The 115,343-nt window shown below is 29.2% G+C and carries 102 protein-coding genes, 2 tRNA genes and 2 pseudogenes (2 of these 106 cut by a window edge); 31 read left to right on the top strand and 75 right to left on the bottom strand.

Features of this window, described 5'->3' with window-relative positions:
* Positions 1 to 417 carry the final stretch of a transcription termination factor Rho gene (gene rho, locus CHB63_RS14745; RefSeq protein WP_089379243.1) on the top strand. The gene continues 1,308 nt to the left of window position 1, outside the view, so only the last 417 of its 1,725 coding nucleotides appear in the window; its start codon lies off the left edge, out of view; it ends in the stop codon at positions 415 to 417.
* A 78-nt stretch (positions 418 to 495) separates the two neighbouring features.
* Here the strand turns inward: rho and CHB63_RS14740 are convergent, their stop codons facing one another.
* From CHB63_RS14740 to CHB63_RS14710, 7 genes are all read right to left on the bottom strand, one after another.
* Positions 496 to 2,658, bottom strand: coding sequence for a peptidylprolyl isomerase (locus CHB63_RS14740; RefSeq protein WP_089379242.1), 2,163 nt, complete (start codon positions 2,656 to 2,658; stop codon positions 496 to 498).
* Positions 2,659 to 2,770: 112 nt separating this feature from the next.
* Complete coding sequence (locus CHB63_RS14735; RefSeq protein ID WP_089379241.1) at positions 2,771 to 4,036, bottom strand: hemolysin family protein; 1,266 nt, start codon at positions 4,034 to 4,036, stop codon at positions 2,771 to 2,773.
* The gene (locus CHB63_RS14730; protein WP_089379240.1) at positions 4,037 to 4,231 is read right to left on the bottom strand and encodes a hypothetical protein; all 195 of its coding nucleotides are present in this window, start codon (positions 4,229 to 4,231) and stop codon (positions 4,037 to 4,039) included.
* 3 nt (positions 4,232 to 4,234) lie between these two features.
* Positions 4,235 to 4,795, bottom strand: a complete 561-nt coding sequence (lptC, locus tag CHB63_RS14725) for an LPS export ABC transporter periplasmic protein LptC (RefSeq protein ID WP_089379239.1) — start codon at positions 4,793 to 4,795, stop codon at positions 4,235 to 4,237.
* A gap of 37 nt (positions 4,796 to 4,832) precedes the next feature.
* A complete protein-coding gene (locus tag CHB63_RS14720; protein WP_089379238.1) occupies positions 4,833 to 6,182 on the bottom strand; it encodes a tetratricopeptide repeat protein in 1,350 nt (449 codons plus the stop codon).
* 15 nt (positions 6,183 to 6,197) lie between these two features.
* Complete coding sequence (locus CHB63_RS14715) at positions 6,198 to 7,481, bottom strand: hypothetical protein (protein WP_089379237.1); 1,284 nt, start codon at positions 7,479 to 7,481, stop codon at positions 6,198 to 6,200.
* A 3-nt stretch (positions 7,482 to 7,484) separates the two neighbouring features.
* Positions 7,485 to 8,207 carry a type III pantothenate kinase gene (locus tag CHB63_RS14710; RefSeq protein WP_089379236.1) on the bottom strand — a complete coding sequence of 241 codons (723 nt, stop codon included), beginning with the start codon at positions 8,205 to 8,207 and terminating at the stop codon, positions 7,485 to 7,487.
* 97 nt (positions 8,208 to 8,304) lie between these two features.
* Between CHB63_RS14710 and CHB63_RS14705 the strand changes: the two genes are divergently transcribed.
* A tRNA-Phe gene (locus CHB63_RS14705) sits at positions 8,305 to 8,377 on the top strand.
* 197 nt (positions 8,378 to 8,574) lie between these two features.
* Here the strand turns inward: CHB63_RS14705 and CHB63_RS14700 are convergent.
* Positions 8,575 to 10,227 carry a sodium/sugar symporter gene (locus CHB63_RS14700; protein ID WP_089379235.1) on the bottom strand — a complete coding sequence of 551 codons (1,653 nt, stop codon included), beginning with the start codon at positions 10,225 to 10,227 and terminating at the stop codon, positions 8,575 to 8,577.
* Positions 10,228 to 10,251: 24 nt separating this feature from the next.
* Entirely contained in the window at positions 10,252 to 11,388 is a 1,137-nt protein-coding gene (galK, locus tag CHB63_RS14695) for a galactokinase (protein WP_089379234.1), read from the bottom strand.
* Between the two features lie 168 nt (positions 11,389 to 11,556).
* Between galK and CHB63_RS14690 the strand changes: the two genes are divergently transcribed.
* Complete coding sequence (locus tag CHB63_RS14690; protein ID WP_089379233.1) at positions 11,557 to 12,261, top strand: NUDIX hydrolase; 705 nt, start codon at positions 11,557 to 11,559, stop codon at positions 12,259 to 12,261.
* Positions 12,262 to 12,343: 82 nt separating this feature from the next.
* On the top strand, positions 12,344 to 13,357 hold the full coding sequence (locus CHB63_RS14685; protein ID WP_089379232.1) for a UDP-glucose--hexose-1-phosphate uridylyltransferase: 1,014 nt from the start codon (positions 12,344 to 12,346) through the stop codon (positions 13,355 to 13,357).
* 84 nt (positions 13,358 to 13,441) lie between these two features.
* Here CHB63_RS14685 and CHB63_RS14680 read toward each other — a convergent pair whose 3' ends face one another.
* The 7 genes from CHB63_RS14680 to CHB63_RS14650 all read right to left on the bottom strand — a co-directional run bounded on the left by CHB63_RS14680 (position 13,442) and on the right by CHB63_RS14650 (position 19,777).
* Positions 13,442 to 13,738 (bottom strand): hypothetical protein, encoded by a 297-nt coding sequence (locus tag CHB63_RS14680; RefSeq protein ID WP_089379231.1) that lies wholly within the window; start codon positions 13,736 to 13,738, stop codon positions 13,442 to 13,444.
* 183 nt (positions 13,739 to 13,921) lie between these two features.
* Positions 13,922 to 14,887 (bottom strand): pseudouridine synthase, encoded by a 966-nt coding sequence (locus CHB63_RS14675; RefSeq protein WP_089379230.1) that lies wholly within the window; start codon positions 14,885 to 14,887, stop codon positions 13,922 to 13,924.
* Positions 14,888 to 14,948: 61 nt separating this feature from the next.
* Positions 14,949 to 15,878 (bottom strand): geranylgeranylglycerol-phosphate geranylgeranyltransferase, encoded by a 930-nt coding sequence (locus CHB63_RS14670; protein WP_089379229.1) that lies wholly within the window; start codon positions 15,876 to 15,878, stop codon positions 14,949 to 14,951.
* 54 nt (positions 15,879 to 15,932) lie between these two features.
* Entirely contained in the window at positions 15,933 to 16,862 is a 930-nt protein-coding gene (locus tag CHB63_RS14665; RefSeq protein ID WP_089379314.1) for a mevalonate kinase family protein, read from the bottom strand.
* A gap of 4 nt (positions 16,863 to 16,866) precedes the next feature.
* Complete coding sequence (locus tag CHB63_RS14660; RefSeq protein ID WP_089379313.1) at positions 16,867 to 17,964, bottom strand: diphosphomevalonate/mevalonate 3,5-bisphosphate decarboxylase family protein; 1,098 nt, start codon at positions 17,962 to 17,964, stop codon at positions 16,867 to 16,869.
* A gap of 33 nt (positions 17,965 to 17,997) precedes the next feature.
* The gene (locus CHB63_RS14655; RefSeq protein ID WP_089379228.1) at positions 17,998 to 18,714 is read right to left on the bottom strand and encodes a LytR/AlgR family response regulator transcription factor; all 717 of its coding nucleotides are present in this window, start codon (positions 18,712 to 18,714) and stop codon (positions 17,998 to 18,000) included.
* Entirely contained in the window at positions 18,707 to 19,777 is a 1,071-nt protein-coding gene (locus tag CHB63_RS14650; RefSeq protein WP_089379227.1) for a sensor histidine kinase, read from the bottom strand. Before CHB63_RS14650 ends, CHB63_RS14655 begins: the two co-directional genes overlap by 8 nt.
* Before the next feature lie 211 nt (positions 19,778 to 19,988).
* Here CHB63_RS14650 and CHB63_RS14645 point away from each other — a divergent pair, with 211 nt between their 5' ends.
* The 6 genes from CHB63_RS14645 (at position 19,989) to CHB63_RS14620 (ending at position 25,135) form a co-directional block, all read left to right on the top strand.
* Complete coding sequence (locus CHB63_RS14645) at positions 19,989 to 20,378, top strand: MotA/TolQ/ExbB proton channel family protein (RefSeq protein ID WP_089379226.1); 390 nt, start codon at positions 19,989 to 19,991, stop codon at positions 20,376 to 20,378.
* Between the two features lie 36 nt (positions 20,379 to 20,414).
* Complete coding sequence (locus CHB63_RS14640) at positions 20,415 to 21,092, top strand: thiamine diphosphokinase (protein WP_245857015.1); 678 nt, start codon at positions 20,415 to 20,417, stop codon at positions 21,090 to 21,092.
* Positions 21,093 to 21,102: 10 nt separating this feature from the next.
* On the top strand, positions 21,103 to 21,336 hold the full coding sequence (locus CHB63_RS14635; RefSeq protein ID WP_089379224.1) for a hypothetical protein: 234 nt from the start codon (positions 21,103 to 21,105) through the stop codon (positions 21,334 to 21,336).
* Between the two features lie 111 nt (positions 21,337 to 21,447).
* Positions 21,448 to 22,581: an endo-1,4-beta-xylanase gene (locus CHB63_RS14630; RefSeq protein WP_089379223.1), complete on the top strand. Its 1,134-nt coding sequence runs from the start codon at positions 21,448 to 21,450 to the stop codon at positions 22,579 to 22,581.
* A gap of 54 nt (positions 22,582 to 22,635) precedes the next feature.
* A complete protein-coding gene (locus tag CHB63_RS14625) occupies positions 22,636 to 24,075 on the top strand; it encodes an MFS transporter (RefSeq protein ID WP_089379222.1) in 1,440 nt (479 codons plus the stop codon).
* Positions 24,076 to 24,097: 22 nt separating this feature from the next.
* Positions 24,098 to 25,135: a glycoside hydrolase family 43 protein gene (locus tag CHB63_RS14620; RefSeq protein ID WP_089379221.1), complete on the top strand. Its 1,038-nt coding sequence runs from the start codon at positions 24,098 to 24,100 to the stop codon at positions 25,133 to 25,135.
* Positions 25,136 to 25,194: 59 nt separating this feature from the next.
* On the opposite strand, the gene CHB63_RS14615 is transcribed toward CHB63_RS14620, so the two are convergent.
* The 3 genes from CHB63_RS14615 to CHB63_RS14605 form a co-directional block, all read right to left on the bottom strand.
* Entirely contained in the window at positions 25,195 to 26,403 is a 1,209-nt protein-coding gene (locus CHB63_RS14615; protein WP_089379220.1) for a BaiN/RdsA family NAD(P)/FAD-dependent oxidoreductase, read from the bottom strand.
* Between the two features lie 191 nt (positions 26,404 to 26,594).
* Positions 26,595 to 27,524, bottom strand: coding sequence for a GYDIA family GHMP kinase (locus CHB63_RS14610; protein ID WP_089379219.1), 930 nt, complete (start codon positions 27,522 to 27,524; stop codon positions 26,595 to 26,597).
* Between the two features lie 101 nt (positions 27,525 to 27,625).
* On the bottom strand, positions 27,626 to 28,930 hold the full coding sequence (locus CHB63_RS14605) for a hydroxymethylglutaryl-CoA reductase, degradative (RefSeq protein ID WP_262494209.1): 1,305 nt from the start codon (positions 28,928 to 28,930) through the stop codon (positions 27,626 to 27,628).
* Positions 28,931 to 29,051: 121 nt separating this feature from the next.
* Between CHB63_RS14605 and CHB63_RS14600 the strand changes: the two genes are divergently transcribed.
* The 5 genes from CHB63_RS14600 to CHB63_RS14580 all read left to right on the top strand — a co-directional run bounded on the left by CHB63_RS14600 (position 29,052) and on the right by CHB63_RS14580 (position 37,083).
* Positions 29,052 to 31,241: a S9 family peptidase gene (locus CHB63_RS14600; protein WP_089379217.1), complete on the top strand. Its 2,190-nt coding sequence runs from the start codon at positions 29,052 to 29,054 to the stop codon at positions 31,239 to 31,241.
* A gap of 56 nt (positions 31,242 to 31,297) precedes the next feature.
* On the top strand, positions 31,298 to 32,788 hold the full coding sequence (locus tag CHB63_RS14595) for a peptide MFS transporter (RefSeq protein WP_176420401.1): 1,491 nt from the start codon (positions 31,298 to 31,300) through the stop codon (positions 32,786 to 32,788).
* A gap of 98 nt (positions 32,789 to 32,886) precedes the next feature.
* Positions 32,887 to 34,362 carry an MFS transporter gene (locus CHB63_RS14590; RefSeq protein ID WP_089379216.1) on the top strand — a complete coding sequence of 492 codons (1,476 nt, stop codon included), beginning with the start codon at positions 32,887 to 32,889 and terminating at the stop codon, positions 34,360 to 34,362.
* Positions 34,363 to 34,432: 70 nt separating this feature from the next.
* Positions 34,433 to 36,463, top strand: coding sequence for a peptide MFS transporter (locus CHB63_RS14585; RefSeq protein ID WP_089379215.1), 2,031 nt, complete (start codon positions 34,433 to 34,435; stop codon positions 36,461 to 36,463).
* A gap of 80 nt (positions 36,464 to 36,543) precedes the next feature.
* Positions 36,544 to 37,083, top strand: a complete 540-nt coding sequence (locus CHB63_RS14580) for a thioredoxin family protein (protein ID WP_089379214.1) — start codon at positions 36,544 to 36,546, stop codon at positions 37,081 to 37,083.
* A gap of 5 nt (positions 37,084 to 37,088) precedes the next feature.
* Here the strand turns inward: CHB63_RS14580 and CHB63_RS14575 are convergent, their stop codons facing one another.
* Positions 37,089 to 39,131 (bottom strand): ComEC/Rec2 family competence protein, encoded by a 2,043-nt coding sequence (locus CHB63_RS14575; protein WP_089379213.1) that lies wholly within the window; start codon positions 39,129 to 39,131, stop codon positions 37,089 to 37,091.
* A 152-nt stretch (positions 39,132 to 39,283) separates the two neighbouring features.
* On the opposite strand from CHB63_RS14575, the gene CHB63_RS14570 reads away from it, so the two are divergent.
* Entirely contained in the window at positions 39,284 to 40,171 is an 888-nt protein-coding gene (locus CHB63_RS14570) for a hypothetical protein (RefSeq protein WP_089379212.1), read from the top strand.
* Between the two features lie 46 nt (positions 40,172 to 40,217).
* Here CHB63_RS14570 and lpxB read toward each other — a convergent pair whose 3' ends face one another.
* From lpxB to surE, 3 genes are read right to left on the bottom strand one after another with little or no spacing between them, the layout of a single operon-like run.
* Positions 40,218 to 41,336 carry a lipid-A-disaccharide synthase gene (lpxB, locus tag CHB63_RS14565; protein WP_089379211.1) on the bottom strand — a complete coding sequence of 373 codons (1,119 nt, stop codon included), beginning with the start codon at positions 41,334 to 41,336 and terminating at the stop codon, positions 40,218 to 40,220.
* A gap of 9 nt (positions 41,337 to 41,345) precedes the next feature.
* Positions 41,346 to 41,630, bottom strand: coding sequence for a hypothetical protein (locus CHB63_RS14560; protein ID WP_245857012.1), 285 nt, complete (start codon positions 41,628 to 41,630; stop codon positions 41,346 to 41,348).
* Between the two features lie 20 nt (positions 41,631 to 41,650).
* Positions 41,651 to 42,415: a 5'/3'-nucleotidase SurE gene (surE, locus tag CHB63_RS14555; RefSeq protein WP_089379210.1), complete on the bottom strand. Its 765-nt coding sequence runs from the start codon at positions 42,413 to 42,415 to the stop codon at positions 41,651 to 41,653.
* A gap of 126 nt (positions 42,416 to 42,541) precedes the next feature.
* Here surE and CHB63_RS14550 point away from each other — a divergent pair, with 126 nt between their 5' ends.
* The 5 genes from CHB63_RS14550 (at position 42,542) to CHB63_RS14530 (ending at position 52,311) form a co-directional block, all read left to right on the top strand.
* Complete coding sequence (locus tag CHB63_RS14550) at positions 42,542 to 43,063, top strand: hypothetical protein (protein WP_089379209.1); 522 nt, start codon at positions 42,542 to 42,544, stop codon at positions 43,061 to 43,063.
* A 72-nt stretch (positions 43,064 to 43,135) separates the two neighbouring features.
* Positions 43,136 to 45,256, top strand: a complete 2,121-nt coding sequence (locus tag CHB63_RS14545) for a carboxy terminal-processing peptidase (RefSeq protein ID WP_089379208.1) — start codon at positions 43,136 to 43,138, stop codon at positions 45,254 to 45,256.
* Between the two features lie 41 nt (positions 45,257 to 45,297).
* The gene (locus CHB63_RS14540; protein WP_089379207.1) at positions 45,298 to 46,392 is read left to right on the top strand and encodes an ABC transporter permease; all 1,095 of its coding nucleotides are present in this window, start codon (positions 45,298 to 45,300) and stop codon (positions 46,390 to 46,392) included.
* Positions 46,393 to 46,705: 313 nt separating this feature from the next.
* On the top strand, positions 46,706 to 48,826 hold the full coding sequence (locus CHB63_RS14535) for an EF-hand domain-containing protein (protein WP_089379206.1): 2,121 nt from the start codon (positions 46,706 to 46,708) through the stop codon (positions 48,824 to 48,826).
* Positions 48,827 to 48,837: 11 nt separating this feature from the next.
* Complete coding sequence (locus tag CHB63_RS14530; RefSeq protein ID WP_089379205.1) at positions 48,838 to 52,311, top strand: COG1361 family protein; 3,474 nt, start codon at positions 48,838 to 48,840, stop codon at positions 52,309 to 52,311.
* A 299-nt stretch (positions 52,312 to 52,610) separates the two neighbouring features.
* Here CHB63_RS14530 and CHB63_RS14525 read toward each other — a convergent pair whose 3' ends face one another.
* The 38 genes and pseudogenes from CHB63_RS14525 to rfbA form a co-directional block, all read right to left on the bottom strand.
* Positions 52,611 to 53,207 carry an acetyltransferase gene (locus CHB63_RS14525; protein WP_089379204.1) on the bottom strand — a complete coding sequence of 199 codons (597 nt, stop codon included), beginning with the start codon at positions 53,205 to 53,207 and terminating at the stop codon, positions 52,611 to 52,613.
* Between the two features lie 3 nt (positions 53,208 to 53,210).
* Positions 53,211 to 53,816 carry a sugar transferase gene (locus CHB63_RS14520; RefSeq protein ID WP_089379203.1) on the bottom strand — a complete coding sequence of 202 codons (606 nt, stop codon included), beginning with the start codon at positions 53,814 to 53,816 and terminating at the stop codon, positions 53,211 to 53,213.
* A 125-nt stretch (positions 53,817 to 53,941) separates the two neighbouring features.
* A pseudogene (locus tag CHB63_RS14515) lies at positions 53,942 to 54,351 on the bottom strand (endonuclease domain-containing protein).
* Positions 54,352 to 54,440: 89 nt separating this feature from the next.
* Positions 54,441 to 55,655, bottom strand: a complete 1,215-nt coding sequence (locus CHB63_RS14510; protein WP_089379202.1) for a glycosyltransferase family 4 protein — start codon at positions 55,653 to 55,655, stop codon at positions 54,441 to 54,443.
* Positions 55,636 to 57,006 carry a hypothetical protein gene (locus CHB63_RS14505; protein WP_089379201.1) on the bottom strand — a complete coding sequence of 457 codons (1,371 nt, stop codon included), beginning with the start codon at positions 57,004 to 57,006 and terminating at the stop codon, positions 55,636 to 55,638. The genes CHB63_RS14510 and CHB63_RS14505 overlap by 20 nt, the downstream gene beginning before the upstream one ends.
* A 17-nt stretch (positions 57,007 to 57,023) precedes the next feature.
* Positions 57,024 to 58,268, bottom strand: coding sequence for an oligosaccharide flippase family protein (locus CHB63_RS14500; protein ID WP_176420399.1), 1,245 nt, complete (start codon positions 58,266 to 58,268; stop codon positions 57,024 to 57,026).
* A gap of 27 nt (positions 58,269 to 58,295) precedes the next feature.
* Positions 58,296 to 60,230, bottom strand: coding sequence for an asparagine synthase (glutamine-hydrolyzing) (asnB, locus tag CHB63_RS14495; RefSeq protein ID WP_089379199.1), 1,935 nt, complete (start codon positions 60,228 to 60,230; stop codon positions 58,296 to 58,298).
* Between the two features lie 6 nt (positions 60,231 to 60,236).
* Positions 60,237 to 61,349 carry a glycosyltransferase gene (locus tag CHB63_RS14490; protein WP_176420397.1) on the bottom strand — a complete coding sequence of 371 codons (1,113 nt, stop codon included), beginning with the start codon at positions 61,347 to 61,349 and terminating at the stop codon, positions 60,237 to 60,239.
* Positions 61,339 to 62,241 (bottom strand): glycosyltransferase family 2 protein, encoded by a 903-nt coding sequence (locus CHB63_RS14485; protein ID WP_089379197.1) that lies wholly within the window; start codon positions 62,239 to 62,241, stop codon positions 61,339 to 61,341. Before CHB63_RS14485 ends, CHB63_RS14490 begins: the two co-directional genes overlap by 11 nt.
* Positions 62,242 to 62,248: 7 nt before the next feature.
* On the bottom strand, positions 62,249 to 63,337 hold the full coding sequence (locus CHB63_RS14480; protein WP_089379196.1) for an EpsG family protein: 1,089 nt from the start codon (positions 63,335 to 63,337) through the stop codon (positions 62,249 to 62,251).
* A 5-nt stretch (positions 63,338 to 63,342) separates the two neighbouring features.
* Entirely contained in the window at positions 63,343 to 64,449 is a 1,107-nt protein-coding gene (locus CHB63_RS14475; protein ID WP_089379195.1) for a glycosyltransferase, read from the bottom strand.
* Positions 64,433 to 65,557, bottom strand: coding sequence for a glycosyltransferase family 4 protein (locus CHB63_RS14470; protein ID WP_089379194.1), 1,125 nt, complete (start codon positions 65,555 to 65,557; stop codon positions 64,433 to 64,435). Before CHB63_RS14470 ends, CHB63_RS14475 begins: the two co-directional genes overlap by 17 nt.
* Before the next feature lie 89 nt (positions 65,558 to 65,646).
* Positions 65,647 to 66,780: a glycosyltransferase gene (locus CHB63_RS14465; RefSeq protein WP_089379193.1), complete on the bottom strand. Its 1,134-nt coding sequence runs from the start codon at positions 66,778 to 66,780 to the stop codon at positions 65,647 to 65,649.
* A gap of 6 nt (positions 66,781 to 66,786) precedes the next feature.
* Complete coding sequence (locus CHB63_RS14460; protein ID WP_089379192.1) at positions 66,787 to 67,875, bottom strand: polysaccharide pyruvyl transferase family protein; 1,089 nt, start codon at positions 67,873 to 67,875, stop codon at positions 66,787 to 66,789.
* Between the two features lie 4 nt (positions 67,876 to 67,879).
* Positions 67,880 to 68,650 (bottom strand): glycosyltransferase family 32 protein, encoded by a 771-nt coding sequence (locus CHB63_RS14455; RefSeq protein ID WP_089379191.1) that lies wholly within the window; start codon positions 68,648 to 68,650, stop codon positions 67,880 to 67,882.
* Between the two features lie 90 nt (positions 68,651 to 68,740).
* A complete protein-coding gene (locus CHB63_RS14450) occupies positions 68,741 to 69,739 on the bottom strand; it encodes a glycosyltransferase family 2 protein (protein ID WP_089379190.1) in 999 nt (332 codons plus the stop codon).
* 2 nt (positions 69,740 to 69,741) lie between these two features.
* Positions 69,742 to 70,755, bottom strand: coding sequence for a glycosyltransferase family 2 protein (locus CHB63_RS14445; protein WP_089379189.1), 1,014 nt, complete (start codon positions 70,753 to 70,755; stop codon positions 69,742 to 69,744).
* Positions 70,756 to 70,824: 69 nt separating this feature from the next.
* Positions 70,825 to 71,766: a glycosyltransferase family 2 protein gene (locus CHB63_RS14440; RefSeq protein WP_089379188.1), complete on the bottom strand. Its 942-nt coding sequence runs from the start codon at positions 71,764 to 71,766 to the stop codon at positions 70,825 to 70,827.
* A 66-nt stretch (positions 71,767 to 71,832) separates the two neighbouring features.
* Positions 71,833 to 72,645, bottom strand: a complete 813-nt coding sequence (locus tag CHB63_RS14435; protein WP_089379187.1) for a sulfotransferase domain-containing protein — start codon at positions 72,643 to 72,645, stop codon at positions 71,833 to 71,835.
* Positions 72,632 to 73,357 (bottom strand): class I SAM-dependent methyltransferase, encoded by a 726-nt coding sequence (locus tag CHB63_RS14430; RefSeq protein WP_089379186.1) that lies wholly within the window; start codon positions 73,355 to 73,357, stop codon positions 72,632 to 72,634. The genes CHB63_RS14435 and CHB63_RS14430 overlap by 14 nt, the downstream gene beginning before the upstream one ends.
* Positions 73,347 to 74,270, bottom strand: coding sequence for an aminotransferase class V-fold PLP-dependent enzyme (locus CHB63_RS14425; RefSeq protein ID WP_089379185.1), 924 nt, complete (start codon positions 74,268 to 74,270; stop codon positions 73,347 to 73,349). Before CHB63_RS14425 ends, CHB63_RS14430 begins: the two co-directional genes overlap by 11 nt.
* Complete coding sequence (locus tag CHB63_RS14420) at positions 74,271 to 74,981, bottom strand: WbqC family protein (protein ID WP_089379184.1); 711 nt, start codon at positions 74,979 to 74,981, stop codon at positions 74,271 to 74,273.
* A 1-nt stretch (position 74,982) separates the two neighbouring features.
* The gene (locus CHB63_RS14415) at positions 74,983 to 76,056 is read right to left on the bottom strand and encodes a DegT/DnrJ/EryC1/StrS family aminotransferase (protein WP_089379183.1); all 1,074 of its coding nucleotides are present in this window, start codon (positions 76,054 to 76,056) and stop codon (positions 74,983 to 74,985) included.
* Positions 76,053 to 77,495 (bottom strand): lipopolysaccharide biosynthesis protein, encoded by a 1,443-nt coding sequence (locus CHB63_RS14410; RefSeq protein WP_089379182.1) that lies wholly within the window; start codon positions 77,493 to 77,495, stop codon positions 76,053 to 76,055. Before CHB63_RS14410 ends, CHB63_RS14415 begins: the two co-directional genes overlap by 4 nt.
* A 234-nt stretch (positions 77,496 to 77,729) precedes the next feature.
* Entirely contained in the window at positions 77,730 to 78,986 is a 1,257-nt protein-coding gene (locus CHB63_RS14405) for a sulfate adenylyltransferase subunit 1 (protein ID WP_089379181.1), read from the bottom strand.
* A 69-nt stretch (positions 78,987 to 79,055) separates the two neighbouring features.
* Positions 79,056 to 79,961 carry a sulfate adenylyltransferase subunit CysD gene (gene cysD / locus CHB63_RS14400; protein WP_089379180.1) on the bottom strand — a complete coding sequence of 302 codons (906 nt, stop codon included), beginning with the start codon at positions 79,959 to 79,961 and terminating at the stop codon, positions 79,056 to 79,058.
* Complete coding sequence (gene cysC, locus CHB63_RS14395; RefSeq protein WP_089379179.1) at positions 79,954 to 80,556, bottom strand: adenylyl-sulfate kinase; 603 nt, start codon at positions 80,554 to 80,556, stop codon at positions 79,954 to 79,956. The genes cysD and cysC overlap by 8 nt, the downstream gene beginning before the upstream one ends.
* A complete protein-coding gene (locus tag CHB63_RS14390; protein WP_245857010.1) occupies positions 80,553 to 80,702 on the bottom strand; it encodes a DUF2061 domain-containing protein in 150 nt (49 codons plus the stop codon). Before CHB63_RS14390 ends, cysC begins: the two co-directional genes overlap by 4 nt.
* Before the next feature lie 45 nt (positions 80,703 to 80,747).
* Positions 80,748 to 81,551, bottom strand: a complete 804-nt coding sequence (gene cysQ / locus CHB63_RS14385; protein WP_089379177.1) for a 3'(2'),5'-bisphosphate nucleotidase CysQ — start codon at positions 81,549 to 81,551, stop codon at positions 80,748 to 80,750.
* 6 nt (positions 81,552 to 81,557) lie between these two features.
* Positions 81,558 to 82,526 (bottom strand): Gfo/Idh/MocA family protein, encoded by a 969-nt coding sequence (locus CHB63_RS14380; protein WP_089379176.1) that lies wholly within the window; start codon positions 82,524 to 82,526, stop codon positions 81,558 to 81,560.
* Between the two features lie 224 nt (positions 82,527 to 82,750).
* Positions 82,751 to 84,076, bottom strand: coding sequence for a UDP-glucose dehydrogenase family protein (locus tag CHB63_RS14375; protein WP_089379175.1), 1,326 nt, complete (start codon positions 84,074 to 84,076; stop codon positions 82,751 to 82,753).
* 194 nt (positions 84,077 to 84,270) lie between these two features.
* Positions 84,271 to 84,525 (bottom strand): annotated as a pseudogene (locus tag CHB63_RS14370) (four helix bundle protein).
* 149 nt (positions 84,526 to 84,674) lie between these two features.
* On the bottom strand, positions 84,675 to 85,958 hold the full coding sequence (locus CHB63_RS14365; RefSeq protein ID WP_089379174.1) for a nucleotide sugar dehydrogenase: 1,284 nt from the start codon (positions 85,956 to 85,958) through the stop codon (positions 84,675 to 84,677).
* Positions 85,959 to 85,968: 10 nt separating this feature from the next.
* Complete coding sequence (locus CHB63_RS14360; protein WP_089379173.1) at positions 85,969 to 86,955, bottom strand: SDR family oxidoreductase; 987 nt, start codon at positions 86,953 to 86,955, stop codon at positions 85,969 to 85,971.
* 44 nt (positions 86,956 to 86,999) lie between these two features.
* Positions 87,000 to 88,010: a dTDP-glucose 4,6-dehydratase gene (gene rfbB / locus CHB63_RS14355; protein ID WP_089379172.1), complete on the bottom strand. Its 1,011-nt coding sequence runs from the start codon at positions 88,008 to 88,010 to the stop codon at positions 87,000 to 87,002.
* Entirely contained in the window at positions 88,007 to 88,873 is an 867-nt protein-coding gene (gene rfbD, locus CHB63_RS14350; RefSeq protein ID WP_089379171.1) for a dTDP-4-dehydrorhamnose reductase, read from the bottom strand. Before rfbD ends, rfbB begins: the two co-directional genes overlap by 4 nt.
* The gene (rfbC, locus tag CHB63_RS14345; RefSeq protein WP_089379170.1) at positions 88,866 to 89,438 is read right to left on the bottom strand and encodes a dTDP-4-dehydrorhamnose 3,5-epimerase; all 573 of its coding nucleotides are present in this window, start codon (positions 89,436 to 89,438) and stop codon (positions 88,866 to 88,868) included. Before rfbC ends, rfbD begins: the two co-directional genes overlap by 8 nt.
* A 1-nt stretch (position 89,439) precedes the next feature.
* The gene (gene rfbA, locus CHB63_RS14340; protein ID WP_089379169.1) at positions 89,440 to 90,318 is read right to left on the bottom strand and encodes a glucose-1-phosphate thymidylyltransferase RfbA; all 879 of its coding nucleotides are present in this window, start codon (positions 90,316 to 90,318) and stop codon (positions 89,440 to 89,442) included.
* 357 nt (positions 90,319 to 90,675) lie between these two features.
* On the opposite strand from rfbA, the gene CHB63_RS17205 reads away from it, so the two are divergent.
* The 3 genes from CHB63_RS17205 to CHB63_RS14330 all read left to right on the top strand — a co-directional run bounded on the left by CHB63_RS17205 (position 90,676) and on the right by CHB63_RS14330 (position 92,232).
* Positions 90,676 to 90,825 (top strand): hypothetical protein, encoded by a 150-nt coding sequence (locus tag CHB63_RS17205; RefSeq protein ID WP_176420395.1) that lies wholly within the window; start codon positions 90,676 to 90,678, stop codon positions 90,823 to 90,825.
* A gap of 297 nt (positions 90,826 to 91,122) precedes the next feature.
* A complete protein-coding gene (locus CHB63_RS14335) occupies positions 91,123 to 91,983 on the top strand; it encodes a sigma-70 family RNA polymerase sigma factor (RefSeq protein WP_089379168.1) in 861 nt (286 codons plus the stop codon).
* Positions 91,984 to 92,016: 33 nt separating this feature from the next.
* Positions 92,017 to 92,232, top strand: coding sequence for a hypothetical protein (locus tag CHB63_RS14330; protein WP_089379167.1), 216 nt, complete (start codon positions 92,017 to 92,019; stop codon positions 92,230 to 92,232).
* 1,070 nt (positions 92,233 to 93,302) lie between these two features.
* On the opposite strand, the gene CHB63_RS14320 is transcribed toward CHB63_RS14330, so the two are convergent.
* Both CHB63_RS14320 and CHB63_RS14315 read right to left on the bottom strand, forming a co-directional pair.
* The gene (locus CHB63_RS14320; protein WP_089379165.1) at positions 93,303 to 94,358 is read right to left on the bottom strand and encodes an acyltransferase family protein; all 1,056 of its coding nucleotides are present in this window, start codon (positions 94,356 to 94,358) and stop codon (positions 93,303 to 93,305) included.
* Between the two features lie 12 nt (positions 94,359 to 94,370).
* Positions 94,371 to 94,970: an ankyrin repeat domain-containing protein gene (locus CHB63_RS14315; protein ID WP_089379164.1), complete on the bottom strand. Its 600-nt coding sequence runs from the start codon at positions 94,968 to 94,970 to the stop codon at positions 94,371 to 94,373.
* Between the two features lie 268 nt (positions 94,971 to 95,238).
* On the opposite strand from CHB63_RS14315, the gene CHB63_RS14310 reads away from it, so the two are divergent.
* Positions 95,239 to 97,302 (top strand): helix-turn-helix domain-containing protein, encoded by a 2,064-nt coding sequence (locus CHB63_RS14310; RefSeq protein ID WP_089379163.1) that lies wholly within the window; start codon positions 95,239 to 95,241, stop codon positions 97,300 to 97,302.
* A 201-nt stretch (positions 97,303 to 97,503) separates the two neighbouring features.
* Entirely contained in the window at positions 97,504 to 97,953 is a 450-nt protein-coding gene (locus CHB63_RS14305; protein ID WP_089379162.1) for a hypothetical protein, read from the top strand.
* A 410-nt stretch (positions 97,954 to 98,363) separates the two neighbouring features.
* Here the strand turns inward: CHB63_RS14305 and CHB63_RS14300 are convergent, their stop codons facing one another.
* The 6 genes from CHB63_RS14300 to CHB63_RS17200 all read right to left on the bottom strand — a co-directional run bounded on the left by CHB63_RS14300 (position 98,364) and on the right by CHB63_RS17200 (position 103,831).
* Complete coding sequence (locus CHB63_RS14300; RefSeq protein ID WP_089379161.1) at positions 98,364 to 99,254, bottom strand: hypothetical protein; 891 nt, start codon at positions 99,252 to 99,254, stop codon at positions 98,364 to 98,366.
* A gap of 55 nt (positions 99,255 to 99,309) precedes the next feature.
* Positions 99,310 to 99,741: a GIY-YIG nuclease family protein gene (locus CHB63_RS14295; protein WP_089379160.1), complete on the bottom strand. Its 432-nt coding sequence runs from the start codon at positions 99,739 to 99,741 to the stop codon at positions 99,310 to 99,312.
* 111 nt (positions 99,742 to 99,852) lie between these two features.
* Positions 99,853 to 100,638: a DUF4339 domain-containing protein gene (locus tag CHB63_RS14290; RefSeq protein ID WP_089379159.1), complete on the bottom strand. Its 786-nt coding sequence runs from the start codon at positions 100,636 to 100,638 to the stop codon at positions 99,853 to 99,855.
* Positions 100,639 to 100,704: 66 nt separating this feature from the next.
* Positions 100,705 to 102,654, bottom strand: coding sequence for a hypothetical protein (locus tag CHB63_RS14285; protein WP_141107319.1), 1,950 nt, complete (start codon positions 102,652 to 102,654; stop codon positions 100,705 to 100,707).
* A gap of 36 nt (positions 102,655 to 102,690) precedes the next feature.
* Positions 102,691 to 103,590 carry a PGN_0703 family putative restriction endonuclease gene (locus CHB63_RS14280; protein WP_141107318.1) on the bottom strand — a complete coding sequence of 300 codons (900 nt, stop codon included), beginning with the start codon at positions 103,588 to 103,590 and terminating at the stop codon, positions 102,691 to 102,693.
* A 100-nt stretch (positions 103,591 to 103,690) separates the two neighbouring features.
* Positions 103,691 to 103,831, bottom strand: a complete 141-nt coding sequence (locus CHB63_RS17200; RefSeq protein WP_176420393.1) for a hypothetical protein — start codon at positions 103,829 to 103,831, stop codon at positions 103,691 to 103,693.
* Positions 103,832 to 104,676: 845 nt separating this feature from the next.
* Between CHB63_RS17200 and CHB63_RS14275 the strand changes: the two genes are divergently transcribed.
* The 5 genes from CHB63_RS14275 to CHB63_RS14250 all read left to right on the top strand — a co-directional run bounded on the left by CHB63_RS14275 (position 104,677) and on the right by CHB63_RS14250 (position 108,487).
* Complete coding sequence (locus CHB63_RS14275) at positions 104,677 to 105,912, top strand: site-specific integrase (RefSeq protein WP_089379156.1); 1,236 nt, start codon at positions 104,677 to 104,679, stop codon at positions 105,910 to 105,912.
* Positions 105,913 to 105,938: 26 nt separating this feature from the next.
* Positions 105,939 to 106,604 (top strand): hypothetical protein, encoded by a 666-nt coding sequence (locus CHB63_RS14270; protein WP_089379155.1) that lies wholly within the window; start codon positions 105,939 to 105,941, stop codon positions 106,602 to 106,604.
* An 84-nt stretch (positions 106,605 to 106,688) separates the two neighbouring features.
* Positions 106,689 to 106,988: a helix-turn-helix domain-containing protein gene (locus CHB63_RS14265; protein WP_141107317.1), complete on the top strand. Its 300-nt coding sequence runs from the start codon at positions 106,689 to 106,691 to the stop codon at positions 106,986 to 106,988.
* A 284-nt stretch (positions 106,989 to 107,272) separates the two neighbouring features.
* Positions 107,273 to 108,118, top strand: a complete 846-nt coding sequence (locus CHB63_RS14255) for a rolling circle replication-associated protein (protein ID WP_089379153.1) — start codon at positions 107,273 to 107,275, stop codon at positions 108,116 to 108,118.
* Entirely contained in the window at positions 108,119 to 108,487 is a 369-nt protein-coding gene (locus CHB63_RS14250; RefSeq protein ID WP_089379152.1) for a hypothetical protein, read from the top strand.
* Between the two features lie 140 nt (positions 108,488 to 108,627).
* On the opposite strand, the gene CHB63_RS14245 is transcribed toward CHB63_RS14250, so the two are convergent.
* The 6 genes from CHB63_RS14245 to CHB63_RS14220 all read right to left on the bottom strand — a co-directional run.
* A complete protein-coding gene (locus CHB63_RS14245; RefSeq protein WP_089379151.1) occupies positions 108,628 to 110,634 on the bottom strand; it encodes an AAA family ATPase in 2,007 nt (668 codons plus the stop codon).
* A gap of 230 nt (positions 110,635 to 110,864) precedes the next feature.
* Positions 110,865 to 110,938 (bottom strand) — tRNA-Asp (locus tag CHB63_RS14240).
* 64 nt (positions 110,939 to 111,002) lie between these two features.
* Positions 111,003 to 111,926 (bottom strand): DUF58 domain-containing protein, encoded by a 924-nt coding sequence (locus CHB63_RS14235; protein ID WP_089379150.1) that lies wholly within the window; start codon positions 111,924 to 111,926, stop codon positions 111,003 to 111,005.
* Positions 111,927 to 112,047: 121 nt separating this feature from the next.
* Positions 112,048 to 112,365 carry a thioredoxin gene (gene trxA, locus CHB63_RS14230; RefSeq protein WP_089379149.1) on the bottom strand — a complete coding sequence of 106 codons (318 nt, stop codon included), beginning with the start codon at positions 112,363 to 112,365 and terminating at the stop codon, positions 112,048 to 112,050.
* A gap of 128 nt (positions 112,366 to 112,493) precedes the next feature.
* Positions 112,494 to 113,450 carry a methylenetetrahydrofolate reductase [NAD(P)H] gene (gene metF / locus CHB63_RS14225; protein ID WP_089379148.1) on the bottom strand — a complete coding sequence of 319 codons (957 nt, stop codon included), beginning with the start codon at positions 113,448 to 113,450 and terminating at the stop codon, positions 112,494 to 112,496.
* A gap of 300 nt (positions 113,451 to 113,750) precedes the next feature.
* A protein-coding gene (locus CHB63_RS14220) for a vitamin B12 dependent-methionine synthase activation domain-containing protein (RefSeq protein WP_089379147.1) crosses the window boundary here: on the bottom strand, positions 113,751 to 115,343 show its 3' portion. The gene runs 1,527 nt beyond the window's last position; only the last 1,593 of its 3,120 coding nucleotides appear in the window; its start codon lies off the right edge, out of view; the stop codon is at positions 113,751 to 113,753.

Below are 115,343 nucleotides of genomic sequence, written 5' to 3'. Positions count from 1 at the left end.
TCAGGAAAAATATTATCTGGAGGTATTGATGCCAACGCATTACACAAACCAAAAAGATTCTTTGGTGCTGCTAGAAATATAGAAAATGGAGGTTCTTTATCAATAATTGCAACTGCTTTAACAGAAACCGGTTCTAAAATGGATGAAGTAATTTTTGAAGAATTTAAAGGTACAGGTAATATGGAACTTCAGTTAGAAAGAAATATTGCAAACCGTAGAATTTATCCAGCCATTGATTTAGTTAAATCAAGCACACGTAGAGACGATTTATTATTAGATCCTAAAACAGTTAAACGTATGTGGGTATTAAGAAAATACCTTGCGGATATGAATCCTGTGGAGGCAATGGAATTTATTAAAGATAAAATTCAATTTACCACATCTAATGAGGAGTTTTTAATTTCAATGAATGGTTAGTAATAAATAAATATAAAGCATAAAAAAAGCGAGCTAATGCTCGCTTTTTTTATGCTTTATATTTTCGATTCTTTCTAATTAAAAGAATTTCCCTCTGTTATCAGTAACATCAGCAGTCTCCTCTAAAACTTGGAATATTTGATTACCACGTCCTTGTAATTGACCAACTAACTTTTTACGGAATGTGTCATAATTTTCTAAATCAACTGGAGCGTCACGTTTTGTAACTTTAACCACAAATACTCCCTTTTCACCATGTATTAATTCAGACACTTCATTTAATTTAATTGTAGACATTGCTCCAACAATTGCAGGCTCATTACCAACCCCTGAAATTAACGGGCTCGATAAACTAACCGAAGATGCATTTCTAATAGTGGTACCACTATTCTTAGCAATTTCTTCTAAACTAGAACCTGTCATTTTCTTTTTAATTAATTCAGCTTTTTTCTTGTCTATTAATTCCGGACGAATTTTAGATAACAAATCTGAACTTACCACAACTCCATCTTTTTCAGTTTTACCAGTAAGAGCAGTTACAACATAAGCTCTTTTACCTAATACCTCAACATCAAATCTCTTTGAATCTCCAATCTCTCTTTCATTACTAAAAGCCCATGTTACTAGTTGACGTTGCGAACCAATACCAGGAATATTCTCTGCTAATACTTTTAAATTAAGTGCAGACTGAACTTTATATCCTTTTTCAGTTGCTATATCATTTAAATTTTTTCCATCTGCAAGATCTGCATTTAACGTTTCTGCTTCTTCAAAAATTCTATTTTCAGTTTCTTCTGATGCTTCTACTAAACGAGCAAATGTTACTAATCTAACAGCTTTTTCAGGTGTAGTTTGTTCATCAATTCTTATAATATGAAATCCGAAAGCAGTTTCAACTACATCGATACTTCCAACTTTATTTTTATAAATAAAGTCCGCAAAATCTTTATCAAATGATGGAGAAAATGCTTGATCTTTACGAACCCAACCTATATCACCACCTTTTCCTTTTGTACCATCAGTATTCACTTCATCAGCAATTGCATTAAAACGTGTTTTATTATTTTTAACCAATGCAAAAATACTATCAGCTGTTTTTTTAGCTTGTTCTTTAGTTTTTAAAGAAGTTGATCTTGTTGAACCAGCGTAAGGAACAATAATATGGCTAGATTTAACTGAATCTGGAATTTGAAGAATTTCTACAACTTTAGAAATCTTATAGTAACCATTTTGTTTGTATGGACCTACAACATCTCCTAATGAAGCATTCATTACTTCATCTGTAATTTCTGCAAAAATTTGGTTTTTAAATTTGTAACCATTATCAATTGACAAATCAGATTTATTTTCATTTAAAAAGTCTTCGTAATTTGTAGTATTTTTTAAACCTGGAATTTTAATTGTTGATTTTGCAGCATTACTATACTCTTCTCTATCATTAATATAACCCGCTACTAAAGCTTTTGCTTCAGCATCATCTGCTTCAGAAGGAACAATGTCAAATTTTACATATTGTAACGTACGTGTAGCTTCTGGCTTAAATCTTTTAGAATTATCACTTAAATACTTTTGAATTTCATCTTTTGAAACAAAACCTAAACTATCTGGAATTGAAGAATATGGAACAAACACAAATTGTGCATCCATTTTTACATTATTAAATAAATAATCTCTCTTTCCTTCTTCAAGCGAAGCACCTAAACCAGCATTTATCAAAGAAGTATAAGCTTGACGTTGTAAGTTTTGCTTAATATTTTTTTCCGTTGATAACCAATTTAACCAAGCCTGATTATTCCCAGTCTCAGCTTCATCTTTCATATTGGCTATATATTCTTTTAATTTCTCTTCATCAAAAAGATTTGCTTCATTTTTAAATAATGGAGAGTTTTGAATATCTGGCAAAGATGTCATTGCATCCCAAATATCTTTTTCACCAATTACAATTCCAGCTTTCTCAAGCTGATCTTCAAATACTTTCTCACTAACCATTCCGCTCCAAACAGCATTTACAGCTTGCATTTGAGAAACTCTACCATTTGATTGAGCTCTATAAGCTTCAACTTGACGCGCAAATTCTTCTCTATCTATCTCTTCTCCATTTACTTGGCCAACCGAGTTAATTTTACTAGAACTAAAAAATTGTTGTATTGAGCTTGGATCAAGAACAAATGCAAAAAGCGCTAATCCCACAATAAGGATTAGGAACATTGAACGATCTCTAATTTTTGATAAAATTGCCATTATATTATTTGTTTTATTACAGTGTGCGAAAATACAATTAAGTATTTAATTATGAAAGTGAAATGTGTATAATTAATAGGAATAAGGAGTTAAAAAAAAAGATAGTTTAAATTTAATCTTCTTTATCCAAAACTTTTAGATAAACTTCCATAATTTTAGAAGCATCAACCTTTAACATTTTAAAATAAAGGTTGTTAAATTCAATAACATCTCCCTCCTTAGGAATATCTTCATTTTGATAAACTATAAAACCTCCAAGGGTTTCATATGCTTCATGTTCTTCAAGATTTAAATTATATGTTTCATTTAAATAATCTACTTCTAATCGTGCAGAAAATTCAAATTCCCTATCATTTATTTTATTCTCTAACAAGTCTAAAGTATCATGTTCGTCAATTATTTCTCCAAAAAGTTCTTCAACAATATCTTCAACAGTTATTACACCTGAAGTCCCCCCAAATTCATCTAAAACTACCGAAATACTTCTTTTCTTTTTTGTTAAAATGTTTAAAACATTATTAATCATCATACTTTCAGGAACAAACTCAACAGGCAGAATCATTGAGCGAATGTTTTTTGGTTTTTTAAACAATTCAAATGCATGAACATACCCTAAAATATCATCTAAAGACTCCTTATAAACTAAAATTTTAGAATAACCAGTTTGTATGAATAATTCCTTAAGATTATTAATTGTTTCATTTATATCTACAGCAACAACTTCAGTACGTGGAATCATTATTTCACGCGCTTTAACATTATCAAACGTTAATGCATTTTGAAAAATTTGAATTTCAGAATCCACTTCATCATAATCCCTAGCGTTCTCTAATTGCTTAGATATATAATTCCCAAGCTCAACTTTTGTAAATTCTGCAGGTTGAATGTCTTTTGCTGAGTTAAAAAAAATTCTCAAGAAAAAGTCAGAAATTACAGTTATAAAATCAGAAATGAAATGAAAAATAATATAAAAAAAGTAAGCCAATGGTGCAAAAAACCATAGCGTTTCATTTGCATATATTCTAAACAATGCTTTTGGTAAAAACTCTGCTGTAATTAATATTATAAGTGTAGAGATTATAGTTTGAATAAATAGAATTGCAAATTCATTTAAAGAATCTATTGGCAAAAAACCCACAATAAATTCACCCATAAAAAAACTATACACTACAAGGGCTATATTATTACCCACTAGCATAGTTGTAATAAATTTAGATGATTTTGATGTTAGTTTTCCTAATATTTTTGATGTAAATCCCTCTTTCTTTTTCTCTAGTTCAACCTGAAACTTGTTAGCTGAAACATATGCTATTTCCATACCCGAAAAAAAGGCAGAAAGCAATATTGAAATTAAAATTACAGCAATTTGAATTTCCATTTATTTTTTATTTCGTTTTTCAATCCTAGACCTAAATCTTTTTTTAAAAAAATACATAAAAATCGCAACAACTGAAAAAAGCAACAAAATATAGGCTCGTTGTCTATCAACATTCCAATTTAATATTGTTTCAACAATAAAAACAACCGCTATAATTAAATAACCATATTCAAATATTTTCCAAATTTTATTCATTTCTTAATCTTTAATTTCTATAACTCCACTTTGGTTTTTAACCCACCACACATCCAAATCCTCTGTTGCTTCAAACCCAGTTCCATAAATAGTATCTGATACTGTATAAAAAACAAAACTTTTTTCAGTAAAAAAATAATGTGTTTTTTGATCCCAAAATATTTCAGAGGTTTCTAGCTTATTTTTTTTTGCGTAATTATAAATTACAACATTATTTTTTATTTCAGCCACATTTGTTTTACTGTAGGTTTTAGCGTAATCGCCTTGAATTACAGTAGAGTCCCCATTTTTTTCAATAGTTGTAATTTTAATTCCTTTTGGGAATTCTGAATAGGGATGGTTTTCTCTATTTCCAAAATCAAGCATTAAAGGTGCTTTCATTTTTATATCAACTCTTCCAGAATCTGTATGTTTCAGATTTATATCTACAGCTTCACCAATAGGTAAATTTTTATCAGCTAAAAAATCTCTAACTTCTTTTGCATCATTGGTACATGAAAAAAACATTGCTATTGAAAATACAATAGCAATGTTTCTTATTTTATGTACAATTGATTTTGTCATTTAACAAATATATCAATTATAATATTTTAATTCTAATTTAAGGTACTCTAACTGTTTCATTAATCCAACATCCAATTTTATGAGCTGTACCAGATTTTACACCTGCAACAAATAAGTCTTTTGTAGTAGGAATATTATCAGCATATGAATTTATAAATCTATTTGCTATAGAACTAATACTTGGATCTACAGATTTCGCTTTTCTTGCCTTATTTAATGCTGCTACATAAACCATTCTTTTTGAAACGATATCAGTTCCACAAGAGTTTGCACTTGATGCGTACATACTAGCTATCAATAAATAAGCTCTACCCATAGTTGGTTGATTTTCTAAAGCTTGGTAACAATAACTTCTAGCTTCAGATTTTCTTCCTTTTTTTCTTAATATATCGGCAATTTTATACAAGTATCCAGCTTTTTTATAAGTATCTGCTTCTTGATCTACAGCGTTTTTAAAATACTCCATTGCTTTATTTGTTTCTCCATTTTTCATAAGAATACTAGCATAAAACACGGATGCATTTGGAGAAGGATCTGCTTTTACATAAGCTTCAACAAGCTGATCATATAAAGGATCCTCTGTACATTCTTTATTATACATTCTAGACACCGCTCTTTTTAACCAAATAGCGTTTTCTTTATTCGCATCAAAATTCTTTCTATTAAAAGGAATCAATCGTTCACAAGTTGAAATTGCAGCTAATTTTTGATCCAAACCACTTTCAACAATTGATAAGTTTGTTATAATTTGTTGAGAGTTCTTTCTTCTCTTAAGATCTTTCTTACTTAATTTAGTAGAATCTTTTGCATTAATTACATCAATTCTTTTTGTATAATCCTTTCTTTTTAACTCTAATGCTTCACCAACTTCATCATAAGTGTCAAAAACTTTTTGAGTATCAGTATCTTTATATTTATTTAAGATGATATCAAAATATTTATAAATGTTTTTAGGAGATAATGCCGTTGGGTCTTCTTTAAAAGTTTTATTTAACCAACCATACACTTCTTCTTCTGAAGCACCTTGCTCACCTTTAAAAGAAGCAATATTATCATAAATATCTGCTTTATCCTTTGGGAAATGTTCTAATCTTTGATTGTAAACTCTCATAACAAGATCAGCTGCTGCCTTTTTATCAGCTTCAGTAGCATTCTCTAATTTATTTTCAGCTATTTTAATACCGTACTTATAAATATTTACAGAAAGGGTTGGACAATTATCCATACACCACATCCAGTTCTCATAAGCCTTATCGTAATTTTTTGCGTTGTAATCTCCTTTAAAAAGATTGTATTTAATTGTACAATCTGAACTAGCTTGCGCAAAAACAATTGGTGCAGCCGCTAGTAAAAATAATAAAGTAAATAGTTGTCTCATTTTTTTCATTTCCTTAAATTTTAATTAAAATATTTCTCGTTTTTTAAACCATTTATCATTTAATGAAAAACTTAATCTAAAATTTAGATAATTTTCTTGAACTAAACCTTTATTAATTTTTCCTCTTTTTCCAAGTTCAAAACCTAAGTTTAGGTTTGATAATTGATTACTTACTGGTAACCCTACTCCAAAAGATATGCCAAAATCATCAATTGACGTAAAATCTGTACCATTTCCTATACCATCTACCAATAGACCTGTCTGTTCAATCTTTACACCTGCTCTATAAGTGACTCTATTCCAGTAACTTGTTATTGAATTGAATTTAGGAGTGTAAAAACCACCTATTGATATTTTATTATATTTATCATAGGATATCCTAGAATAATTATTTAATATGCTTCCTTGAAGCTCAAGAGCTTCCTGAAAGCTATAGTCCATACCAGCATACCATTTATTTTCTTTTCCAAAACCAACACCAAATGTAGTTTTTAAAGGTGATTTTAGCAAACCTGTACTTTTTTTATTCAATATTGTATCACGAGGAATTTCTCCACTCGAGATAGATGTGGAATAAACGTACTCCTCTCCTTCAGTATCTATATCATTTGCTAAATCAAAATTAGCTCCTAAATGCAAATCAACTTTTGAGTTTAATTTTGTTTTATACTGAAACCCTCCATTAAGAGAAAATCCTTTTAAATTTGATAATGTTTCATATTTAGTAGCCAAAGCAACATCCTTTTGTTGGTTTATAATACTATTTTCAATATTACCAAAAATATAGTTTCCTTGTAATCCAACACTAAAACCTTCAAAGATTTGTGCACCAAACCCTAAAAACACTTTATTAGAACCACCTTCACCCTTATACAAAGTAAGTTCATTAATGTCATTATTAGAATCATATTCCGTCGCCGTTAAAGAGTAACCAACAGAAGTGTTAGGCAATAAACCAAAAGACATTCCTGCGTTATTCCCAAGTGGAATTCCCATAACCAAATAAGAAAGATAAGTTGTGGCACCAGCTTGAGTATCATTACCATCTTTTGCCCAAATATTCTTGTTTTCAATTGCAAGTGAATATGCTGTGAATTTTAAACCAGACAGTGACGCTGGGTTTGATAAATTTAGCCGAAAGGCATCACTTAATGAAACTCCAAATCCTCCCATACTAAGTTGTTCAACCGTATTAGAACTATTTTTGTCTCCAATTCCAAAAAAAGAATATGCTGAAGCATTATTTTTTTGTGCAAAACTAATAACCGATACAAATAGAGTTACAACTACTATTATTTTTCTTATCATTTATTATAAATTATATGTCAAAATTGTGTTTAATCCTTCTAACAAAAAATTAGGATTGGCAAATATGCCATTTTTTAATTTATTTGACAAGAATTTAACGTCTCCTCCTGTTAAAACTACTGTTAAATCTTGATTTTTTTCTTTATATTCATTAATTACTCCGTCAATTTCATTGATTACACCATTTACAACACCTAAATGAATACATTTTTCTGTTGAATTACCCATTAAAGTGTTAATGCTTTCGGGCTCAAGTAACGGTAAATTTTGGGTAAACTCATGTAGTGCTTTATATCTCATTTTAATCCCTGGTGAAATTGCTCCACCTAAGTAACATTTTTCTTTATTTACAAAATCAAAAGTTATACATGTTCCGGCATCAATAATTAAAACATCTTTTCCTGGAAATTTTGAAACAGCAGATGAAACTAATGCAATTCTATCTACGCCAAGCGTTTTTGGAGTTAAATACTTATTTAAAAACGGAATATTTGTTGAAGAATTTAATTGTATTAGGTTAATTTTCGCTTCTAATTCTTCTATCTCACTCTTTTTTACAAATCCAACAGAAGAAATAATTGCTCCATTGCAACTAAATTTATCAATAAGATTAATGATTTTTTTAGTGAAGTTAATTCTCGTAATTACTTCATTATAAACCAATTCACCACTATTAAAAATAGCGATTTTACATCTTGAATTTCCAATATCAATTACTAAGTTCATTTAGATTATTTAACAAGTTTCAAAAATACAACAGATTTTTTAAAATTGTTTTGATTAGTATAAAAAATAAATTTATATTTGCATCCGCTAAGGCAATGGTACCTTAGCTCAGTTGGTAGAGCAAAGGACTGAAAATCCTTGTGTCCCTGGTTCGATTCCTGGAGGTACCACGAAACAAACTCGTAACAATCTTTTAATTAAGTAGTTACGAGTTTTTTCATTTTAAAAAATAAATTTTAATATTAAAAAAACCGTTACAAATTAATGCAACGGCTTTATTATTTCAATCATTATTTACTCTAAAATTCTTAAATTTAAATAGTTATATTTTTAATATAATTATAAATTATAACTTTTAAGCTTTAGTCTAGTTCCAAAACATTGCATACAATGCCACTAAAATAATCATAACTGCAAATGTACCAATGTTAAATGTTGGTGATGTTTTAAATAATTCTTTTGTTAATGGAATTCCTTTTTCATCATCTTTTCCTTTGTGTTGGAATAAACTAACTCCTACAATTACAAGTGCCGTTAATAATACTGTATAAGCCATTTGATCCATAAATGGAATATTCACAAAAAATGAACTTGTAGACCAGCCATTTGGTGCAATTTTAAAATACATTGCAATTGGAATGGAAGCTAAAGCTCCAACAATTGCAGCCTTATTTGTAGTTTTCTTCCAAAATAATCCTAACATAAATACTGCTAGTATACCTGGGCTCACAATTCCTGTATATTCTTGTATAAATTGGAAAGCCTGATCTATACCTCCTAATAATGGTGCCATAATACTACCAATAATTAAGGCAACTGCAGCTGAGATTCTACCAACATTTACAGTTGTTTTATCGCTTGCATTTTTATTAATGTATTGCTTGTAAATATCCATTGTAAAAATGGTTGATGTAGAATTTAACATCGATGCTAAAGAAGAAACTATCGCTGCTGCCAAAGCTGCAAATGCAACTCCCTTCATTCCTGTTGGTAAAAATTGTAACAACCAAGGGTATGCTTTATCGGCTTGTTCTAAGGTTGGTAAGTTATTTAATCCTGACTCCCCTAATCTAGCCATAATCTCTGGATCATTTACCATTACATAGGCAGCAATTCCCGGAATTACTACTATTAATGGTATAATTAACTTTAAAAATGCAGCTAGTAAAATCCCTTTTTGCGCTTCTTTTAATGATTTTGCTGCCAAAGTTCTTTGAATAATATATTGGTTGAATCCCCAATAATATAAGTTAGCAACCCACATTCCCCCTATCAAAACTCCAATTCCTGGTAATTTATCATAATAAGGATTTGTCTCGTCTAATATCATTGAAAAACGTTCTGGTGCAGCATCAAAAACAGTTTTAAGACCAGATACAACGCCTTCTCCTCCTGAAACTGTATTTAAAGCAATATATGTTGTAACCAAACCTCCTAATACTAAAAATACAACCTGAATAACATCAGTCCATGCTACGGCTGAAAGTCCACCATATAAAGAATATGCTGCAGCAAACAATGCCAAACCAATTACGCCATAAACCATAGGAATTCCCATAATGGTTTCCAAGGCCAAACTTCCTAAATACAATACTGAAGCTAAATTCACGAAAATATACAATCCAATCCAAAAGACGGCTAAAATCGTTTTTAAATTTGTTGAAAATCGCTTTTCAACAAACTCTGGAATAGTATACAATCCTTTTTCTATAAATATTGGTAAGAAGAATTTCCCTACTATAATTAGAGTAATTGCAGCCATCCATTCATAGGAGGCAATTGCCAATCCTAAGGCAAATCCGGATCCAGACATTCCAATAAATTGTTCTGCTGAAATATTTGCTGCAATTAATGAAGCTCCAATAGCCCACCATGGCAAGCTCTTACTGGCTAAAAAATAATCTTCAGCATTTTTTTCGTGCCCCTCTTTATCTCTTGAAACCCATAAACCTACACCTAAAATTAATATTGCATAGGCAATAAAAATTAGGTAATCCCAAAATCCGAAATTTGATGTCATATTTATATATATAGTTTAGTTATTTTATTTTCTTATTGATGTCCCTTCACTAGGATTGGCCTCAAAAGCGGTTAAATTGATATTGAATTTCTCAAAATAAGCTTTTTTAGCAGCTGCTGTAAATTCTTCAACTGCATCTTCATGAATAATGTTAATTGTGCAACCTCCAAATCCTCCACCCATCATACGCGCTCCAATTACTTCATTGTATTTTTTAGAAAAATCAACCAAAAAATCTAATTCCGGACAGCTAACTTCATATAATTTTGACAATCCTTCATGTGTTTCATACATATTACCTCCCATTACTTTAAGTTGATTATTTTTTAAAGCTTCAACAGTATTTAAAACACGTTCTTTTTCATCTACAACATATGAACATCTATTAAAAGTAATTTCGTCAAGCTCATCCTTAAATTCAGTCAACATTATTGGAGAAACATCTCTTAATGATTTTACCTCGGGATATTTCTTTTGAATAATGGTAACTCCTTGTTCACACATGGCTCTACGCTTATTATATTCACCGTCCGCTAAATTATGTGAAACATTTGTATTAAGCAATAATATTTTATAAGGTTTAATTTGTATTGGGACATACTCATAATCTAAAGATTGACAATCCAATAAAATTACATGACCTTCTTTACTCATAACCGAAGCAAACTGATCCATAATTCCGCATTTTGTCCCTACATAATTATGCTCAGCCATTTGTCCAATTTCAACCATTTTAATTTTAGACAAACCTAAATCAAACAATTCATTTAAGCCAAAAGCTAAGCCACATTCCAATGCTGCAGAAGAACTAATCCCTGAACCTACAGGAATATTACTATCTAAAACACAATCAAAACCTTCTAATTTATTACTAACCTCTTGTATACCGCTAATAACACCTAAAATGTAATTCTCCCATTGCTGTTCACTTGGTTTCACATCTTTTAAACTAAAAGAAAAACTGGTATTAAAATTTGCACTATAAACATTACAAATATCTTCGCTTCCATTTTTACGAAATTTAAATTCAATTTTTTTATCAATGGCAGTTGGAAGTACAAATCCATTATTATAATCGGTATGTTCTCCAATAATATTGATTCTACCAGGAGAATCAATAATAAGATCATATTTAATTGAATTTCCTTTTAACTCACTCATAGATACTAATTTTAAAATTTGAATAATAAACGTCAAATTTACTTTTATAATTTTATATATTAAAACAATTTTTATTATATAAATCTAATCTATTTAATTTACAGGTGTTTCGTACATTTGCTTTAAAAAATATTATATCGCTAATTAAAAAATGAATTTAAACTTCCCATGAAATTAATTGACAATGCAAATATTTACAATACACAACAAAACATTTTAATTGCGGTAGATTGCATTATTTTTGGATTTACATCCAACAAACTAAAACTTTTACTCTTTAAAAGAAAAGTTGAACCCGCTAAAGGCTCTTGGTCTTTAATTGGCGCATTTATTAAAAATAATCAATCCATTGATGATGGTGCAAAACAAATACTATTTGAAACAACCGGGTTGAAAGATATTTATTTAGAACAGCTTAAAACTTATGGCGAAGTTTTAAGAGATCCTGCCCAACGAGTTATTTCCGTAACTTATTACAGCTTAACAAGTGTACATGAATTTGAACTTGAAAGTGTCGAAAAATATGATGCGCATTGGTTTGATTTAGATGAAATACCAGATTTGATTTTTGACCACGGTAAAATGGTTAAAGATGCAATTGAACAATTAAGAAATAAGGCAAAACATCAACCAATTGGGTTTAATTTATTACCAGAATTTTTCACAATTCCGGAATTGCAATCTCTTTACGAATCTATATATCAACGAAAACTTGACTCAAGAAATTTTAGAAAGAAAATTTTATCCTTGGATATTTTAAATAAAACTGAAAAAAAGGATAAATCAGGGTCAAAAAAGGGCGCTTTTTTATACTGTTTTAATAAGGATAAATTTGAAACTCTAATTTCAAAAGGAGTGAATTTTGAAATTTAATAAACGTAATATTTACATTTATTTTTAAATTACATATCTTTGTCTTTTAATTTAGATAGATTAAAACTCAAAGAAGTATATAATGAATGAAATTTTTAATGCAACACCACACAGAAGATATAACATATTAACTGGTGAATGGGTCCTAGTATCTCCGCATAGAACAAAAAGACCTTGGCAAGGCAAACAAGAAAGTTCTGCACCAAAAAATAATATATCTTATGATCCAAATTGCTATTTGTGTGCCAATAATACTCGAATGAATGGTGAGGTGAATCCTAATTACAAAAATACCTATGTTTTTAAAAATGATTTTGGCGCTTTGATGTCGGATAGTCCAAATTTAAATTATAATGAAGGTTTATTAAAAGCTGAAACTGAAACAGGCATTTGTAAAGTAATTTGCTTTTCACCAAATCATTCTGAAACATTACCAGATATGGAAATTTCTGCTATTGAAAAAGTTATAGAGGTTTGGCAAAAAGAATATCTTGAATTGAGTAATGATGACTCTATTAATCACGTACAAATTTTTGAAAATAAAGGTGCTATAATGGGATGCAGCAATCCACATCCACACGGTCAAATTTGGGCTCAAAAATCTATTCCTAATGAGGTTTTAAAAAAAACTACTAAACAACAAGAATATTTTATTGAAAATGGTAAAAGTTTATTAGAAGATTATATAAAACAAGAACTTAAACTTGATGAAAGAATTGTTTTTGAAAATGATTCATTTGTAAGTTTGGTTCCTTTTTGGGCTGTTTGGCCATATGAAGTGTTAATTGCACCAAAAAGACAAACTCAGCACATTGGACATTTAACAGATCTTGAAAAACGTGATTACGCTGAACAAATAAAAATTGTAACTCAAAAATATGATAAGTTGTTCAATACTTCATTCCCATATTCTTCAGGAATTCATCAGTCTCCAACTGATAAATCGTACCCAGAATGGCATTTACATATGAGTTTTTATCCTCCATTACTTCGTTCTGCAACCGTGAAAAAATTTATGGTTGGTTATGAAATGTTTGGAATGCCTCAGCGCGATATAACAGCAGAAATAGCTGCAAATAGTTTAAAAGACTTATAAAAAAGTGTAAAGTAAAATTAAAAAGCCCAATATTTAAACTTTTAAATATTGGGCTTTTTAACTAATTATATTATTAATTAAATATTAGTCATCATCATTATCTCCTTCTAAATCAACCCCTTCCACATCGATATCCAAATCATCATTAATAGTAATATCCTCTTCTTCTTCATAATTTTCCATACTATCAACTAATTCATCACTAATTTTCACAAGATACATGGTGTCTTCCGTTGATACTTCTACAGCCTCAACATACTTCCCTTTCGGATTTGTAAATTTAATTACATCTCTAATTCCATATCCGTCAGGAAATTTCTCTACTAATAAGTTTAAAATTTCCGGGGTTAACTTGTTATAATCCACTATTATTCTTCTCAAAACAAATACGTTATTATTGGCGTTAAAAAATTTATTATTTAATATGTAAATACAATTTCACACTTTCAAATATAAAAAAATATTTTTATCAAAAAATTACTTTTCGAAATTTAACACACTTTTTTTATTAGCCAAAAAAAACCAAGATTTCTCTTGGTTTTTTTTCGATTATAATTTAGTTACTTAAAGCATTTTTAAATTATTCAATTCCATTTCTGTTAAATGTCGCCAATGGCCTCTTGGTAAATCTTTTTTAGAGAGACCTGCAAATATCACTCGATCTAATTTCACAACCTTATATCCAAAATGTTCAAATATCCTTCTAACAATTCTATTTCTTCCAGAGTGAATTTTAACTCCTACTTCACTTTTTGGCTGATTCATTATATATGAAATCTCATCAACAATAACTCTTTTTTCATCTAACACAAAACCTTCAGCAATTTTATTTAAATCACTATTCGATAATTTCTTATCCAATGAAGCATGGTAAATCTTTTGAATATTATGCTTTGGATGTGTTAATTTCTTAGCCAATTCGCCATCATTAGTAAATAACAATAAACCAGTTGTGTTTCTGTCCAATCTACCAACTGGATAAATACGTTCTTTAGACGAATTTGCAACCAATTCCATAACTGTTTTACGCCCTCTATCATCATCCATAGTGGTAATGAAATTTTTTGGCTTATTTAGTAAAACATATCTCTTTTTTTCTGGAGAAATTGAAGAACCATCAAATCTAACTTCGTCAGTTGGCATAACTTTATACCCCATTTCTGTAATTATCTTTCCATTTACAGTTGCATTTCCAGCAGCAATATAAACATCCGCTTCACGTCTAGAGCAAATTCCAGCATTTGAAATATATTTATTTAATCGTATTCCATCTATTTCAGGATTTGAAGTAGATTCTTTTACTTGTGATTTTTCTTTTGAAGTCTTTGAAAATTTTCTATCACTTTCAAATCTCTTTTTCTCAAATCTTTGAGGTTTTTTAGATTCTTCTTTATCTGAAGATCTTTTAAACGATTTTGATTTTGAACTATCTGAAAAATTTCTTTTGCCTTCGAAGTTACTAGTTGAAGATTTTTGAGGTTTCTTTTTACCTTGGTGTCGTCCTCCCGACGAGTTTTTATTTGAATTCATTATTTTAATTTTTTGCAAAAATAGTTTTATTCTTGTGATAAAAAAGAAATTCAGGCTTTTTTTAAACTAATCTATTGATTATTAAATTGTAATCTATTAACGCCAAGCTAAAAACACCTGCCAAAATTAACAGTTTTAATATGATATGCAAAATTGTATATTGACGTTTATTTTTACTAAACCACAAGAAAAGTACAAATGAGATCAATACTAATATACTAAAATAAAAATAGTATTTCATACCCCCAATCTCTGGATATTTTAATAAAAAATATATTGGATTTAACGTTAATACAGTTAAAAAAGTAATTAATATTTTGGTGAAATACTCGCCATATTTTACCGCAATAGTTTGATAATTTAAGACAAAATCCCCTTTTATCCTCTCTAAATCTTTAATCAGTTCTCTTATTAATAATATAAAAAACAAGAATGCTGCATGCGTGAAAATTATTTCAGAAAAGTTTTTAAAATAAACAAAAATGGCAAAAAACGGTAATATTGCTAAAATTGCAGCTGATAAAAGCCCCGCTAATGGGTATTTTTTTAATTTATGAGAATAAAACCAAATTAGAAAAATATATACTGAAAAAAACAACGCCGCCCTCCAGGAAACTAAAAAGCCAAAACAAAAACCTAAAAAATTTAGTAAGAAGTAAATTCTTAATTTTATTTTTTGACTAACAATTGCATCAATTTTAGATTTTATTGGTTTATTAATTTTATCCGAGTCGGAATCATAAAAGTTATTGATAATATAGCCTGATGCAATTACACACATAGTTGCCAGCACTATAAAATATAGGTGTAAATCTAATAACACAAGTCTTATGGATTTTTCAGGAGAAAAAATAAATAAGGATGCTAAATATTGGGCGATAACAATTAATAAAATATTATAACCACGCACTACAGAAAACAAACTCAATACTTTAACATAAAGAGGTACGTTTTTTTTAGAATTATTTTTTGAAATTTCTAGTAAATCCATTTGCAATCAATAAAATTTAATTCAATTAAACTTTATTTCAATTTTTGTAATTTATTAAAATCTATAAACCAATTCTAGCTTATAGTCTTTTAAAATTTCTTGAGTTTTTTTGAAGTTTTTAGTAAACCCTAATATATAACCTCCACCACCAGAACCACATAACTTCAAATAATAATCATTTGAGTCAATCCCATTCTGCCAAATTGCATGAAACGGTTTCGGAATCATTGGTTTAAAATTATCTAACGCAACTTTAGAAAGTTGTTTTACGTTTCCAAACAACGATTTTACATTTCCGTGTAAAAAATCATCAATACAGGCATCGGTATATTTAGCAAAATCTTCATTTAACATTTTTCTGAAACCTTCATTTTTCATTTTGTTCATAAAAATGTTAATCATAGGCTCGGTCTCTCCAACAATTTCAGAATCCAATAAAAATACCGCTCCTCTTCCTTTCTTTTGAGAAGGAATTCCTGTAGCTTCTAAATTATCTTTTGAATTTATTAAAATTGGTAAACTTAAATATGAATTTAACGGATCTAAACCTGAACTTTTCCCGTGGAAAAACGATTCCATTAAAGAAAATGTTTCTTTTAATTTCAACAATTTATCACGTGTTAAATTTTCTAACACTGTAATTTTATTGTTGGCATATTTATCGTAAATAGATGCAACTAATGCTCCTGAACTTCCAACTCCGTATCCTTGAGGAATACTTGAATCAAAATACATTCCGGCGTCAATATCTGTTTTAAAATCGGCAAATCTAAAATTAATTAATTCCTTATTTTCTAAGTTAATTAAGTAATTATAAAAGCGTTGCAGATTAGCATTTGATTTTTGAGAAGCTTCTGATAGTTCATCAGTTTTTTTTAGAGCGCCTTGGTATGTATTGTACGGAATCGCCAAACCTTTGGAATCCTTAATAATTCCATACTCTCCAAAAAGTAAAATTTTCGCGTAAAAAAGCGGTCCTTTCATATGTTTAAATATTGGATAATCGTTTTGCCCCATGTCCAATTCTATCGCAAATATAATGATTTTCTTGACAATATTGAATTAACTCGTTTATTATAAAATTGTTAACACGTTCCTTTTCCGATTCTGGAAATAAGACATGAACATTTGCACCAGCATCTAACGTAAAACAAATATTACTTTTAGTATTGATCCTAAACTCCCATATTTTATTAATTATTTTTAATGTATTTGGTTTCATTAAAATAAAATAAGGGTTGCTGGTCATCATCATTGCATGTAAACTCAAAGCTTCACTTTCAACAATTGCAATAAACTCCTTTAAATTTCCACTTTGCAGCACTTTGGAAATCATTGAAATATTATCGTTTGCCTGATTAAAACGTTGTTTTGCAAATGGATGATTGTGCATTAATTGGTGCCCAATTGTACTTGACACCTGTTTTACACCTTCATCAACCAATAATATAGTATCGTGGTAATTCCTAAAGTTTTCGTGAATTTTATATGGAAATTTAACACCATATAAATTAGAACTTCCGTCAATTTCTTTATGGTTTCCCCAAACAATTAATTCTCCTTCTATACTTCTACATGCACTTCCTGAACCCAAACGCGCTAAAAACGATGCTTTTTTATTGAAATAGTCATCACTCATTTCAACTTTACCCAATGATCTTTCCAAGCTCATAATACACAAAGCTAAAGCACTCATTCCACTTGCTGAAGATGCAATTCCACTACTATGCGGAAAAGAATTTCGCGATTTTATTACAAATTCAAAATCCTTTAAAAACGGAACATATTGTTGTATTCTTTCAAAAAATTTATTGATTTTTGGTTTAAAATCGTCCTTTTTTTTACCTTCAAAATAGATTCCAAAATTGAAATCATTTGAATTATTTTCTTTTTTAGAAAACTCTAAAGTTGTTAACGTAAAACAAGCATCTAGTGTAAAACTAATTGAGGTGTTTTCTGGAATTTGTGGCTCTTGCTTCCCCCAATATTTAACCAAAGCAATATTACTTGGCGTTTTCCATGTTACACTTCCTTTTGAAGTATTTGAAAGGTTATATTCGGATAAAATAAAATCGGATTCAGTCAAAACAAAAATTTTGAACAAATATAAATGATTTGTTTAAACATTTTCTAATCTCAACAACACATCTTTTTTATAACTTCTACTTATTGGAATTGCTTTTTTATCAACCTCAATAAATTCACTGGTAAATGAGTTTATTTTAGCCATTGACACTATAAATGACCTATGAACTCTAATAAATTCTTTTTGTGGTAGTTTAGCCTCAATATTTGTAATAGTTTCGCGCGTTACAATCATTTTATCCTCTAAATGAATTTTTACATAATCGCTAAAGCTTTCCAAGTAATTTATTTCTGAAAAATTAATTTTTATCATTTTACGATCTGAACGTACAAAAATAAAAATGTTCTTTTCTTGCACAATTTCTGAAACTGATTCTGCAAATACTGGTATATTTTCACCTAAATATTTGTTTACCGCCTGTAATAATCTTTCAAAAGAAATTGGCTTTAATAAATAATCAACTGCTTGTAAATTAAATCCGTCAACAGCATATTCTCTATATGCAGTAGTAAATATTATTTTAATGTTTTTATTAATTGATTTAGCAAAAGACAAACCTGATATTTCGGGCATATTAATATCTAAAAATAGTAAGTCTATTTGATGAATATTTATTTCATTGAACGCTTCTATAGCATTTTTGCAACTTGCAACAACATTTATAGTTTCAATTTTTTTTAAATGATTTTCTAAAATTTCACGCGCTATTGGCTCATCGTCCACAATAATGCATTGTATTATTTTATTCATTTTTCAATTGTTTCAAATTACTAATTTCAAGCTGTGCTTTAAACTCATTTTTAGTTTGTGCAATTTCTAATTTATAAGAATTAGGATATAACATTTCAAGCCGTTTTTCAATGTTTTCTAAACCTATTCCTTTAAGAGAGCCGTTTTCCTTTGTTGATGAATTTACTATTTCAAATAATAATTCGTTCTCCTTTGTTTCAATAATAATTTTAACTTTTAATTTTCCATCAAATATAGTTCCGTGTTTAAAACTATTTTCAACAAAAGGAATTAATAACATTGGTGCTATTTCCACATTTTCATTATAAACATTCATATCTATTGTTACTTCCAAAGTATCATGAAAACGCATCTTTTCCAGAGAAACATAATCCATTAGATGGTTTATTTCATCCTGTAATAACACCCGTGGTTTTTCTATTTGATATAAAATATAATCCAGTAAATTAGAAAGTTTCAAAATCATTTCTGGTGCCTCATCCCCTTTTTTAAGAGCAAAACCATATATAGTATTTAATGAATTAAATAAAAAATGCGGATGTATTTGCATTTTTAAGAATTTCAATTCTTGTTCTTTTAACTGAAGTTGGGTTTTTAAAATTTTACTGTGTAAATTTTCATTACTTATAATAGATTTATAATTGTGCATTATTAAACTTAACGAAACAACAATCATAACAACAAAAAAAACACCTAGAACAATAAACGGTAATGTTTTGGTTAAAGGAACTGTATTTTCTTCTTTTAATCCTTCCGAATAAATCAATCCGTAAAGGATGGACATTATTATTGCATATATAGATAGGATAAAGGTATAAATACTATATAAAATAAAGTATTTGTATTTTTTAGTTAATAAATAATTTGGTACTAAATAGTAGATTACAAAATAGCTTATAAAAATGGTAACTGGCATTAAAAACCCTGAAAATAAATTTACATATCCTATATTTGAACTACCATAACCTAAAAAATAAGCATAAAAAAAATAAATAATCACCCAAAATATTGAGTGACTTAAAACCGTAATTAAATATTGAATTACATTACCTTTTATAGTCATAACTTGCAATATGCATATTTTTATGATTAAAAATTTCAATTAGCGACGGAAATCAGAAAAAGATCTAAATATTACTGAATTTCACCCTTTTTTAACAAAAACCGCATTTAATCAGTTGAATGTAGGCTCTTTTCTGTTAATAATCGAATTAAAATAAATTACTGTAATTTAAAAAATAAATTTGAAGAATTAATCTTAAAAAAATCTTATTATGTTATTAGTTTTACAAAGTATTGTTCCTCTAGTTGGGAACCCATTTATTGCAAGATTAAATGAAGGTGGACCACTTTTTATGTACACAACTCTTTTTATTTTAATTGCTATTATATCATTACTGATTAGAGGATTTTTGAAACCGTCTACGAGAGATAAAACCATTACTTTAGTTAGTTCAATAAGTTTATTTGTTTTGGTTTGGGGCTTTTTAGGCCAAATGATTGGTTTAATTTCTGCTTTTGATGCTATTGAAGCTGCAGGTGATATTTCCCCTGCCGTTTTAGCTGGTGGATTAAAAATTGCGATACTCTCACCTTTATTTGGAATGTTTGCTTTCTTAATTGCCAGATTAGGAATTATTATCCTTACTTGGATAAAAAAATAAAATAAATCAATTGCCATTCTAAAAAATCAACAAGGAATGGCGATTTTTTTGAATTTAAAATATTCGTATCATTTTAATGCAAGTTTTTCATTATTTTTGCTTTCGATGAAAACGAAAAAGGCTTTTATTTTGCTCAATGGTTCAGAACCAGCAACTTTTCCAGACCTTAGTAAATATGAAATTGTCTGTGCAATAGATGGTGCGTACAATTACTTTGAAGCAAATAATATTATTCCAGATTTGGTTACTGGAGATTTTGACTCTATAAATACCATTCCAACCTCTGTTGAAGTTATAAAAACACCCGATCAAGAATTTACAGATTTTGAAAAGGCCTTGCAGATTCTTAAACAACGTGGATTTTCTGAAATTGATGTATATGGTGGAAGCGGAAAAGAACATGATCATTTTTTGGGAAACATAAGTACCGCTTTACAATGGAAACTTGGCTTATCTATTTTCTTTTTTGACGATTATGGAAAATATTTTTTTATTGAAGAAAGCATCTTGTTAACAAACGTAAAAGGGCGAAATATTTCATTAATTCCTTTTCCAAATGCGTTTGGAATTGTAACCAAAGGATTACTTTATCCGCTTAAAGACGAAACTTTAACCTTTGGAGAACGCATTGGAACAAGAAATAAAGCAACGGATGAGAATGTACTAATTTCTTATGAAAAAGGTAACTTACTAGTTTACCTAAGTAATTTTTAAAATAACTATTTTGGATAAAAAACTAAAACTAATATGGGATTTTAGAGGACCTGCTTCACAAAAAACAGCCGAGCATCACTGCATTCATTTAAAAGAATTCTCAGCTATTGAAAAACTCCATTATTACGAAATTAATTATGCAACACTATCCGAAATGCACACTATTGCTTTTGTAATTGTGGATGAAGTTGATATGAAAACCTTTAGAGATGCTTTAAAACCTCATAGAGGTCAACTTGCCTAAAACTTAAAGCATCAAAATAGCAGTACTAATTTGTTTAATAATTAAGATTTGTTTAGCTTTACGCAATCGATTGCTTATTAGCAATTAATTGTGAATTCAAATCTAATTTTCATGAAATTTATTAAACCATTATTTTATCTTTTAACAACAGTTCTTATATTAAGTAGTTGTTGTCAAAACGCCCAAGAGCCTAAAGAAGCATTATCTATTAAAAATGCTTTTAAAGAAAATTTTTATATTGGGGCTGCTTTAAGCGCAAGCCAAATTGAAGAAAGTGATACACTTGTTTCTTCCTTAATTAAAAAGGAATTTAATAGTATCACAGCCGAAAATATGATGAAGTCAATGCATATTCATCCTTCAAAAGATACTTTTAATTTTGAATTGCCAGATAAATTTGTTGCTTTGGGAGAAAAAAATAATATGTTTATTCATGGGCATACCTTAATATGGCACAGCCAACTTGCACCTTTTATGACTCAAATAATAGACAGCACAGAGATGGTTAGCTTCATGCAGAATCATATTAACACAATTGTTGGGAGATATAAAGGAAAAATTAATTCTTGGGATGTTGTAAATGAAGCTTTAAATGATGATGGAACCTTAAGAAATTCAGTATTTCTAGATGCTTTAGGCGAAGAGTTTTTAGCCCTCGCTTTTAAATTAGCTGCTGATGCTGACCCTGAAGCTGAGTTATTTTATAATGATTATAGTATGACAAACCCTGCTAAAAGAGAAGGAGCAATTAAACTGATAAAAAAATTGCAAGAAAGCGGTGTTAAAGTTGATGGTATTGGTATGCAAGGTCATTGGAATCTTGAAACTCCATCTATAGAAGAAATTGAAAAAAGTATATTAGACTATGCTTCACTTGGTGTAAAAGTTGCAATTACAGAACTTGATATTACAGTTATACCAAGTCCTTGGAATTTACAAGGAGCCGATGTAAATCAAAATTTTGAAGGCAGCGAGTTTATGAATCCTTACCCGGAAAGTCTTCCCGATTCCATACAAACTAAATTAGCCAAACGATATGCTGATATTTTTAAACTATTCTTAAAGCATCAAGATAAAATAAGTAGAGTTACTTTTTGGGGTGTTAATGATGGGCAATCTTGGAAAAATGATTGGCCAATAAAAGGACGAACAAATTATCCATTATTATTTGACAGAGAATTTAAACCAAAAAAAGCATATTACAATATCTTAGCACTTAAAGAAGAAAAAAACAAATCAGAATAGAATAGTTACTTCATTTAATACCATATAGTTATCCAAATTAATAAAATATAAAAAATGAGCTCTAATTCCCAAAAATTATCCATTAAAGAAAAAATTGGATATAGTTTAGGCGATCTTGCCGCTAACTTGGTATTTCAAACATTGATAACCTATCTTGCTTATTTCTATACAGATATATATGGGTTATCACCAAAGCATTCTTCTATAATAATGCTAGTTGTTGGATTAATAGCCGCATTTATATTTAACCCAATTATTGGCGTATTAGCCGACAGAACGAGTACAAAATGGGGGAAATTCCGTCCTTGGATATTATGGTCTGCAATTCCGTTGGGAGTAATGGCTTTATTAGCCTTTTCAACTCCTGACTTTTCTTACAAAGGAAAAGTGATATATGCCATTATAACTTATACCTTATTATTATTACTGTATGCAGCCAATAATTTACCATATTCAGCACTAAGCGGAGTAATTACAGGAGATATGGGTGAACGAAACAGCATGTCATCTTATCGATTTGTTGCTGTTATGTTTGCGCAATTTTTTGTACAGGTATTTATGTTGCCAATTATTGAATACGCAGGTGGTGGTGATAAAGCAGTTGGTATTGAAAAGGTAATGACTTATTTAGCAATTATTGGAACAGTTATGTTACTAATAACTTTTTTTTCTACCAGAGAACGTATCGTTCCTAAGCCTGAACAAAAATCAAGTATAAAAGAAGATCTAGGGGATTTGAAAAAGAATAAACCTTGGATAATAATGCTTTCGCTTACAACATTAATATTTGTTACACTCGCAATGAAAGGTGGTTCCTATGTTTATTATTTTAAAAACTATGTTGATAGTGATTACTTAAAGGAATTTATAAAGCCAATATTAGATTTTCTATCAGGTATTGGAATCAATTTCTTTGGAGATGATCCAATTTCGGCAGGTTTTGGACTTTTTAATGCAGGTGGAATTATTTTTATGATTGTCGGTATTACTTTATCTAAAAAACTAGCTGATAAATACGGTAAAAGAGATGTGTTTTCATTGTTTTTATTTATTTCAACATTATTTATAATGGCCTTTTATTTATACCCTCCTAAATCGGTGACATTAATGTTCCTTTCTCAGATACTTCACGGTTTCTTTTATGGAATAACAATTCCAATTTTATGGGCAATGATTGCAGATGTGGCAGATTTTTCTGAATGGAAAAACAATAGACGCGCAACTGCAATAATTTTTTCTGCTATGATGGTTGGTTTAAAAGCCGGTTTAAGTATTGGTGGGGCATTAACAACTTGGTTTTTAGGTGTATTTAATTATGTACCTAATTCATTGACACAGCCAGACAGTGCCATTAATGGTATTAAATTATTAGTAAGTATATTTCCTGCTATTCCATTTTTAATTGGTGTTGGGATATTATTTTTCTATGAAATTAACAAGAAAATGGAAGTTAAAATAGAATCAGATTTAAAAGAAAGAAGATTAACAGAATAAATAACAGCAACTTATTAAGATTATGCCCGAAGATAGTATTGACCATGTAGATTTTAACAAATTAAATGAGAAAGCGATTTCGCAACCTTTAGTAAATCATATATATACTGCAGATCCATCTGCCCATGTATTTAATGGGAAAATTTATATTTACCCTTCACATGATATTGATGCCGGAGAAGCATTTGATGATTTAGGAAGCCATTTTGCAATGGAAGATTACCATGTAATTTCTATGGACAGTATGAATAGCGAGGCTATTGATAATGGCGTTGCCCTTCATGTAGATGATGTTGCTTGGGCTGAAAAACAAATGTGGGCACCAGACGCCCATGAAAAAGATGGGAAATTTTATTTATTTTTTCCTGCAAAAGGATATGATGGTATTTTCCGTATTGGTGTTGCTATAAGTGATTCACCCATTGGTCCTTTTACTCCACAACCTAAAGCAATCAAAGGAAGTTTTTCAATTGACCCAGCTGTATTTAAAGATGATGATGGAGAATATTACATGTATTTCGGAGGATTATGGGGCGGACAATTACAACGATGGAGAACTGGTACTTTTAATGCAACACAAGAAACCAGTCCTACTGCTCATATACCTGAAGATCACGAGCAGGCATTAAGTCCTAAAATTGCGAAAATGACTGATGATTTATTGGAATTTTCAGAAGAACCAAAGGATGTTGTTATTCTGGATGAAAAAGGAAACCCTCTTTTGTCTGGCGATACTGACCGACGCTTTTTTGAAGCTGCGTGGGTTCATAAATACAACGATAACTACTATTTTTCTTACTCTACAGGTGACACTCATTTTATTTGCTATGCAATGAGTAAAAATCCATATGGGCCTTTTACTTACGGAGGAAGAATATTAAACCCAGTAGTTGGTTGGACATCGCATCATTCTATTTGTGAGGTTGAAGGAAAATGGTATTTGTTTTATCACGATTCCTCATTATCTAAAGGTATAACACATTTAAGATCTGTTAAGGTTACTGAAATCACCTATAATAAAGATGGTTCCATTGTTACTTTGGATCCATATACAGAATAAACTATAAAATGATATATTTAAAAAGATGCTTTCATACAACTTGAAAGCATCTTTTTTATTTAAACTAATGAGTTTGCCACAATCCAACCACCAGTCCAGGCATTTTGAAAATTGAATCCACCGGTAATAGCATCAATATTTAAAACTTCCCCAGCAAAAAATAAATTTGGATGCAATTTACTTTCAAATCGTTTAAAGTTAATTTCTTTTAAGTCAATGCCCCCTGCGGTAACAAATTCATCTTTAAAAGTGCTTTTTCCATTTACTTTAAAAACACATTGCGTTAATTGTTTTGCTAAATTTTCTAATTGCTTATTGTTTAATTGTGCCCATTGTGAATCTGTCGAAATTTGAGCTGCAATTATAAATTTTTCCCATAACCGCTTTGAGACTTCTTCAAAAACAGAGCGTAAAATGATTTGTTTTTTAGAATTTTTTTGCCGTTCTGATTTTAAGAACTCTAAAACAGTTTCAAACTTTTTAGACAACCAATTAACTTCGATTTCAAATTGATAACCTTTTTGATGTAATTCTAACGCTCCCCAAGCTGATAACTTCAAAATTCCCGGTCCGCTTAAACCCCAATGGGTTATTAATAATGGACCTTGTTCAGATAATTTTGAATTCAATACCTTAACGGAAGCATTTGGAACCGAAGTTCCAGGAATATCTTTTAATCTATCATCTATAATATTAAAGGTAAATAATGAAGGAACTGGTTTTATCACAGAATGCCCTAACCCTTCCATCATATTCCATACTTTTGAATTACTTCCAGAAGCAACCAATAAATAATCGGCTATAAATTCTTCCAAATTGGTTTTTACTATAAATTTATTTTCGCTTTTTTCAATTGTCTCAACTCTAGTACTTGTTTTTAAAATAACGCCAGCATTTTTAGCGCTTTCTAAAAAACAATCTATGATGGTTTGCGACGAATTAGATTCTGGAAAAATGCGATTGTCATCTTCAATTTTTAAAGAAACTCCTCTATTTTCAAACCATTCCATTGTATCACCAGTCATAAATTGATGAAACGGCCCTAACAATTCCCTTTTACCTCTTGGATAGAATTCTATCAACTCACTTGGAGTAAAACACGCATTTGTAACGTTGCAACGTCCACCTCCACTCACTTTTACTTTTTGCAATACTTTGTTACTACCTTCTAAAATAATTACTTCTAAATCAGCATTTAATTCAGCAGCATTTATTGCCGCAAAATACCCTGCAGCTCCGCCACCTATTATTATAAACTTTTTCTTCATATTTCTTCTACTTTTTCGTCAAACTGAATTTATTTCAGAATTACATTATTAGAGCCCGAAACTACACTTCGATAGGCTCAGTGTGACAACTTTCAATACTTTTTTAAATTTAAATCTAGTTTTTGATAATTGAGTGGAGTCGAAATTGCTTTAATTTCATATTATGGCTTCGACTCCGCTCAGCCATCAAATTAAATAATAAGTTCAGAATATGGAATTACCGTTTGAAAACCTTTTTGATTAAAATAATTTGGAGTATCCTGGTTTCCTGTAGCCAAAATAAAATCTCCACCCCAAGCGCCAAGGCTTTTTGTTTTTCCAAAATAATCAGAAAATAATTCCTTTTGAACTGGTTTTAATTGAATTGTTTTAGAAACGATTTTTTCGTGCTCAACAATCAATTTTTCAAAATCTATTAAATTGTCACAAGCTACAAATGCATCCGTTAAATTCGAAATCTGACTAATTTCCGAAGTTAGATTTCCTTTTAATGATTTAAAACGTTGAATGCCTTCTCTGCTGTTTTGTTTTTTATTTAAATACACAAAGTATAATTGTTCTTTAAATAATGGGTTGAACTCAACTTTTTCAATAATTGGATTACTATCATTTTTTGTATATAAAATAGGTGTGTTATTTTGTGCACAAGCAATATCATATCCGCTTCCTCCAAATGTATTTTCCAGTAATTGATAAGGATTAATTTCTGCCCAATTAGAAATGTTATTAATTAATGTTGATGAAGTACCCAATCCCCAATTTTTTGGAAAAGTTAAATTTGTTTTTACTAACACTCCTTTTTCTGAATTTAAAAAGGAAGAGTTTAATTTTTGAGCTTCCAATAATATATTATTCAAGTTTTCAGCCAAAAAATCATTTCCTCCATCCTCATTTGCTTCAAAAGTAGCTGAAACTAATCGTAATTTTGGTAAATCAAAAATTGCTTCTAGCCAGCACTCCCCTTCATTGGTAAAGCTATTCCAAATTAGCTGTGGTTCTTTTATTGGTTCAACCAATAAATCTTGTCCGCAAGTTGTTGGCACCGCTAATGACTTTGCTCCATCTAACACAAAATATTCACCTGTTAATAATAACTTTCCGTTGCTGTAATATTCTTTCAAATTCTATTTATATCTATTTTTTATACTCCATTAATGGATTCCTGCCTACGCAGGAATGACAGCCGCAATTGGCTTCGACTCCGCTCAGCCACCGACTAACATTAATTATCTCCAACCAACTTATTATATGCTTCAACCACTGCATTGTGTGTAATGGTTTTGTTCTCAAAATAATTTATCAAATATTCTTTTTCCTCTTCACTCGCTCCTAACTGTTTAATAATATTTGTTAAGTGCATTTTCATATGTCCTTTTTGAATACCTGTGGTTGTTAAAGCTCTTAAGGCTGCAAAATTTTGAGCCAAACCAGCAACCGCAATAATTTCCATTAATTCTTTTGCTGATGGATTCCCTAATAACTTTAATGATAATTTTGACAAAGGATGTAATTTTGTCAATCCACCAACTGTTCCTACAGCCAAAGGAATTTCAATCCAAAATTTAAAAATTCCGTTCTCGATATTAGCATTGGTTAAACTTCTATAACTTCCACTTTTTGCTGCAAATGCGTGAGCGCCAGCTTCAATAGCTCTAAAATCGTTTCCAGTAGCAATAACCACAGCATCTATACCGTTCATTATTCCCTTATTATGTGTAACCGCTCTATGTGGTTCTGCATTTGCAATTTGAACTGCCTGCACAAATTTTTGAGCAAATAATTCAGAGTTTTCAGCATACAAATCTTCAACTTTGCAACTAACTTCAGCATGTACCAAACATTCCGGAACATAATTAGATAAAATACTCATTACAATTTGAATATCTTCCTTCTCAAATTCATTTGCAATTGCTTCTAAACAAGAGTTTATAAAATTTGCTCCCATACTATCTACTGTTTCAAAAGTAACATATAATTGATAGTAATTTTCTAATTCAGAAGTTTTATCACGTAATTCTATATCTAATATACCTCCGCCTCGCTTTCGCATATTTTGAGTAATTGCATCGGTAACCTTAAATAATTGTTCTTTTTTATCAGCAAAATAATTTTGAAGTTCTGTTTTTTCACCTTCATACATAAAATGAACCTGTCCAATTTTTGTAGTAGAAATTACCTCCGCTTTAAATCCTCCACGTGTGCTCCAAAACTTCGCAACCAATGAAGCTGCAGCAACCACAGAGCTTTCTTCAATTGCCATTGGCAATGTGTAATCTTTACCATTTATTACAAAATTAGGTGCTACTCCGAACGGTAAATAGAAATTAGAAATAGTGTTTTCAATAAAATCGTCGTGTAAATCTTGAAGTACTGGATTAGAATTCCAATATTGCATTAATACTTGTTTTACGCTGTTTTCATTATTGAAATAAGTTGAAACTAACCAATCAATTTTTTCTAACTTATTAAGTTTAGAAAATCCACTAACGGTTTTAGACATTATAAGTGCTATTTTATATTTTGACAAAGATAATTTTTTAAATATTAAAAAAACAAAAACTGCCAAATGTGAATTTTTATGATTTAATTCAGGTCCATTTTGCGAAATTTTTCTTAAACTTGACAGTTATTTCACAAAATCATAATTAATGAGAAAGATACTTATTTTATTTATTTCTATAACTTCCTTAGTAACAGCGCAAAAAAATAATATTTCAGTTGAACAAATTTGGGATGGAACCTTTAGAACAGAGCGCATGAATTCGCTAAACTCTATGAATGGTGATTTTTACACACTTTTAAATTTCAATAGAGAAACGCAAAGTACAACCATTGATAAATTTAGTTATGCTACTTTGGAAAAAGTGGAAACAATTGTGGATAGTAAAAATTTATCAGATTTAAAATATTTTGAAAGCCACTCTTTTAATAACAATGAAACTAAATTGATTTTAGGAGTTGATTCTGAACCAATTTATAGACGCTCAAGTTTAGGTGTATTTTACGCCTATGATATTGCATCAAAATCCTTACAATTAATTGATGAAGAAAAAATTCAGGAACCAACTTTTTCACCAGACAGTAAAAAAGTAGCTTACGGAAAAAACAACAATATTTTTATCAAAAATTTAGAAACCAATGAAATTACTCAAGTAACTGTTGATGGATTAAAGAATAGTATCATAAACGGAATTTGCGATTGGGTTTATGAAGAGGAATTTAGTTTTGTAAAAGCCTTTGAATGGAGTAACGATAGTAAAAATATTGCTTTTTTACGTTTTGATGAAACCGAAGTTCCAACTTTTTCAATGGATATTACTGGTAAAGAATTGTATCCAACCCAACAAGTTTTTAAATACCCAAAAGCGGGTGAAAAGAATGCTATTGTAACCTTACATTTATTTAATGTTGACACCAATAAAACTGCAAACATAAATCTTGGAGCTTACGAATACATTCCAAGAATAAAATGGACGAATGATTCAAACATTTTATGTGCAACCACCTTAAATCGTCATCAAAATGATTTAAAACTACATTTCATAAATGCAACTGATAATTCTTCTAAAATTGTTTTAAATGAAACAGACAAGGCATATATTGATATAAATGATAATTTGACATTTTTAAAAGACAATAGCTTCATTTGGACCAGCGAACAAGATGGTTTTAATCATATTTACTATTATTCAAAAGAAGGCAAACTTATAAATCAGGTTACAAAAGGAAATTGGGAAGTAACCAATTTTTATGGTATTAATGAAGCTACAAAAACTGTTTTTTACCAATCGGTTGAAGATGGTTCTATAAATAGAACACTGTATTCCATTAAATTAAATGGGGAAAATAAAAAACGTTTGTCTAAAAGTTCAGGAACAAATAGAGCTTCTTTCAGTAAAAATTTAAATTACTTTATCAATACTTTTTCTGATGCTAACACACCTCCGGTTTATACCCTGCACAATGGTAATGGAGATCAATTAAAAGAAGTTTTAAATAATAATAAATTATCAAGCGAATTAGAAAGTTATAAGTTGTCTAAAAAAGAATTTTTCACATTAACTACTCAAAATGGTCAGTTTAATACCTGGATGATAAAACCTGCTAATTTTGATGCTACTAAAAAATATCCTTTATTTATGACTCAATATTCTGGTCCAGGATCTCAATCTGTTAGCAATAGTTGGAATAGCGCCAATGATTACTGGTATCAGCACCTTGCTCAACAAGGTTATATTGTGGTATGTGTTGACGGAAGAGGAACTGGTTTTAAAGGGGCTGACTTTAAAAAAGTTACCTATAAAGAATTAGGGAAATACGAAGTGATGGATCAAATAGACGCAGCTAAAGAACTAGGGAAATTAACATATATTGATGCAAATGAAATTGGAATTTGGGGATGGAGTTATGGTGGATTTATGTCTAGTAACTGTTTATTTAAAGGGGATGATGTTTTTAAAATGGCAATAGCAGTGGCACCTGTAAGTAGCTGGCGTTTTTATGATTCTGTTTATACAGAACGATATATGCAAACTCCACAAGAAAATCCTTCAGGTTACGATGATAATTCGCCTATTAATTATGCAGACAATTTAAAAGGTAACTTTTTATTAGTACATGGTTCTGGTGATGACAACGTACATGTTCAAAATACAATGCGTTTATCAAACGCCTTAATTGAAGCAAATAAACCTTTTGACCAAGCCATTTATCCTGACAGAACTCACGGAATTTACAGAGGAAAAAACACAAGATTACATTTATACAATAAAATGACTAAATTTATCCAGAAAAATTTAGGTGAAAAAGAAACAAAATTAGAATTATTAAAAAACTAACAAACAACTTTAGTAAAAGTAAAATCTTATTTAAACATAAATTTTAAAAAATAATTATGACTAAAAAAACTTCAATGCAAGGACATCCAAATGGGTTAATGACTCTATTTTTCTCTGAAATGTGGGAAAGAGTTTGTTACTATGGAATGAGAGTGTTATTAACACTTTATTTAGTAAAATCTCTTATGAAAGGTGATGCCGATGCCGCAATAATTTATGGGGCATATACAGGGCTGGTTTATGCTGCTCCTATAATAGGTGGTAAATTGGCAGATAAATTTCTTGGATATAGAAATGCAGTTATGTTAGGAGCAATCCTAATGGCTATTGGAGAATTTGTGATTTTGGGAGGATCTGAACAATTTTTAATGATTGGTATGGGAGCCTTAATTGTAGGAAATGGTTATTTTAAAGCAAACATCTCTACCATTGTGGGTAAGCTATATAAAGACGACGATCCTCGAAGGGACTCTGGTTTTACAATTTTTTATATAGGAATTAATATTGGTGCACTAATAGCAACCACCCTTATTGCATATGTTGGTGAAACGTATGGATTTAAATATGGATTTGGATTGGCTGGATTTGGTATGCTACTAGGTTTAATTATATTTTGGACGGGAAGAAAAAACTACGCTGCAGCTGAAGGCCTTGGGTTTACAGAAGAAGGTAATCAAAAAGTATTTGGTGGATTAAAAAAAGCACATTTAGTTGGTATTTTATCACTGTTACTTATTCCTGTTGCATATTTCTTAATTATGCAAAATAGTTGGTTAGATTATATATTAATTGGGTTATTTTTATTAATCACGTATGTTTTAATTAAGGCAGGTGTAGATGCAGATTCAAAAGAATCAGTAAAAGTTTGGAAAGACAGAATGATTGCTTTATTAATTTTTATGTTAATTAATATTACATTTTGGGCTTGTTTTGAGCAAGCAGGAACATCTTTAACTTTATTTGCAGATAGAAATGTTGACAGAAGTATTTTTGGTTGGGAAATGCCAGCTTCAATGACACAGTTCTTCAACCCTTTCTTTATTATTGTATTTGGATCTATTTTCTCAGTAATGTGGGTTAAGCTAGCTAATATTGGTAAAAACCCTAGTATTCCAATGAAATTTGCTTTTGGTATTTTACAATTAGCTTTAGGTTTTTTAGTTACAAATATTGGGCTACAGTTTGTAAACGAAGCGTATCAAGTACCATTATTAACTTTAGTTATTTTATACCTATTGCACACAACAGGAGAATTATTTTTATCTCCAATTGGACTGTCGATGGTAACTAAATTATCTCCAAAAAAGATCTCGGGAACAGCAATGGGAGCTTGGTTTTTAAGCTTTGCTATTGCAAATTATGTTGGTGGTAAAATAGCTACTTTTACTGGTGGTCATAGTGAAACTGGAGAAGTATTAACTGCTGCACAAGGTTTAGATAAATATATAACTGTGTTTTCAACATTAGGTTTTGTTTTAGTTGGTATATCAGTTTTAATTATGCTATTTAATAAACCATTGAAAAAATTAATGCACGGTGTAATTTAATCTGATTTAATAATTTAAATGACAAAATATTAATTATATAATTTAAAAAAGCTCAAGTATATTTTATACTTGAGCTTTTTTATTAAAATTTTAAATAAATGAGTACAGAAAACAAATCTTTTTATGGAGTAATGAAGTCTTATAATAAGAACTTCTGGGTTGCGAGTTCAATGGAATTATTTGAACGTTGGGCTTGGTATGGCTTATTTGCCGTTCTTGCATTATATCTAACTGGATCTACTGACGAAGGAGGTTTAGGTTTTACCCATACAGAAAAAGGGCTAATAATGGGTATTGTTACTGCAATACTTTATCTTTTACCTATGATTACTGGGGTTATAGCTGATAAAATTGGATATAAACTTTCCTTAATAATTGCATATGTTTTATTAATGACAGGCTATTATTTTATGGGAGAAGTTTCAAGTTTTACATCTGTTTTTTTAGTTTTTCTTTGGGTTGCAGTTGGAGCAGCTATGTTTAAACCTGTAGCTTCAGCAATAATTACAAAAAACACCGATAAATCTAACTCAACCTTAGGTTTTGGAATTTTTTATATGATGGTAAATATTGGAGGTTTTGTTGGTCCTGCATTTTCATCAACTTTAAGAACACAATATGGTTGGAAAATAGTATTTCTTCAAGCAGCTATTGTTATTGGAATAAACTTATTAATTCTTATTTTCTTTTATAAAGAAGAGGACAGAGTTAAAAAAGAAGAATCAATAAGTGAAGCTATATCTAGTTCTTTATTAAATATTTGGGAAGCGGTTAAAGACAGTCGACTTTCTGTATTGTTAGTAATAATGGTTGGTTTTTGGACAATGTTTAACCAATTATTTTACACACTTCCAACCTTTATTGAAGATTGGGTAAATACAAGTGCTTTACATGATTCAATCGCCAATGTTTCTCCTTGGCTAGCCAGTTTTATGAGTGGTGGTGGTGATTCAGTTAACCCAGAAATGCTTATAAACATAGATGCCGGAGCAATTATTGTTTTTCAATTAGTTGTTTCATATTTTGTTTTAAAAATGCGACATGTTAGTGCAATGATAACTGGTTTTATTATTGCTTCAATTGGTATTGGGATTACATTCTACACAGGTAATGGTTTATATACGATCTTAGGTATTGTAATTTTTGCCATTGGAGAAATGATGACAAATCCAACATTTTCTTCTTTCATTGCCTTAATTTCTCCAAAAGGAAAAGAAGCATTATATATGGGAACCTATTTTTTACCAATTTTCTTAGGTAATTTTTTAACAACATTTGTATCTGGAAATCTATATCAAGCCTGGTCAGACAAATTAAGTTTATTACAAACTGAAATGGCCAAAAGAGCCATTGAAATGCCAGAAATATCGCAAGATTTTACAAAAAATGATTATTTTGCTTCTGCATCAGAAAAATTAGGAATGACTCAAACAGAAATGACTCAAATGGTTTGGGACACATACAATCCAAATAAAATTTGGTATGTTATTGTTGCTATTGGTGTTGTTACAATTTTGGCATTAACTGTATATGACAGAATGGTAATTCGTCCAAAGGAAGCAAAAGCAGCTTAATCTTTAACAAATTTAAACGCTTCTTTTATTAGGAGCGCTTATTATAACTCAATTCTTTTAATAACAATTTATGAGCAAAACGAATAACGAATTTTTCGAAACACAAGTACTAGGACATCCTTCCGGACTTTTTGTATTGTTTTTTACTGAAATGTGGGAACGTTTTTCATTTTATGGAATGCGTGCCTTATTGGTTTTGTTTTTAGTAAGTGCCTTAGGAATTGGAGGTTGGGATTGGCCACGTGAAAATGCATTGGCACTCTACGGAACCTACTTAGCTTTATTATATTTAACCCCAATAATTGGTGGAACTTTAGCTGATAAATATCTTGGAAACAGGAAAGCAATTATTATTGGAGCCATAATTATGACACTTGGCCACGCAAGTATGGCTATAGAATCTAATCCGTTCTTTTTATATTTAGGACTTGGTTTATTGGTTATTGGAACCGGTTTTTTCAAACCTAATATGAGTTCTTTTATTTCAATTTTATACCAAGACTTTCCTGAGAAAAAAGATGGTGCTTATACTATATTTTATATGGGGGTAAATGCGGGTGCTTTTCTAGGAATTATGCTCTGCGGATATTTAGGTGAAACTCTTGGCTGGGGATGGGGATTTGGATTGGCTGGGATATTTATGCTCTTAGGTTTGCTTCAGTTTACATTGGCACAAGGAATTTTTGGCGAAGCGGGTAGTAAACCAAATAAGGTTGACAAAACTATTGAAACCGATGACCATTCTAAAATTGAAGATAAATTAAATCCCTTTACCTTAATAGATAAATTATTAATTGTTATTGTTGCAACTTTAGGACTAACCTGGATTATTAACGATCCATTATCCAAAATTGGAGGTGTTAATTTTTTAGAATTTGGAGGAACTGATTATTCTAGCCAAACAATTATAATTACCTTAATTTTATTTTTGTATTTGCTTATTTCAAGAATTGTAAGATATAGTGAAATTACACGTGATAAAATGATTGCTGTTGTAATATTTGCGTTCTTTATTATCTTTTTCTGGGCTTCGTTTGAACAAGCTGGTGGTTCTATGAGTATTTTTGCCAAAGATTATACCAGCAGGATATTATCTGGAAATTCAGCTTTAATATTTAATATTATTGATATTATTATCACCGTTGTTCCAATAGCAATTATTACTTGGGTATTATTCCTATTATTTAAACAAACTTTTAAAAAATATTTTTTATCTAACTTAATTTTAGGATTTAGTTTTGTACTAATTTGGGCTATAGTAATTTGGAAAATCTATAATAATTTCAATACTTATTCTTATGAAATTTCATATAATACGTATCAAGTAACTGAAAAAAATTCGGAAGGAATTGAATCAACAAAAACTTTTGCCATTACAGCAGAAACAAAAATTCCTGAAAACGCTACTATAGTTGAAAACAATACTGTTATTAGGTCTTCAAACGACTTTGTTAAAAGTGATGAGATATCAATTATAGATATCGATAAAAAAGGTGTGAAATTTAAATATTTAACCGAAGATAAAGCAAGTGAAATTAACACATCAATTAAGGCTTCCATCATAAGAAAAAAAGAAAATGAAATTGAAATTCCGGCAACCTGGTTTTTAATTTTAAATTCCCTATTTATAATTGCTTTTGCCCCATTATTTTCAAAATGGTGGGAAAGTAAATACAATCCTAAACCTGCTAATAAATATGCAATTGGCTTATTTTTCTTAGGAATCGGATTTGCATTTTTGGCTTTTGGATCTTCAGGAATACCACAAGGAGCAAAAACAGCCTCGGTAAGCATTATTTGGCTTATCCTAGCCTTTTTATTTCATACTTTGGGTGAATTATGTGTATCTCCTGTTGGACTATCTTATGTAAGTAAATTAGTACCTGCTCGTATGATTGCATTTATGTTTGGAGTTTGGTATTTGGCCTTAGCAATTGGAAACAAAGCTTCAGGACAAATGGGAGCTATGATAGATGATATCACAGCTAAATATGATATTTCAACTTTCTTTTTAATTTTTACTTTTGTACCTATGATAATTGGTGTAATTGCATTTTTATTAAATCCCGTTTTAAAGAAATTAATGCACGGAGTTAAATAAATTTTTTAATTCTTTGTAAATTTGGCAGCATTATTGCGTCAAAAGAGAAAGTACAAACTATAAAACAATAAATTTTGAACATGAAGAAACTACTAATTTTAACAATTGCTTTATTTAGCATATCATTATCGGCACAAAAAATTAATTGGATGACATTTGAAGAAGCAGTTGAAGCTCAACAAATTACACCAAAGAAAATTTTTATAGATGCATATACTGTTTGGTGTGGTCCTTGTAAAATGCTTGATAAAAATACGTTTCAGAATAAAGATGTTGCGGATTATGTAAATGAAAATTATTATGCCGTAAAGTTTAATGCCGAAGGAAATGAAACAATTAATTTTCAAGGAAAAACTTTTAAAAATCCAAATTTTGATGCAACTAAAAAGGGTAGAAACAGTTCTCACCAGTTATCGGCTTATTATGGTATAAGTGCATATCCAACTATTATATTTTTAGATGAAGAATCTAATTTAATTGCTCCTTTACCTGGTTATAAAACACCTCAGCAATTAGAATTATATTTAAAATTATTTAAAACTGATGATTTTAAAACATTAACAAAACAAGACGATTGGGCAAATTATCAAGCAAATTTTAAGTACGAATTTGTTCAGTAAATTATCTAATCTTTTAGAATAAAAGCTCCTTTTTGCATCGTATTGTAAAAAGGAGTTTTATTTTTATAACAAGTTCTTTCCCAATTTTCCAAATAACTTTTATAATTAGATGCGTCGGCAATTAAAATTCTTGGCTGATGTATTTTTAAAAGTCGTTCTAAGTTTATTTTTGGAGATTTTTGCAATAAAATTATAGTTGGTTTAACAGTACTAAAATTATAAATCCCCAAACTATCTACCACAAGTATTGTTTCATTTTTAAACATATAGAGATTATCAGAGTTCTTAGATTTTAAATTATTCTTTAAACCGGTTCCTATTAAATAAGACTCGATAGCATAGTTGTTAATTAAAGAGTCTTTTGAAGAATAGACTGTTAATTCACTACCCAATCTTTTTGCTAAAATTGAGGTTTTATAATCATTAAATACAATAATTTCATTTGTAGACTCCCTTTTATATTTTTCAAAAATTAATGTTGATTGAATAGCAAGAAAAGAAACTAAAAACAGGACCAAACGGTAATATTGTTTTTTTTCAGTCCATTTTATAAATAAAAATATAAATGAATAAATAGCTACCATCAAAAAAACAGATAACGAAATATCCTTAATAATAAAAACGTGTTGATTTGCAATCCAATCAACAAAATGATTCATTTGCTTAATAATAAACATAAATAAATCTGCCAAAACCTGTGGTAACTGACTTATTAATGACAGACTAATTACAATAATTCCAACCGTTAAAATAAACCCCAAAAATGGAATTATCACCAAATTAGAAACAAAAAACAATCCTGGAAATTGATGAAAATAATAAATACTCAACGGAAGCACTCCAATTTGGGCAGCTAATGAAACCGTTAATAATTGCCACATTTTATTAATTAACCAGAATTTTGGAGTTATTAAATTATTTAGTTTTGGTTGAATCCATACAATAGCAAAAACAGCCAAATAACTTAGTTGAAAACCAACTTCAAATAAATAGTAAGGATTAAACAGCAACAAAAAGAACATTGAAATAACCAATGTATAATAAATATTGGTAGGCCGGTTTGCATACATTCCGATAGTTATTGCAGTAAACATAGTTACAGCCCTAACAACGGATGCTGATAAACTGGCAACAATGGCATAAGACCATAACAAACAAATTATTAAAAACCCTGCAATAAATTTTCCGTTTTTAAAGTAAAGTAATGGCTTAAATAAAAAGTTAAGAATTAATAAAATAATTCCAATATGCAAACCTGAAACGGCTAAAATATGAATGGCTCCCGCACTTGAATAACTCTCTAATAAATCACTAGAAATACGCTGTCTTTGCCCTAATAGCAAAGCATTAACAACCGCTAATTCGTCATTATTAAATCCATATTTTTTCAACGAATAATTTATCTTATCTCTAAAGTTAGCTGCAATTCCAATTAAAGTTGACCTAGTGTTTGGCAACTTTAAAAATTGATTATTTCTAATATATATTTGATGATGAATTTGTTGTTTCTCTAAATAATTTTTATAATTAAAAGTATAAGGATTCAAAGGCTTGTTTAGCTCAAGAATTGAAGCGTTAACAACTATTTTTTCATCAACTTTTAATTTGGGAAAAATACTATCCTTATTAATATTTAAAAGAATTTTTCCAATAGATTTGGTTGTCTCTACCTGAATAATTTCAGCTTCATATTTATCGTAATAATTTGTAGCTTTTAAAACTTTAATAATTGAAAGCGTTGCTAACGTATTTTCGTTTGTTTTAAAATTTGAAAGATTGGCATAATGGTTTTTCTCATTTAAATTATTTTTAAATGTGATTGAACTTACACCAATAAACAACGAAATTAAGGCAACCAAAACAGCATAAAATAACGATTGATTAATTAACTTATTCGAATAAAAATGAATAATAGAAAATGTTATTGTTATAACAGAAGCCATTAAAACAAGGGGAAACGGTTTAATTGTAAAAAAACTTCCAATTAAAATACCAATAATTAAAAAGAAAGTAAGCTGTACGGGTACATACTTTAAAAATTTTATCATAGCTCGATAAAACTACAAAAAATATTTGTTTCCGTTTTCTATGAGTTTTTTTAAATCCAAAGAGCTATGTAACAATTGTTTCATAATGATTTATGTCATAATTGACCACTTTTAATTAAGGTAATTTTGGCTAATAATTAAAATATGAAAACATGAAAAATCTTTTATTAAGTAGTTTAGCTATCATTTTTATTGGAATTTCTTCCATAGCTCAAGACTTATCACCATATATAAAAGTGGTAGAATCTTCTGAAACAATGAATGCCATTTCAGAAAAAGTTGTGAATGCATTAAAAGATAATTCATTTACTGTTTTAGGTACTTATAACCCATCTGGCAAAAGCACTTTAAAAGTAATCGCTTTTACTAGAACCGATTTAAAAAATACAGTTGTAAAAGTTACTGACAGAGGTGCTTTAGCAGCAACATTTAAAATAGGTCTTATTCAAAAGAATGGGAAAGTAACGGTTTCTTATACAAATCCAGAGTATATTTTAAGAGCTTATTTAGGCACTAATTATAATACTTTTGTAAGTACATTTAATAAATTTAGTAACGATTTAAAAACAAGTCTTTCTGCGGTTGGTAATGAATTTACACCTTTTGGTGGAACAGTTGCTGCCAAAAAATTGGGTAAATATCACTATAAAATAATGATGCCTTATTTTTCTGACCCTGTTACTTTAAACGAGTTTTCATCTTTTGAAGAAGGTTTAAAAACAATTACAGATAATTTAAAGGCAAAAAAAGGAAAAACTACACAAGTATATCAACTTTTATATACGAATGAAAAAATAGCTGTATTTGGTGTAGGATTAAAAAATGTTGAAGATGGTGAAGCTCATTTCTTACCTATAATTGGTGAAGAACATGTAGCTGCTTTACCTTATGAAATTATTCTACAAGGTAAAAAAGCAACAATGCTTCATGGAAAATATCGATTGGCTTTACATTGGCCAGAATTAACAATGGGAACTTTTATGAAAATAATGAGTACTCCTGGCGATATTGAAGATACCCTTGAAGGTTTATGTAAATAAAATATTAGTATTCAATTATTTCTATATTTCTATAAACTCTGAAACATTAATTTGTTTCAGAGTTTTTTATTATTAATGCTGCCGTTTTTTTAGAAGCTCCTTTTCCTCCTAGTTTTTTCTCTAAATCAAAATAATCTAAAAATATTCGAGTTCTATTACTCTCATCTAATATTTTGTGAAGCTCACTTTCAAGGTTTTTTTCATTAAATTCATTTTGAATTAATTCCTTTACAACTTCCTTTTTCATAATTAAATTAACCAATGAAATAAACTCTAAATTAATCAATCGTTTCCCAATTTGATATGAAATCCAACTTGTTTTATAGCAAACTATTTCAGGAACTTTAAACAATGCCGTTTCTAAAGTTGCAGTACCAGAAGTTACAATAGCTGCATTTGAAACTGACAATAAATCATATGTTTTATTGCTTATAAATTTTACATTATCCTCAGCTATAAACTGTTGATAAAACTCATATTCCTGACTTGGAGCTCCGGCAATCACAAACTGATAATCGTGGAATTTATTAGCCATTTTCAACATTACAGACAACATTTTCTTAATTTCCTGCTTTCTACTACCAGGTAATAATGCAATAATTGGTTTGTCGGATAGTTTATGTGTTTCTCTAAATACTTTTAATCCAACTTGTTTTCTATTTGAAATTGAGTCTAATAATGGATGTCCTACAAAATGAACAGGAAAATTATGTTTTGACTCGTAAAAATCTTTTTCAAAAGGTAAAATCACATACATTTCATCAACATCCCGCTTAATTTTTTTTATGCGATTTTCTTTCCAAGCCCATATTTGAGGCGAAATATAATAATGTACTTTTATGCCTTCTTTTTTAGCAAATTCAGCAATGCGCATATTAAATCCAGGATAATCAATCAGTATTAAAACATCTGGTTTAAATTGTAAAATATCCTTTTTACAAAAACTTATATTTTTTAAAATTGTACGAATATTCATAAGAACCTCAGCAAAACCCATAAATGCCAAATCACGATAGTGCTTTGCCATTGTTCCGCCAACTTCTTGCATTAAATCTCCACCCCAAAATCTAATTTCAGCATTGGTATCGTTTTCAAATAATGCCTTCATTAAGTTAGATCCGTGCAAATCACCAGAAGCTTCTCCTGAAATAATGTAGTATTTCATTAATTATAATTATTTAGAAAATAACGTTAAAAATAAGGTTATTAAAGCAATAAAAAAAGTTTCCAATAAAACACCTCTAGCTCTATAAATTTGTTTCTTTTTTAAAAAAATAAAGAATACGAAAAAGTTAGCTATCGCCCCCAATGTTAGGACTTTACTCTCTAAATTACCTTCTTTAATTAACTCTAATCCCTTATTGAAATCGAGCTTTGAAAAAAATTCTATAAAAATAAAACAACCAACGGCGGTAGCAACCAATCCAACCAAAAAACCAATTAATATTTCTTTTTTCATTTAAATTATTTAATATGGAATTATAAATTCCAAGTATTTAATTTTTGGATAAAATGATGTGCTGTTAAATCAAATTGCACAGGTACAAGAGAAATGTAATTGTTTGCCAGTGCCCACTCATCAGTATCTTCACCCTTATCCATATTCGTAAACACACCTGTTAACCAATAGTAAACTTTGCCTTGTGGATTCACTCTTTTATCAAATTCCTCTACCCAATTTGCACGTGCTTGTCTGCATATTTTAATTCCTTTAAATGTCTCACTTTTAGGAAAATTAACATTTAGCACAACGCCATCTGGCAAACCATTTTCTAACACATTTTCAGCAACTTGCTTTATAAAAGGTTTAAGGGGTTCAAAATCTGCATTCCAAGAATAATCTAATAATGAAAAACCAATAGCTGGTATGCCTTCTACTCCCGCTTCAACAGCAGCACTCATTGTTCCTGAATAAATCACATTTATGGATGAATTAGATCCGTGGTTAATACCTGAAACACATAAATCTGGCTTTCTATCTAAAATCTCACTAACTGCCAATTTAACACAATCCGCAGGTGTACCAGACGATTTGAATTCTCGTTGAGGTCCTTCATCAACTTTTATTTCATTACAATACAATGTTTCATTTATAGTAACGGCGTGCCCCATTCCACTTTGTGGGCTATCTGGAGCCACTACTACAACATCTCCTATTTCGTTCATAACTGCAATTAGAGTTCTTATACCTGGTGCAGTTATTCCGTCATCATTTGTTACTAAAATTAGAGGTCTTTTATTCATTTTTTATAATTTAAGAAACAAAGCTACTATATTTTATTTGGTTTGGATATATTAAATTTTAACATTTTGTAAAGTAATTTAGACTAAATTATTAGCTATTATTGTAATCATAATTTCTTTGTAAAAATGAAAAAAATTAGTTTTATAATTCTTGCGTTAACTGTTTATAATAATAGTGGTATAACTGCTCAAACCAGCAATACAAATTGCGCCTGCTGTAGTGAAAATTATAACGAATTTGATTTTTGGATTGGTGAATGGGCTGTTTATGATATTAATGACAAACTACTTGGTAATAATTCTATTACCAAACAATATGATAATTGTGTAATTCAAGAAAAATGGGCTTCAACAGGAAAAAATAAAGGTACAAGTACTAATTTTTATGATAAAACTGATGGAAGCTGGAACCAAATTTGGGTTGATAACTCGGGCTATGTATTAAAATTAAAAGGTAATTTTATTAATGGTTCTTCTATGGTGTTAAAAAGTGATTTGATTAAAAGTGAAAATGGGTCTTTTTATAATCAAATAAGTTGGACTAAAAATAAAGATAATTCTGTACTACAATTATGGGAAACATTTGATTCCAACAATAAAAAAATATCCGAAGTTTTTCGTGGTATTTATAAAAAAAAGTTAAATTGACCAACAATATAAAATATTGGCACTATTTTAGTAGTTGTAATAGCATATAATTCTAAAAAGTATTGACAGATGATGATAAGAAAATTTAAAATTTTACTACCGTTACTTCTTGTAGTAAGTTTACTTGCAAGTTTTAAAACAATTGATAATACAGTTAAAAATACAGACCCAAAAGATAAAGTTTTAATTACTATCTTAAATTATGTATTAACTCAATGGCATTATGAACCAAAGGAAATAAACGATTCCTTTTCAGAAAATGTTTACAATACCTTTTTAGAAAGATTAGATCCTTCCAAACGATATTTCTTACAATCTGATATTGATGAGTTTTCAAAATACAAGCTTGATATTGACGATCAAATTAAAAAAGAAGATTTAACATTTTTCTATTTAGTTTTTGAACGTTTTAATCAACGTACTTTAGAATCTAAAAAATATTATAAAGAAATATTAACTACAAAATTTGATTTTAATACAGATGAATCCTTTAATGTAGATTACGATAAAACGCAATATGCTAAAAATCAAAATCAACTGATTCAAAATTGGCATAAAATATTAAAATTTAGCACAATTTCTCGTCTTTATGATAAAGTAAATGATGAAGAAGATAAGTTTAAGGAAGATAACAATTACAAGAAAAAAACATTTGAAACACTTGAAATTGAAGCAAGAGAAACTACCTTATCCAATATGGATGATTACTATGCCAGGTTAGATGAATTAAATTATTCCGACTGGTTTTCAACTTTTATCAATTGTATTTCAGAAGAATTTGACCCACATACTACTTATTTTGATCCATTAGCAAAAAAAGGTTTTGACCAAGATATTTCAGGTAAATTAGAAGGAATTGGAGCTAGACTTCAAAAGAAAAACGATTATACCAAAGTAAGTGAATTGGTTTCTGGCGGACCAGCCTGGAAACAAGGTGAATTAGAAGCAGAAGATATTATTTTAAAGGTTGCCCAAGGAGATGAGGAACCATTGGATATTGTTGGAATGCGTTTAGATAAAGCCATTCAATTTATAAAAGGAAAAAAAGGAACTGAAGTTAGATTAACCGTTAAAAAAATTGATGGTACTATAAAAGTAATTTCAATTATTAGAGATGTTGTAGAGTTAGAAGAAACCTTTGTAAAATCGACTGTTGTTAAAAAAGATGGTAAAACATTTGGAGTGATCGATTTACCTAAATTTTATATAGCTTTCGACGAAAAAAACTATCGGAATTCTACAACAGATATGGCGCAAGAAATTGAGCGATTAAAAAAAGAAAATGTTGAAGGATTGGTTATAGACCTTAGAAATAATGGTGGTGGTTCTTTACAAACAGCAATAGATATTTCGGGCTTATTTATTAATCAAGGTCCTGTTGTACAGGTAAAATACCGCGATAAGGCTGCAGATATAAAAGTTGACAAGGACTCAAAAATTCAATGGGATGGTCCATTAGTTGTTTTAGTAAATGAATTTTCCGCCTCAGCCTCTGAAATATTCGCAGCCGCAATGCAAGATTATAAAAGAGCTATAATTATTGGTGGAAAACAGACGTATGGTAAAGGTACAGTACAAAGTGTATTGGATTTAAACAGATACCATAACTTAAAAGAAGATGTTGGAGCTTTAAAAATTACCATTCAAAAATTTTATAGAATTAATGGAGGCTCAACTCAATTAGAAGGTGTACACTCAGATATAATGCTACCAAGCAGATATAGTTATATGGATATTGGCGAAAGAGATTTAGAGAATGCATTAAAATTTGATAAAGTGCCTGAAGCAACTTATTCACTTTGGAACAATTATGCTAATTTTAATGAAACTATTAACAATAGTAAAAAACGTGTAGCTTCAAATAAATACTTTAAATTAATTGATAACAATGCCAAATGGTTAAAGAGTACGCAAGACGATTCTTTAATTTATTTAAATTTTGATGCATATAAAAAAGATTTAGAACATCACAAAAATGAATCGACCAAATACAATGAGATTAAAAATTATACAACTAATTTGACATTTAACTCACCTCTTTATGAAATTTCAAAAATAAACGAAGATGAATCTTTTGCTGAAAAAAGAGAAGCTTGGCATAAAAATTTAAAAAAGGATATTTATGTAGCTGAAGCATTGGATGTATTAAGTGAACTTAAAATGAAACCTCAATACCATTTAGTTAAAAATTAATTTTTAAAAAGTTGTAACTTTACAAGCGTAAAGCTATACTATTGAAAACAAGAAATAATTCGTTAACATCACAAGCACTCCAGAAGTTTAAAAAAAACACTACTGGAGTGCTTAGTTTTTGGTTTATTGTTATCTGCGGTTTTATTGCAGTATTTGCCTATTTAATAGCGCCCGATAATAGCAGCAACGCAAATCAAATGCATTTAGAAATTCACTCTAAAAAACCAGGATTTGAAGTTTTAATGCTGACTATTCCTTCAAAAGTTGAAGCTTCTCAAAGTTTTATAAATAAAATAATAGCTGGTAAAATAAATCCACAAAACGAAATACCAATTTCTAAATTCAATATTTCAGAAAATACATTAATTATATTTCCATACACCGCAAATGGTATAGAGAGCATCTCTAAAACATATCCGCTATCAAGTTTTAAAGCCAAAGATATTTCTGAATATATAAAAACTAAAACCTTCTATTTAGGTACAGATAAATATGGCAGAGATTTACTAAGTAGAATGCTTATTGGAACACGAATTTCCTTTTTTATAGGTTTTATTGCCGTATTTATTTCATTAGTAATTGGCATTTCAATTGGAGCAATTGCAGGCTATTATGGGGGTAAAATTGACGCATTAATAATGTGGATAATTAATATTACCTGGTCAATTCCAACATTGCTTTTAGTAATTGCAATAACACTGGCTTTAGGAAAAGGTTTTTGGCAAGTTTTTATTGCTGTTGGCCTAACAATGTGGGTTGAAGTTGCTCGTGTGGTTCGTGGGCAAATTATGAGTACAAAACAAATGCAATATGTTGAGGCGGCTAAAGCCTTAGGCTTTTCGAACTTCAGAATTATTTTTAGACACATTCTACCAAATATAATGGCACCTGTTATTGTAATTTCTGCAGCCAATTTTGCCGGAGCCATATTAATTGAAAGCGGCTTGAGTTTTTTAGGAATTGGCGCACAACCTCCTACTCCTTCTTGGGGAGCAATGATTAAGGACCATTACAGCTATATTATTCTTGGAAAAGCCTATTTGGCAATTATTCCAGGATTGGCAATTATGAGTTTAGTTATGGCTTTTATGCTTATTGGAAATGCATTACGAGATGCGCTGGATGTAAAGGGTTAAAAACCTTTTATAACGTATTCTAATTCTTTTTAGGGTAATCCTTAAACTTAAAATAGCAAATCTTAATACACTTAATTTAAAGTAACAAATGTTACATATTAATTTATTTTTGTATTTTGTTGTTAAATTCAAAAAAATCAAACGCATTATTTACTCATTTTATAACATTTAAAATTAACAACAAAACACAGTTAAAATCTTTTTCAAAAAAGAATTTTCGATTCCTGGAGGTAACAATTCATTGATTTTTTTGATTAACTAATAATAACATTAATGTTTTAAATAATGTAACTATTACTAAAAATTAAAATTTATGAAAAAAGTAACCTATCTTATTTTTTTTGTGTTTATAACCATTGGTTATTCACAAAAAAAATCGAATGGTTTAGAAAAACAAAATTCTAACCAATTTGACATTAGTTTAGCAACAGGAATTTCATCTCCTTCGTCGACCTTTAGTGATAATTCATATGCTGCTGATGGCAGCTTTTTTGAATTATCATCAACTTATTATTTCTCTAAAATTGGAATGGGAATTTCACTTGGAAGTTTTTCAAACCCAACAGAAGGAAATTTATTAGAATTCACCAATAACACAGGTTATACTTTATCCAATAATTCTGAAAATTGGAAAACTTCTTATTATGGTATTGGCCCAAATTATAGGACAAATATTGGTAGTTTAGAAGCAATTATTTTTACACGTGCAGGATTAATGGCTGTAAAACCAAATTCTTTACAGAGTCGTTTTGTTGTTGAAAACGCAGACACACCTGCTTCAATACCAGTTTACAATCTAAATACATCTGAAACTTCACAAAGTGGATTTTACACTGCAGGTATTAAACTGGGATACAAATTAAATCGAAGTCTTAGCTTCTATATTTCGGCCAATTATTTATCTTCTTTTTCTGAAGATTTAGAAATTGAAGAAAGCAGAACAAATATTCAAAATTTTGATTTAAACAGAGATGGAACAATAGATCAGGATGAAATAGCCAAACTATTGGGTACTCAAATAGACTATCAAACATCAACAATTAATTCGAAAATTCAAGCACTTAATTACGGTTTTGGGCTAAGTTATAGTTTTGGAAAAAGAACCATAAAAATTGGTGGTACAGAAAAACCTTATGCCAGAGGAAATGATGGTTCCGATAATCAGGAAACAATATTTAACAAACCTATAAATTCAGGTACTGTTGTATTTACAAATCCTTCAAAAGATAAAAGAAAAAATCAACAAAAATTAGTTTCAATTCTTCCAAAAAACAAAAGTGTTTTTAAAGATGTCAACTCAATTAAAAATTTCACTTGGGAGATAATTGGTAGTAAAATTCCGAACCCACAGTTTATTATCGAGGTAACTAAAATAAGTGGAAATCAACAGGCACAACGCACATATATTGGCAAAACTTCAAGAATGTCAATAAGTACAAAAGAAATTTTTAAAGATAATAATTTAAGTGATGGTCAATACCGATGGAAAGTTACTGAAACCTCAACAGGTAATTCATCTGATGTAAAATTCTATACTTTTAGTAATTGTGAAATTGATTTTACAATTTCAAATGAAGAAATTGAATGTTTAGGTTATGAAGGTGAAGATAGAAAATATAAAATCTGTTTTGACTCCACTTATTCAAGTTCTTCAGGTGATTTAACCTTTGTAAATCCAGGTTCTGGTTTATCGGTTTTCGATCAAGCTTATGCACCTTTAACCTATACAATGATAAGCCCAAATCCAACGCTTTTAACTCAAGTTGGCACTACAACTTCAACTGTAAGTTATTGCTTTGAAGTAACCGTTTCAGCAAGTGTAACTTCTATTGGTTTTGGTTTGCAAGGCGACGATTTAGATCCTAGTCCGCTTTTGTGCCAACCAGGAGTAAGTTTTATGTTTGATGAATTACCTGATTGTATTTGTGATGAATGTGAAGATATTGAACTATCGTTTGATAATTTCAATATTTCATTAAATGGAGCAACCGGAAATCAATTTAATTTTGATGGAGACATTAATGTAAATGTTCCTATTTATGGAATAGAGTTCCAAGTTCAATCATATAGTTATTCTGCAAGTCCTTCAGCTTGTACAGAAGGTGTAAGTAGTGTTGAAGAATCTGGTATGATTTTAATGCCGGGTACTTCTATAAATGGATCAACAAGCCTACAATTATTTAATGAAACTGTTTCAGGTAGCCCAAGCTCAAATAACAATGCTACAAAAGATATAAAATACACTAGCAATTCACCACTCACTGGCGCAATTCCAGTAAATCTAACCATTGGTTTGCCTGGTCCAATTTCTGGCCTCGATCCAAGTTGTTGTGTAATTGACTATACAGTATGCATAAAAGTAAAAGTATTTTATGAAGAAAGTAATTGTAAATCGTGTGTATTTACACATTGCTTCACCTTTAATAACCAATAAAAATTACTATCATGAAAAATATAATATATACATTCAAAACATATATGTTGCTAGTATTTTTATTTGCAACAACCTTAGGATACTCTCAAATAGTATTAAATACTTCTCCAAATACAGATACTTGTAGTTTAAGTGGAGACAATGTTACCGTATCAGTGCCAAGTGAAGCCTTAACTGGTGATAACATTGCATTAAATATTACCCTGCCAGGAAGCTATGATGCTGGTTGTGTAAAAACGGTAAGCATTACTAAATCATCAAATTTGGTTTTTCAAAGTTCAGGTGCAATTCCTTTTACTGATATGGGTGGAGGAACTTATCAGAATACTGCTCCTCCTGTTTTAGCAGGAAATGATGGTCAAAATTTTAATGTGTTCTTCAAATTTCCAAATTACACCACTTGTAATGGAACCGTTGGAACTTTTGATGTTACAGTAACTTTAGATTGTGCAGGCGTTATAACAACCTGTACAACATCAGTAAACGTTACGGCAAGAGCTGATAATTACTGGTCTGTATCTAAAGAGTTTGTTACTGGAGATTTAACTTGCGGAATTTCAAAATGGAGAATTAAATTAAATCATAACAATCCAAATGGAGCAGGCCTTGGAAATTATAAGGTTGCTGGAACCATTAGTGAAAGCGCATCAGTTATAGTTCCTATTGTTGGAACTGCTTCTTACTCAGTATCAAATAATGGTGCAAGTAATGGAACTTGGCATTATAATGTTTATTTACAAAATTGCGCTCCTGACGGAAGTTTACTTACAAACATTGCGGATTATAATTTTACATTAGGAGATGGAACTTGCGGTACAATGGCTGGTTCAGTTACAGCAACTTCACCTCCATTGGCAAGTCCAAATGCTTCCATTTCTTTTTCGAAAAGTGTTTCTAATCCACTATATACTAATTTAACACCTGGATGTGATGCTCGTTATTATATTTCTGTATGTAATAATGGAAATGTACCCTGGACAGATTTACAAATTACAGATAATTTAAATATTCCAGGAATTACAATAAACTATATAAATCTTGGCGGGTGGACATCTTCACCGGCTGTAGCACCTTACCCTGCTACAACATACACTTTTACTCGCCCTGGTTTTATTTTAAACCCGGGAGAATGCACAACAATTTATATTGATTTTACAATTGATTCAGGCGCTACAATTGGCAGTACAATTAGTAATACTGCTTATTTAAGTTATGTTGCTTCAGGAACTGGCGGTGGCCCGGGTGGACCTCCAGTAGACCCTTGTCCAGCAATTAGTTGCCCAACTATTGATACGACCATTCAAAACACCGATGATGATGCTGCGTTTATTGTAGAAGCTCCTAAAGCTATTCCTTCGATAAAAAAATGTATTGTTGATCCACCAAATGCATTAGTTCCTCCAATTTATCAAATTGGCGATGTAATTACGTATAGCATTATGGTAGGTAATTCTGGTTCGGCGGATTTAAATACTGTAATTAGCGATGCTTTTGGCAGTCCTCAAAATTTAAATATTGTTCCTGGATCTAGTACTTATGACTATTATCCTAATCAAAATGCTGCTTATAAAAATAGTTGTAACCCTCCATTTGGAGCTCCGATTCCGCCTCCTTTTATACCAACTGAAGATTCTTCAGATCTACAAAATCCATTTTGGACAATTCCAAATATGCCAGGAATTTGTGATTGGAATAGAGCTAACTTTTTAATTATCACTTTTGATGCTATTATTCTGCCACAATTATCTGGCACAAAAACCAATACAGCAACTGTTCCATATAATGCAAGTACTTTAAGTAGTTCTGTAAATTATAGTATTGATGAAGTTGGTATTTTGGGAGTTTTTAAAGAAGCTGATGCAGAAATTGTTGAAAATGGTCAGTCTTTTAATTATACAATTACAGTATCAAATGATGGAAGTATTCCATTAGATAATATTGTAATTACAGATATGTTACCTGATTGTGTTTCAGTAAACGGACAATTATCTATTGAAGATGCTTATGCAACTCCAATTCCTTTTACAACTTCTGGTAGCTTAATAATTAATATTAATCCAGTCACACAAATATTCCCTGGAAATGATTTTACAATTACCATTCCGGTAGTTAAATCTGGTGGAGGAAATTGTTGTAATGAAAGTGTCTCCGTAACTGCGGAAATGATTACTTCTGGAATAGAATTAGATGCTAATTATGGAAGTGAAGAAGCACCAGCTGCCTGTGTTACTGGAACTGAATGTTGTGATATTGAAGATTTTGAAGCTTCCATTGAAGAACATAATGGTTCGTTTAATGCTAGTATTAACGGAGGAAGTGTTCCTATTCAAGAAGTAGAAATTTCTATGATTGATTATCACGTTGAATATTCGAATGAAGATTGTAAACCTGATGATATGGGTAATTTTGGAACTCTTTCAACTTCTAATACAACATTAGCAAATCTAATATTAAATGCAGGAGATAACAATACTAGCAGCTTATCATGGTTGCTTGGTTCACCTTCAATGTTAAACAATAGCGTTAATTTAAATATTATAGATCCGTTAACACTAAACTTAGATTGCTGTGATGTTACATTCTCATTCTGTTTAAAAGTAAGGGTTAAGGATGTAAATTGTAATGTTTGCGAGAAAATAGTTTGTTTTTCAAACGATCAAATAATTGAACCTGATCCTTGTATAATTGATATCAAACCATTTAGTCAAGGACAAAAATTCTGTATTGGTGATACCATTAATTTAAATTGGTCTGGTACTACTCCAACAGGACAAGTAAACGTTTCATTGTTTGATGTTACAAACGGAGCAGTTTATTCAGTTTTAGCAACAGGAATTCCAAACACAAATTCATTTACATATACAATTCCGGCTTCAATTCCGTGTGATTCTGCAAGAACCTGGACATTAATTGTTGAAGATGCTGAACGATTGTGTTTTGACAGAAGTGATCCTTTTATAATTGAGTGTTGTGATCAACATGGAGATTGTGATTGTGGAGAATGGTTAACAAACACTGTTAGTATTAAGAAAAATATAAAAGAAGTACCACATAACCCTAAATTCAAAATTAATTTCCAAGATTATCTTGAGAAGAAAATAGAATGTGGAAACGAGATAACTTTAAAACCTTCTAATTTTTATTCTTTTACTGCTCCAGATTATATATGTAATCCTGAAGATTGTGAAGTGGAATACAAATGGGAAGTTGTTGATCCAAATGCTATAATCCAATCTGGAAATGGTAAAACGTTTAATTTTAGTTTTAATATTCCTGGAGTATATCAGCTAATATTTACACCTATTTGTGGTGGAAAACGCTGTGAGCCTTGTAAAATATATGTTTACATTGAAAAGCAAGGACAAGGTCATGAAAATCCGAAAGACCATCTAGACAAAATTGATTTTAAAGAAGATTTTGGACAAGTTCAACAAACAGGTGACAATAAATTAAAAAGTTGGAAACGAGTTTCAAAAAAGATCTAATTAGATTTTTAAAATAAAACCAGATTACGAAAAAGGCCTCTTAAAATTAGAGGTCTTTTTTTCTTCAAATTTATGTAAATTAGAATTTACAAGTAACTAAATCACACTTTTCAAAATCCTACTGAGCTTAGTCTGTCTTGAGCTTCGTTGAAGGATAGAAATAGTTATTAATTAGAGATTCTTCACTATCGTTAAGAATGACAAAAAATACTGTTCCTTAAATAGCAGATTACTACGTCGCTGACGCTCCTCGCAATGACGAGAAATCGATATTTAGTAGAGCCTTTGTATTCACTTTTCTATTTCTTAATTTGACGCGCTGGATTCCCAACGTATAACGAACCATCAGGAATATCTCGAATAACAACAGTACCTGCACCAATAGTCACCCATTTACCAATTGTAATTCCTTGTATAATTTGTGCTCCAATACCAATATGAGTTCCTTCCCCAATTTTTACATTTCCAGCTAAAGAAGCATTTGGTGAAATATGCACAAAATCTCCTAACTCACAATCATGTTCTACAATTGCACCTGTATTGACAATACAATGCTTTCCAATTTTAGCGGAAGCATTTATAACAGCATTTGCCATAACGCAAGATCCCTCATCAATAAAAGCATATTTTGAAATAGTAGCTTTTGGATGAAATACTGAGATATAATTCTCACTAATTGATTCTGAAATCATTTTTCTTGTAGCATTATTTCCAACACTAATAAACATTTCATGAATTTTAGTTTTGTCAAAAGTTTCAAAATTATATATTGGAACATTTAATATTTTATCAATCTCAATATTATCATCGAATACCCCTTTAATAATTTTATCTGTTGAGGATTCAATACTATCTATTATCACTTTACAGTGACCACTTGCTCCATATAAATACATATCTTAATTATTTCCTTTAAACCGATTCATCATAGTATTTGTTTTTGCATAAACACCTTCTGATTGGACTACTTTTTTTATTGTTTTCAATATTATTTGAACATCTAATTTAAAACATAAATGTTCAACATACCAAACATCATATTCAAATTTTTGTTGCCAACTAATTGTATTTCGTCCATTTATTTGTGCCCATCCTGTAATTCCCGGGCGCACAAGATGTCGTTTTTTTTGAAACTCATTGTATAATGGTAAATACTGTGGTAATAATGGTCTAGGACCAATTAAACTCATATCTCCTTTTAATACATTTATTAATTGGGGTATTTCATCTAAGGAGGTTTTACGTACAAAATTCCCAATAGCTGTTAATCTTTTAGCATCCGATAATAACTGCCCATTTTCATCCGTCTTATCGTTCATTGTTTTGAACTTAATAATAGTGAACAATTTTTCATTTAAGCCAGGTCTTTTTTGAAAAAAGAAAGGTTTTCCATTGTTTGCAATTGCTAATAATACAGTAATAATTAAAAGTAATGGTGAAAGAAATATCAATCCTAATAAGGAAAGTAAAAAATCAATAGCTCTTTTAAATATTTTTTTGTACAATTTTTAGTGGTTTATTAATTCTACAGTGAAGACAAATATAAGATAAATTGAATGAGGGTTTGGCTATAAAATCATATTCCATCGCGCAATCCAGCACATTTGCTAAAATGTTTTCAAAAAACTTTTTAACGCTTTGTCCCCTCTTGAGAGGGGTTAGGGGTGTGTTTTTCAAACTCAATAATATAAAACTCAATAGTGCGTAAAACATTCTCCATATCTTTTAAAACTTGTTCATCTCTAAAACGTAAAACAGTAATCCCAAATTTATTTAGTTGTTTTTCTTTCTTTACATCTTTTTGATGCACCTCTAAAAACTCATGTGAATAACCATCTATCTCAATTCCCATTAATAATTCAGCACAAAAAAATCTAGAATATAGTTATCAATTGGTTTTTGTCTGTGAAAATCATATCCATAGCATTGTTTTCCTTTTAACTTTCCCCAAAGAATAATTTCTGATTTTGTTGAATTGTTCCGAAGCTCTCGTGCTAGTAATTTTAATTTTGGGTTGTATGGAAATATTTTTCTTTTCATAATATTTATTTACACACCCCTAGCCCCTCTCAAGAGGGGAATTTTTAACGCTTTGTCCCCTCTTGAGAGGGGCTAGGGGTGTGTTTCTTTTATTTCTCCTGTTCTTTTAAATTTTTATATTCCTCTAAAATAGCTTGCCAAACTATTTTTTGTTCAAATCTATCTAAAATTAATTGACGTGCATTTTCCTTAGCCTTGTTAAACTGAAAACTATCGGTTAAACAATTTTCCATTGCTTTTTCTAAGGCAATTGTATTTTTTACAGGAACAATCCAACCATTTTTACCTTCAATTATAATTTCATTACAACCATTTATATTGGTAACAATACTTGGTAAACCCATTGCACCTGCCTGCATAACCACATTTGGAAACCCTTCTCGGTAACTTGGGAAAACCAACATATTAGAAATTGCTAAATAAGGTCGAACGTCTTCTTGCCAACCTACAGAAATGATGTTTGGATTTTCTTGAATCTCTATCAATGTAGCTGGGTTCAAAGGATCTAAGGCTGTTTCAAATGAACCAACTAACAATAATTTAATGTTTGATGGTTTACCTTCCTCCAATACTTCGACAAGCTCAGTATGACTTCTGGCATGTTGACTTCTACTCCTTAGATTTTTAAATGATGCCACTAGCTCATTAATTCCTTTATCACCAACTAAGCGACCAACAAAAACATAAACAAAGTCGTCTTTTTTGATACCCAATTGTTTTTTTAAAGTTTCTCTTTCCGTATTCGAAAATAGCTGTGGATTAAAATATTCCGTATCAATTCCATTTGAACTTCCGTTAGCTAAGACCTTTAATTTTGCGCTAGTAGTAAATCTATTATTTATAATAATCTCTTTTAATCCATTAGAATTTGGAAACACTTTGGTAGCACATGTATAGGTTAATTTTTCAACAAAATTTAACACCTTCCTTTTAAAGCCGGTAACTTCCAATAAAGGTAAACCTGCAACTGTATGTATTCTATTAGGAATTTTTGCCAGTTTAGATGCCAACATACCTATTGTACCAGCTTTTGGAGTATGCGTATGCACTATAAAAGGTTGTTCTTTTTTTAAATACTTGTATAACTTTAATAATGCTCTTAAATCTTTAAAAGGTGTGATTTCTCTGGTCATTTCAATTGGAAACACGTTTACATCATTTTGTTTTCCAAACTCGATTAACCGATCCTTTTCAGCTGAAATAGCTGTAACTTCATAAAAGGAATTCATAAAGCTTAATTGACCTTCAAGCAATTTTTCCAAAGAAATAGGTACGGTGGTTATTCTAATTAGTTTCTTTTTCATTCTGAAATTTTGGCAAAATTAATACTGTTAATTTTTTCATTATTTTTATATAAAAATGAACTAAAATTAAAGCTATCAAAAAACTAGTTGCTTTTTTTACTGAACTACTTAAATCACCTCTTAACAAATAAAACTCAAAACCTAATAAAAACAGATAACCTATTTTTATAAATATTGATCGGTTTCTATTATGAAAGCTTGTATCTAAATAAGCATTTAAAATTACAATAAGCATTAAAAATAATGCAATTCCAAAATAACCAAAATTAGCATACCCTTCACCAAAAAAAGGCATCGCTACATTAATATGGTTAAAATTCAATTCTTTTGCTAATAATGTACCTGTACCTAACGGTTTAGTATACCAAACTGAATCCTGCACAAAAAATAATAATGCCCCTATTAACTGCCTTCCTCCTGTTATAATTTCTTCATTAATTATTAATAAAAAGTTTTGAAAAGCATCAAAATGTCCTGTTTTAAATGCTGCTACTCCTAAAGAAAGATGGTTGTTGGTATTTCTAAAAAAATTTAAGAGTGGAAAAATTAAAAACACTCCCAAGAAATAACAACTAGCATAGTAATATTTTGACTTTTTTATAGGATTTAAAAAAACAATAAAAGGAATATAATAGGCGGCTGCTATACCTCTTGATAATGAAAGTGGAAATGCCGTAAGTAAAGCTATTAACCCAAGAAAAACTATATGTTTCCAATTGCTACCACCAATTAATAAATATCTTAACAGTATAATTATAGGAATTGCCCTAACAATTAATAACAGCGAATAGCCAACCAAACCAAAGTTTGTATTGAGTTTAAGAAAATGAGCAGGTGGTCTTAAAATTAAAACTTCAAAATTAAATTTTACAATTAGTAGCGTTAAAACCAACGCGCCAATTGCTGCTACATAATACCACCATAGTTGTTCTTTTTTATGCTCAATTTCAAACGGTTTCCTCATTTTTTTAAGAAAAAAAGTATAACTATACTTATATAGTATGGTGTATAAAATTAAAATAATTAATAAAATAGCACCTCCCTTTAAGTAATCTGTTTCGTTAAATTTAGGAGCATTAAAAAATGAGTTTTCAAATTTAAATTGCACTGCTGGTGCTAAACCAAAAAAGAAAAAATAAAATAGGTTAAATGTTTTATTTAAACTAAATGAAGATTGATCTTTTGATAAAAAAATACCATACAATGCTAATATACAAATGGTATAAAACATCAGTAATACTTTAAAACTGTATTGCAACCCTGAATTATAAAAAACAATAAATGCCGAAATTAATGCAAGCACAGCTACTAAAATATCACCTTTATTTCTAATTAACAGCGTACGTTTCAAAATTACTTATTTGTATGTTATTTCTTTGATTTAAAAATCCTTTTCTTATTAAACATTATAAAAGAACCTATTGCATATAATCCCCTGGCAGCCAGTAAAAATAGTGCACCTCCAAGGAACGTATATTTGGGAATTAAAATCAATCCTAAAATTAAACTTAATAGTGTTGAAATTAAGGTAATATATCCAAATAATTTATCTTTTCCATATACCAACAATCCGTTAATACCATAGGCAGAAATTACGGCCATTAAAAAAGGTGTTGGACTTAAAACTTTAATAATATAAGTTATTTGTTGCTCTATTGTAGCGTTTTCAATTTTTAACCAAGGCCCAATAAATACCTCTGCACTAATAAACATAATTATGGATAATAATATGCCAATCCCTAAAATTACACTAAACGATTTACGAAGTATCTGAACTTTACGGTTTACCATTGCATAGAAAACTTTTGTAAGTACCGCATTTATAGTTGCAAAACCATTTGCTACTTTTACTCCTAACTGTATGATACTTACATTTGCCGGAATGCTAAATACACCGACCAAAAAAACTGCAGTATTAGAAAGCATAGATGGAATAAATAAATTAATAAAAGAACTCCAATTTACAACTAAATACATCCTTACTTTTTTAAAAGACAACAATTGTAACTTTACTTTGTACTCTAGCACTATGTATAAAAAACTTATCATATTTACAATAAGTAAGCCTATGCTTTCTAATAAAATTATGAACTCATAATCTTTAGGTTGCTGAATAAATACCAATACCAATAATACATAAATTAAACTACCACCCAAATTAATAACTGGTATGTATTTCATTTTCTCAATCCCCATAAAAAACCAACGCAGCGAAAATAAATCGCCTATCAGCATAAAGGAAGCAAATATATATACCAATGCATACAATCTAAAACTGGGCACTCCTAAAACTAAAACTGCTAAAATCAATATGGAAAAACCTGTTAAATATAATTTAACTGAAAAAACTTCATTAAATAGCGAGTTCATTTTATTAGAATCATTGCTATATTTAGCTAATTGTCTTACAGCTTTTAAATTAAAACCATAATTGGTAATATTAACTAAAAACAAAACCAAAGAAATTACAAAAGCATATTTCCCATAATTTACGATACCTACTTTCAATATCAAATAAGGAATCAATAAAATAGCCAGTGCTAAATCAATAACCTTCACTGAAAAAAGAGATACAGTATTTTCTAAAAAATGGTATAGTTTATTGGTTTTCAAAATAAATGTTCATTTAATTTTTAAAAATTATTGTTCATTTAACCAAGATTGAAAAATTAACACATCCCATAACTGATAATGCCAATTTCTTTTTCCTGAGATATGCTCTTCCCATTTTCTTCTAATAATAGTAGCATTAAAATAGCCTTGTTGTATCAGTTTTTTTTCGTTTAATAGATTTTCACCCCAATCTTTTAATGGACCTCTTAACCAACTAGCTAAAGGAACAGCAAAGCCCATTTTTGGTCTATCAATTAATTTTTTTGGAACATGTTTGTATAACACCTCTCTTAAAATCCATTTGTTAACGCCATCTCTTAATTTAAATTCTAATGGTAAATTTAAAGCAAATTCAACTATTCTATGATCCAATAATGGAACTCTAGTTTCCAATGACACCTCCATTGCTGCACGATCAACTTTTACCAGATTATCATTGGGCAAATAAGACATTAAATCAAGTTTCATCATTTCTGAAAAATATGAACTAGGAGCCGAATCGTTTAACTCAAAAATAGTTTTAGGTAATTTTGATTTTAACACCCAATTCTCAACATCATTATTGTGTGACATAAACCCTTTATGATAGAAATCCTTTCTGTTTTTTGAATTCAACAATAAAGATGCTTTTAAAAACTTATCCAGTTTATTAAAATGTGCTTGAGACTTTTTATTTTGTTTTTTAAATGGTTGAAATAATAATTCCCAAATATCATAGGGTATTGCGTTAATTCCAAAACCTAACATAGATCTCAAAGGCATTGGTATTTTAGAAATTTTATTCCAAGATTTGTTTGCTAAATTATAACGATTATAACCACAGAAAAGTTCATCACCTGCATCACCAGTTAAACAAACAGTAACTTTTTCCTTTGCTATTTTAGATACAAGATAGGTTGGGATTTGAGAAGAATCTGAAAAAGGTTCACAATACATGTTAGGAAGTAAAGGAATAACATCCAAAACTTCCTGTCCTGAAACATACAAATCATAATGATCTGTCCCTAAGTATTTTGAAACAGACCTTGCATGTTCTGCTTCATTATAATCCTTTTGTTCAAAACCTATTGAAAATGTATTAATTTTTCTTTTTGATTGCGCCTGCATTAAAGCCACTATAATAGTTGAGTCAACACCTCCTGACAAGAAAGCTCCTGTAGGTACATCTGCCTGCATTTGCAAGCCTACAGAATCCATTAAAAGCGATTCCAATTTTGAAACTGCTTCAACATCATTCAATGAAAATTCATTTAAACAACTTTGATTTGAAATTTTTTCAATAGAATAATAGTTTTTTATTCTTATTTTTCTTTGTTTGTAATCATATGTTAAATAGCAGCCCGATTCTAATTTATTAATATTCTCATAAATGGAATATGGTTCAGGTATTGAACTATATCTTAGATAAAGAGCCAGTGAGTTTCTATCAATTTCATTTTTAAAACCGGTAAATCTTTTAATTGATTTCAATTCTGAACCAAAAACAAAATTATTATTAACCCATCCATAATATAATGGTTTTTCACCCATTCTATCTCTAGCTAATAACAATGATTTATCAATTTTATCCCAAAGCGCAAAAGCAAACATCCCTACACACTTATTAAGTGTTTGTTCTATTCCCCAAATTTCAATTGCACTAAGTAAAGTTTCTGTATCAGAATGACCCTTCCAATTAACCTTCTCCAGGGTATCTATTTCTGACCGAATTGACAAATGGTTGTAAATTTCACCATTGAAAACTATAACATATCTTTCCGATTTTGAAATCATTGGTTGATGACCCGCTTGACTAAGATCTAAAATTGAAAGTCTTGTATGCCCTAACCCTACTTTTTCTTCTTCATCAATCCAAAAACCCTGATCATCTGGTCCTCTATGGATTAATTCATTAATCATATTCTTTAAAGTGTATTTAAAATCAATTTTTTCAGTTGAAATAAATCCCGTTATACCACACATATATTGCTATCCTTTAATTTCTTTAAAATACAATTTAAAAATATCATCGCTTGAATATTTTTTTAATAAAGTTGCTCTTTCATTTATAAAAGATTCATATTTTAAAGAATCAATAAATTTAAAAATCAACTCTACATCCATTTCAATAAAATTTTCATTAAATGAAAAAGACAAACTATTACTCCCTAAATATATTTCACTTACCGATTCTAAATTTGAAGTATAAACTACTGGTAAACCCGAGCTTGTAGCCTCTAAAACCACATTTCCAAAAGACTCATATAACGATGCGAAAATAAAAACATCACACTTTGTTAAAATTGAATTCACATTACTTACGTTGCCATAAAAAACGACATTCTTTTGAATATTCAAATCATATATTTTTTCTATTAGTTTTTCCTTATTATCACCTTCTCCAATAATATGGAGTTTTGATTCAGGAAAAAATTTAAGAAGTTTAAAAAATAAATCAATTACAAGATCAACTCTTTTTGAATTAATTAATCTACTAACAGTACAAAAATTTAAATTTTTACTTGTTGAATAAAATTTATTTTTTTCCTTCTTTAATTGAAATTCGTCTATATTAATAGGGTTATGTAGAATTGTTATTTTTGAAGCATTCAATTTAAAATTTGCAATCAATTCATTTTTAACAACCTGAGATATGGCAATAATTTTATTTGCTCTAAGAAATATAATTTTTAATAATCCCTTCATTAAATAATATTTATATCCTTGATAGGATTTACTAAAGATAGATCTCTCCGATATTACAACACTTCTATTTGAAAAGAATGAAGATAGCGCATTAACCAAATTAGCCCTGTGAAGAAAACTTATTGCCTTAAAATTACCACCAAAATATAGCCTAACATATATTGCTTGAATTAAAGTTATTATAGGAAATAAAAAAGTCCTAGAATATTTAGATAATGGCAATTTTATAATTTTAGATGCTACAGGAACTTTGTAGTTAACATATCCACCATCAGTTAATAAAAAAATTGGAACATATCCCAGTCTATCAAGATAAAAGCTAAATTCACTTGCTATTCTTTCAGCTCCTCCTTTTTTTAAGGAGTTAATAATTATTAAAACCTTTTTAGAGTACACTCTTATTTTTATTATTATTAGAATTATATTTAACGTACATATATAAAATAACACCCAATGGAATTGCTAAAATCGTTAAAATTGGATGTTTATTATTTTTAAATATATTCATTTCTTTTAATTGAATACTATGTGAAATATAATGTATTAAACTTGTAAATTTAACTTTCAAATAGTTAGAATATTTAACAGTATTTAATCTTGCAAAACGAAAACCCTTAGGATTGTTGACATATTGATTAAAAATGTTTCTGGTAGAACCATCCTCCATATATTCAACAACACAAATAACTTCATTCATACAAAGTAATTCAAAATCTTTATCTATTTGTAAATATAGAGTACCTAACGGAACAAATTTCTCGCCTTTAAAAACTGGGTATTTTGGATAGTTTTTGACAATACTTGTATTATAAATCAGCTTCTTATCTCCAGGTATTTTGTGTTTGTGATATAAATCCTCTAAAGTAGAGCTAGCTAAATTTTCAGGAAATTTCTCACCAAGTATATCACCATCTTTTGTGGTATCTAGCGCAACTATGCCTGCAAAATTTGGATTTCCTTTTTCTTTCCAAAATTTTAAAACTTTCTCAATTGCATCATCTGTCACAAAATCATCAGAATCTATACAAACATTTAATTCTGTTTCAATTAGCTCATAAGCTTTATTATAACCCGTGTGCATACCTTCATTTTCCTTATACACATATCTAATTTCAAATAGCCCTTTTTCAATCCATTTACTTACTAATAACTTTGTAGCATCTGTTGAACCATCATCAATAATAAGCCAGCAAAAATCTTGGTTAGTTTGCCTTAACAAACTTTCATACAATTGATGCAAGCAATAAGCACGATTGAAAGTTGGTGTAAATACTGTAATTTTTTTCATTCTTGTGTTATAAAACTATAAACATAAAATACGTAAATCCATAATAAATAAGTACCGTAAAAGCCAATACTTTTTGTTGTTTTACAAAAAAACGTTGTTTAAAAAATGGATAAAAAATAATAACAGCCATTAAAAACCATGACAAATATGCAAAACGATTAGAAAAACTAGAACGAATTACCAAAATCCAAAAGGCATTGGCAGTAACATAAATATTAAATAGCTGATGATATAATTTATCATTAAATTTTTTCTTAAAAATAAAATAATAACCAAAATATACTGCTACTGCACTATATATTAAAAAATCCCATCTAAAACCAGTTCTTGCAAATTGAGATTTGTCTATTGAATCTCCTAAATATTTTAATCGTTCTCCTCCAAAACCTAAAGATGAAAATAAATTTTCCCAAAAACCACCCAATGCTATTGATAAAGGTATGGCCAACAACCAACCAATTAAATAATGTTGGGTGTTTTTATAAAAGAATGTTAAAACATATGCTGCAATTGGTATTAATAAGCTTCCATGAATAAAATAAGCTACTAAAAATATGCCATATTTAATAAATTTATTTTTTGTATACGCAAGCCCATATATAAAAAATGAAGTAGCGATTCCATTTCTAATTCCGTTAGTTCCATAAGGCCAAAAAGAAAAAGAAGCAATGAGCATTAAAAAAATAAAATATCGATCTGCTCCAAACCACCTTTTTGCAGCACTGTATAAAGGAACTATATATAAAATAGCACATAGTAAAAAAAACAATTGAGCAGACATAATACTGCTGCATAATTTCATAAACAAACGCCACAAATAATCTTTATTATTGGTAATCTCAGCTCCATTTGCAAATTGCTCAAAGTATTTATAATAAATACCCATATCCCCAAAAACAAAACTAATTGGGCGTAAGCCCATATAAAGTACCACTACAATCAATAAAAATAATGAGGCAGATTCTTTTTTGGAATTACTATGAATCACATAACCGTTCGTTTGCAGTTTTATAAATGCCAATAAAATAACAATCAATAAAGCATTATAAAATAATGGCGTATAAAAAGGTAATGGTATGATAGAATTAAAAATCATTGAATTTATTCCTTAAAAAGATTTATCCATTTTTCCATTACATGCGTTTCATTAAATCGTTTTACATTGTTTATCGCATTCTCGGCCATTATTTTTCTTTTCTCTGAATTTTCAATTAAGTTAGCTATTTCAGCTGATACAGTCTCTATTTCATTATGATTTACCAAAATTCCATCTTCACCATTGGTTATAATATTTCTTGGCCCATGAGGACAGTTGTATGAAACAACAGGTAAACCACAAGATAAGGATTCTAATAATACCATTGGAAAACATTCTGTAGCAGAAGTTAAAGCGTAAATGGAAGATTCCACCATTTTCTCTTCTAATTTATCTGTAGCTCCCATTAATTGAATATTTGGTATTGCTAAATCATTTATTAAATTATTTAATTCATTTAAAATTATATCATCTCCTTCTCCATAAATTTGAACTTTCCAATCTAAAAATTCATTAGCTATTAAACCCCAGGCTTTTATTAAATGGTCAAATTGTTTTACCTTAGCCATTCTACCCGCAGCAATAACAATATTTTTTCTTTCAACACCACTTTTAAATTTTATTCCACAAATTGCATTAGGAATTACTTCTAAATTATTTGAACTATAATACTTTTTCTCATCATCATTCAACAATACAATATGTGAATATTTTTTCTCAATCTTATTATTTATTCTGAACATCAACTTATTCAAAATTGTGGCATTTGCTAATTCTTTTATATAATAATACCTAGAAGCGTGAAATTCCTTTATCGTTTTTATACCTGCACTAATAAATGGAATAAAGAAAAAATCAAATGCATAGTTGCAAACAATTAATACATCTGGTTTAATCTCTTTCAGCTTATTTTTTAATTTTTTTATATGTTTTGGAATTTTCTTAAAATTAACCGGACTAAAATAACTTTTAGTTCTATTGTAATTTACATCCAAATCATGATGGAATACTTTATCTGAAATTGGATAGCAAAAAGGGTTTCCTTTTTGTTCTGTGGTAATTAAATGCACTTCAAAATTAGGGACATTAACTAAGTAGTTTAGTTTTTGAGCCAACACCTTTTCAATACCTCCATGAAGATATACTTGATCCGTACTATAAACTATCTTCATCTTTTTTTATTAAACTTTTAAATAAGGAATCCCAAATTGGCATAATTTTATCAGGAGAATAACGAGCTACATTTATTTTTGCTGCTTGCCCCATTTTTCTTCTTAAATTAATATTTTCAATAAGATTAATTAAAGCTTCAGAAAATTGAAGATTATTTCCATCTTTTATTAAAAAACCATCTTCTTTATCTTTTATTATATCTGCAGGCCCATGAGGGCAATCAAATGCAACACATGGAACTCCAAAACTCATCGCTTCTATTAACACCATCCCAAATCCTTCTGACCTTGATGGCAAAACAAATATGGCTGATTCATTATATTTTTCAGCTATTTTTTTTGTGGGTTCATTTAATATAAAACTATCACTTAAACTTAGTTCATCTATTTTTCGTTGCAAATTAAGATTTTTATTTTGCTTCCCATAAACTTCTAGCTTCCAATCTGGATGTTTTTTTGCAATCATTTTCCAAATATCAATCAACCTACCAAAACCTTTATTATAACTCTGAGTTCCAACTGCTAAAACAATATTTTTTTTAGCATCTTTAAAATTCTTATCAACATTTACAAATGGAGATAGGTTAGGTATTACAGTGCAATTAACACCTTTCCAATCATTTTTATTTCCATTAGTAAGCACTACAAATAAATTAAATTTTTTTGCTCCCCAAACCATTATTTTTTTTTGGCTGTAATTTTTTACCTTTTGAATCTTAGAAGTGTTTTTTTCGGAAATAAAATTAAGGTCGATAGAAGCATGACGTTCATAAATAACAGGAATGGTTTTCCCAAACAATACAGGGAATAACAACCCTTTTAATCCATCATCACAAACCGAAATTATGTCTGGTACAATATTTTTTAATAGCTTTTTAATTCCTTTTTTATAAGCAACAACATAATTAACGGGATTTCCAAGCACTTTTATATCATGAAATTTTATAGCCGTACTAAAACTGTAAAACGGATGTTGATGCCCATCATTTAAGGTTAAAATATGCACATCATAGCCGATATTTTCAGCTAAATAACTTGCTTTTACAGCAAGTACGCGCTCTAAACCTCCGGAACCATTAATGCCATTTGTAATATAAAGTAGTTTCATCTAATAAAATTAACCTCCAATATCATTTGTAGTATTTTTAAAAAATTAAATACTTCTGCCATTTTAGATTCGAAAATTGTAATTTCTGTTTAACCTAGTAATAAATTAATTTGTTGTAAAGTTAACTCTTTATCTTTATTCTCTAATTTAGATAAATTATTTATTAACCTGTTTTTTAATTTCTCATTATTAATTAATAATTCAATTTTCGAAATAATACTATCTGAATTCATTTCAGCTATTAAACCTGTTTCTCCATTTATTATAATATCATGTGCTGTTGGAAAATTTGTACAAACTATCGGTTTATTAAAATATGAAGCTTCTATTACTGTTAAACCTAAACCTTCAAATAAAGAAGTTTGTACATAAATATCACAATCTTTAATAAATGGGTAAGGATTTTCTTTTAATCCTAACAATGTAAAATGGTTTGCAATTTCCATCCTTTTTATTTGTTCTTCTAAATAACCTCGCTCTGAACCTTCTCCAACAACATACCAATGAATAGCATATCCTTTATCTATTAGCTTTTTACAGCTTTCAATTGCTAAATAAATGCCTTTGTACGGCGCTAACCTTCCAACAGTAACAATATTTGTTTTTTCTTTTTTAAAGTCTATATTTTTTAAGCATTTACCGTTGTTTAAAATTACTTTTTTATCTGATATATCTTTAATTATATCAATCCTTAACTTCTTATTGATACGTTCTAATTCGGTTTGTAAACTATTTTTAGCTTCACTAGAAACAGCTATAATTCTTTCAAAATTCTTATAAATGGGATAATCAAATTCAATATTATAACCTGCTTTTTGATAATCTGTATTTAACCAAGCTATTTTTCTATCTGCAGCTATAAAACTATTTATATAATAGGTAGCAAATCCCTGATTATACGCAATTGCAATATCATATTTTTTTTTAGAAAGTGTGAATTTACTTTGAATGAAGTTCCAAAAAAGTTGTGCTAAATGAAACCTTTTTCTATTCAATTTTCTTTTAAGTTTATACCTACCTCTTTCTAAAAAAGAAAGCTTTGGCATTTCCAAATAACTAATTTGAACTTTAACCGGTACATTTTTCTCTAAAACTCCACCTTTGTTAAATAAAATTAAATCAACACAGTATTTATTAAAATCTATATTTTGCAATAATGTCACCAAACTTTTTTCGGCTCCGCCAAGATGCAATGACTCAATAACAAAAACAATATTTTTCATTTGCTGCTAACCTAAACTTTTAATAATAAAATTTTTAGAATAATTTATTTTTTCTTTTAAAATTGTTTCAACTTTCTTATAATCAATTGGTTTTATGGATGAAAATTCTATATATGAATCAACTAACTGATTTAAATTTAGTAATTGTAACAAGTCTCTCATACGTGTATTAATATTTTCTTGTCTATTAACAACTACAAATTGTTTTTTAAAAATTAAAGAAAATGCAACGGAATGAAAAGAGTTGGTAATATTAAATTGCGAGTGACACACCAATGATAAAAAGCGTTCGGGTCCTTCCAAATAAAAGTTCTTATCAGCGTATTTTATATTTTTATTAACTGTGTAAATTTTAAATCCTTTGTCTTTTTTTAGTTTAATGGCTATTTCTTTAATTAAAGGATTGGAATCAAAATCATAAACAAAAATGAATTTTTCATTCATTGGCTTCACAAAAGTATCAACCCAATGTTTTGCATCTAATAGGAAAACCGGATCCAACACTTGAACTGCATTTTTAATACCCAATTCATTTAAAATAGTTACTCCTGAAGTTTCTCGTACAGAAATATGGTTAATTCTATAAACTTTTTCTTTTACAAATGATTTTAGTTCTTCTTTAATTTCATCAATTGCAAAACTAGCTGCGTACGAAATTTTCAATTTTTCTTTTGGTACAAAATCTAAATAAAAAGCCAGGTCTTTACCGTTTTGAAAAAAAGAATTCCAAATTTGATCACTTCCACAAATATAAGCATCTGCTTCAGGAAGATTTACTTTTAATTCTTCGTTTTTTTTATATTTTAAATTTCCTGTTTTTATATATTTTTTAGAAAAATTATCAAAAGCCTTTTTACGTTTTAATGCCATTAACCTCCCAGGTAATTTTGCCAGTAAATAAATGTATTTAACAGGAAACGAATTGTATTTTAGTGAAATTGACTTTAAATTAAAATGATTACTTAAATAAAACGGCTTGTAGTGGATTGCCTCCGCAGTATGCCCTATATTTTCAAGGTATTTTAATAAAGCATATTCCTGTAAACTAGCTCCATAATTATAAACTTCATGACAAGTTATTGTTTTAATTTTCATTTTACTATACTTTAATCATTATATATGAAAATTTCCAAAGTGTTTTTGTTACTATTTTTTTTATACGCCACTTTATTTTGTATCGAAGAGTCACTTTTTCTTGTGAAATTTCGCTTTCTCGCCAAGAACCCAAGGCTAAATGCTTACAATAAGATTCTGAACTTAAATGTTGTGGGTCAAAAAAAGTAGATGGATAAAAACTAACCTCATGATAAATGGAATGATTGTTTTTATTATAAGCCCAATCCCAACCAATTGACTTAGCAATTTTTGCCTGTATAAAAGGAAGTAATGTCATATCTAAACGGAGTTCATTTGGAAGATTCACATTAGTACTCAATACAAAATGTCGCCCTTCATAATAATCTAAACATTTTTTAATAAAAAAATTATTTTTTTCAGCCCCAAAACAATGTGAAGATAAAAAAGAACAAACTTCTCTATTTACTAAATGGTAAGAATTTTCTCTACCAATAAAACATTTCTGACTTATTAAATTATTAAAGCTTTTATAAATTTCTACATCTGTATCCAGATAAATACCACCATAATTATAAACTGCATATAATCTAACATAATCAGAAGCAAAAGCCCATTTTTTCTCTGATAAAGATTCTTTTAAAAAGAAATTGTCAATTTTTTCTATTTTTTCTAAATCCCATAATACAAATTCATATTCTGGCAAATATCTTTGCCAAGACTCTATACATTCCTTTATTTTTTTTGGAAAGACTTCACTACTAAACCAAGTGTAATGGATTATTTTAGGTATCATTATTTATTTACTACATTAATATTTGATGATATTTATAATTTTTTTCTTAATAAGAATTTGCGCTAAGTTATTACAACGGTTTTTGTTTAATCATAAACTCTTAGTTATCTTTTTTATAAAAGCTTCAATATAATATCTTAACAATCTAAAATAATTTATATAAAAATAAAAAGAAATAATATTTACATTGTAAATATATTTTTCCATTAAAATAAAATTACTGTCATTTTTTAACTTAGCTTGTTGAGCCACTAATAACTTTACTTCTTTAATTATCCTATACTTCTGTTTTATTGGTAAATTAACTTTATTTAAATAACCAAAAAGCGAACATATATAATTAAAAATTTGATTTTCAATAAAACTATAATCTAATTCTGAATTTCTTAAACGTATTGAAATTTTCACTAATTCTATTGTAGAATTTATTTTTATTATTGAAATTTTAGATGAAGATACTGAATTATCTCTTCGTCTATAATAATATAGGGTTTTAGCTATTTTTTTTATTTTTTTAACTTTTGAAAAACATATTAAATTAAAATATTCGTCTTCATGTATTATATTTTCTTTAAAAACAAATTGATACTTTTTTATAAATGAAGATTGATAAATATAACTACAAACTGGGGCATAAAACATTTCATTTTTTTTAATAAAGTTATTGCCATTAGTTGTTTCGATATCTTTCAATAAAAAAGGTTCGGAAAATTGTTGACTAGATTCTTTAAAATCAATCATAGAAAAACCGAGCATTTCAACTTTTTCTTTTTTCAATTCCTCAACAACAGTATTAATTGCATTTTTAACAATCCAATCATCGCTATCTATAAACCATATATAGTCTCCTCTTGCTATTTTAAGCCCATTATTTCTAGCCTCGCTCAATCCTTTATTGCTTTGATGAATAACTTCTATGCGATTCTCATTTTTTGCATAATCATCACACAATTTCCCAGAGCCATCCGTTGAACCATCGTTTACTAAAATTATTTGAAAATCAGTATAATTTTGAGCCAACACACTATCAATACACTGTTGCAAATATTTTTCAACATTATAAACTGGAATAACTATTGACAGCAACATAATTATTTATTGTTTCTTTGCTTTAAAACCGAAAATAACTCTAAAATATATTTTAATAAATATTTAAAATAGTACTTATTTTTAAATGAATAACGTTTTTTTATTTTAGAGAATTCTTTCATTTTATTTAAAAAGGAAATTCTCATATCAAATAAAATTTTTAAATGGATAGGATATAAAAATTCATAAAAATATTTATTTTGCTCCGTTAAACCAATATCTTTATAAAACTTTTGAAGACTATCTAAATTGGCAAATAAAATAGTTCCTTGATGCTTACTTGACCACACCCCTTGTCCTGTAAATCTATAAACTGAAGTAATATCTTGTAATCCTTTAATTTTCCCCTCTAAAGATAATATATAAGATAATATTCTATCTCCAGCATCTTGTTTTATGTATTTTTCAAATTTTAGTAAATAGTTAGCTGAATTTCTATATACAATAGTTTGAGTAAAAGGTATCATTCCTTTTAAAATATTTTCTGAGGAAAAAGTTTGATTTTTTAAGATTTCAAAAGAATCTTCTTTTGAAACCTCTTTGAAAATTTTTCTGGAAGTAAAACATAGACTATAGTCCGTATTAGCCTCCAAAAACTCAAATTGTTTTTGCAATTTTAGAGGGTCAGTCCAATAATCGTCACCATCGCAAAGTGCGATGTATTTTCCTTTCGCATTATATAAATTATATATAAAATTAAAACGTCCTGAAAACGAACCGTTAATTTTAATATTATTTTCTCTATGATGTAAAAACAGCTTAATTTTATCTGAGTACTTTTTTGCATATTCTATACAAATTTCTCTAGTACCATCAGTTGAAGCATCTTCACCTAATAAAATTTCAAATGAAAATGTGGTTTTTTGCATTAAAATACCCTCTAAACAATCTTTGATGTAGCTGGCATGTTGGTATGTTACCACACATACAGAAACCAAAGGAGATTCTTTAACTGAATTTGAATATTCAATAACTGGTTGTTTTTGATATTTTAATTTAAAATCTTCTAGATTCATAGTTAATTTTTAATATATCTTACAACTTTTAAAATATATATTTAGGCAAATATATACAGTTCAGTTTTTTTAGTTTAATATATACTTAATTATTAATTTTCTATTGCTATATAATGCATTTATAAACTCTTTTCGCCACCTAATTGCTTGCTTTAAATAATTCCAAATAATTACCAAACCTTGTTTTTTTATAATCCATTTAAAGTATGGTTTATGCAATTTAATAAGTGCTTTTCTATCATTTAATCTGTGATATAAATAGCGTTCATGATTTAAGGAAGATGAAATTCCATTGCCATGAAAATTATAAACAGTAGTTACTTTAGGCAAAATTACACCATTTCCAAACTGCAACAAATAAGAAATTAGTGCGTGATCACCTGCATTAAAATCTTGAAACAGCTCCATTGGGATGGGCCCATTTTTAAAGACTATTGTACAAGTATAAAATGGATAATTCTTTAATACATCCTCCAAATGAACCAATTTAATAGTGGTTGATTTTTGTGTTTTTTCTTTAATATTACCATTTTTCTGAAATACGCTTACTTCCGTACCACATAAAATATTTGATGTATTTTGCTCTAAAAAATTTACTTGTTCCTGTAATTTAAAAGGATCTATCCAATAATCATCCCCATCACAAAGTGCAATGTATTTTCCTTTAGAATTAAAAAGATTGTAAATAAAATTAAAACGTCCAGAAAATGCACCATTAATTTTTATGTTATTTTCTCTATGATGTAAAAACAACTTAATTTTATCAGGGTACTTTTTTGCATATTCTATACAAATTTCTCTGGCACCATCAGTTGAAGCATCTTCACCTAATAAAATTTCAAATGAAAATGTGGTTTTTTGCATTAAAATCCCCTCTAAACAATCTTTGATGTAGCTGGCGTGTTGGTATGTTCCCACACATACAGAAACCAAAGGAGATTCTTTAACTGAATTTGCATATTCAATAACTGGTTGTTTTTGATATTTTAATTTAAAATCTTCTAGATTCATTACTTTACCTAAATAACATTATATCCGTTTAAAAATTTCATTTAATTCTTTGCTTTCAAATTAATTTTAATTGATATATAGTTCCAGACCTGATTTTATTAAATCCTTATCAATCTCATTTATTATTTGAATTGGCAAATGATTTTTCCATTTATCATCTTTTTGATTTTTTCTATATACGGAATAAGCCTCATGCGATAAATCTATATTTTGACCTTTCTTCAAAAAATTAATAGTCTGACTATCAATACTTATATTGCAAAACGAAAAAAGATTTCGTACTTCATTTTCAGTATCATTCAATAGAGTTTTATAATTAAGAATGTAAAATCTTTTTGGATATTTATTTTTTAATTCTAAAAAGTTCAAGGCAGTTTCTTTCCATTTATTATACCCATAAAATTCTTCAGGAGCCTTTAAATTTTTTAAATTAGCATCTTTCCATTCTGTAAATATATCCCATTCCTTATTATTAAATTCTTTAGGGGCATTCATCCAAGAGGAGATAACACTTTTTGGATTTCTAATTATTCCTACAACCTTAACATCTTTATCATTACTTAACATGTTTGGTAAAATGTGATGATATCTAGCTTCCTTATATACAATATGTGTTTGTAGTCCTTTATCAAAATCAGGAATTAATCCATTATTCTTCCCTTCCTTTTGAGTTATATAATCATCGTTACTTTTTGAAATCGATTCAAAAAAATCATCAATTTCATTACCAGAAGACTCTTCGTTTAAAAACGATTTAAAAGCAAAAGAAAAAAGTGGTTGATTTCTATATACTACATTTTTTGAGGAATCAAAAATAGACCCAATCCAACTAGTTCCGGACCTAGGAACACCATGTATTGCTACTTTAAATGATTTCATTTTTTTCTATTAAAATATCAAAGCAATGATCTGAATTAATTTGATAATCTGGTTGATTTATTATTTTAAATTCTGTGTGTGGAAAACAATTATTCATTGCTAGAAAAAACTCCTTTTGGAACCAATAGCCAATTTTTGGTCTTCGTTCTTTCAATCTATTAAAATAATCTTTGCAATATATGGGTTTATTTATATAATCCCATTTTTTATCAAGATCAGGAATGTCACCAATTAATATTTTTCCACCTAATTTTAAAGATTCAATACTTTTTTCTATTAATAAGAAAGCATCTCGTTCATTAAAATGTTGGAGTGAAAAGTAAATTATAATTGCGTTATACATTTCTATATCTAATTTAACCGTATTTACATCACCTAGTTTTGTTTTTAAATTTTCATTTTTATATTGTTTTGATAACTGATTTAAAAGTGTCTTCGAATAATCAATACCATATGCATTACGACAGGATTTAGATAATTCACCAATAATTACACCATTACCACAGCACAATTCAAGAACATTTGAGTTTTTATCAATAGAAAGAATTTCTGTTAAATATGAAAGAGTTTTAGTCCAAATCTTATTTTCAACTCTCTTTCCATTCTTTGTACGAGCAATATTTACTTGTAAATCATCCGTAGCATTAACAATTTTATCATTATTAAAATTTAATTTCCAATATTCTTCTGATGAGCTTTCCTTACTTTTCATAAAACTCTTTTATTTTTTCTGTTAAATTAAAAAGATCAGATTTTGTTATGTCTTGATGAACAGGTAAATTTAATATCGAATCAGAAATTGCTTTCATAGATTTAAATTCTTTTTTATTCAAAGGAGAAATTAACCTATAATATAATGCAATTACGGTCATGTTATTATCTAATAACCAAAAATACAGCTTTTCCCTTAAACCATTTTCAACAATTATTGGGTAGCTATTAGGTATATCTTCACTCCCGATTTTTTTTAAAGATCTTAAACATGGTATTCCAACTAATAAATTTTCCAAATAAATAAAATTTTCAATACGCTTTTTAGCAATTGCTATTGAATCATATTTGCTAATTTTAAATGAAATATTTGATTTCAATTTAATTGTTGAAACATTGGGTCTTTTTAGGTTTAAATTATTTTGGATAAATGCCCCTCCATCATTTAATGGAAAATTTTTATGCAAAGAATAAAATATAAAATCACTATTTAATCCAACTTTAGAAAAATCATATAAATTATAATTGTACAAATGAGCGCAATCCTCAACAGTAATGACATTGTATTGTTTACACAAATTTATTATACTGTTAACATTTTTCAGTTTAAATCCAAAGTAATGAACAAGTAATATTAAATCATATTCTTGTTTTTCAAGTTGCCTTTTAATTTCGCTAATCGAAAGAGATAAATCATCATTTAATAAATAAAAATCATAATCAACACCTATTTTAACTACAGGATCAAATATTCCAGATCCTTCTCTTTCTGTAATACCAATATATGATGGTAACAATATTTTAGAATTAGGATTAAGATTTCTCAATATAATTTCCCATCCTTCTCTTGCTGAATTTGTAAAATGTATATCTCTAGATAAATTTTCAATTATCTCTGCTTTTTTACTTATCATCTAGTCTATTATTTTAAATTTATCCATCATAGAAATAACTTCATTTTTTGAACAAAACATCAATAAGTCAATAATTGATAAAAAAGGAACAAAATTATTTGAGAATTGATTGTACTCAATTTCAGTAGATCTTAAAAACTTAATTTCAATATTTTCGTTTTTATACTTACTTCTATCAAAAAAAGAAAGCCCACCCTCTGGATTGTAATATGTATCAGCCTTTAATGCTTTACAAATGTTTAAAGCCCATTCATCTGGAGCATTCGCAGATTCTATTTCGACCTTCATTTCAGACCAAATTTTAATTGGAGTAGTTATATTTAAATAGTCGCATATAGTCTTTAATGCATAATAATTAAGTTTTACTATTGACTCAGTCTTAAATTCAAAACTATAATTTAACAAGGTTGTAACTTCATTATAATATGGTGCTTTTTTTTTATAATGTGTTATTTGAGCTAATATTTTTTCTTCCCAATTAATACTATTATTAATTTTAATATCTAAAATTGCAGTGCTTCTTTCATGTTTAACCAATGGCACTTTAATATATATTGAATCACCATTTATTTTTAAAATGTTATTTCTTTCAATCCATCCATGTCTAATAAATTGCGGTGTATCAAACAATATAAATTCATCTACGGCATTAATTAACTGAAAATAGCCTATATAAGGCATAAAATATGGTTGCATAATTGCTACTTTCATATTAAATATTGGTGTTTATAATATCAATTATTTTTTTTAATTCATCTAAATTAAGATCTGGAAATAAAGGTAAACACAACACTCTAGCTGCTATACTTTCAGAAACCGGCATTTTTTGTTTACCTGCATAATTTAAGGTATTTAAGGAAGGGTAAAAATAACGTCTTGGAAATATTTGAGACTCGTTTAATGTTTTTTGCACTTTTAATAAAACTTCCTCAGTTTCAAACAACACTGGATAGTAACTATAATTCCAGTCTGAATTTTCCCTCAATTTCATTGTTTTTAAATTAGAAAAATCAAGGTTTTTATTATAATACGCCACCACTTTTTTTCTACCTTCTGAAATTTGTTTCATGTATGGTAATACAGCCAAACCCATAGCTGCTTGTAACTCGGAAAGTTTCCCATTAATTCCCAGTCCATAAAATTCGGTAGCACTTTTATGTCCAAAATTATGGCTGAAATACAATTGATCAAAGAGTGCTTTATTGTTACAAAATAAGGCACCGCCTTCACCGGTATGAAATATTTTAGTAGCATGAAAACTACAGGTACTTACATCTCCATAATTAAATAATGAATTTCCCTTATAGGTTACTCCAAAAGAATGTGCAGCATCGTAAATTACTTTTAACTGGTGTTTGTTGGCAATGGCTTCAATGGCTTCTACATGGCAAGGGTTTCCAAAAACATGTGTAGCTAAAATGGCCGTGGTTTTTGGGGTGATAGCGTCTTCAATCTTCGTTTCATCAATAGTTAAATATTCTGGATGAATATCTACAAAAACCGGAGTGCAATTTTCCCAAACAATGACTGATGTTGAGGCTACATAACTAAATGGAGTGGTTATTATTTCCCCTCTATTTCCTAAAACCTTTAATGCTATTTGTAATGGTATGGTGCCATTATTCATACAAACTACATGCTTAACACCTAAATACCCTTTTAAATCATCTTCTAACTCACGTACTAGCTCGCCTCGGTTTGTTAGCCATTGGTTTTTCCAAATACGCTGCAATTGTAACTGATATTCCTCTATAGGCGGAAAAAAGGCTTTGGTTACATTAATCATCTTTTTCTAATTATATTTTTTAATTCTGTTAACGAATTCATTTTAAATAGGGCCGCTAAAAGTAAGTAAATTCCTCCGCCTAACAAACCTCCAATAAGCAAACGAATGGCATCATAGTTTATTTTATCCTTAAAAAAAAGCTCCTCAAAATATACAAATGCGCTTGCAATAAAAGCCATAAAAATAATAGGTAATAAATCTTTAGTTTGTTCCAAGGCAGGATAGTTTAAATACTTTCCTGAATAATGAGTATTGATTAAAAACCCAACAACTGATGTAAATACTGCGCCATACAACAAACCATAAATACCAAATTGAAAGGAAACAACAACTACTAATACTATCATTATTTTTTTAACAATTTCTAATTTTAAAAACAAATCGCTTCGCCCTTTTACATTTAAAATAGTTAAATTGTAAGCATGTATAGGGTACAAAATACCGTTCCAACACAGTATTTGAAAATAAGGCACAGCAGGTAACCACTTTTCTGTAAATAAGAAACGAAATAAAGGTTCTGCTAGCGCAGCCATTATTAGCAAAACAGGAGCAACAAGAAAAATTACCATTTGCATAATTCTTTTATATACACTTTTTAAACGGACTGTATCATCCTTGATTTCAGCAAATAAGGGAAAGGTAACCTTATTTAAAACTGCTGAAATATTAGTAACAGGCAATTGCTTTAAACTATTGGCTCTATTATAAAAACCTACTTGTGCTGGGGCAAAAAACTTACCAATAATAATGGTATAAGCATTTACAAAAACAACATCTAACAACCCAGATAATGTTAATTTATAGCCATACTTAAAATGGTGTTTAAATTTATATTTATTAAATACCCAACTAGGTTTCCATTTAGAATAAAACCATAATTGCAAGGTACTGGCAATCGCTTGTATTATTGCCATATACACCAAACTCCAAACTCCATAGCCTAAATAGGCCATTATAATACCAACCAACCCACCAATAATGGTTGAAGGAAGATATATTTGCATTTGAGTTTTAAAATCCATAAGCTTGGTCAATCTTGTATTTTGAATCATTGCAAAAGCATTGATAATAAAAATAATGCCATACCACCTAATAATAGAAATCAAAATTTCTTGATTGTAAAAATCAGCTATCAGGGGCGCTGTTGCAAATAGCAACACATACATTGCAACACTTCCAATTAAATTGTAATAAAACACTGTAGAATAATCTTCCTGCGTTGGATTTTCGGTCCTTATTAGAGAGGAACCCAACCCAGCATCCATTAATGAGGCTCCTATGCCCATAAATATACCAATCATAGCAATGAGCCCAAATTCTTCTGGCAATAACAAACGTGCCAAAACAATAGACACTATAAAGCCAATACCTTGTTTTCCGAATTGCTGAAGTCCAGACCAAAATATCCCTGATAAAGCTTTTTGTTTTAATTGGCTCAAATTATTGTTATTGTTGTTTTATTTTTTTGTTTGTTAATAGTCATACTACTCACATATAATCTTCAGGTTATCTCAAGCTCTTAAAATCAATTACCTCTTCTACCGTTCTAGTAATCACAATAAAGGCTAACACCTCGACAGGCTCAGTGTGACAATGTGTTCATCAGTCAGTCTGAACTTGTCGAAGACTTTTTATATTCCCTTTCTCCGCTGATCACTGCACACGAACTGCCACTACACAATCATTCCAGCTGCTACAGTTTCATTGGTAGCATCATCAATTAATATAATACTTCCTGTGGTTCTATTTGTTCTATAAGAATCAATCATTAATGGCTTAGTGGTTCTTATTTTTACCCTACAAATAGCATTCATTGTTAATTCTTTATCCACTTTATCGCGCTCATAGGTATCAATATTTACTTTATAAACTACCTCCTTTATCATTGCTTTTTGCTCATTTGAGGTATGTTGTATTTTATATTTGGCTCTTGGTTTTGCTGGTAAATTATTAAACCAACATAGCATTAGATCAATATCCTGAGAAACTTCTGGCATATTATTTTTTTTAGCAATTAAATCTCCTCTACTTACATCAATATCATCTTCTAAAGTTATGACTACCGACATTGGTGCGAAAGCTTCCTGCACATTACCTGAGAATGTATCAATAGATTTAATTACAGATGTAAAACCAGATGGTAATACAACTATTTCTTGTCCTGGTTTAAAAATACCGCTTGCAATTCTACCAGCATACCCTCTATAATCTCTATGTGCTTCATTTTGTGGTCTAATAACAGTTTGCACAGGAAAACGACCATCTATTTTATTAATATCACTACTAATGTGTAAGGTTTCTAATACATGTAATAAAGGCGCTCCATGGTACCAATCCATATTTTGAGATTTATTAACCACATTGTCTCCATTTAAAGCGCTAATTGGAATGTAACGCACATCTTTTATCAACATTTTTGAAGCTATTTCTTCATAATCTGCCATAATCTCATTAAAACGTGCTTCTTTATAATCCACTAAATCCATTTTATTTATACACACAATAATATGTGGAATTTGTAATAACGATGCAATAAACGAATGCCGTTTAGTTTGTTCAATTACTCCATGTCTGGCATCAATTAAAATAATTGCCGCATTTGCAGTGGATGCACCTGTAACCATATTTCTTGTATATTGTATATGACCAGGTGTATCTGCAATTATAAATTTTCGTTTAGGTGTTGTAAAATATCTGTAGGCTACATCAATGGTAATTCCTTGTTCTCTTTCATCTCGTAACCCGTCCGTAAACAATGCCAAATCAACGCCCTCATGACCTCTGCGTTTACTCGTCGTTTCTATAGCATCTAATTGGTCTTCAAAAATTGATTTTGAATCGTACAACAAACGGCCTATTAAGGTGCTTTTTCCATCATCTACACTACCTGCGGTTGTAAATCTTAATAATTGATTTTTATCTATTGTCATTTTTAGTCTTTAAAATTTAATTTCACACTTCGACAGGCTCAGTGTGACATTCAAAAGGTGTGTGCTATATTAAAAATACCCTTGTCTTTTTCTGTCTTCCATAGAGCTTTCAGATCTTTTATCATCTGTTCTGTTTCCCCTTTCTGTTTTTCTCATTGCTGCAACTTCCAGTGCTATTTTCTCAACTGTATCCGCATCAGATTCTATACCACCTGTAATTGTAATATCTCCCAAAGTTCTAAATCGAACTTTTTTTAGTTCAATTTTATCATGTTCATCTAAAATGAGGTATTCTGAATTCGGAATCCAAGAATCGTTTTTCCAAACTACTTCTCTTTCATGTGCAAAATATAATGATGGAATTTTAATATTTTCTTTTGCTATATAATTCCAAACATCCATTTCTGTCCAATTACTTATAGGAAAAACTCTAAAATGTTCACCTTGAAAATGATTTCCATTAAAAATATTCCATAATTCCGGACGCTGATTTTTTGGGTCCCATTGTCCAAACTCATCTCTATGTGAAAAAAAACGTTCTTTTGCTCTTGATTTTTCCTCATCACGCCTTCCACCTCCAATGGCGCAATCTACTTTGTTGTGTTCAATTGCATCTAGCAGCGTTGTTATTTGCAATTCATTTCTAGTTGCATTTTTACCTCGTTCTTCTGAAACTCTCCCATCATCAATAGCCTGTTGTACCGAACCAACAATTAAATTTGCCCCATATTCATTCACTAAATCATCTCTAAACTTAATTGTTTCAGAAAAATTATGCCCAGTATCTACATGCATTAACGAAAATGGAATTTTAGCCGGATAGAATGCTTTTTTTGCTAAATGAGCTACTACAATTGAATCTTTTCCTCCCGAAAATAATATTACAGGGTTTTGAAACTGCGCCCAAACCTCTCGTAATACAAAAATGGCTTCGCTTTCTAATTCTTCTAAATAACTTAAATAATACTTACTCATTTATTGTTAATTTCTTTTTTATATGATTCGCTATTTTAGCTATAGCATCCTCTATACCTTCACTTTCTGTTTTTATTTCAATATCTGCATTTTCGGGCACTTCATAAGGAGCGTTGATTCCTGTAAAATTTGGAATTTCACCACTTCTTGCTTTTTTATACAATCCTTTTACATCACGTCTTTCACACTCTTCAAGAGATGTATTTACAAAAACTTCCACAAAGTTTGAAGAACCAACCATTCTTTTCACTTCTTGTCTATCTTTTTGATAAGGTGAAATAAAAGCTCCAATAACTACACAACCAGCATCAATAAAAAGCTTGGATATTTCTCCAATTCTTCTAATATTCTCTGAACGATCTTCTGGACTAAATGTTAAATTTTGATTGATGCCATGCCTAATATTATCCCCATCTAACACATAGGTTCTAATTCCTTGCTGATGTAAATGTTCTTCCAGTCCATTTGCTATGGTAGATTTTCCTGAACCAGACAAACCAGTAACCCAAATTAAAAAAGAATTATGCCCATTTAACTGTTGCCTCTCTTTTCTGGTTACTTTAAAATGATGTTTTTTTATATTTGTGTCACTCATTTTTTAAATACAATTTTATACCATGCTCTTTCATGTAAATAATACAATATCATTTTCAGAAAATATTCCCAACCACCAACTGCAAGGCCAATCATAGGATTACCAGATATTATCCATGCTAAAATAATAGTGGTAAAAGTAGCCAACAACCTCCATGAAATGGTTTTAAAATATGTTTCTTTTTAGAATTTTCAATCATAATTACAAACAAACCAAGGGTTTAACAAATTTTCTTTATTATAACTCAATTCTTTTTTTGTATCAAGTGCCATTACTTTAATTCCAATCGCATTACAAATTGCTTGCCCTGCTGCGGTATCCCACTCCATTGTGGGTGCAAATCTTGGGTATACATCCGCCAAATCTTCGGCTATGATACAAAACTTTAAAGAACTTCCTTTTGATATAATTTTCAATTCTTTTTTATTATCAGATTTAAGCTTTTCCATAAAAGCAAGGGTTTCATCACTCATATGTGAACGACTGCCAACCAATCTTATTATTTTTTTAGAAGTATCATGCTTTTTTAGCGGAGTGCTTTTAGTAATTATTTCATTTAAACTCCAGGAACTATCTTCTACTAAAACTTTAAACGTAGTTTTATCTGGGACATTTCCAACATATAATTCTTTTGTTACAGGTACATATATTACTCCTAAAACAGGTTTACCATTATTTACCAATGCAATATTTACTGTGAATTCGCCATTTCTTTTGATAAATTCTTTAGTCCCATCTAAAGGATCTACAATCCAACACAACTTCCAGTTTTTTCTTTCTGAATATTCTAATTGTTTATTTTCTTCACTAATAATAGGAATTTCTGTTGGTATTAAATATGAATTAATAATATCATTTGCTTTTTTATCTGCTTCCGTTAGTGGTGAATTATCTTCTTTTATTTCATAATCAAACTCTGAATTGTAAACATCCATTATTTTTTTACCAGCTTCAATTGAAGCTCTAATTGCAATTTCTAAATTATTCTCTAACATTTAAATCTATCTATTAAACGGATGCTTCGCCAACGGTTTTTTTACAAAAGGATGAAAATCTCCTTTAGCTCCAATTGGTTCTGCATGACGAATTTCATGTACTATTTCTATTGCCTGGCGTGGAGCTTCTAATCCATAACCATTTCCTTTTAAAATTTCCTGATAAGAAACCGTATGTAAATCGGTAAAACCTCCACTAAATTCTAATTCTTCACCTTCAATAGTAATAGAGCGATAGGTTGTTTGTCCTTTTGCTTTTATTTCTTCAGGAAGCACGTCGTAATTAATTGATAAAAACCAACGTACTCTGGCTCTTTCAAATTCTAAATAACCTGCCGAACGATCGTGGGTATTTACATGAACTACATTTTGTTTTAAATCACCAAAAATCCAGGAGAGCATATCAAAAAAATGCACTCCAATATTACTTGCAATTCCACCAGATTTTGAAACATCACCTTTCCAAGATGTATAGTACCAATGCCCTCTTGATGTTAAATAGGTTAAATCAACATCATACATTTTATCTTTCGGTCCGTTTGCAATTTTTTCTTTAAGAGCAATAATACTTGGATGCACTCTTAATTGTAAAATATTATAAACTTTTTTTCCTGTTTCTTTTTCAATTTGAGCCAAAGCATCAATATTCCAAGGGTTCAACACCAAAGGTTTTTCACAAATAGCATCTGCACCTTGTCTTAGTGCAAAACGAATATGTGCATCGTGTAAATAATTTGGAGTACAAATACTTACATAATCCAACTTTTTACATTGTTCATATTTTAATTTAGAAATATGACGATCAAAACGCTCAAATTCAGTAAAAAAATCTGCATTTGGAAAAAAACTATCTATAATACCAACACTGTCAAATTTATCTAAAGCAGCCACCAAATTATTATTGGTTTCTTTTATGGCTTTCATATGTCGTGGTGCTATATAACCACTTGCACCTATTAATGCGAAATTTTTCATTGTTTTATTTGTTTAAACTAAAACGAAGACGATAACTAAGACTTTCTCTTTTTTACTAAAACTATTTCATATAGGAATACTTTATTAATTAGCCCTCCAAGTAATTATTTTCAGTTTTAATCCAAGTCCTTAGTTCATTGTTTTAGTTTTAGTTTTAGTTCTTAGTCTTAGTTCTTAGTCTTAGTTCTTAGTCTTAGTCTTAGTCTTAGTTTTTAGTCTTAGTTTTAGTTTTTACCAATCTGATAATACTCAAATCCTTTTTCCTCCAAGTTAAAAATATTATACTGATTTCTACCATCAAAAATAACTGGCGCTTTTAACTTCTCTTTTATTTCTTCAAAGTCCGGTGATCTAAATTCTTTCCATTCTGTTAATAATAACATCGCATCTGCATTGTTTAGTGCCTCGTATTTAGAATTAACATAGGTAATGTTTTCAACATCCTTTAAATAACAAACTTTTGCTTCTTCCATTGCTTTTGGATCGTATGCCTGAATTTTAGCGCCTCTTTTTACCAATTCATTAATTATATAAATTGCTGGGGCTTCTCGCATATCATCTGTTCCCGGTTTAAAAGCCAGCCCCCAAATACCAAATGTTTTACCTGTTAAATCTTCGCCGAATTTCGCTACTATTTTATGTGCAATTACTAATTTTTGCGCATCGTTTACTTCCTCAACGGAGGTTATTAATTTTGCATTGTAATTGTAATCTTCTGCTATTTTCTTTAGCGCTTTTACATCTTTAGGAAAACAAGAACCCCCATAACCACAGCCTGGATAAATAAATCCGTACCCTATTCTGGAATCTGATCCTATTCCAATTCTCACCTGATTAGCATCTGCACCAACTTTTTCACAAATATTGGCAATCTCATTCATAAATGAAATTTTAGTTGCTAGCATTGCATTTGCTGCATATTTTGTCATCTCAGCAGAACGAATATCCATTTCAATAAAACGCTCGCGCGACATACAAAATGGGGTGTATAACTGCTTCATTTTCTCAAGAGCAAAATCACTTTCAGCTCCAATTACAACCCTGTCAGGTTTCATAAAATCGTTAATGGCAGCACCTTCTTTTAAAAATTCCGGATTTGAAACCATATCAAATTCAATTGCAACACCTCTTTTATCTAATTCTTTTTGAATTGTTGCTTTTACTTTATCAGCTGTTCCTACTGGCACTGTAGATTTATCAACAATTACCAACCTTTTTTGCATTGATTTCCCAATACTTGCAGCCACATCTAACACATATTGCAAGTCTGCTGAACCATCATCGCCCATTGGAGTTCCAACGGCAATAAAAACAATTTCAGAAACATTTAATGCATCCTTTAAATTGGTGGTAAACTGCAAAGTTCCACGTTCCACATTTTTTATTACTAAAGGCTCTAAACCGGGCTCAAAAATTGGTAAAATACCTTTCTTAAGATTTTCAATTTTCTCAATATTGTTATCAACACAAATAACTTTATTTCCCATTTCGGCAAAACAAGTTCCTGATACTAATCCAACATATCCGGTTCCTATAACTACTATTTTCATGTTACTTTATTATATAATACTAAAACGATGACATTGACGAAGACTTTCTTATTTCTATTAAACTAAAACGATGACTATAACGAAGACTTTTTTTATTTAATTTTTTGTCTTAGTTTTTAGCTTCTAGTCTTAGTTCTTCTTCACCAAACTATTTCTGAATGCACTTATTCTTTTTTGTAAACTTATTATTTCTATTAATATTTTTCTGAATTATCTTTTTCAATATATCTTCTATTTTCGGCTATTCTTAATTGTGTTTCTAATTCATAGGCAGATCCTAAACTTATTTCTAAAAATCTACCGAAATCCTTTTCAGAATTTCTAGAAGCTCATTCAGCTATATTTGAAGGAATTGAAACCGCAGAACGTGTTATTTGCGAAATCAGTGCAAATCTCTCATCTTTTGGAAAATCACCTACAATGTCATAAATTAAATTTACTAATGTCATAGCATCAATCCAAACATCATACTCTCTAAAATTCCTCATAGCTTTTTTTATATTTTACTAAAACCGCATTCTAATAATTCAAAGTCTTAGTTTTTGTCTTAGTTTTTGTCTTAGTTCTTAATCTTAGTCTTAGTTCTTAGTCTTAGTTCTTACAATTTCCCTTGCACTTTACAATTTAAAAATCCTTTTACATCATAAATCACTCCTTTTGGGTTCAAATGTTTTATAAAATCTATTTCCAAAAATTCTTTATGTGAAACTGCTAACACAATAGCATCATATTTATTTTGAGGCATATTTCTTAAAGTTTCTAAATTATATTCCCTTTTTACTTCTGAAGTATTTGCCCAGGGATCGAAAATGGTAACTTCAGTTCCAAATTCTTTTAAATTTTCAATAACATCCACCACCTTGGTATTTCTTACATCCGGACAATTTTCTTTAAAAGTAATTCCCAACACTAAAACCCGTGCGTTTTTAACTTTTATATCTTGCTGAACCAATAACTTTACAACTTCAGAAGCTACATAATTTCCCATACTATCATTCATTCTTCTTCCGGCTAGAATAATTTCTGGGTGATAACCTACTTCCTGCGCTTTTTGGGCTAAATAATAGGGATCAACACCTATACAATGTCCACCAACCAACCCTGGCTTAAATGGTAAAAAGTTCCATTTTGTACCTGCTGCTTCCAATACCGCTTGTGTATCAATATTTAATAAATTGAATATTTTTGCCAATTCGTTTACAAAAGCAATGTTAATATCACGTTGTGAATTTTCGATAACTTTTGCTGCTTCTGCAACTTTAATAGATGGAGCTAAATGCGTACCTGCAGTAATTACTGAAGCATATAAATCATTTACTTTTTCGCCAATTTCAAGTGTTGAACCTGAGGTTACTTTTAATATTTTCTCTACTGTATGTTCTTTATCTCCTGGGTTAATTCGTTCTGGTGAATACCCTGCAAAAAAATCTTTATTATATTTTAATCTCGAAGCCTTTTCCAAAATTGGAATACAAACTTCTTCCGTTGCGCCAGGATATACTGTGGATTCGTATATAACAATGTCATTTTTCTTTAAAACACTTCCAACAGATTCACTGGATTTAACAAGTGGAGTTAAATCTGGTTTGTTATTTTTATCAACCGGGGTTGGAACTGTAATAATATAGTAATTACAATTTCTTATTTCTTCTAATAAGGTAGTACAAAATAATCCCTTTTCAGCATTTGGTGCATCTATCAAGACATTTTCTAATACCTCATTTTCAACTTCTAAGGTACTATCAATTCCTTTTTTAAGTTCTTCAACTCGCTGTTGATTAATATCAAAACCTATAACATTATATTTAGTAGCAAATAGTCTGGCTAAAGGTAAACCTACATACCCCAATCCAACTATTGCTATTTTAATTTTATCTTTCATCAATAAATAATTATAAATTATCCCAATACCAATTTACAGCAGCCTCAAGACCCTGTTCAATTGAAAATTCCGGATTGTAACCTAATAATTTTTTTGCTTTTTCTATTGAAGCTAATGAGTGGGGAATATCTCCAACTCTGGTTGGTCCATATTTAATTTTCACATTGGCTATTCTTTCATCAAAATTAGATAATTTAAGTCGTAACGTTGACACCAATTCATTTAAAGTTGTTCTTTCGCCAAAAGCAACATTGTAAACCTGATTTACAGCATTTTTATTTGTGGTACTTATAGCCAATAAATTCATTTGAATTACATTATCTATATACGTAAAATCTCTTGAAAATTCACCATCACCATTTATAACGGGAGATTCATATTTCATAAACTGCATTACAAATTTGGGAATAACCGCAGCATAAGCTCCATTTGGATCCTGTTTTCTTCCAAATACATTGAAATATCTTAAACCAATAGTATCTAATCCATATGTTCTTTGAAAAATATCTGCATACAATTCATTTACATATTTAGTAATTGCATATGGAGATAATGGCTTTCCAATTACATCTTCTACTTTTGGAAGTCCCTCTGAATCTCCATAAGTTGATGAGCTTGCAGCATATATAAACCTTTTAACCTTAGCATCTCTAGCCGCTACCAGCATATTTAAAAACCCAGAATTATTTACATCGTTCGTTGTAATTGGATCTTCAATGGAGCGAGGAACAGAACCTAATGCTGCCTGATGCAACACAAATTCTACACCATCACAGGCATTTTTACAATTATTAAGTATTCTAATATCGCCTTCCAATAGTTGAAATTTTGGATGCTTTAATAAATGTTGAATATTCTCTCTTTTACCTGTTGCAAAATTATCCAAACAAACTACAGTGTTATCCAATTCCAACAATGATTCACATAAATTAGAACCAATAAAACCTGCACCACCTGTTACTAAAATTTTACTGTTTTTTATAAACTCACCCTTCATTATTCAATTCTTTAATCACAAAAGTTAACTAATTAAGTTATTATTTAACCTTTATACTTTTTAATATACCACTCAACTGTTTTTAAGATTCCAGTCTCAAAATTTTCTGCTGCTTGCCATCCCAATTCATTTTCAATTTTACTGGCATCTATTGCATACCTATAATCATGTCCTGCTCTATCTTCAACATAGGTGATTTGATCTTTGTAGCTCTCTTCTTTTGGAACTAGTGTATCTAACAATTCACATATTTTATTGGCAATGTAATTATTATCCCGTTCATTTTTACCACCAATATTATACACTTCTCCACCTTTACCATTATGAAATGCTAAATCAATTCCCAAACAATGATCCGTTACGTACAACCAATCTCTAATATTTTTTCCATCTCCATAAATTGGAATTGCCTCACCTGCCAATGCTTTTCTAATTACTGTTGGAATTAGCTTTTCATCATGTTGATTTGGACCGTAATTATTAGAACAATTTGTAATTACCGTGTTCATTCCATAGGTATGAAAATAACTACGAACAATTAAATCGCTACTTGCTTTAGAAGCGCTGTATGGCGAATTAGGTGCATACGGTGTCGTTTCTGTAAACAATCCTGTTTCTCCTAAAGTTCCATAGACCTCATCTGTAGACACATGTAAAAATCGAGAATTTTCAAAACCAGATTTAAAAACAAAAGGTTTTTCCATCCAATATTTATAAGCAACATCTATTAAAGTAAACGTACCTTTTACATTGGTTTCTATAAAAATACCTGGTCCACTTATTGAATTATCAACGTGCGATTCTGCTGCTAAATGAATAACCCCATGAACAATATAATGTTGAAAAACTCGCTCCATTAAATCTCTATCGCAAATATCACCATTTACAAAAGTGAAATTTTTAGAATTTTTCACTGAATCCAAATTTTCAACATCCCCTGCATACGTTAGAGAATCCACAACAACAATTTTATAATCTGGATATTTATCAACTAGATATTCAACTAAGTTAGAGCCAATAAATCCAGCTCCGCCGGTTACTAATATAGAATTCATATTTCTTCTGTTTTAATTAAACATCGTTTCAAAGATTCTTTCCAATTTAGAATCTCAATTTTAAACGTCTTTTTTATTTTTTCAGTATTTAATAAACTGTATTTTGGTCTTAATGCTTTTGATTTAAATTCCTTTGATGAAATTGGTGCTATTTTACAATTAGCATCAGAATTTTTTAATATTTCCTGAGCAAATTCAAACCAACTACATTTTCCTTCATTTGCAAAATGATAAATTTCAATTCCTTTATTTTTAATTGCCGGAATAATTTGTAAAATTACCTTGGCTAAATCATCTGCATTTGTTGGAGAGCCAATTTGATCGGAAACAACCGAAATCACTTCCTTTTCTTTAAACAATTTTAACATTGTTTTTACAAAATTGTGTCCGTACAAAGAGTACAACCATGAGGTTCGTATTATAATAGAATTCTCTGGGTTTATTGCTATTAAAGCTTCTTCTCCTTTTAATTTAGTAAATCCATAGTTGTTTTTAGGATTTGTTTTATCATTTTCCACATAAGGGATTTCAGAACTGCCATCAAAAACATAATCTGTGGAAATATGAATTAGTTTTATACCATTCTTTTTTGCAACAAATCCTAAATTCTCAACCGCTAAATAATTTATTTCATTCGCCAAATCAAGTTCATCTTCCGCTTTATCCACATTGGTATATGCTGCACAATTTATAATAACTTGAATTTTGTTTTTTAAAACAAATTCTTGAACTTCATCAAATTTTGAAATGTCTAATTCTTTTTTATCTGTAAAAATCAAATGATAACTTGAATACTCATTTTCCAATTCTTTTATGGCGTTACCTAGTTGTCCGTTTGAACCTGTGACTAAAATATTAATCATTCATTTTAAAATTTGGTTCAAACAAATCAGCATTTTTAAAAGTTGGCTGTATTTTATCTTTTTCAGAAATAATTAATTCGTTCAAAGGATAATGCCAATCAATATTTAAATTTTTATCATTATATATAATTCCTCTTTCCGATTCTTTATTGTAATAATTATCCACTTTATAACAAAATATAGTGTCATCAGTTAAAGTCAGGTAACCGTGAGCAAAACCCTGAGGAACAAAAAGTTGGTATTTATTCTCTTCACTTAGCTCAACCACCACCGATTTTCCAAATGTTGCTGATTCTTTTCTAATATCAACAACCACATCTAAAACCTTACCTTTTATAACTCTAACCAATTTAGATTGTGCATATGGTGGCAATTGATAATGCAGACCTCTCAAAACACCTTTTGATGACTTTGCCTCATTATCCTGACAAAAATTTACTGAATAACCCACATTTTTTTCGAAGCTTTCTTTTTTAAAAACTTCATAAAAATAACCACGTTCATCATTATAAATGGTTGGTTTGCATAGTACCACATCGGGTATTTCAGTTCTTATAAATTCCAAATTATTTTGAGTTTGCTATACGCAACAAATACTGCCCGTAACTATTATTTTTATATTCTTCTGCTAAAAAGAGCAATTGTTCCTTTTTAATATAACCTTTTTCAAATGCAATTTCTTCGATACAAGCAATTTTTAAACCTTGACGCTTTTCTATAGTTTGAATAAAATTTGAAGCTTCTAACAATGAATCTTCCGTACCAGTATCTAACCAGGCATAACCTCTTCCGAGAAGTTCCATCTTTAAATTATTTTGCTCTAAATACCTTTGATTAACCGTAGTTATTTCTAACTCACCACGCTTACTTGGCTTAATATTCTTTGCTATTTCAACAACGCTATTTGGATAAAAATACAACCCTACAACAGCATAATTACTTTTTGGATGTATTGGTTTTTCTTCAATACTTAAAACATTTTTGTTTTTATCAAATTCTGCAACTCCATATCTCTCTGGGTCTTGCACATAATAACCAAAAACCGAAGCCTTTTTTTGAATAGTTGCAGTATGAACGGCTTCACTTAAAAGCTTTTCTATACCAGCACCATAAAAAATATTATCACCTAGAATTAAACAAACATCATCATTTCCTATAAAATCTTCACCTAAAATAAACGCTTGGGCCAAACCTTCTGGTCTCGGCTGTTCTATATAAGAAAACTGCATTCCAATTGAATTTCCATCTCCTAATAATTTTTTGAAATTTGGCAAATCCTGAGGTGTTGAAATTATTAAAACCTCTGTTATTCCTGAAAGCATTAAAATTGAAAGCGGGTAATAAATCATTGGCTTATCATAGATAGCCAATAATTGTTTTGAAGTACCTTTTGTAATTGGATATAAACGTGTTCCAGACCCACCTGCCAATATAATTCCCTTCATAATATTATTTAAAATTCAACAACTAAGCAAAAATAACCAATTAATATTGATTACCAACCTCTTTTAAGGAAACTTAGATTGCACTTCAAACTAACATTATATGCATCTTCTAAAGAAATAAATATAGCTCATAAATAAGTAGTAATTTCAATTCTAAAAATAATTAAACTAAAATATTAATGGATAAAGCTCCATTCCGAAAATATTTGAAAAACAATATAAATGGCTCGAAATTCCACCTAAATGGTTGTTTTTCAACAATAAATGGTAATTTTATTTGGATTTTAATAAATTAATTTGTAGTTTTATCTCATATTAGTATTTAGTCGAATTAAGTCAACCCCAAATTCTATTATCATGAACTCTATTTCCCCACAAAATGTTTATGCCGAACAAGGTATTAATCAAACCGCATTAAAAGATTACAAAACTTATTTAAACCATTACAGTTTTCGAAATCTTCAACCTATGTCTTTTGAAGAATTTTTAGAAAATTATTGTAGCTAAACCAACAACCCCTCTTTTTTTAAGTAATACTTTCCATTAATAATTTTGTTTAAATTGAATTGAAAAAGCCTTTCAATTTTGAAAGGCTTTTTCAATTCAAAAATTAACAATTAAACAAAAATCTTGATAGTTCACCCGAACTATATCATTAAAATTGAACATAATAACTGATAAGAATCATTAATTATATTGATTATTCTCATAGTATTTCAAATATATAATTCCTTTTTTTGAAAGTTACAATTTCTCCCCTTACACTTCAATCCTAATTTTATCGTAGAATATTAATATTATAAAATGAGACAACTTAAAATTTCTAAACAGCTCACAAATAGAGAAGCTGCATCATTAGATAAATACCTACAGGAAATTGCAAAAGTTGACCTAATAAATCCTGAAACAGAAGTTAAGTTAGCGCAGCGAATAAAAAAAGGAGATCCAGTTGCTCTGGAAAAACTAACTAAAGCAAACTTACGCTTTGTTGTTTCAGTAGCGAAACAGTATCAAAATCAAGGATTAGCACTTACTGATTTAATAAATGAAGGAAATTTAGGTTTGATAAAAGCAGCAAAACGTTTTGATGAAACACGTGGTTTTAAGTTTATTTCATACGCAGTATGGTGGATACGACAATCAATTTTACAAGCCTTAGCAGAACAATCTCGCATAATTAGGCTACCTCTTAATAAAATTGGTTCAATTAATAAAATAAACAAAATGTATGCGTATTTGGAGCAAGAAAATGAAAGGCCTCCTTCGCTTGAAGAAATTTCAGAAAAATTAGATATGACTTTAAGTGAAATTAAAATATCTTTAAAAAATTCAGGAAGGCATTCATCTTTAGATGCTCCACTAATTAAAGGTGAAAATTCAAATCTTTATGATGTTTTAAATTTTGGGAAATTTCCAAATCCAGATAAAGAACTGTTACACGAATCGTTAAAAATTGATATCAAACGTGTTTTGAAAACCTTAAGACCTAGAGAGGCTGATGTTATTCAACTATGTTTTGGTTTGGGAAATACAGAAATCATGACTTTAGAAGAAATTGCGAAAAATCTTCATTTAACAAGAGAGCGTGTTCGACAAATAAAAGATAAATCTATAAGAAGGCTAAAAAGTTTATCCAGAAGTGAGATTTTAAAAATGTATTTATGAAAAAGAATACTACTAATTAAAAATGATTGAATTATGAAAGCTAAACATCTACTTAATATAAGCTATCCTTTATCAAAGCAATCCTATGATGCATTAAGAAAAGGATTGAAACTTGGAGAATTAAAATGGATTAACTTCCCAAAAGAATTAAAGGACGCATTTCATAATTTTGAGCAAGAAGAACGAGAAATTGATTTTGAAAAACGACTGCATAAAGAATCAACAAACGAATTTGATAGCTCTATTTAATCTCTAGATTCTTTAAAAAACGGAAATATAGTTTTATCAGTCATTTAAAATAAAGTTATAAACTTTTTTAAAATTCTTTCTATGTCTATTTAAAAAAATAAACAATTTAATTGTTTTATAACTGATAAACTCTTATCTTTAAGAAGCAATTTTTTTTTGTTATCCTCTCGGAATCTATCCAAGAGTGGTAACAAATTCCAGGAATACCATTACTAATAAATCCTTCCTTCAGTAGTGGTATTCTTTTGTTATATAAACATCAACTTTTCCTTTATTAGATATTAGAACAATATTTTAATGATTGAAAAAAAAAGTCGCTAACAATAACAGGATCTCACCAATCCAAATTCCTAGATAATGAAAAAAACAGGGTCTTGAATACCGCTCAGCAATTGCTAAATTTGCATTTCCAAAAAATAATTGTTATCTTAAACAATAATTAAAAACCGAAAACTTAAAAACTCCAGTCGGTTTCCCAAGCACAATTTCTGCAATAAGTTAAATTAATAATCGGTTGATTTATTAAATTATCATAAACTTGGCAGAATTATTTGAGGCAATAAAGCTTTACCTAATCAGAAATTAAATTGTGTGTTGGTTCTATTTATAGAAATTAAACTTAATAATATTTTATCATGAAAACACTAGATTTAAAAAAAATGAAATTACCCTTAACAAAAGAGAAGTTCAGAAAATTAAGAATGGCGATCCAGAGCGGACAAGTAAAATGGATGGACATGTCCAAGGATTTAATGTTTGCTTATCAAGACTTTTGGAAGTCTATTAGAGTCGAAAACTTGAATGAGAGAATCTAAAAAACAAACCACCTATAAATTACAAAGAAGGTGTTCTCTTATGGTTAAAAGTTAATAATCGTATTTTGGTTTAACGCATTGAAAGGTTATTCATAAAGTTTGATAAAATGTTTTATTAATAAATTTTCAAATGCGGATAAAAAAAAAGCATCTAATTATGAGATGCTTTTTTAGAATAGTTATAGTATTAATTTTTTTAAATTAATGAAATCAATAAAAGACCTACTTTTAATATAGCTCTTGTTTTTACAATTATTACCGCCTTCTAAGCCCAAAAAATGGTCTTAAAAATTTTATTCTTCTAATTATAAATTCATACAAAATATAACACCCTGCACCTGTAAATAAAACTATTAATATAAATTTATAAATGGTTGAAATATTAAGTGGCAGTATTAAATACGATCCTAAAAAAAGAAAAATCATATGAATTATATATATTGGATACACTGCTTCACTTAAATAACTTAATATTTTACTTTGATGGTTCAAATATCTATAACCAAACGCAAATACTGTAAACACCCAAAAACAAGACTCAACAGCCTTTAAATAATTTGGTGCATTTACCAACTCAAAATAAAACAATCGAACTGAAAATAGCAATGAGGCTACTATTATTAAAAACCATCTCCATTTAAGAACTGATTTCCAAAAATAAGCTTCACTATATATCAATAAAAAGCCAAATAAAAAGGCTAATAACCCTAAAACAAATCCGTGAGTTGTCATAGCATACAATTCAAAAGATTCCATCTTAACAACAAATGTTTCAATAACAAAAGTTCCTATTATTATTAAAAAACCCAACGGGCTTCCAAATAGCTTTTTTATTCTATTCCCTAATAAACTACCTTCAATTCTCTTTAAATAAAAGAACAATGGAGACAAAATTAGTACGTACATAAATATATTCCCTAAAAACCATAAATGACTTCTATTTAGCATATAAGACACATCCTGACTGTAATAATATTGCCAGATTAGAAAATGTATTGGGACAATAAAAATGATTCCAAATATGAATGGTAACAAAATTCTTCTTGCTCTTTCTGTTAATAGCTGTTTCCAATTTCTTTTTTTAATTGCAAAACAAACTCCCATTCCTGATACAAAAAACAACAAAGGAATTCTCCAAACATTTAGCATAGACATTGGTATCCATAAGGATTTTAAAGGTTGATCACTTTGAATAAACCCTATAAATACACCCCAAGGTTGAAAAACAATTGTTATATGATATATTAAAAGTAACCCAATTGCAATTACTCTTAACCAATCTATATCGTATCTTCTTATTGAATTAGACATCTTTAAATTTTATTATTTTAATAAATTAGCAACTAAAGGTCTTGTTTTTTCTAAATGCTCATAATCTAACTTTAAACCCATAGGACCTAAATCTTTATTTATTTGCTCATAAATAGGTTTAACATTTTCAAAAGGGGCCAAAACAGCTTCTAATGCTGTAGAACCATAATTGTTTTTTAAACTTTTATCAGCTCCCGCATTAATTAAAGCTTCCACAATTTCTGTACGACAAAAGAAAGCCGAAGTATGTAAAGCAGTTGAACCGTCACCACCTTTTAAATTTAAATTTGCACCTGCATTAATTAATGCTTTTGCAACATCTGTTTTTCCAAATGTTACTGCTGCAATAAGTGGTGTAGAACCATATTGATCCTTCATATTTAAATCTGTACCAGCATTTATATGTTGCTCTACAGTTTTAAGGTTTCCTAAAAAAGTTGCTGTAAAAATATCTTCTGCAGGAGCTTTCAACTCTGTTTTTGAAACCGAAGTTTCTACTTGTTCTTTCTCTGGTTTTTCGTTTTTTTCTTTACAAGAAACATTGATACATAATGCAGCTATTAATAGTGTTACTGTAACTGAATTTGTTAAATTAATTTTTAGTGTTTTCATTTTTTATTTGTTTTAAAGTTTAACTTTTTTCTATGGTGTAAATCTCCGTTAAACCCTGACGCAACACTAATCAATAAAAAAGCAGCTTATATAAATTTTAATGAAACCACTGTAAACTATGATGAATCGATATAAATTATGACGCAAGTGACAAAAAAAGTCTAAAAACAGTAGTTTTTAATGTAGCTTTTATACAATCAAAGATTCAACTTTAATAATTCGTATCTTTTCCAAAAAATGTCTAATTTCGGTTTAAATTTTAACGACAATGTCAGATTTGCAATCCACTGAAAATGATTTCCTAAATAAGCTTACACAAATCATAGAGGATAATATTTCAAATGAACAATTTGGAGTTTCAGAACTTGCAGCTAAAATTGGAATGAGTCGTTCTAATTTGCTTCGAAAAATTAAAAAACTGAACAACTTATCGGTTAGTCAATTTATAAGACAAGTGCGTTTAAAAAACGCGATGGATTTGTTAAAAGAGAATTCATTTACAGTTTCTGAAGTTTCATACAAAGTCGGTTTTGGAAGTACTTCTTATTTTATAAAATGCTTCAAAGATCAATATGGTTATCCGCCAGGCGAAGTTGGCACTAAAAATTTATCCGAAACTAATTCAATTCAAATAAAAAAACCGAATAAAAAAAGGACTGCTATCATTGTCACTTCCGCTATTTTTGTTTTTGTACTTTTTGCATTTTTATTTAACATTTTCAAACCCAATACTTCAAAAAAAACAACTACTAAAAAGTCTATTGCAGTGTTGCCTTTTAAAAACGATAGCAACGATTCTACCAATGTTTATTTTATAAATGGTGTTATGGAATCCATCCTTACCAATCTTCAAAAAATTGAAAACTTAAAAGTCATCAGCAGAACTTCAGTAGAAAAATACAGAAATAGTTCTAAAACAATTCCTGAACTAGCAAAAGAGTTAAATGTTAGTTATTTTGTTGAAGGTAGCGGACAAAAAATTGGAGATAAAATTTTACTGAATATTCAATTAATTGAAGCTTCTAGCGATAACCATTTATGGGCAGAACAATACAACAAAAAAGTAACGGATATTTTTAAATTACAAAACGACGTAGCCAAAAATATTGCAGATAAAATTGAAGTTATTATTACCCCTGAAGAAAAAGAAAGAATAGAGAAACTTCCAACAAATAACCCTGTTGCCTACGATTATTTTTTAAAAGGTTTAGACCAGCTTCATAAAGAAACTACCGAAGGCTTACTAAAAGCCATTCCTTATTTTGAGCAAGCCATAGCACATGATACTAAATTTACACGCGCCTATGCCAATATTGCCATTGCTTATTATTATTTAGACCTTTTTCAATCCGAAAAAAAGCATTCAGCTTTAGTAAATGAGTATACTGAAAAAGCGATGTTGTTAGACCCTAAACATCCTGAAAGTTTAATTGCAAAAGCGCTTTCTTATATGAATATTGCCGAATTTAAAATGGCAGTTCCATATTTCGAAAAAGCATTAGAATATAGTCCAAACTCAGCATATATAATTAATACATTGTCCGATTTTTATACCAGCTATGTACCAAATACCCAAAAATATCTAGAATACGCTTTAAAAGGCGCTCAATTAGATATTGCAGCGAACGATTCCATTACCGCCAGCTATATTTATTTACACATAAGTAATGCATTTATACAAACAGGTTTTATAGAAGAAGCGATTATAAATATTAATAAATCTATAGATTACAATCCTAAAAATATATTTTCTGAATATGTAAAAGCGTATATTTTATTTGCAAAAAATAAAGATTTACAACAAACAAAAGAATTGTTAATTCAGGAGTTTCAAAAAGATACTACTCGTTTAGATTTGATGCAGGAAATTGGGAAAATTTATTATTACATGCGAGATTATAAAAATTCTTATACCTATTACAATAAATTTACAACTATACGCGAAACCCAAAAATTAGGTATTTATAAGCATGAGAATTCTAAAATTGGCTATGTATATGCAAAAATGGGTGAGCAAGCTAAAGCTGAAGAACTTTTTAATAGTTATTTTGAGTATGCTACTAATGATGAATCTATTTACAAAAATTTAAGTTTGGCTGTTTACTATGCTTATAAAAACGACCAAAAAAAATCAATTGAGCATTTAAAGTTATTTGCAAAAGAAGATAATTTCCAATACTGGGTATTGCTTTTCTTTAAAATGGAACCATTAATTGATAACATTAAAGACTTACCCGAATTTAATGAGGTATACAATACGCTGGAAACCAAGTTTTGGGAAAATCATAAAAGCATTAGAAAATCACTTGAAGAGAAGGACTTATTAAATTAATACGTAAATCTTCTTTTTGATGACCAACAAATTCTTCTGCTATTTTTAAAATTTGAAATTTTTCTAAGCAACTATTTTAGTTAATCAAGTATATTTCATTCTTAAAAATTATATGACTAAAATCATATAGTTAATTGATATTCTTCATTTTATATAAATATCTATATAATTAACTTCATTAATTAATTTAGGTTATATATTATGAAAAACATATTTCTATTTATTACAATAGTGCTTCTATCAATTTCTTGCTCTATAGATGTTAATAGTGGTATTGGTGGTGATATTCACGTTGGCAATGACACCTTCTTTTCTCCCCCTTCTTGGATTCAAGGTTCTTGGTCAGGGACATTTGTTAATTCAAATAATGTTACTGTTTCAAAAGCCTATAGCTTTACACAAAATGATTTTATTGCAAATAGTGTCAGTTATAATGAGCGTATCAATATACTAAGTACAACATATCTTAATCGTACAGAACAAATTACACCTTCAAATTATCAAATTACTATTCTACACCTTTCAGTTAATAAAGATGTTTATCATTTTCAGTATGTTTCTGATTCTGAAATTAACTGTAAACATGAAAGCGGAACAGTAGATGATTGGAGTAACAGGGTTATTGAAAATTATAGTTTAATAAGTAATTAATATAAATTATTTACAAGGTGATTAACCTGGATTTATAAATTTTAAAAGGCTATAAAAAATAAAGATTGAAAAAACCAACATAACATCTTTTCAATCTTTTTTATGAGCCGGACTTTTTGCAGTTAATTTATGTACTACTGCAAAACTTGTAATAAAGGACAAGTTATTAATTTAAATTAATACGTAAATCTTCTTTGTGATGACCAACGAATTCTTCTGCTATTTTTAAAATTTGAAAAAAATACTTGTTCTCTTGCCTCTGTTGGTGTACTGTTTTTTGTAGTTATCATAATTGTTGTTTTTAATGTTAGTAATTATTTACAGTACAAAAGTGTATCAAATACAACAGTTAAAAAATTTAAGGTTACTGAATTGTAGTTTTTCTAGGGTGAGTTGTGTTAATCCTGATTTTATATTCCATTTATTTTTTGATCATCATAGTGCTTATCATAGATTTCTTCAAATTTAAATGATGATCTATATTTTGAACAATCTAAAACAATGGATTCTTCTTCTTTATGTATCACAAGGCTTCTTTTCTCCCAATCATCAGCCTTTTTTAATTCATCACCAAATACTGAGCTTACATCTTGATATTTAAATAACCATTCTAAAATTTCAAATTCATTCTCACTATCTATGTTTTTGTACTCTTCCAATGCTTTTTTAGATATTTCTCCATTTTCCACAATAAAATGGGCAAACATGTTACCAACTACAAAGCTGGAAAAATCAAAATAAAATTTGAAATCCATATATTCGAAGAGATTAATACTATCGTAGACTTCTTTTATCGTATTGTACCAATTATCAAAATCTTCTATGAGTGTAACTGAGTTTTTGAAATCCTCAAATTGCGCATAAAATGTTTCAATTCTATTGGTTAACGCAATGTGTTCAAAAGTTGGTATGTAATCTATTTTTTCATCGTCATATACTGAAATGTAAATTGGTTCAGTTTCTTCACAATTTTGATAAGACTTGAATTTTTCACAGTTATATATTTCTATTATATCATTATTCTCTTCTTCAAATAACAATGTCAAAGCTCTTTTATCACCAGTAATAAATTTATAACCTTCCAAACCGTTGATTTCAGAATCTTCTTCACATACCCCCGGAATGACTTTTGAAAACTTATATATATTATTCTCTCTACATTCAATAAACATTTCTTGAAATTTTACTAAAAAATCTTCTTTGTATATATTCATAAACGATGTGTCATTCTCTAAAATTAGAGATAACATATCTATATCCATTTCTGAAATATACTTTACAATAGCTTCTTTTTTTGTCATTAAAAATTATGAGTAAATTGAAAAGGTTCCGTTTATTAACTCAATTACGTTTCTTCTATCTTTTATTTTCCGCTGTATTATCTGTTGTTACAATTTTTGAAAGAAGATACCCTTCTAAAGATGAATTTTCAAATTTTGAAGTTAGAGGAACTGCAACGGTAACTACATACCTTGGAATTGTTTTCCAGTTTTGAATTAAAATGCATTTTTTTTCAACACCAGATGAGAAATAGCTTCCAAATCTATTTCCAAAATGGTTTGCTTTACCAATATATGCTATCTCTAAATTTTCGTCAAGAAATATGTAAATCCCTGACTCACCACAAAAGATCCATTGTTCTGGCCAAGATTTCTCAATTTTATATTCAGTTCCATTTTCAGGAAATAAATCGTACAATCCGCTAACTTCTAATTTTTCTAAATTAGGATGTCTAAAATTATTCTCATAAATTTTTATCTCTTCTAGCGCTTTTTCTAGTTTTGCCATAACATTATTTTTATTAAACTTTTATACTCCTCTCCATCCTCTGCAACCATACCCAACTGACATTCTACTTCTATAACTGTAACCTGTCCATCCATTAAAGTATCTATTTCTTTATACAAAACGAACCTGCTCTTTAGAGTTATTAAAACCTATAATTAAGTAAAGCAATGGAATGGCACTAACAATTGTTGTTAAAATTATAGTGGATTCATTTTCTAACATAATAGATAAAACAACAATTGCAACAAAACCTATCAAGGTTGTGTAGGCAAACTTTGAAAATCTAGATGCTACTTCATTTCCTATTTTAGATAATTTTTTCCCTAATCTGAAATAGTAATATAAATTCATGAAAAATGCGATAATAAGAATGAACCAAAAAACAACTGTTACATTTTCAGATAAGTTTAGTGAACTTGTTTCACTTTCATATTTATTAATAAACTTAAATGCAACACCTAAAATTATTGAAGTTGCAATTAGTATGTTTAAATCTTTATTTGTTGCAGTGTAATTTAAAACATTGTTAAGGTATTTTTTTATATATTTTAATACGTAATACGTTGTTATTACAGTAGCCATTATCATAAAACCATAGAACTTATTGTTTTCCCATTCAAAATATTCCATAATTCCCATAACAATTGTAAATCCGAATAATAAAAGCGCATTACGTTTTACACTTCCAATTTCATCATTACTTTCATGTTCCGAACTTGGTAAAGGTGGTGGTTCTTTTTGAAACAAGTCTTTTAATTCTGGAAGTTGAGATGCTACTATCCAGTTTTCCAATCCGTCTTTCCATACTAGTGTATCTTTTGAGACTTTTCCTTTTAATTCTGCTTTTGACAATGGACCTACTTTTTGTCCTTCTTTTTCATAATAATACGCTTTCATAATTATTTTTTTGAGGTTATACTTTTAATTATTTTCTCTAATTTTTTCGGAAATTTCGAAATCTCATTATTTATATATAGAAATAATTAACATAATAATTGGTAATACAGCACTAATTAAAAGAGTTAGCCTATGCTTTTTTAATGGAATCAACAGACTTAAACATACCGATAAAAGAACTACTAGGAGTTTTACTTTAATATTTGGAAACAACTTAAAGGTTGGAGCAATTGAATCAAAAGAAAATACAAAAGCCGAAACTATAAAAATAATCAATAATGAGACAAACCATTCTAATAATTTATTTTGCTTATTTAAATAGGAAATTTTATTTTGGTTATCACCAATAACGTCATCCTTTAACTCACTATCAATCTCTTTCTGTTTAACTTTTATTTTTTCATAATTCACCTCATTTTGAATATCTTTTACTGTCTTATAAATAGAATCCTTCCATTTTTGATCTTCAAGTCTCTTTTCCTCAGCAAACTCATTAATTTTTGAAATGAAATCGCCAGAATTAGTTTCTGCCAATAAATTGAGATCAATAATTTCATTTTCTCTTTTTTCCGCAATTTTAGAAGCCGCCAAAACGCAATCCTCGGCTGTAATATTTTGTTTTGAATATTTTTGAATATTATTATCAAGCTGCCTAAGAACTTTGGAAGTTGGCAAGGAATCACTTAAAGTAGTGGAAATAAGTCTTGTTATCCCCAAACTTGCAAATTCAGAAGATTTAAACGTTTCCTTTACCATAGGGTTACTTAACCATAATATATTCACTAATTCTTCAGCCCTTATTGCTGCAGGTAAATACCCATTTCTTTTTGTCTTATTTGAAAAATTATGTCCATAAATTACAAACCAAGCCTGTGCTTCAATAAAAGATGACACTTTTTTAGTCCTTCTCTCGATAACGTATACCTCAGAACATGTATCATGTAAAGCTGAAAAATTACTTTTCCCTTTATCGATATATTTTTTGTAAATTTTAGGATAATTTATTTTTGATGCGCTTCTTAAATTTTTATCATAACCAATAACACTAAACTTGAATTTTTCCTTTAATGTTTTTTCAATTTTTGAAGTAATTCGGTCTAAGTCCGTTTTATTTAAATTTCTTCTATGGCAAGCACTATAGATTGATTCAGGATCAACATACCTTTCAATAAAAGTATCATCTAAATTTCTTGAAATCATCTCTAAAAGGTTTCTTAATTCTTCAATTGTAATTGGAAGAATCGAAAATTTAAAATTCATTTTTTTTCCTATTTCCCATATTTTAGAACATGTGTGAAATGCTTGCTCAGATTTCAAGTTTAGAATACCCAAAAGGAAACTAGTATCTAATAAAAGCTCCATTTCAATATTGATATTTTCAATATCATATTCCAAATACGATGCAAGAACAGAGCCCAAATATACTTGTCTAAGAATTTTAAACATATCTGGATTTTCCTTCAAATCATTCAAAAAATTTGCAATACTCACATATTTCTCATGGTTGAAATCACCTTCAATACCAATAGGTGTTTTTGTGCTAGAGAAATAGCTTGATAAATGTAATTTGTTTAAATCTACAAACTCCACAATTGAAATTTTCTCACCCTTATAGTTTGTCGCTAAAAGATATTTATCATATAGATCTTCAACTAATTTAATTTTTTTGCTTTCAATGTCCATTTCTTCATCAACTTCAGAAAAAATATATTTTTGCATTTCAAATGAACCATCTTTATTTAGCTTAAACACTTGCTCCTGATTATTGATTTCTTGAGCAATATTTCTCAAAATCTGATCTAACAATGGAATCGGTATATCTAATCCAAATAACTCATCCACAACCTTCTTAATTTCAAAAATATCTTTTCCTTTATTTATCCCTTTCGAATTTAGCTCATGAATCGATCTTTTTATTAATGGCTTGAAAACATCCTCAATTTTTGAAAAAGCACCTACTTTTGAATTTATTTGTGCCAACAGACTATATGTAACTAATTTATTCGTGTTTTTCATTTTCATTCTATTATTTTTGAATTGAATTATTTACACCTAATATCTATTAATTAGGTAATTAACCCAGTTATCATTTTTTAAAATATTTTTTGAAACTTCAATAAATTTTTCAAAAGTTATTGGAATAAATGTTCCTTTGTAATCATCAATTAGGCAATCCAAATATTCAATACAAACTTTATGCTGATATGAATTACCTCTAGGATACATATGTATTGAATGAAATTTTTGTAGTTGACCTATTTCAATAAGTTTAACACCTAACAAATGATTTCTCCACGGTTGCTTTAATTTTTTTTCTCTAAGTTTTAAATTTGTATCAGCAGCATAATAACCCGAGTTTTTAGAAAGAGAATTATACTCCGAATTAGTATTAAACATTCTTTCCTTTTCCGTTTCTCCATAAGGATATGACTTTTCAGTATATTTAATCTCTATCCCTATCCCACATAACAAATCTTCCTCAAAGTATTCAATATATACATCAAAAGAAGTGTTATCATTTAACAATTTACTTTTATGTAAATCTGAAGCAAATTCTATTTTAATTCTAATTACTTCATCTACATTAATTTTATAATCTAAAAGTTTCTCTAAAAATTCACATAATTGCTTTGGATTGGTCACTCTTAGTTTTTCAAGTGGGTAAAATAAGTTAAATGGTATATGCTCACTTCTAAGCATATTTTTTAATCCAGTATTAAGGAAATTTACTTTTTTTCCTTTATCTAAATTAGCCCAATTCTTAAGAGATTGCCATTCATCTTTATCTTTATGGCAATAAAAATTTGCTCCTAGTGAAGCATCTTTATCTGAAAGAATATTTGGATACTTTTTATTTTCTTTTCCATAAGTTCCAGACTCTATTAAATCCAAAACATTTTTTTTATAGTTTAGTTGTTTCTCTAAAGCTACATTATACCAGCTTTTTAACATTGCAATTTTTTTATTCAATCAAACTTAAGGAATTAACATTTCTTATGAGGTGATAAAAATCAGATTACAATTTTAATTGAAATAATTACATGAATCATTTCTATTTAGTTTTTAAAAATATCCTCCAAATCACAATTGTACCATCCATCTTTTTTAGTTGGGTGTACGTTATTCCATTTGTCATATCCCAAACTTTTGCATTAATTCCTAACTCAATTAAATTTGGTAGTTTATTGTTCATTATTGCAACTGCATTCTCGCTAATATCTGGAACTAAATTAACTTAGTAATTGCAAAATTAGCAGCTTTTTCAGCACTAAAACACTTGTTAATCCCCCAAAAATATAACTTAATGTACCGAAACAACCCATTTTAAATCACTTTTAACAACATAAAAATAGAACAAGATATTTGGAGTCAATTATTAATAACAAGCCTATTGCAGCAATGTAGTAGGTTTTTTTATATTAAAAAAAGCCTGTAGAAATTAATTTTATCTACAGGCTTTTTAAAGATTTCTCATAAGATTTAAAGAAATGTTATGTGGAGTTTACAATCCATATCTTCTATATTTACTCCATTGAGACCTTTTGGTATTTGTAAAAGTTAGAGATGTTAATTTTCGTTTGTTTTCAGTTGTTGAGTTTGCTTTTAAAGTTGTCATAATCTTGGTTTTTTAGTTTGTAATAGTTAAATAAAAGACGCTCGAAACAATTAGTTGTTACTTTAATAAATCTCTATTAACAAATGTTTAACTAAAATGAAATATTGCTAATTTCATAAACAAGGATTAGAACCGTCTCTTTGTACTTTTGAGAAATGAAAAGTCTAAAACACCCGTAAATAATAAGGAATAGAAATAAAAAGGCATAAAAAAAGCTTCTCAAAAAATTGAGAAGCTTTTCGCGGTCTGGACGGGACTCGAATAAACCTTACTTTATTTTACTCTATTTTATTGATTTTAAGCACTTAAACCCTTGTTTTTACTATGTTTTTCAACAAGCCTAAATTAGCCTAAATTTGAGCAAATTAAAATTATTCGTCCCCTCATTCGTCCCCTAGGTTTTTTTGTTTTACATTTGTTATATGGCAAAAGTAAAATTTATTCTAAAAGAACCAACCTCCAAAAGCGATACTTTAATTTATCTTATATATAATTATCAATATAAAAGATTCAAGTATTCTACTGGCGAAAAAATCAGTCCAAAATTTTGGAATGAAAATAATCAACGAGTAAAAGAATCTAAAAAATTTCCTGAATATCCTGAATTTAATTCTAGACTAGATACTTTGGAAAATGGAATTAATAATGCTTTTAGAAGATTGTTAAATGATGGAATTCAACCAAACAATGAATTATTAAAAAAAGAATTAGAATTTGAACTTGACGATAAAGTTTTAAAACAACGCAAAAAAACATTAATTGAATTTATAGATATTTTTATTGAAGATAATAAGAGTATAAAACAACCTAGTACAATTACTGTTTATAACACTACTTTAAAACATTTGAAAAATTACGCTGAAAAGAAGAATAAAAACATTGATTTTAGCAGTATTAACTTGAATTTTTATTCAGACTTTACAAAATATCTTACCCAAGATTTAAATATGTCTACAAATACAATAGGCAAATACATAAAAACAATAAAAACTTTTTTAAATGAAGCTACAGAAAGAGGTCTGAACACAAATTTAGAATTTAGAAAAAGTAAGTTTAAAACTATTTCAGAAGAAACTGATACAGTTTATTTAGCTGCAGAAGAACTAAAAATAATTGAAGAAAAAGATTTCAGCTTTAATATTAGTTTAGAGAAAACAAGAGATTTATTTTTATTGGGTTGCTATACTGGATTACGATTTTCAGATTTCACTCAAATTAAGCAAGAAAACATTATTGAAAGTAAATCTATCATTCAAATAAGAACACAAAAAACGAAAGAAAAAGTATCTATTCCAATTCATCCAATAGTTAAAAGAATTTTAATTAAATATGATAATGCAATTCCTAATTCATTTACAAATCAAGTAATGAATAAATATTTAAAAGATATTGCCGAATTATGCGAAATTGATACACCAACTGAATTAACAACAACTAAATCGGGAATAACACAAAAAAGTACTGTTCCAAAATTTAAGTTGATAACAACACATACCGCTAGGAGAAGTTTTGCAACAAATTGTTATTTAGCAGATATCCCATCTATTTCAATTATGAAAATAACAGGGCATAAAACTGAAAAGTCATTTTTGAAATATATCAAAGTAACTCAAGAACAAAATGCAGATAAATTATTAAACCACGCATTTTTTAAATAAATTTGAATTCTTAAAAATTGTATTCTATGAACAACACCCCTAATCAATTTATTGAAGAATTCAAGAAAAAATACGAAGAGACACCTAATAAAAAATATTTATTAGATAATGAAATAAGGCAAATTGACATTTACACAAGTTCAAACGAAGTTTCATTTGTTAGTTCAAATCATCCATTAGACATTGGTCTAGGTTTTATTGCAGACACTAATAGTGTTTTCACATTAAGGATTTTAGATTCTTTTAGTAGGGGAAAATTTAATGTTTTTTTTAATCATAACTTACTTGGAACTAATTATTCTCCTGGTAAATATGAACCTGACGATTGGTACAATGATAAAATGTGTATTCAAGGAAATGCATTCGCAGAATACTACAAATGGCTTAACGAATTAAAAGAACAACCTCTTTCTAGTCCTAAACAAAAAAAATCAACTTTAACTCATTCTCAAAAAATACTAGCATTATATTATTTAGGAATAGATATGAGTAAGTTTCAAAACAATGTTCAATCAGCTAAAATACTATCGTCAATTCTTGACTTAGACTATACAAACACCAAAGAGTTCTTAACCTATTTTGAAGGAAAAAAACCTAAAGTGAAAAATAAATCTAATATTAAAAAAATGTCTGAACTATTTGAACATCAGATTTTTAAATGCATTCTCGACGAGATAAAAAAAGACTTATAAAACATTTGAGGTCACCTCAGTAAACACCTCAGGCACCTTACTTTCTCATATTTGCGTCATTATTAACAATAAAATAAAGTTAAAATGGCAAAAATAACATTAAACAATTTCGAACTTTCCGACATTAAAAAAGTTGTTGAAGAAGTTCTTGAAAAACAATTAAAAGGGTTTTCAACCCCAAAGAAAAACGAGTTAACATTACTCACAAGAAAAGATACTGCAAAATTCCTTTGTATCTCTTTACCTACACTTCACGAATGGACTAAAACTGGTGTTGTTATAGCACATAGAATAGGCAATCGAGTACTTTACAAACAAGACGAAGTTCATCAAGCATTACATCAGATTCAAACATCAAAAACGAGAGGGGGTCTATTATGTTAAAGACTAAAAATGATTACTCCGTTATCGTGTATCTAGAAAATGAATCTAAACCTAAGAAATGGACTTATGTAGATAAGTTAAATGGCTTTTCATTGTTCTTAAATAAAAGTCATCCTACTTGGGAATATATGAATGTTTACAATAGAAGAACACGCAAATACTTAAAGCGTTTTAAACCTAATGATTTCATTCCGCCATTCATACCAACTAACCAAACTTAACCTTTAAAAAAACCTTTAATATTAACCTTTAATGGTTTTAATTAATATACAACGATTCAGATTATGATAATCAAGAACACATACGGCATTAGTGTTGCTTTTGCAACAAATCATCCTTACGGAGTTATTCCTAAAAGTGAATTTACAGGTTCTGCATTACAACGCAAAAAACAAGTTGCTAAATCAAAAAGTGATACAGAACAAAAACCAACAACGGACAAAGTAAAAAAACTCCGTTCAATGTCTAAGCGGACAAAACAAAAGATTAGAAAAAAAATCACTTGTTTTTCAAGAACTCAAAAAAGATTAAGTTTTGTTACACTTACTTTTTTAAATCAAGTTTCAGACGAACAAGCTGTAAATATTCTAAGAAAATTTATTGACAACGTTAAAAAACGAAGTAATGATTTTCAATATTTATGGGTAGTTGAACGACAAACAAAAAACACCGTATTTAAAGGGAATGTTCATTTTCATATGATAACTAATAAACATTGGAAAATTAAAAAATGGTGGAATTATTGGATGGAATTACAAATTAAAAACGGTATTGAACCAAGAGAAAAAGATTTTAGACCGTCATCTGCATTTGATGTTAAACAATTAAACACAAACAACATTAAACGAATTTCAACCTATGTTACTAAATACGTAACAAAAAATGATGCAAAGTTTAAATGTCAAGTTTGGAATTGCTCGAGAAAAGTTTCTGAACTATATACAGATTTTTACACAAATACAGAATTTACAGACCAGTTTAAAAAGCTGAATGCAGTTACAAAGGAATTTATAGATACAGATTTTAAAAGCCCTGTAATTAACGTTAAAATGATTGACTTAAACCGTCAAACATTACCCCTTTACAAAAGATTAGATGATAAAAATATTAATATAATAAACAACAAATAAATGAAAAAAATGCACACAGAACAATTGTTAGAAAACTACCTTTTCGATATCAATATATTAGATAACTTATATATCACTTTAAACAAAAATAAAATAGATATTAATGTAAAAAACTATAAACAATACACTATTGATGTTAGGGAAATCGACTACACAAAATATTCTATTATTACCTATCAAGTCGGCAAAAACACAATACTAACTATTCTAGAACACGAAACAATAATCGAAAATATAGAATATGAAACAATTTCAACTACTCAGTTTTTGATTAAATCAGAAAAAGCACTTCATAATCTTAAGATTAATGACCTAACAAAATATATTGATTTTAAGGTAGCTGATTTAGTTATTGGATACTTGGACTAAATATGAGTGTAAAATCAAAACGCTCAATACCTTATTTGATTAATATAAAAATGTTTGACTTAAACGGTCAAACATTTTCTTTTTATAAAAGATATAGTGACAAAAAATAAAGAAACAATTAAAAAGCCAAAAATAAATACCTACCTTTTAATATCTAAAATCTCTGATATTTTAAGAAAGAGAGGTAAAAATGAATCGAAATCTTCTTTACTTAAATTTTTAATTTTGTTAGCAAAATCTTTTTTATCTCCTCGAAACTGAACAATTTCACCCCCACCGACTATTGATTGTTTTATAAAAAAAGATTCCATTTGCTCAACTCCGAAAAACATTAATTCAATTGTCAGTTCTGATTTATCCTTAAAAGTAATATTTCCATTTTTTATTACTTGCTTTTTAATTTCTGGATTCTCAGGAACTGGAAGTAATAAAGAATAACCATTTTTACTGACATTTTCTTTAGTTAGGCATTTTAATGGGTTTTCTTCCAATACATTAGGTAACTTTTTACTCAACCCATTCCAATAATTATATCCTGCAGTATCAAAATCAAATAATGAAATAAGAATCTTATCAGGATGATTGGCAAATATCCCATCCCCTAAATTATCCCCATTCCTAAATAGGCTACCTAAAAAAGATGCGCTATAGCAATCTTGAATATAAAAAGGCATTTCTTGATCACCATACAATTTTCTCCAAGCAATTTCAATAATAATTTTATCTGTTATTCCCTCTGTAAAAAGAACTGGTAAGTTTGTTCTTGAAATATTATATTCAATACTTAAATTGGTGTTTTCATTATTTATGGTTACAAAACCCTCAGTTAGTTGACCCAATACAAAAGATTTATCTCTCTTTTCTATAATATTTTTTTTAGACTTATTTACAATGTATATTGAGTTATTAGGACTAAACGCTATAGTTGATGGAGAATGTGTAGCCAATATAATTTTTAATCCTTTCTTTTTAATAAACAATTCTTGAATTACTGTTAATAATCTTTTAATCATTTTTGGATGCAAAGATGAATCTATTTCATCTAATAAAAGAACTCTTGGCATTACTTTGTTCTTATTTGACTTATAAATAAGAAGTGAAAGAGCTATTAATGTTTTTTCTCCTGATGACAATTGCTGAAAATGTGTTTCATATTTAGCTTTTCTATGTTCAAGAATAACTGATATATTAACTTTTGCCTTATCAACTCCTAACTGGGGTTGAATTTTGTTACTGTTGAGAAAATACCCATTGCAATCATATTCTTCAAGAACTGCATTAATCTCTTCAATTGGAGATTTACCATATTTTTTTTCAAAATCAACTTTATCTAAATATTCAACATTCTCACCCCATTCTAATTTTTTAACTTTATTTAAGGAATTATTAGCTTTTAAAAACTGATAATTTTTCTCTTCATTTGCAATATCTTCCAAAATAAAGATTGGTGTCTCATAATCATTTCCATTAATATTGAATATGTTTTTATTATTTACACTGTTCTTTAAAAAATAGTACATTTCTTCATCTACCTTTTTAAATTCAATGTCAAAAAGCAAAGATATTTTTTCAAATCTAGGCTTAAGAAGTTCAATTTTTAAATCATTCACATCACCACTAACATTTTGTAAATATCTAAAAATAAACTCAAAAAAATCAGGAGAAAAACGCTCTTTGAAACTTTCTAAGTTATCCCTAAAATTTAATTCTTGCTTTAATTCATTTAATAGGTCATAGTCATATTTTTTTCCAAATTGATTTTCAAAATTATAATTTCTTCTATTTGCAAAACCATATATTACTTTATCATTTTCTGACAAGTTGCTTTGAGCATTAATAGTAGCTGTATTTTTAAGTTTCCCAACCATATTATTTAATATTCCACGCTCACCCCTCGCATTATTCAACCGTTGTTTAATCGCAGGGTTTGTTTCAGAGTTTTCGGTTATTACCGAAAAGTCATTATAATTATAATATACAATCTCAGATTTATCAATTCCTCCAATAACAACTCGACCAGTATCTATTGCTTTTAATAAATGTGTTTTTCCAGAACCATTTATTCCTGATAAAATACTGAAATCATCAATTACAATAGGATTAAAACTCTTTATTGAAATATAGTCTGCTTGATAAATTAGTTTCATAACAATTATTTATTATCCAAAGATATTAATTTATAACTTTAGCTCTTCAAAAAATCACTACGAGTTTATTTAGTATACTAACAAAACTATTTGAAAATATTTCAGATATCTTAATAAGAAAATTAAAGAAATATTAAATACCGGACTAAAATATTCGTCCCCTGATTCGTCCCCTAAAAAGAAAAAAGCCTTACAAACGTAATGTTTATAAGGCTTTGAAAAATTAAAAGCGGTCTGGACGGGACTCGAACCCGCGACCCCCTGCGTGACAGGCAGGTATTCTAACCAGCTGAACTACCAGACCGTTGCTCTTAGCGGATGCAAATATAAGAGTGTTTTTGATATCTGCAAAGCTTTTTTAATATTTTTTATAAAAATTTCTTTCTGCTTATTAAATATGAAATAAGCACACTGTTAAAGCCTTTATTAATATCTACCGGAACATATTCTATTTTATACTGCATACACTTCAACTTCAATTCGTTAAAGTAATTCTCTACATAACTTTTATATTGTTTCTTAACTGAAGAAGCATATAAATTAATTTGCTCTCCTGTTTCAACATCCACAAACTTTTTTGGTGAATTTTCAAAATCAAAGTCAAATTCCAGTTTTCCATCGTAAGTATGAAACAAAACAACCTCATGTTTGTTATGCTTTAAATGTCTTAAAGCTTCAAATAATTCATCCTCTTTTTTATCGGTTTGAAACATATCAGTAAACAAAAACACCAGCGATCTTCTATGTATTTTTTCTGAAATCTCATGCAATACCTTAAACGTATCTGTTGTAGATTTTGATGTACTCTTTAATAAATCTTCTAACTGAGACAATAACATCCTCCTATGGCGCTCACCGCCTTTTGCCGGTGCATAATAATCATTTTTATCACTGTATATACTTAAACCAACAGCATCTCTCTGACGCTTTAAAATCTCCATTAAAGCAGCTGAAGCAATTGCCGAAAATGTAATCTTTGTTAAATTATCTATTGAAGGGTTTTTAATTATTGGAAAATGCATAGATGCAGAATTATCAATAATTAAATGGCAACGTAAATTGGTTTCTTCTTCGTAGCGTTTTACAAACAACTTTTTAGTTTTTGCATACAATTTCCAATCAATATGCCGAGTACTTTCTCCTTTATTATACACTCTATGCTCAGCAAATTCCACAGAAAAACCGTGAAACGGACTTTTATGCATCCCCGTAATAAATCCTTCAACAACACTATTTGCCAATAGCTCTAAGTTGTTTAATTCTGAAAGATGTTTTACTGATAAAGTCTCCATTATTTCTTATTGATTCTTGTAAATATAAGATTTAATACTAATTTAATTTTGAAATGTTGTGTAAAAAGAAAAAGCCCGACATATTTGTCGGGCTTTTTATAAATTTAAATGTACTTTATTTTTATAAATGTGCGTCAATTTTTTGAGCGTATGTTGCTTTAGGCGCAACACCAACTTGTTTTTCAACTACTTCACCATTTTTAAAAACTAAAACAGTAGGAATATTTCTAACTCCATATTTTGCCGCAAATTCTTGATTTGAATCAACATCTACTTTAGTAATTGTTGCTTTACCTTCATATTCCGTTGTTAATTGATCCATTATTGGAGCAACCATTCTACAAGGACCACACCAAGCTGCCCAAAAATCAACCATTACTGGCTTGTCTGATTGTAAAACTACTTCGTTAAAAGTTGCATCTGTTACTTCTAATGCCATAATATCTTTTTTTAATTAATAATTTCTTTTTCTATTCGTACAAAAGTAAACAAATAATTTGCCATTACAATTCAACAATTATTACTTTTCTTTATAAAACTATTAACAAAACTGATTTTAACTGTAAATTAAAAAATTTCTTTTGCTATTGCCTTAATATTATCAGATTTCCCCATTGAATAAAAATGAACAACCGGAGCACCTTTAGAAATCAACTCCTTAGATTGCTCAATAGCCCATTCTATACCAACCTGACGAACTTGTTTATTATCCTTACATCCTTCTATTCCAGCAATCAAATCCTCTGGCATATCCAATCTAAAAACTTGTGGTAATATTTGTTGATGTCTTTTTACAGCTACTGGTTTTATACCCGGAATAATTGGAACCGTAATTCCTATATTTCTTGCTTTATCAACAAAATCAAAATATTTCTGATTGTCAAAAAACATTTGTGTTACCACATAATCTGCACCTGCATCTACTTTTTCCCTTAATCTACGCAAATCTGTTTCCATACTTGGCGCTTCTAAATGTTTTTCCGGATACCCGGCAACACCAATACAAAAATCTGATTTATTATTGGTCTCAATAATATTATGCAAATATTTTCCTTCGTTCAATTCTTTAATTTGTGTAACCAATTCCGAAGCATAATTATTCCCTCCAGGAGTTGGTATAAAAAAAGATTCGTGCTTCATAGAATCCCCTCTAAGTGCCATTAAATTGTCCAAACCTAAATAATGACAATCCACCAATACATACTCTGTTTCTTCTTTTGTAAAACCTCCACATAAAACGTGCGGAATTGCATCCACATTATATTTATATTTCAAAGCTGCACAAATCCCAACAGTTCCAGGACGCATTCTCGTCATTTTTTGTTCTAATAAACCGTTGTCTTTTTTAATATAAACATACTCCTCTCGCGAAGTAGTTACATCTATAAAAGGTGGCTTAAATTCCATTAACGGATCTACATTATTGTATAAATCCTGAATATTTTGCCCTTTTTGTGGCGGTACAATTTCGAACGAAAACAATGTTTTTCCGTTTGCCTGTTTTATATGTTCTGTTACTTTCATTTTTTTAGCTTTTTGCCTTTAGCGGTTCATTCTTAGCTTTAACCAGCGAAAACTTTACAACTTTCGACTTTCGACTTTTTAACTATATTTTTTTTGGCGTTACCTTTCAGGTCGCGCTATCCGTTATATCTTTTTCTCCGTTACACTCCAAAAAAGGATGCCACTACTATCCCTAACGCAATTTGACTTTCAAACTTCATATTTTAAGATTGTCACGTCGTTTTACCAAACTCCTCACAATGACAGCTTCTTTTAAAATTTATACCCTAAATCAAATTCCCCCTTTGGGGGCTAGGGGGCTCATTCCGCCAAATTAGGATTTAACCATTTTTTTGCATTTTCTAAATCCATATTTTTTCTAACAGCAAAATCTTTTACCTGTTCTTCTGTAATTTTACCCAATCCAAAATATTTAGATTTCTCATTTCCAAAATAATAACCCGAAACCGATGCAGCAGGCCACATAGCCAAACTATCTGTTAATTCAACTCCAATGGTTTCTTTTACACTCAACAAATCCCAAATAGTCCATTTTTCAGTATGATCAGGACACGCAGGATAACCCGGTGCAGGACGAATTCCTTTATACGCTTCTTTTATCAATTCTTGATTTGACAGTACTTCTTCAGCAGCATAACCCCAATATTCAGTTCTTACTTTTTTATGTAAATATTCGGCAAAAGCTTCTGCTAATCTGTCAGCCAACGCTTTAATCATTATTGAATTATAATCATCGTGATCTTTTTCATATTCAGCAGCTAATTCAGCGGTTCCAAAACCCGTTGAAACACAAAATGCTCCAATATAATCTTCAATTCCCGTTTCTTTTGGTGCAATAAAATCAGCCAAAGCAATATTTGGAATTCCGTCTTTCTTTTTTAATTGCTGACGTAAAGTTACAAATTGAACATTTACTTTTTTTCTATCTTCATCTTCATAAACTTCAATATCATCATCATTTACAGCATTCGCTGGAAAAATTCCAAAAACAGCTTTAGCCGTTAATAAATTTTCATTTAAAATTTTAGCTAATAACAATTTAGCATCATTAAACAAATTTGAAGCACTTTCACCAACTACTTTGTCTGTTAAAATATCTGGATATTTCCCTGCCAATTCCCAACTTCTAAAAAACGGACTCCAATCTATATAATCAACCAATTTTGTTAAATCAAAATCTTCAAAAACTTGAATTCCATTAAAATTTGGCTTTTTAATACTTACATCATTCCAATCAATTTTAAATTTGTTTTTTCGAGCAGCAGCCAAGGTTAAATATTCTTTTCTACTTGATCTGTTTGCATAACCTTCACGAACTTTTACATAATCGGCCTTAATATCTCCAACATATTTTTGATTCGTTCTTTTATTCAACAAATCCCCAACAACAGTTACTGCTCTTGAAGCATCGTGAACATGAACTACAGCATTTTTATATTGAGGGTCAATTTTTACTGCTGTATGTGCTTTTGAGGTTGTTGCACCTCCAATTAACAAAGGAACTTCAAAATTTTGACGCTCCATTTCTTTTGCCAAATACACCATTTCATCTAAACTTGGTGTTATTAAACCACTCAACCCAATCGCATCTACATTTTCATCTTTCGCAGCTTGAATAATTTTTTCTGGAGCAACCATTACACCTAAATCAATAATCTCATAATTATTACAACCTAAAACAACACCCACAATATTTTTACCAATATCGTGTACATCGCCTTTTACAGTTGCCAATAAAATCTTACCAGCCCCCCTAGCCCCCAAAGAGGGAGCCTTTAATTCTTTCTTGATTTTTGATAATACAAAATCAAGGTTTGATAACACCTCTTCATTTGTAAAACGAATTACTCTATATCCTTCTTCCTCTAACCAAAATGTTCTTTCTGCATCGCT

Origin of the sequence: Lutibacter flavus, from assembly GCF_900188355.1 — a bacterium.
Taxonomy (GTDB): domain Bacteria; phylum Bacteroidota; class Bacteroidia; order Flavobacteriales; family Flavobacteriaceae; genus Lutibacter; species Lutibacter flavus.
The sequence above is the reverse complement of the archived record's forward strand: the minus strand, read 5'-3'. Positions and strand labels throughout refer to the sequence as shown.

Bases quoted from the DNA above. Each gene is read 5' to 3' on its own strand.
- CHB63_RS14440 (WP_089379188.1), bottom strand. From the start codon at position 71,766: ATGAATCTAGAAGATTTTAAATTAAAATATCAAAAACAACCAGTTATT.
- CHB63_RS14380 (WP_089379176.1), bottom strand. From the start codon at position 82,526: ATGAAAAATTTCGCATTAATAGGTGCAAGTGGTTATATAGCACCACGA.
- CHB63_RS14740 (WP_089379242.1), bottom strand. From the start codon at position 2,658: ATGGCAATTTTATCAAAAATTAGAGATCGTTCAATGTTCCTAATCCTT.
- CHB63_RS14330 (WP_089379167.1), top strand. From the start codon at position 92,017: ATGAAAGCTAAACATCTACTTAATATAAGCTATCCTTTATCAAAGCAA.
- CHB63_RS17200 (WP_176420393.1), bottom strand. From the start codon at position 103,831: ATGAACAATAAACTACCAAATTTAATTGAGTTAGGAATTAATGCAAAA.
- CHB63_RS14530 (WP_089379205.1), top strand. From the start codon at position 48,838: ATGAAAAATATAATATATACATTCAAAACATATATGTTGCTAGTATTT.
- CHB63_RS14235 (WP_089379150.1), bottom strand. From the start codon at position 111,926: ATGGAGACTTTATCAGTAAAACATCTTTCAGAATTAAACAACTTAGAG.
- lptC (WP_089379239.1), bottom strand. From the start codon at position 4,795: ATGACAAAATCAATTGTACATAAAATAAGAAACATTGCTATTGTATTT.
- CHB63_RS14650 (WP_089379227.1), bottom strand. From the start codon at position 19,777: ATGACTATAAAAGGTAATGTAATTCAATATTTAATTACGGTTTTAAGT.
- CHB63_RS14295 (WP_089379160.1), bottom strand. From the start codon at position 99,741: ATGGCAAAACTAGAAAAAGCGCTAGAAGAGATAAAAATTTATGAGAAT.
- CHB63_RS14480 (WP_089379196.1), bottom strand. From the start codon at position 63,337: ATGATTTTTAATTCTATCATACCATTACCTTTTTATACGCCATTATTT.
- CHB63_RS14675 (WP_089379230.1), bottom strand. From the start codon at position 14,887: ATGAATTCAAATAAAAACTCGTCGGGAGGACGACACCAAGGTAAAAAG.
- CHB63_RS14405 (WP_089379181.1), bottom strand. From the start codon at position 78,986: ATGACAATAGATAAAAATCAATTATTAAGATTTACAACCGCAGGTAGT.
- CHB63_RS14265 (WP_141107317.1), top strand. From the start codon at position 106,689: ATGGCAAAAATAACATTAAACAATTTCGAACTTTCCGACATTAAAAAA.
- trxA (WP_089379149.1), bottom strand. From the start codon at position 112,365: ATGGCATTAGAAGTAACAGATGCAACTTTTAACGAAGTAGTTTTACAA.
- CHB63_RS14445 (WP_089379189.1), bottom strand. From the start codon at position 70,755: ATGAATCTAGAAGATTTTAAATTAAAATATCAAAAACAACCAGTTATT.
- CHB63_RS14465 (WP_089379193.1), bottom strand. From the start codon at position 66,780: ATGAAAAATATTGTTTTTGTTATTGAGTCATTGCATCTTGGCGGAGCC.
- galK (WP_089379234.1), bottom strand. From the start codon at position 11,388: ATGAGTGAGTTAAAAGGAAATTCAATTAAATATGATCTTATTATTGAT.
- CHB63_RS14485 (WP_089379197.1), bottom strand. From the start codon at position 62,241: ATGAAAAAAATTACAGTATTTACACCAACTTTCAATCGTGCTTATTGC.
- cysD (WP_089379180.1), bottom strand. From the start codon at position 79,961: ATGAGTAAGTATTATTTAAGTTATTTAGAAGAATTAGAAAGCGAAGCC.
- CHB63_RS14735 (WP_089379241.1), bottom strand. From the start codon at position 4,036: ATGGAAATTCAAATTGCTGTAATTTTAATTTCAATATTGCTTTCTGCC.
- CHB63_RS14470 (WP_089379194.1), bottom strand. From the start codon at position 65,557: ATGAAACTACTTTATATTACAAATGGCATTAATGGTTCCGGAGGTTTA.
- CHB63_RS14590 (WP_089379216.1), top strand. From the start codon at position 32,887: ATGAGTACAGAAAACAAATCTTTTTATGGAGTAATGAAGTCTTATAAT.
- CHB63_RS14285 (WP_141107319.1), bottom strand. From the start codon at position 102,654: ATGAAAAACACGAATAAATTAGTTACATATAGTCTGTTGGCACAAATA.
- CHB63_RS14580 (WP_089379214.1), top strand. From the start codon at position 36,544: ATGAAGAAACTACTAATTTTAACAATTGCTTTATTTAGCATATCATTA.
- CHB63_RS14315 (WP_089379164.1), bottom strand. From the start codon at position 94,970: ATGAAAACACTAAAAATTAATTTAACAAATTCAGTTACAGTAACACTA.
- CHB63_RS14455 (WP_089379191.1), bottom strand. From the start codon at position 68,650: ATGATACCTAAAATAATCCATTACACTTGGTTTAGTAGTGAAGTCTTT.
- CHB63_RS14430 (WP_089379186.1), bottom strand. From the start codon at position 73,357: ATGAAAAGTAAGGAAAGCTCATCAGAAGAATATTGGAAATTAAATTTT.
- CHB63_RS14305 (WP_089379162.1), top strand. From the start codon at position 97,504: ATGAAAAACATATTTCTATTTATTACAATAGTGCTTCTATCAATTTCT.
- CHB63_RS14460 (WP_089379192.1), bottom strand. From the start codon at position 67,875: ATGAAAATTAAAACAATAACTTGTCATGAAGTTTATAATTATGGAGCT.
- CHB63_RS14595 (WP_176420401.1), top strand. From the start codon at position 31,298: ATGACTAAAAAAACTTCAATGCAAGGACATCCAAATGGGTTAATGACT.
- CHB63_RS14645 (WP_089379226.1), top strand. From the start codon at position 19,989: ATGTTATTAGTTTTACAAAGTATTGTTCCTCTAGTTGGGAACCCATTT.
- CHB63_RS14640 (WP_245857015.1), top strand. From the start codon at position 20,415: ATGGCGATTTTTTTGAATTTAAAATATTCGTATCATTTTAATGCAAGT.
- CHB63_RS14700 (WP_089379235.1), bottom strand. From the start codon at position 10,227: ATGACATCAAATTTCGGATTTTGGGATTACCTAATTTTTATTGCCTAT.
- CHB63_RS14550 (WP_089379209.1), top strand. From the start codon at position 42,542: ATGAAAAAAATTAGTTTTATAATTCTTGCGTTAACTGTTTATAATAAT.
- CHB63_RS14510 (WP_089379202.1), bottom strand. From the start codon at position 55,655: ATGAAAAAGAAACTAATTAGAATAACCACCGTACCTATTTCTTTGGAA.
- lpxB (WP_089379211.1), bottom strand. From the start codon at position 41,336: ATGAAATACTACATTATTTCAGGAGAAGCTTCTGGTGATTTGCACGGA.
- rfbA (WP_089379169.1), bottom strand. From the start codon at position 90,318: ATGAAGGGAATTATATTGGCAGGTGGGTCTGGAACACGTTTATATCCA.
- rfbB (WP_089379172.1), bottom strand. From the start codon at position 88,010: ATGAATTCTATATTAGTAACCGGCGGAGCTGGATTTATTGGCTCTAAC.
- CHB63_RS14670 (WP_089379229.1), bottom strand. From the start codon at position 15,878: ATGGATTTACTAGAAATTTCAAAAAATAATTCTAAAAAAAACGTACCT.
- cysQ (WP_089379177.1), bottom strand. From the start codon at position 81,551: ATGTTAGAGAATAATTTAGAAATTGCAATTAGAGCTTCAATTGAAGCT.
- CHB63_RS14415 (WP_089379183.1), bottom strand. From the start codon at position 76,056: ATGATTAATGTAACCAAAGCCTTTTTTCCGCCTATAGAGGAATATCAG.
- CHB63_RS14585 (WP_089379215.1), top strand. From the start codon at position 34,433: ATGAGCAAAACGAATAACGAATTTTTCGAAACACAAGTACTAGGACAT.
- CHB63_RS14435 (WP_089379187.1), bottom strand. From the start codon at position 72,645: ATGAAATCATTTAAAGTAGCAATACATGGTGTTCCTAGGTCCGGAACT.
- CHB63_RS14360 (WP_089379173.1), bottom strand. From the start codon at position 86,955: ATGAAGGGTGAGTTTATAAAAAACAGTAAAATTTTAGTAACAGGTGGT.
- CHB63_RS14575 (WP_089379213.1), bottom strand. From the start codon at position 39,131: ATGATAAAATTTTTAAAGTATGTACCCGTACAGCTTACTTTCTTTTTA.
- CHB63_RS14535 (WP_089379206.1), top strand. From the start codon at position 46,706: ATGAAAAAAGTAACCTATCTTATTTTTTTTGTGTTTATAACCATTGGT.
- CHB63_RS14560 (WP_245857012.1), bottom strand. From the start codon at position 41,630: ATGAAAAAAGAAATATTAATTGGTTTTTTGGTTGGATTGGTTGCTACC.
- CHB63_RS14290 (WP_089379159.1), bottom strand. From the start codon at position 100,638: ATGAAAGCGTATTATTATGAAAAAGAAGGACAAAAAGTAGGTCCATTG.
- CHB63_RS14335 (WP_089379168.1), top strand. From the start codon at position 91,123: ATGAGACAACTTAAAATTTCTAAACAGCTCACAAATAGAGAAGCTGCA.
- CHB63_RS14245 (WP_089379151.1), bottom strand. From the start codon at position 110,634: ATGAAACTAATTTATCAAGCAGACTATATTTCAATAAAGAGTTTTAAT.
- CHB63_RS14710 (WP_089379236.1), bottom strand. From the start codon at position 8,207: ATGAACTTAGTAATTGATATTGGAAATTCAAGATGTAAAATCGCTATT.
- CHB63_RS14250 (WP_089379152.1), top strand. From the start codon at position 108,119: ATGAAAAAAATGCACACAGAACAATTGTTAGAAAACTACCTTTTCGAT.
- CHB63_RS14275 (WP_089379156.1), top strand. From the start codon at position 104,677: ATGGCAAAAGTAAAATTTATTCTAAAAGAACCAACCTCCAAAAGCGAT.
- CHB63_RS14615 (WP_089379220.1), bottom strand. From the start codon at position 26,403: ATGAAGAAAAAGTTTATAATAATAGGTGGCGGAGCTGCAGGGTATTTT.
- CHB63_RS14600 (WP_089379217.1), top strand. From the start codon at position 29,052: ATGAGAAAGATACTTATTTTATTTATTTCTATAACTTCCTTAGTAACA.
- CHB63_RS17205 (WP_176420395.1), top strand. From the start codon at position 90,676: ATGAACTCTATTTCCCCACAAAATGTTTATGCCGAACAAGGTATTAAT.
- surE (WP_089379210.1), bottom strand. From the start codon at position 42,415: ATGAATAAAAGACCTCTAATTTTAGTAACAAATGATGACGGAATAACT.
- CHB63_RS14545 (WP_089379208.1), top strand. From the start codon at position 43,136: ATGATAAGAAAATTTAAAATTTTACTACCGTTACTTCTTGTAGTAAGT.
- asnB (WP_089379199.1), bottom strand. From the start codon at position 60,230: ATGTGTGGTATAACGGGATTTATTTCAACTGAAAAAATTGATTTTAAA.
- cysC (WP_089379179.1), bottom strand. From the start codon at position 80,556: ATGAGTGACACAAATATAAAAAAACATCATTTTAAAGTAACCAGAAAA.
- CHB63_RS14425 (WP_089379185.1), bottom strand. From the start codon at position 74,270: ATGATAAGTAAAAAAGCAGAGATAATTGAAAATTTATCTAGAGATATA.
- metF (WP_089379148.1), bottom strand. From the start codon at position 113,450: ATGAAAGTAACAGAACATATAAAACAGGCAAACGGAAAAACATTGTTT.
- CHB63_RS14280 (WP_141107318.1), bottom strand. From the start codon at position 103,590: ATGTTAAAAAGCTGGTATAATGTAGCTTTAGAGAAACAACTAAACTAT.
- CHB63_RS14685 (WP_089379232.1), top strand. From the start codon at position 12,344: ATGAATGAAATTTTTAATGCAACACCACACAGAAGATATAACATATTA.
- CHB63_RS14715 (WP_089379237.1), bottom strand. From the start codon at position 7,481: ATGATAAGAAAAATAATAGTAGTTGTAACTCTATTTGTATCGGTTATT.
- CHB63_RS14255 (WP_089379153.1), top strand. From the start codon at position 107,273: ATGATAATCAAGAACACATACGGCATTAGTGTTGCTTTTGCAACAAAT.
- CHB63_RS14375 (WP_089379175.1), bottom strand. From the start codon at position 84,076: ATGAAAATAGTAGTTATAGGAACCGGATATGTTGGATTAGTATCAGGA.
- CHB63_RS14625 (WP_089379222.1), top strand. From the start codon at position 22,636: ATGAGCTCTAATTCCCAAAAATTATCCATTAAAGAAAAAATTGGATAT.
- CHB63_RS14655 (WP_089379228.1), bottom strand. From the start codon at position 18,714: ATGAATAAAATAATACAATGCATTATTGTGGACGATGAGCCAATAGCG.
- rfbD (WP_089379171.1), bottom strand. From the start codon at position 88,873: ATGATTAATATTTTAGTCACAGGTTCAAACGGACAACTAGGTAACGCC.
- CHB63_RS14320 (WP_089379165.1), bottom strand. From the start codon at position 94,358: ATGTCTAATTCAATAAGAAGATACGATATAGATTGGTTAAGAGTAATT.
- CHB63_RS14525 (WP_089379204.1), bottom strand. From the start codon at position 53,207: ATGTATTTATATGGAGCAAGTGGTCACTGTAAAGTGATAATAGATAGT.
- CHB63_RS14365 (WP_089379174.1), bottom strand. From the start codon at position 85,958: ATGAAAGATAAAATTAAAATAGCAATAGTTGGATTGGGGTATGTAGGT.
- CHB63_RS14690 (WP_089379233.1), top strand. From the start codon at position 11,557: ATGAAATTAATTGACAATGCAAATATTTACAATACACAACAAAACATT.
- CHB63_RS14665 (WP_089379314.1), bottom strand. From the start codon at position 16,862: ATGAAAGGACCGCTTTTTTACGCGAAAATTTTACTTTTTGGAGAGTAT.
- CHB63_RS14720 (WP_089379238.1), bottom strand. From the start codon at position 6,182: ATGAAAAAAATGAGACAACTATTTACTTTATTATTTTTACTAGCGGCT.
- CHB63_RS14310 (WP_089379163.1), top strand. From the start codon at position 95,239: ATGTCAGATTTGCAATCCACTGAAAATGATTTCCTAAATAAGCTTACA.
- CHB63_RS14420 (WP_089379184.1), bottom strand. From the start codon at position 74,981: ATGAAAGTAGCAATTATGCAACCATATTTTATGCCTTATATAGGCTAT.
- CHB63_RS14730 (WP_089379240.1), bottom strand. From the start codon at position 4,231: ATGAATAAAATTTGGAAAATATTTGAATATGGTTATTTAATTATAGCG.
- CHB63_RS14570 (WP_089379212.1), top strand. From the start codon at position 39,284: ATGAAAAATCTTTTATTAAGTAGTTTAGCTATCATTTTTATTGGAATT.
- CHB63_RS14475 (WP_089379195.1), bottom strand. From the start codon at position 64,449: ATGAAGATAGTTTATAGTACGGATCAAGTATATCTTCATGGAGGTATT.
- CHB63_RS14300 (WP_089379161.1), bottom strand. From the start codon at position 99,254: ATGACAAAAAAAGAAGCTATTGTAAAGTATATTTCAGAAATGGATATA.
- CHB63_RS14630 (WP_089379223.1), top strand. From the start codon at position 21,448: ATGAAATTTATTAAACCATTATTTTATCTTTTAACAACAGTTCTTATA.
- CHB63_RS14270 (WP_089379155.1), top strand. From the start codon at position 105,939: ATGAACAACACCCCTAATCAATTTATTGAAGAATTCAAGAAAAAATAC.
- CHB63_RS14620 (WP_089379221.1), top strand. From the start codon at position 24,098: ATGCCCGAAGATAGTATTGACCATGTAGATTTTAACAAATTAAATGAG.
- CHB63_RS14450 (WP_089379190.1), bottom strand. From the start codon at position 69,739: ATGTTGCTGTCAATAGTTATTCCAGTTTATAATGTTGAAAAATATTTG.